Origin of the sequence: Paenibacillus sp. M-152, assembly GCF_003856555.1 — a bacterium.
Lineage (GTDB): Bacteria > Bacillota > Bacilli > Paenibacillales > Paenibacillaceae > Paenibacillus > Paenibacillus polymyxa_C.
Map to the genome: position 1 here is coordinate 3,677,914 of NZ_CP034141.1, position 115,343 is coordinate 3,793,256.

The window sequence follows — 115,343 nt, forward strand, 5'->3', positions numbered from 1 at the left end:
AGCACTATACCAAATAGTCACTTCGTGACGTTCAATCGTACGGTACCAGTCCTCTGGGCTGAAACGGCCTCCACGGATGACATTTGTTGCTCCATTTAGCCAAGGAGCAAAAATGCCATATGACGTTCCCGTAACCCAGCCAGGGTCCGCAGTACACCAATATACATCATCTTCCCGCAGATCCAGCACCATTTTACCCGTATAGTAATGCTGAATCATTGCATTTTGTACATGATACACGCCTTTGGGCTTGCCCGTTGAGCCTGATGTATAGTGAATAATTAATCCATCTTCACGACTCAGCCATTCGGGCTCAAGCTCTTCTGAGGATGTGAGCATTTCCGTTTCGAAATCAATAATTCCCTGCTCCCGTTCGTCCATATCACCGACCACAAAAATATGACGCAACTCAGGAAGCTCCTCACGTTTTACCCGTGAAAGAAGCGCAGGTGTGGTTACTAATGCCACCGCCCCGCTATCCTCCAAGCGATCTTTAACCGCCGTTTCCATAAACGCCTCAAACAGTGGACCGACAACAGCGCCTACCTTTAAAACCCCAAGCATACTAATGACCAGTTCAGGTGAACGCGGCATGAATATAAACACCCGTTCCCCTTTACCAATACCGTATTTGCGCAGCACATTTCCGAACCTGTTCGAGCTGGCACGAAGCTGAGAAAAAGTGTAGGTTTCATGACGGTTTGCATCACAATACAAAAGTGCTGCTTTCTCACCCCGACCTTCCTCTACATGTCGATCAATCGCTTCATGTGCCATATTCACTTTGCCTGTTTCATACCACGTAAAATGACGTTCTACATCTTCCCACTGAAAGTTGTTGTAAGCTTGTTCATAAGAGCCCATGTTGGATGTGGGAACTACAGCCTGGAGTTCTTCAATCTTCATGCGTTCAGCCTCCTCACAATGGAATAATGAGAATTACACAGAACAAAATAGCGCTTACAAAATTAATGGTGCAAATGATTTCTTTTGATTTGTGGTTTGATTTAAAGCACTTAATTGTGAACAATTCGTGTCTAAATCAGTATATCATAGGTAAGGATGTGACGACCATCCTTTTCATTTATTTGTTTTTTTGTTATAAGTAGGGGATATGAAGAGCTACTGATGGCAAACAAGGAGGTCGCACCCATGCAGCATTTAAAATTGTACCACTTGGACACGCTGGATCACAACGGACAAACCATCCATGTAGAAGGACCGGTATCCGCTGATCGATTGCGTTCATTTCAAATGCATACGCAATTGGATGCCTTTCGTAAACCAAAGGAGCAATTCGAGGCGCTGGTGGAAATTTCAGAACTGCCAGAAGGCAGAATTATCATTGCCCATGACGGAGAAACCCTTCTGGGATACGTTACTTTTCACTATCCTGATGAGATGGAACGCTGGTCGGAAGCTGGCATGAAGGATTTACTGGAACTCGGAGCTGTCGAGGTAGCCGATGACTATCGCGGACTGGGCCTAGGTAGCCGAATGATTCGGATTGCCTTTGAAGACGGACAGCTCGAATCCTATATTATTTTTACAACCGAATATTACTGGCACTGGGATTTAAAAGGCAGCGGTCTTTCCGTATGGGAATACCGCCGCATGATGGAACGCCTAATGAAAACCGTAAATATGATATGGTACGCCACGGATGATCCTGAAATATGCTCACATCCTGCGAACTGTCTGATGGTACGAATGGGAGATGATGTGCCCCTCGAATCACGAGAACAGTTTGACCGCATCCGGTTTGTCCGAAGATTCATGTATTGAAAAAATTACACCCTTAATCCAAATGCTTGAGCATGAACTCCACAATACGGTGTGAACGATGTGAAGCTTCAACCGTAAACTCAGCATAATTCACGTGAGCCGATCCATCAGCCTTATCTGACATAGATCGTAGGACAACATAAGGCACAGCATTCATATGAGCTGTCTGAGCCACTGCGGCGCCTTCCATCTCGGTACAAGCACCGTCCATTTCTTGATGCAATGCTGTTACTATCTCACGGCTTGCGACAAATTGATCGCCGGAAAGTACTTTTCCGACAATATATCGATCTCCAAACGATTCGCAGGCTTGTTCAGCCAGGCGGACAAGTTCGGGATCGGCCGCGAACTCTGAGGTGTCCTGATAAGGAATGACCCCTCTGGCATAACCCAAAGGCGTTACATCCATGTCATGCTGCATACATGTTGATGAAATGACAATATCCCCAATGTTTAAATCCGGGTGTACCGCCCCTGCCACTCCCGTGAATATAATTTGTTCTACGCCAAAATGATCAATCAGGATTTGTGTTGTTACCGCAGCATTGACTTTGCCCACACCGGACTTACAGACAACCACACTTTGCCCGTGAATCATTCCTGTAGTGTATGTGATTCCCGCCTTGGTCGTCTTACTTGCTTCCGTCATTGCCGAGAGCAGCAATTCAATTTCTTCATCCATAGCACCCATTAATCCATAAAGTCGGCTCATTACGCATCCCTCGTTTCTTAGTTTGATGATGATTTCACAAGAGAATATGTATCTACGAAAAAAGCTCCGTCAAAGGAGCTTTCATCGAAGGTATATCCTATTCAGCACTGCCGCTAGTCTAAATAATTAACTGATAACCGTAAAATAGTTTCGTGCGGCAAAATAACGCGAGAGTTCTCCACGTTTTCCTTCTTCATCAGCTTGGTTAGCAAACGCATTGCCACCGCACCCAAATCGTACATCGGTTGTGCGACGGTTGTCAGCTGAGGACGAACCATGGAGGCCATGCGAATATTGTCAACACTGATGACCGAAAAATCATCAGGTACTTTCAATCCCTCATCCTGAATGCTATGAATCGCACCAATTGCCATTTCATCTGTAGCGGCAAAAATAGCACTTGGTTTCTTCTTCAGACCGAGGAAGTATTTCATGGCTTCAACACCGGATTCATAGCGGTAATTCCCGATTCGCACGAGATCTTCCTGATAATCAATTCCGGCTGTTTCCAATGCTCTCTTGTAACCTTGGAAACGTGCATAACCATTTGCAGGGTCTTGAAGCGTACCACTGATCATTGCGATTTGACGGTGTCCATGGCGGATCAATGTGTTAACCGCATCGAAAGCAGCGGCTTCATGGTCAATATCGACCGAAGGATAGCTACCTTTTTCATCACTCGTTGCACATAGAACAATAGGGACAGCAGCTGTGTGGAACGCTTGAATATGCTCGTCCGTTACTGTGCCGCCCATGAACAGAAGCCCGTCGACTTGCTTTTCAAGTAACGTATTGATAACACGGATCTCTTTTTCTTTCCGTTTGTCGGCATTACATAAAATGATGTTATAGTGATACATATTTGCAATATCCTCAATACCGCGCGCAATTTCTGCAAAAATTGAGTTCGATATATCCGGAATAACAACGCCAACAGTCGTTGTCTTCTTGCTGGCCAGACCTCTAGCTACCGCATTTGGGCGATATCCCAATTGTTCAATCGCTTCGTACACCTTCTTGCGAGTTTGAGGTTTTACATTAGGATTATTGTTAACTACGCGGGACACTGTCGCCATTGAGACCCCAGCTTCGCGAGCTACATCATAGATCGTTACCGTCACATTCCTTCTCTCCATTGCCAATAAATTTTCAACCGAATCCTAGATCAACTAATTAGAACCATGATACGACAAAATACTACTTTATGCAACGACAGCACTCATTCTATCTATGTGAGATGATCGTGGAGCGCACGGGCTGTAATATTCGAATGGGATGTATGCCAGACAGCCTCCCCGTCCTTGACTAAAATGGCTTGCGGCGATTCATGTTTCACCTGAAGCTTGTCCGAAGCCGCATTGGACACCGGCCGATCTTCTACTACATAAATGATACCGTATTCAATATTTTCGTCGGGAGCACCTTCCAAATAAGACTCCACTTCCTGGTATGCGCCTGCACTTATCGGACAACGTGTGCTGTGCTTAAAGAGGAGTAACGGTTTGTCTGATGACGCTTCCAGAGCCGTATTTAATTGTTGAATAGTAGTCATTTTCGTCATCGTCGCCATTGGATATACATTCCTTTCTGTGTCTTGTCGTATGGCCTATTCTCATCGTAACAAAAAGAACATGTAAAATCCAATGGTGACCATGAAAATTTTCATATTTTTTAGTTTTTCGTATTCGTGAACACCGATTTACTGGTAAAACCGGATAATTGAACCAATCTTTTCTCTACATCATTCATCCAGTCTTCATCTCCTAGGCTTCTCGCATAGCGATAAAGATCCAGCAAGAGATTAATTCGAAGCTCCATTCGCTCCTCCAAAGCAGATTGCCAATCGACATTGGGATTGTCCGCTTCCTCCAGTACAAGCTTGCGAATAATTTCTGCCAGTTCATTATTGCGAGCAAAAGATATTCGCCGGGGCGCAGGTTTGCTCCCTAGACTTTGTAAAAGTTCCTTAATGTCCTTCGTCACATGTTGCAGAACCTCACTGGAAAAGCATGACGGGCATGAAAATACAGGAACATGCAAAATTTCAACCTTACTCGCATATATTACCTTTCGCAATTCCAGTCCCATCGGTTCACCGCATTGGCATTGCTTTTGCACTTTTACCACCTCATTACATAGGATCAAACTATATAAGGATCTCTTCAGCATCCAGATATATCTATCTACTAGTCTATAAAATATTTGTTAACTCTATAAAATCTATCATACCTTTTTTTATTTCGACTTTGGGGTCTCAAATCCTTCCCCAGATTGCAGCAATGAACAAATTACCAAGGCATTAGAGGGTCAAAAAATGACGGCGATTGTTGTAAAAGAACGACTCCTAACCTGAGAATCTGCGAAGGAATGGACTTCGGGCTTACTTTTTCTTAAGATGTAAAAGTACAGATTACAAAACAAAGGTGTCATATGTGACCCAGGAAAGGATGGTTAGATGTCAAGACTTACCGGAAAAAAGGTCATTGCCCTCGTAGATGAGGAATTCGAGGATCTGGAATTATGGTACCCGGTGTATCGTGTTCGTGAAGAAGGCGCAGAGGTACATTTAGCCGGTGCTGAAAAGGGAAAAAAATATATTGGAAAATACGGCGTACCTGCTGAAGCAGAATATGCCTTTGAAGAACTCAATAGTAGCGATTATGACGGTATTCTTGTCCCTGGTGGTTGGGCGCCCGATAAACTGCGCCGCTACCCCAAGGTTATTCAACTTGTACAGGAGTTTCATGCCGCACATAAACCCATCGGACAAATCTGTCATGCAGGCTGGGTACTGATTTCTGCTAAAATATTGGATGGTGTCACAGTTACCTCCACGCCAGGTATCCGTGATGATATGGAAAATGCAGGAGCAATCTGGAAGGATGAAGCTGTTGTGACAGACGGACACATTGTATCCGCTCGTCGACCGCCCGATCTTCCACCTTACGGAAAAGCGTTCTGCGATGTATTAGCTAATAGCGCTCGGAAATAAGATATGTAGTCCGCACATTTAGGACTTGAGTAACCTTATCTATGGCTATATCGAAAAAGCACCTTCAAAACCACTTTATTCATGGTTTTGAAGGTGCTTTTTCGTCCGAGCTATCTAAGCATTGCGGATATTAAAATATTACGGCCGCCCGGGTCCGGCCGGGGTACAGCTGATATTAGCTGCAGTCAGCTTGTCTTCGATCGCTGCACCAGTGGACATGCCAAAGCAAGCACGAGCGATTGCCATTGCTTCAGATGCAGTCGTATTCAGCACACGATGCTTGACCCGCAATAAAGATTGGGGGGACATACTGAGCTGATGTATTCCCAGTTCCAGCCAAAGTGGAACGGATCGTTCATCTCCAGCCATCTCACCGCAGACACTCACATCAATTCCGGCATGATGTGCCGCTTGTGCAGTCATGCGCAGCATTCGAAGTACAGCCGGGTGGTATGGATGGTACATATGCGCAATCTGCTCATTCATACGGTCTACAGCCAGCACATACTGAACTAGATCATTCGTTCCGATACTAAAAAAGTCGGTTTCAGCTGCTAATAGATCCGCGATCATCGCTGCAGCCGGAACCTCAATCATAATCCCTCGCTGAATTTTAGGATTATAGGCAAGCCCTCTTGCATCCAAATCCGCCATAGCTTCTTTCAAAAGAGCATCTGCCTGACGGACTTCCTCCACGGATGAGATCATCGGATACATGACCTTGATATTCCCCGTTGCACTGGCTCGCAAAATTGCAGTCAACTGAGTTTTAAACATTTCCTTCCAATCCAGACTAATCCGTATAGCACGATAACCTAGAAAAGGATTTTCTTCCTCTGGGAGCTCAAGATAATCCAACGGCTTATCGCCGCCGATATCCAATGTACGGATGACTACGGAGTGATTGCCTGCCTTTTCCGCTATTAGTCGATATACTTGATACTGCTCCTCTTCATTAGGAGCAGATTTACGATCCATATATAAAAATTCCGTGCGGAACAGCCCCACACCTTGAGCTCCATGCTTCAAAGCAGCCTCCAGTTCTTTAACGGAGCTAATATTGGCCGCCAGTCTCAGCGTGGTTCCATCCTTGGTCACAGCTTCTACCGAAGCGAGTACCTGAAGCTGCTCTTTTCTACGTCGCTGCTCGTCACGTAAAATGATATAGTGGTCTATTACAGATTTTTCTGGATTCACATACACTCTACCCAGGTCTCCATCCACAACCATCATATCTCCGGTTTGAACAGGCAAATTCATATTGCTCTCCAATCCAGAAACGAGTGGAATACCAAGCGCACGGGCCATAATCGCGGAATGCGATGTTTTACCACCATTCATAGTCACAATCCCTAACACATAGCTGGGATTCAAGTGTGCCGATTGGGATGGTGAGAGCTCTTTGGCTACCAGGATATAGGGCTGAGTGTCCTTGGGAAGAGTCACTTCCGGTGCGCCCAGCAAATGCTTGAGCAGTCGGTTCCCCACATCCTTGATGTCGATTGCCCGCTCCTTCATATATTCATCATCCAGCAAATCAAACATTGTCACAAAATGATCAATAGCTTCCTTCACAGCCACCTCGGCCGCCTTATACTGACGCTGAATAATGCCGCTAATTTCATTCATGAACTCCGGATCTTCCAATATCGCTAGATGAGCATCAAAAATGCTGGATTCCTCCGCTCCCACCATCTCTCGGAACTCATCCTTAATAAACTGGATTTCACTTTTGGATGTACGTATCCCTTCATACAAACGTTCAAATTCCTTCGCTAGATCTACCGTATCCATTTTTTGATCAGGTAAATCCCATTCCCAGCTCGGCAGGACAAATGCCTTCCCGATGGCCACACCTGCTGCGGCGCCGATGCCTTCTATCATGTTTCTACCCCTCCAACATTCCTGTCATGCAGCACAACGGACATTACCGAGGCCTGACCTTTTTTCACTGTTTTAAACGGAGCAAAGCTCCACGACTTGACGCGATCCGGATTCGTGATGACCATAGGAGTCACCAGCGATGGAGCTTGCTCTCGTAGCGCCTGCAAATCAAATTTGATCAGCAATTGCCCCGGTTCCACCGTATCGCCTGCTTCTACCATAGCAGTAAAATTCCCTTTTAGCTGTGAAGTATCAATCCCGATGTGAAGCAGAACCTCAAGTCCTTCTCGTGTGGAGATGCCTAAAGCGTGCATGGTCGGATACAAGTGCATCACAGTCCCATACACCGGAGACACAAGTTCACCGCGTTCAGGAACAAAAGCAACACCGTCCCCAACCAGCTTCGTTGCAAAAATTTTGTCAGGCACTTCATGAATCGGTAGCATTTTTCCATGTACAGGAGCATTGAACAAAATTTGAGGGAGATCACGCTCCATCAGCTTTGCAATTTCCTCACGAATCAGTTCTGAATAGGTTCCAAATACGACTTGTAAATTACCTCCGCCCAGATTAATAAGCCCGGCCGATCCCAATGCCTTCATCGCTCCGGTATCAATCAGCCTGTCATTATGGACAGTCAGCCGTAAACGGGTGATGCAGGCTTCTACCTGCACAATATTCTCCTTCCCACCGAGTGCTTCCAAAATAAGTGGAGCACTGTAAGGAATATTACCGGCCCAATCCTCCAGAACCGAGCCTTCCTCACGTCCAGGAGTTGGAATCCGGAAGCGACGGATTGCCCATCGAAACAGTACATAATACACAAGCCCATATGCCACTCCGACTGGAATTAACAACCAGGCGTTATGTGATAGATGGAAATTAAGGACATAATCTATAAAACCCGCCGAATATGAAAAGCCATGATGAATGTCCAGTTCAAAGGTAAGCCACATGGCCAGACCGGACATAACCGCATGAACGAGGAACAAATAAGGAGCAGCAAACAAAAAGGCAAACTCAATCTGTTCCGACACTCCGGTAAAAAAACAGACCAATGCGGCCGTCAGAAACGTTTTTTGCACCTTTGGCTTCAAATCTTCACGAGCTTCCTGAATGATCGCTAAAGCAATCGCAGGGATCGCAAACATCATAATGGGAAACAACCCAGACATGAAATAGCCCGCTGTCGGATCGCCAGCAAAAAACCGGGGTAGATCCCCCTGCACAACGTTGCCAGACGGAGTTTTGTATGTACCCAGTTGAAACCAAAATATATTGTTAAGCAGATGGTGAAGACCAAAAGCTGCCAACAGCCGGTATAGAATGCCGTAAATAAGCAGTCCAAAACCGCCCAAGCTCGATTCCAGGCCTACAATAAATTCCAGTCCTCGTTGAATCAGCGGAGCAATAATCAACATGAGCCCTGCAAATACAGCAGAGAACAGACCAATAAGCAGCAGAACAAATCGGGTTCCCCCAAAAAACTGAAGCACTTCAGGCAACTTAATGCTTTTAAAGCGATTATAGGCCAACCCTGAAATGATCCCCAAAATGATACCAATGAGCGTCGCTGGCTGAATGAGTCCGTTTCCAAATCTCAATGTGACCTGATCATATATAGCCATACCAGCCAATGCAGCCAGTCCCGCCTGACCTGCTTGATTCGACATACCCAGTGCAACACCAACCGCAAACAAATACGGCAAAAAATAAAAAATCCCGTGTCCCGCCGCATTTGCCATATCGGACACCATAGGAAATCCCCACGTGGCCCAAGGAAGGCTGCCGAGACTTAGCAATATTGCAGCTGCCGGTAGCACCATCGTCGGGAGCATGACAGCACGACCAAGCTGTTGTAAGGATCCGAGCCAATTCATGGCATTCCTCTCCCTTCTATCCCTGATGGTAAGCCGAATAAATACTTTTGTCAAAGCCATGGTTCCGTCAGCCAAAAATATTTATTTACGCTTTTACAGGTCATATAACTTATTACTCAACGATAACCCTATGAATTTAACTAGACCACATCACATTCCAAGCATATATACATTATATGGATTCCTGAAAGTATAATATACTGTATCATGATTCTGATTTCACACCAAAAACCTTCAACCCTATGAAACAAGGGAAGAAGGTTTTCTTCATGTGCATATAGCATGGGTCAGAGGTGTGATTATCCTTTACGAACAGCTTGGGTCACTGAATCCTCCACCTTAATGCAACGATCCATAATAACCGTCATTCCATGCTCCTGCGCAATGTCAGCGGCTTCCTGGCTTATAATTCCCTGTTGTAGCCACAATATCTTAGCTCCAATAGCAGCGGCTTCACGCGCAACCTCTGCGCAGTATTCGCTACGACGGAATACATTAACCAATTCAACGGGCTCTGGTACTTCAGCAAGACTGGCATAGCAAGTCTCTCCAAGAATTGTTTGCCCTGCGGCCGCAGGATTAACCGGAATAATCCGGTATCCCCGCTTTTGCATAGCATAAGAAACCATGTATGAGGTGCGGTCTGATTTATCAGACAAACCTACAACCGCAATATTGCCTACTTGTTCCAAAATATTCTTAATCTCTTCTCTGGACGGATTTTCAAAAGCCATTCTATCTCCTCCTGTCTGTATCTTAACTTACCTTTATTTTACCCATTCTACGGAAGCACCAAGCGTCGTCAGATGGTCGAAATACTGTGGATACGATTTGGCGACATGATGCGCATCCTTGATCACTAGCGGCTTCTGCGCGCGCAAACCTACAACCGTCAATGCCATAATGACACGGTGATCATAATGCGCGTTGATTTCCACTCCACCTTCGACACCCTCCGGTCTACCATGCACAATGATTTCCGCTTGACGTTCTTCTACCCGAGCCCCAGCCTTGCTCAACTCATTCAAATAATCCGTAATTCGGTCACATTCCTTATACCGTAAATTTTCCACGTTATAAAAACGAGATGTACCTTCGGCAAATACAGCCGCAGCTACCATGGCAAGTACAGCATCTGTCGCGGCATCACCATCAAACTCGATGGCCTTCAATCGGCCGTTCCCCTTTACAACAACGGTATCGTTCTCATGTGTCAGTGGTACTTCCATCATACGCAGTACATCTACAATAGCGCGTTCTCCCTGTTTGCTCTGCTCTTTAAGACGATGGATGGTAACATCGGAATTCGTTACTGCAGCCGCCGCCAGCACCGCAGCACTCCCTGGATAATCCCCCTGTACAGTATACGTACGTGGCTGATAGGATTGCCGCCCCGGGACGCGGAAAGACATGTAGTCATCACTTGCATGAATGGTAATACCAGCCTCTTGCAATACCTCTAGAGTCTGCCCAATGACCACTTTGGATTTCAAATCATGCAGCACTTCAATTTCACTATCTTCCTCCAGTAAAGGTGTAAGGAACAACAGAGCGCTTAAATACTGTGAGCTAACCGAGCCGGACACCTGAATTTTACCGCCCTTCGCCTGACCACCCTGAATACGTATTGGCAACTTGCCTTCACGATGATCTACTTTAACACCTAGTTGGCCCAATGCATCAATTAGATCGTCATGGGGCCTTTTCCCCAATGAGTCGGGATATGTATTCACAAATGTAACATCCGGACATAGGGACGCAATTCCCATCAAAAAACGGAGCACCGCTCCTGCATTGCCTACGTTCAGTTCCTTCACAGCTTGAGGATGGCTACCAAAACCTGTAATCACTATTTTTTCATCATCCTCTTCCAGCACTGCTCCCAGATCGGTGATACAACGACGCATAGCGTCACTGTCCTCACTATGAGCTGGATAATAAATAGTACTTTGTCCATCGGCTAGTGCAGCCGTAAGCAGATAACGAGTCGTGTAGTTTTTGGAGGACAAAGCCCCAATCTCTCCTTGCAAGGAAGGGGTAGGTCTAACGATAACATCCATATTATACATGCTCCTTTTCGATTCAAACCATCCTAGTTTACGTTAATTATACAAGTTGTAACGTTCATTTCTCCACCTAAAAAATAAGGAATATTCATCTAGGTCTATCGAGGTTTAGCAACCTGGTTGACTAATCTTTATTTGATTTTTAGATTTAGGCTAATTGACAGCTTAGAGATCGCTTCGCTATCATACATAGAGAGTGTGATGTTTCTCACACGCCAACAATACAAGTAATACCCATTTACATTAGAAAAGAGGTCCAGCCATGACGCAAATCGCTCTGATTGAACCTTCTGAGCTTCGCGCACGCCTGCAAGCAGGAGAACAATTGCAATTGATTGACGTCCGTGAGGCAGAAGAAGTAGCGGAAGGTATGATTGAAGGTGCCAAGCACATTCCGCTCGGACAGATTCCGGGCCGCCTTGAGGAAATTGAACGCACCGGTGAAATTATCTTTATTTGCCGGAGCGGTTATCGCAGTGAACGTGCCTGCGAATATTTGCAGCAGCTAGGTTACGAGGGATGCACCAACATGACTGGTGGCATGCTGCAATGGTCACAGGAGCAGTAAAACAGCTAGTCTATAAAAGAGACGGAAACTTTCCGTCTCTTTTATTTAGGCTCAGGCTTAGACGCGGTAAAGCATTAAACTATTATGTTTCTATCATACCATAGCGTCAAAAGATTACACAATCCTTTAGCACATCCAAATTCGTATCTAAAATACCAATTAAAAAAACGGAAGCTTCTTCTACCCCAAGGGCAAAAAAGCTTCCGTTGTGTTACATACTACATCCTTACATATTCGTCAGTTCATTAGAACCATTGATGATGGAATACGCCTTCTTTGTCCACACGCTTGAACGTATGTGCACCAAAGTAGTCACGTTGCGCTTGCAACAGATTTGCTGGCAAACGCTCAGTGCGATAGCTGTCATAGTAAGCAAGCGCGCTGGAGAAGCCAGGCACTGGAATACCTTGAGATACAGCCACTGAAATCACTTGACGCCATGCATCTTGATACGATTCTACTACATTTTTGAAATAAGAGTCCAGCAACAGGTTTTTCAGAGCAGGATCACGGTCATACGCATCCTTGATGTTTTGCAGGAATTGCGAACGGATAATGCAACCACCGCGGAAGATCATTGCAATTTTTCCGTATTTCAAATCCCAATCATATTCATCGGAAGCTGCACGCATTTGAGCGAAACCTTGAGCATAAGACACAATTTTACTTGCGAACAGTGCTTTACGTACGCTTTCGATAAATTCTTTTTTGTCGCCGCTGAAGGATTCAGCTTTAGGACCGCTCAGCACTTTGCTTGCCGCAATACGCTCGTCTTTCATAGCAGACAAGAAACGGGAAAATACGGACTCAGTAATCATGGACAATGGCACACCCAGATCCAGCGCGCTTTGGCTTGTCCATTTACCAGTCCCTTTTTGACCTGCAGCGTCCAAGATCACATCTACCATAGGCTTGCCTGTTTCAGCATCATACTGGGAGAAGATGTCAGCTGTAATTTCAATCAGGTAGCTGTCCAATTCGCCTTTATTCCATTCTGTAAAGATTTCATGAAGCTCTTCAGCACTCACATTCAGAACAGATTTCAGCAAGTGATATGCTTCACCAATCAATTGCATGTCGCCGTACTCGATACCGTTATGCACCATTTTTACATAGTGACCAGCACCGTCGGGACCGATATATGTACAGCATGGGTCGCCGTCCACTTTAGCAGAGATTGCAGTCAGAATCGGCTCTACCAGTTTGTAGGCACTTTCTTGTCCACCTGGCATAATGGCAGGACCATTCAAGGCACCTTCTTCACCACCGGATACGCCTGTACCAATAAAGCGAAGTCCTTTTTCCTCCAGCTCCTTGCTGCGGCGCTGTGTATCAGGGAAGTAGGCATTGCCTCCGTCTATAATAATGTCGCCCTTGTCCAGATGAGGCACAAGCTGTTCAATCGTGGCATCTGTAGCTTTACCAGCTTGAACCATGATCAGGATTTTACGGGGTGATTCCAGTGAGTTCACAAATTCTTCAATAGAGAAAGTACCCGTCAGTTTTTTACCTTCTGCTTCTTTGATAAGATCGTGCGTTTTTTCTGGAGAGCGGTTAAAAACCGAAACGGTGAAGCCTCTGCTCTCAATATTAAGGGCCAAGTTTTTACCCATTACCGCCAGGCCGATCACACCAATTTGCTGTTTTGCCATCTGGTTCCTCATCCTTTGCAACATATTTTGTATTCTATATCGCCGCTTTACCGCATTACACTTTATGTGAATCGGAACACGTGCACTTCTATTTTAACGTTTTTAGTGTCAGAAGTGAACCCCTGTCTGATCGCAGATCAAAACACCTCATTTTGCATGAGGTGTTCCGATGTACTACGCTTCCATCATCAGCAGTTGGTGAGATAGCGTTTGCAGGCGTTTATGGCTATTCTCGATTTTAATCTTATCTTTCTCCGTCATCGCCTTGAACAGCTTCTCCAATTCATCGTCTACTTCCATCTTAAGCAGCAGCAGCCGGGTTTCCCCTTCATTGGAAGCGTACATATCCTCCATTTCCTGAGCGGACAGCACCGGTCCCTTCTGATAAATAACACGCTGCTTAAAGCCAGTAACCTCGACCAGACGAATGACCTCGCCGAACAAAATATTTTCCACCAAAATATGATGATCCTTGACTCTTTTGACAATGGCATGACCTCGGGTGCTTCCAATCAGCTTCTCCAACCACTCAGCCAGCTTGGCATCGCGGATTACATAATCTCCAGCCAGCTTGTAGTGTCCAGTGCGCAATTGTTGAAAACGGAGCTTCACCAGCTTGCGCCCGGTTCTCACCGACAAAACCAGATACGACTCATCCTCGCTCCAGTACAGCGAATACCCTTCCGATATCAAATCCTTGATCAGATTATGGATATGCCGACGGCTAAACCGGAGCTCTAGATTGCAATATTCTACCTCACAGCCCTTGTTCACGGCATTCCCTCCTTTTTCAAGTCCGATTCAAGAAGTCCGGCTACAGCAAGCCTGCGGCTTTCCCGCTTGATCTTCCCTTGCTCTATTTTATACTTCATTTTATGTAAGGGTACTTGGTTATTTGACCTATTTTTATGAGTAACAACGCACAATCCTACTTTTGCCTTATATGCTTGTACCGAGCCCGGCCTAAAGTCGGCCAAGCCCGCTGACATTATGCTATAATCGGACATATTATGCCACACGATATGATACAACCCAGTTACAGGAGGAATAGGAATGACATTTAGTGGATTTACTGCAAAGGACTTTGATGTTTTTGAGATACCAGGCTTGGAACCTCGCATGGAGGTGCTGATTCAGCAGGTTCGGCCCAAGTTGGAGGCGATTGGCGAGGAGTTAGCCCCCTTCCTGACGGACTTATGCGGGGAACCCATGCACGTTCACGTGGCCAAGCATGCACGACGCAAGGTCAATCCCCCGATCGATACATGGGTAGCCTGGGCGGCAAATAAACGCGGGTATAAGGCGTTGCCGCATTTTGAGGTAGGTATGTTCGCTTCCCATATATTCGTCATATTCGCAGTCATTTATGAAAGTCCGAATAAAATCACGTTTGCCCAGGCGCTTGAAGCCAACCTGAGCGATGTGCGCTCTAACATACCAGGTCATTTCTACTGGTCCATGGATCATATGGATCCAAAAGGTACAGAACAGCAGCAAATGGACATGGAAGAGTTTCAAACCATCATTAACAAGCTGCAGCAGGTGAAAAAAGCCGAGGTCATGTGTGGGCTCCGTATTGATCGTAATGACCCTCTTGCCAGTGACGGAGCTGCGTTACTGCAGACGGTGCGTTCCACCTTTGAGCATTTACTGCCACTGTACCGGATGTCTTTTCCAAAGGAATAGCTTTAGAATAAATGCGGCCCTGATCCGCTACTAAGAGCACCGTTCAAGCCTTAACAACGGTTTTTCTCCGTGGATTGCGCGCCAAAGCCAGATGGCAGCCAAACATGAGCAGCATCACGATCCCACTGATGATAAATGGAGCTGTGTGTCCAGCACGGTCCCATAGCACTCCTGAAACGAGCGGACCAATAACCATACCAGAGCCTTGGAGTGTTAAAAAAAAGCCCCATACTGTTGCACGCTCGCTTTCCGGAATCAGTTGGGCAAGAAACGTGTTCCATGCAGGCAAAATGAGCGCATACCCCAAGCCAATAATGGCTACGGATACGAACACAAGTGGAATGGTCTGTACTGTTGAAAAGAAAAATAGCGTGATCCCGGCAAGCAAAAAACCGATGTGCAAAAAGTACTTGGTTCCAAGGCGATCTACCAGCTTGCCACAAGGGATCAATGCCAGCACAGTCACCCCACCACCGGCAATCAGAAGCACGCTATACAGGTTCGGTGAAATTCCGAGATCCGTGCGCGCGTACAGCGTTAGCACAGGGCTGATCAAGCCGATGACAAAGGACTGCAAAAACAGCGCAGGATAAATTAACGGATTCACATTAAGCTTTGTTTTGAGCGTGTTGATCGTCTCCTGGATACCTCTCAACACTTGCCGCTTCTGCTTGGAGTTCCCACCAGAAGATATGAGAGCGCTCTGTTCGAGGTCGTCTTTGCCAGCAGACCTGTTCGTTCCAGGCAGCATAAGAGCAACCAGCAGCAATACAATACTGCATCCTATTAAAATCATGAACACCATACCGTAAGAGTGTCCGTAATGGGATATGGCGAAATTCATAATGAGTGGACCGAAGCCCGTTCCGCCCATGGACGCAATTTCCAGTGTCCCCATCGCTGCACCGTTATTGTTATTAGGACCAGACATTTCGGTCGTTCCAGTCATCACACAAGGCCAGAGCGGAGATGTCCCCAGTCCTAGCAGCAGACACGCGATGACGAGCCACACAGGTTCTGTCAGTGCGCTTAGCATAATGACCGCTACAAGTGTAAACAACAACGCGGTTGACATCGTTCCACGATAACCGAGCCGTTCAGCCATCCAGCCCGCCGGTGCCCGGAATGCATTGTCTCCAAAATACTGAAGCGAAAAGGCTAAACCGATAATTCCGGCCGACAGCCCTAACGTTTCTCCCATATATACCGGCAGGATGGATACCAGAAGAGATCCCTTCATGAATTCGACCAGAAACACCAGTATCCATAATTTGGCGAAAAAAGGAGTCCACAGCCGCTGTGAAGCTTTTTTTCGTCTTATTTGCTTCATTTATCCCACATCCTCCGCCTTCGTTTATTGTCTATACATTCGGGGTTCTCCGCCTACTCCGCTCTTTCGCAAATAAATGCGCCCTCAATCGCTTGCATTCCTACTTCAAACTGCTATACTCAATTTTGTTCTATTATCAATTGCACAGGATTGTCGAAATCCTGCATGAAAGGTTGTGACAACACTAATGAATCAAAGCAACACCCCGCTTTTTACTGCTTTGAAAAAGCATGCTCAGAGCAACCCGGTTCAATTTCACATCCCAGGTCATAAAAAGGGAGTGGGCGCAGATCGGGAATTTCGCGAATTTATGGGGGATAATGCTTTTTCCATAGATATGATTAACATCGCTCCATTGGACGATCTGCATCAGCCATCAGGCGTCATTGAAGAAGCTCAAAAGCTTGCAGCAGAAGCCTTCGGAGCTGATTATACTTATTACAGTGTACAGGGGACAAGCGGAGCCATTATCACCATGATTATGTCCATTTGCATGCCAGGTGATAAAATTATTGTACCCCGAAATATACACAAATCCATAATGTCTGCCATTATCTTCGCTGGTGCGAAGCCGGTATTCATTTCTCCGGTCAGTGATGAGAATCTCGGTATTCACCACGGGGTTACAACCAAGTCCGTACGCCGGGCATTGGAACGTCACCCTGACGCCAAGGGCGTCCTTGTCATCAACCCGACATATTACGGTGTGTGCGCCGATTTGAAGGAAATTGTAGATCTCGCTCACAGCTATAATGTGCCGGTCCTGGTCGATGAGGCTCACGGAGTACTGATTCATTTTCACGCTGATTTGCCGATGTCCGCTATGGAGGCGGGGGCAGACATGTCAGCTACAAGCGTCCACAAACTGGGTGGTTCCTTGACTCAAAGCTCGATACTGAATGTCAATACAAAAAACGGATTCGTTAATCCGCAACGTGTACAAACTATTTTCAGCATGCTGACAACGACGTCCACTTCGTATATCCTGCTGGCTTCGTTGGACACATCCCGACGCAACCTGGCCCTTAACGGCCATGAAATAGCACAACGTGCTCTGGAATTAGCTGAATATTGCCGCGCAGAGGTCAACAAAATCGAAGGGCTATATTGCTTTGGCAGCGAAATTCTTGGCACAGAAGCTACCTATGATTATGATCCGACCAAAGTTACAGTTCATATTCGCCATTTAGGCCTTACCGGATATGATGTGGAAAATTGGCTGAGAGATCACTACAATATCGAGGTTGAGCTTAGCGATATGTATAATATTCTCTGTTTGGTGACCCCTGGTGATACCAAAGAGGAAATTGACATTTTATTAAAAGCTTTGCGAGAGCTGGCTGCACTGCACTATTCCACAGGTCAGCAGCATGAGCTGGTTGTAAAGATACCGGATATACCGCAGCTCTCCCTCATTCCGAGAGACGCTTTTTACGGAGATACAGAAATCGTGCCCTTCAAGGAATCTGCTGGCCGTATCATTGCAGAATTCATTTATGTATACCCACCGGGCATCCCGATCCTATTGCCGGGAGAAGTTATTTCGCAGGACAATATTGATTATATTGTAGATCATGTGGAAGTAGGCCTGCCTGTTAAAGGACCTGAGGATCGAACGGTACATCAGGTGAAGGTTATCGTTGAAACTGACGCTATTTCTTAAACATGATCTGTTAACACCTGCTTGCAAAAAATGTTGATAGTCAACAAAAAAAGCCCCCATTTGGGGGCTTTTCTATTGTGTGATGAGCAAGAACAGCTACTGTATCCAATCCTATTCGTATTGGGCAACAAGCTCGCTATATGCAGCTTCTACACGCTTCCACTCATCTTCGTCCTCAATATTGTAAAGCACCATTTCTTCGTTTTCTTCTTCCATACGAAGAATGATACCATCCGCTTCGGGATTGCCTCGCTCAAGCAAAAGAGCATACACGTGATCTTCTACGTCAAAGGTCTCTACCAGCACCATTTCTACATCTTTGCCATTTTCATCAGTTAGCGTAAGAACCATTTCTTCATGTTCGTGGTCATGATCGTGGTTGCAGGCTTCACCGTGTTCATGTTTGTGATCACTCATGGAAATACCTACCTTCAAATTGTTTTATTTTCCCTCGTATCGTAACATGATCAAGAGTGCAGGTCAATTTGTGGTATGCCTAATTTATCGCTGTAATGACTTTTTCGGACACGAGGGTATAACTGCCATCTTTACTTTCTTTAATGTAGAAACCGACCCGATAGTTTCCTGCTGTTTTGAAATCATACGTAAAGTCGTTTGTACGGAACCAGAAGTTATCCTTTTGCGCTCCTTTGATATCTTGGGACTGAATATCCTTTACATTGCCCGAAGGGTCGGTAATTGCTACTTTCACTCCGGAAATATCTGTTTTCAGGGTATCAATTTGACTGAAAACATTAAACTTCACTTTGTTGCCTTTATTCACGTTACCAAACACAGTATCCCCCTTGAACAGGAACATATGCACGTTTGGCTGGTCGAAAACAACTTTTCCACCAGAGGGATCAAAATTTACAAGCCCATTAAAATCACGGATAGGCACATAAGTTTTCCCATCAATGACAACTGCGCCATCTTTTGACACTTCTCCGTTAATAATCAACTGCACTTGGTCCTTGGCGGACTCCGCCGAAATGACGGTCCCTCCCATTATTGAAAAGGCCATCACTAGGGCCATCACTTTTCTCCATTTCATACTACATATCCCTCCATCGTTATCTGTTAAAAACCATCTGTCGTACATTTATACCTAGCTCAGCCGCACAAGTTGCGCTGTGTTTCACAAATTGTCCAAAGTTTTTACATAAGGAGCCAAATCTTTAGTTCTCGCAGCCTAGATGTTAAAATACGATTGTAGAATGTCTTATAACACATCGTCTGGAGGGAGAATCCATAATGGGCCTAACGATACAGATGCTTGGTACAGGCAGCGCCTTTGCCAAGCATTATTACAACAACAACGCGCTGCTGGATAGCGGGGAAGGCAAGCTGCTGATCGATTGCGGTACAACCGCATCGCTGGCATTACACCAGATGGGTGTCCCTTTGCCTGATATTGACGCTATTTTAATCACACATATTCACGCAGATCATGTCGGAGGCTTAGAGGAATTTGGTTTTCAAATGAATATCCTCCATCGTCGCAAACCTCTACTTTATATCGCCGAACCATTAATCCACCCTTTATGGGAGCATACGCTCAAGGGCGGCATGTCCCAGCAAGGTATGATTGACAAGCTTGAGGATGTATTTGAGGTAAATGTCATAACGCCTGGCGTATCCACCACATTAGTACCTGGTATCCAGATAGAGCTGATCCCTACACAGCATATTCCTGGTAAACACAGTTACTCTTTGTTCATAAATGATCGTCTTTTTTATAGTGCGGACATGGTTTTTGATCCTGATTTACTTCATCATCTGGTGCATGAACGGGGATGCCGGAGCATTTTACATGAGGTTCAGTTACAAGGCGCTGGAGAAGTACATACAACGTTAGATGAGCTGCTAAGCTTGCCAACACCTCTGCAAGAGCAAATTCATCTGATGCACTATAGTGATGATATGGAACAATTTAGAGATAAGGCAGGGATTATGTCCTTTCTGGAGCAGCAGCGAGTTTATCCGCTAGCAGATTTGGAACGTGCAGAGTAGCCGAGCTAATGAGAGCTTAAACAATTAACAAAAAGCCGCCCGGCTTTCCTACAAAGGATAGCCGGGCGGCTTGCTGCATATTTTTTGTATACAATGATAAGCTTGGACGTTAATGTTGCGAGTCAAGGTCAGAACAACGGCAGTTGATCCAGGTTATTAGAAGGATCTCCATCGGCATCCCCTCGAATTCGTTTGCTTCCATCCTTGGCCTTGAACACGTTGACGCCTGCAATTGAGCCTGCTTCAATCTCGTTCAACGCTTGGCTATAATCCAAAATCCGTCCAGTAGATGTCTGAAATGACGTAAGATCGCCATCCCCGTTTTTACGTACTGCCGTAATTTGTTCTCGTTCTGTATTCGCCATGCTGCATCGCTCCTTATCCATAGTATAGTGGAGGAACTTTTACTAGCATGCGCATTGTACAGCTTTGTATACACCCCGTGCCTCAATTACAACTTTTTGCGCATACGTACGTGCGGTATTCCCGCATCGTCAAAAGGTTCATCAGAGATCGTTTCATAGCCAAGTTTTTCGTAAAACTTCTCAGCTTGACATTGAGCATCTAACAACGAGTATCTCAGCCCCAGTTCACGTGCACGTTCCTCCAGTGCTAGCAGTAATACACGTCCATAACCTGCTGCACGATGCTCCTTGAGAACGGCAATACGTTGCATTTTAGCTGTATCCTCATCATAATATGTCAACCGACCAGTAGCCACCATTTCCCCATGTTCACAAATTAGCAAATGATGGGCGGTATCTCCCAGCTTGTCATAATGATCAATTTCAAGATCTAGAGGAACCTTTTGCTCTTCGACAAACACTTTGGTACGGATTAATATTGCCTTCTGCAGTTGCTCTTCTGTTGTTACAGTTATAATTTCTGCGGCCATCATCTGTTCCTCCTATCCTTAATTCCAAATGTAAACTCGCTAAATTTGAATTATATATATAAATGGTTATGAAGTACAGGCTGATTTGTATTTTTTCACTTTACATATATGGTTAATACATGATATTATCTAGTAACTACAGGACGGTAGCTCAGCGGGAGAGCATTATCTTGACAGGGTAAGGGTCATGGGTTCGATCCCCATCCGTCCTATACGTCTAAAGCCTTGATATTCAAGGTTTTTTTGTTTATTTGGAGATACAGCGAATTTTGCTAAAAAGAGAAACTGGTCATTGTTTAAGATTTGAGCGACAAAAAAGCCAACCAGAAATAAGGTTGACTTTTTTATATACTCTACCACTACACTTAAGCAGCAATATCTCTTTTTTCAGTAAGACTGAATTCTAGAGAATCGTTAGGCAATACATATCTCTTCTATTATATGGAAGAACAACTAAGCCCAGCACCCCAAGCACAATAAACTCAAAGCCTCTAGATTATAATAAAAACAGCTCCACTCTCACTGTCAATCTCTGTGGGATAAGTGGTCACACAACCAGTATCCGGATCTCGCACCTGGCCGGTGGACAGGTCGACTTTCCAGTCATGGAGCGGACAATGGACTACCGATCCACAGATCATTCCTTCAGATAACCGTCCCCCTTTATGCGGACAACGGTTCTCAAGCGCACGCACACTGCCGTCACTAAGGCGGAATACGGCTATCTCTGTATTACGAATGCGAACTGTTCTTGCTCCACGTTGGTCAATTTCGTTCAGATCTGCAATCCTGATTCTGCTGGTTATCGTATTGCTCTCCATTTGGTCAGCCCCCTATTCCATTACTGCCTTAAGCTCTGGCAGCTGCACAAAATTTTTGCGCAGCTCTTCGTTATGAATGATTTCGTGCCACGGATCCGTCGTTGTACTTAACGTCTCCTCAATTCTGCTTACCAGTTGCTGCCTCATCTCCGCATTTGCTAGTACCTGTTTGATCGAGTCTACGCCTACCCGCTCTACCCAATGAGCTGTTCGCTCGTTCCAATTCGCCTGCTCACGGTAATACTGTAAATAGGCACCAGTCCATTCCATCACTTCATCCTCGGTTTTTACAGTACACAGCAGTTCTGCTGCCCGCACCTTAATACCGCCGTTACCTCCAATGTAGATCCCCCAGCCACCGTCAATAGCGACAACGCCCAAATCCTTAATCGTCGCTTCTGCGCAGTTACGCGGACAGCCCGACACAGCCAGTTTGACTTTGGATGGCGCGTTCAGACGCTCAAATGCCTTTTCCAACCGGATACCCATACCCATGGCATCCTGTGTGCCGAAGCGACAAAAGGTGTTACCGACGCACGTCTTGACCGTTCGTAATGTCTTTCCATATGCATACCCTGACGGCATATCCAATTCAGACCAGATTCCCGGTAGATCTTCCTTTTTCACACCAAGCAAGTCAAGACGTTGACCACCCGTAAATTTAACCAAAGGCACGTTGTATTTCTCCGCGACAGCGGCAATCTTCTTCAGGTCGGCAGGTGAAGTAACTCCTCCATAAATGCGGGGCACCACAGAGTAGGTACCATCCTTCTGGATATTGGCATGGTACCTTTCATTCGTGAATCTGGATTCCTTCTCATCCTCATAATCCAGTGGCCACAGCATACCTAGATAATAGTTGAGGGCTGGTCGGCATTTGGTACATCCTTCAGGTTCGTTCCAGCCCAGCACGTTCATCACTTCTTTGACGCTCTTCAGCCCCATTCCCCGGATACCATCAATAATCGCTTCCCGATCAAGCGTTGTACAACCACATATCCCTTCTTTAATCGGTTCTCCGGTTTCTGCACCTGCGTACAGCTGTAAGAGCCCCTCCACTACTGGCTTGCAGCCGCCGCATGATGCCGATGCCTTCGTGCAGGCCTTAATCTCCCCAAGACTCCTGCAGCCCGCCGCAACCGCCTCTCTAATGTCACCCTTGGATACACCATTACATCCGCATACAATTTCATGTTCAGGCATCTGCTCCAGCATCATGGTGCCACTACCTTCTGGTTGGCCAGGGTTAAAACCAAGTAACAACTCTTTCTCTCGACCAACCACCGAATCACCACTTTTGATCAAAGAAAACAACATAGCTCCATCAGATGTATCCCCAAACAGGACGGCTCCGGTCAGTTTTTCTTCCTTGATGACGATTTTTTTGTAGACGCCACCAATATCATCCTGATACCGCAGAGATCGCGTTTCTGGCTCATCCTTGTAATTGCCTGCTGAAAACACATCGACGCCCGATACCTTCAACCTTGTCGAAGTAACGGAACCACTGTAGCCGGGAGTCTCCATTCCCGCGAGTCGCTGAGCAAGGACACCCCCCTGCTCATATAATGGGGCAACCAGACCGTAAGTGATTCCCCGGTGTTCTGCACATTCTCCAACGGCGTATATGCCAGGAATGTTCGTTTCCATGTTATCATTTACGATGATGCCACGGTTTACGAGAATTCCCGCCGAAACCGCCAGTTCAATATCTGGTTTGATACCTACCGCCATAACGATCAAATCCGCTTCCAGTTCGCTTCCATCAGCAAACTTCAGCCCTTCCACGCGACGACGCCCGGTGATAGCCGCCGTCCGCTTATTGACCAGAAAAGTCATTCCCTGTTCCTCCAGCTCGCGCCGTAACATAAGGGAAGCTGCCTCATCCAGCTGTCGGTCCATAATATATCCATTGAGATGAATAACTGTAACGTCCATCCCCAAATTAAGCAGCCCCCTGGCTGCCTCTAGCCCAAGCAATCCGCCGCCGATAACGGCTGCTTTTTTGTGCGTCTTCGCAGTCTCTATCATCGTCTCGCAGTCACGGATATCCCGGAAACCAATCACACCATCCTTGTCGGCTCCTGGAAGCGGCAGGATGAAGGCTTTAGAGCCTGTTGCCAACAACAGTAAATCATAAGAGACGCATACACCGGATCGTGAAGTCACCTGCCGATTTTCCGTATCGATAGCTGTGACAGGATCATCGGTATACAATCGGATATTATTCTCTTCATACCAACTCCAATCGTTGATGATAATATCCTGCAAACCTGCTCCTCCAGCCAGAACAGAGGACAGCATGATCCGATTATAGTTGGGATGGGGCTCGGCCCCAAATACCGTAATCTCATAAGCACCTGGTGCGATCTTCAGCAAATGTTCGAGAGTGCGTATCCCCGCCATTCCGTTGCCGACCAGCACTAATTTTTGGATGTAGTTCATTAGGTCACTCCCTCTCCATTTCTATCCTTAAAACATAAAAAGCCTGCTTCACATACGGGGATGAAAAATATCCCTCCACATGTAAAAACAGGCTCCATTGCCGTTTCATCGAATACGCCGTTGTATCCATCAGAGTATGAATTTAAAGTACTGTAGCCAATATATAACGATTCAAATCACATGTCAATATTCCTTACGCATTATCTTATAAAAAATTATATTTTATCACTAAGTAACATATCCATGACGTATAAAATATCACTCTTCTGCAAAATTAGGATTGATTTTCAGTCCAAAACACGCCAAAATGGTTTAAAAGTCTGTTTCCACTTCATTATGATGGAAAAGTAAAACCATCTCGCAAAGTTATATGTCACATTTCTTATCAAGACATACAATCCTCATGCTTATTTACCCTTGAGTTAAAGAGAGGAGGAGCCCGCTTGCGTTCCTTGTTGGTAATCCACTTACACGCTGACCCTGCATCCGAGCAGGCAAACGCCATTCCCTCATGGCAGGCAGGACCTGAGCACCTTTTAGAATCCAACGGATACCTACCTTTGCCCTGCCGCAATGAATCTGAAATCAAACAGCTCATCCATAATGCAGATGCGGCAGTACTTAACATACCTGTCGGCACAATCAGCATGTGGAGCAGCAGGTTAGAGCAAACCAAAGCAATTCCGTTGCTCTGGTGGTGCAGCCCGATATCAGCGCTGTCATCGACGGAGGCTTGCGAAGCAGATGTGATTGTCGACGGTATTCTAACCCCTTCCATGGCAGCTCATGAGCTGAATTGGGCTCTTCATTTTAGCGCCAAACACTTTTTTGAACGCCAGCATTGGCAAAGTGAACGCAAACAACTGACTGCTCGGCTGGAAGAACGCAAATGGATTGATATGGCGAAGGGGATACTTGGCGAAGTAAACGGCATCCCGGAAGCGGAGGCATATGATCTGCTGCGTAAAAAAGCGATGAATGAACGCAAACGAATCGTTGATGTGGCCATCTCCATTGTGAAAGCACAGCAAATGCTAAAAGCATAAATCTGAAAGGGGCCTGAACATGAATATCATTGAAATATTAAAAGAAGTTGGGCGCGGCAAAAGAGGCGCCCGTGATCTGAACTACGCCGAAGCCGAAGCTGCCGCCGAACTGATTATGACCCGGTCGGCAACCCCTGCTCAAATCGGAGCCTTCTTTGCCGCGGAACGCATCAAAATGGAGAGTGTTGCCGAGCTGGAAGCATTCGTTAATGTCTGTCGTAAATATTCCCACCGCTTTCCCATGAAGGAAGGCATTGATTTCGCTGGTCCGTACGACGGTAGAAAGTCATCATTTATTGCCACCTTCGCAACTGCCTTTCTGCTTTCCTCCTACGGAATACCTGTAACGATGCATGGCAGTGCACCTCTCCCTCCCAAATGGGGGGTTACACTCCCACTTTTGTTGCAGGAGATGGGGGTAGCAACTGCGGACATAACACACGAAACCGCCATTCATGCTGCAAAGCAGACAGGCGTGCTTTTCGTCGTTTCCGAACAATGGTGCACGCCCCTGCGAGATCTGCGGTCTATTCGCGAAGAGTTGGGGCTTCGCACAGTACTGAACACAGCCGAGAAACTAGTTGATTACGGTTCTTCCCCGTACATTGTATTCGGCGTTTTCCACAACACCGTATTCGACAAGACGGCGAAAGTTATGCAGAATCTGAATTATCGCAGGGCTTTGATCATTCAGGGGAGCGAAGGATCGGAGGACCTGTTCATCGATCGACCGACCCGGACTTACCTGTTTGCTAACGGTGAAGTGTCACTCCAGGTTATAGATCCCGAAATGTACGGGCTGGATTCGGTAGTACCAGAACACAACTGGACCCCCGCTGAACAACTGCGCATATCAGAGGAAGTGCTGCAAGGTACAGCTCATACTGCCTTCTCGAACCAAGTGTTGCTCAACGGCGCGGTCCGACTGTTCGTCGCAGGGCGAGTAGACTCCATTGAGGAAGGCTTATATACCTGCAAACCACTGCTTGAAAACGGGGAAGCCTGGGATTTGTACTGCCGTTGGCGTGAAGCTATGTTGAGAAAAGAAATAAAAACAGGAGTCGGCACATCCGAAACCCGTTCGTATTTATAATATCGGTCTCATACAGTCGTGCTCTAGAATTGAGACCACTCCCCATTATGTCCACTGGTCGCAGATACAGCTAGACGAAGGGGACGGATGCGTACAGCAGCCGTTTTAAAGCCAGGCATCCGGCAGAACGGATCAAGGTCGGGGCGGGTCGCCCGATTTACATTTTGCGCCCCGCCCCAATGCATAGGTACGAAAAGCGTATCTTCGCGAATATGTGGCCTGATCCGGCTGCGGACAGTAAAGCTACCGCGCTGGGATACTATTTCTACCCACTCCCCGTCCTTGATATACCAGCGCTGTGCTGTACGCGGATGAATTTCTACATAATTCTCAATCTCACGCGCGGCCAGCGAAGGACTTCTGCGTGTTTGTGCGCCGGTCAAATAGTGAGCCAGCACGCGGCCATTCGTCAAAGTAAGCGGGTATTCCTCGGATATTTCCTCTCCTGCTCCACAGCTTTCAACCACTGTAAAAACAGCCCTTCGGTCGGAAAGAGCAAAGCTTTCCCGAAACATCGTATCCATACCAGCTTCATCCGTAGATGGGCATGGCCAATATACTCCTTCCTCGCGACGCAGCCTGTCATAAGTGATCCCGTAATAATCAGCAACCCCTCCCCGGCTAGCGAGGCGCAGTTCTTCAAAGATATCCTCTGTATCCTTGTACGCGAAATATCCACCCTTGTTCAATCTTGAAGCTATCTGGCATAAAATGCTCCAGTCATCTCTAGCTTCGCCCGGTGCAATCCGCACCGCTTCCCGCAGCAAAACGCGGCCTTCTAGATTAGTCATCGTCCCCGTATTCTCCAAATAAGACGTCACAGGCAAAACAACGTCGGCCATTCGCGCCGTTTCAGTGAGAAACATATCCGCCACAATCAACAAATCCAGCTTTTTCAGCGCCTCCTCGACAAATCGGGCATTCGGGTTAGATACAACAGGATTAGAGCCCATCACGAACAGAGCTTGGATTTTTCTCTGATGAACCAGTTCCATCATTTCATAGGCCGACACTCCTTTTCCCGGCAAACTGCTTGGTTCAACTCCCCACACGGACGCAACATAGGCTCGATCTTCTTCATTCTCAATCGATCTGTAGCCAGGAAGCTGGTCAGCCTTTTGACCGTGTTCTCGTCCCCCTTGCCCGTTTCCCTGACCTGTGATGGCCCCATACCCACACCCTTCTCTTCCAATCTTTCCGGTGGCCAGCACAAGATTAAGAAATGCACGCACTGCCATGTGCCCATCCGTCTGCTGTTCGACACCCCTGGCGGTAAAAACGATACCCGTTTCCACACTGCCAAAGGCACGCGCTGCCTGCCGGATCATCTCTGCCTCGACTCCGCACAGCGCAGCTGATTCGTTCAGATCCACCCCATCCAAATGAGTCAACAACTGTTCATACCCGTTGGTCCGCTGGCGGATAAATTCTTCATTTACCAATCCCTCATCCACGATGACCTTTAGCATGGCATTGGCCAGCACAGCATCCGTACCCGGTCTGATTTGCAGGTGCAGATCGGCTATTGCCGCTGTGGGTGTCGCGCGCGGGTCAATTACGATGACAAACGCACCATTTTCCTTCGCTTGGTGAAAATAAGGCATTAACGTCGGCTGACATTCAGCGATATTCGTACCTGCAAGCACAATACAACGAGCTAACGGAATATCAGCCAGCCTGCAGGTCAGTCCGCGGTCAATACCAAACACTTTGCTGCCAGCAGATGCTGCTGCCGACATGCAAAAGCGCCCGTTATAATCGATATAGCGCGTGCCAATAGCCACCCGCGCAAATTTCCCGAGCAAATAAGCCGTTTCATTCGATAGCGAGCCTCCGCCGTAAATGCCGATTCCGTCAGGGCCCTGCGTGGACAGCAGCGAAGAGAAACTGCTACCTACAGCATCCATCGCTTCCCCCCATTGAACGGGAACAAGCTTGCCCTCTTTGCGCAGTAGGGGCTGTGTCAGCCTTTCTGTATGAGTTGCATGCTGATGCGCATTCATACCCTTGATGCATAATCTGCCTTGTGAGGCTGCGTTAGGTTTGCCTTCCGCTTTATACACCGTTCGAATGATACCCGCGAGTGTCTCCGTTTCCGTACTAACGGTCATCTTACATTGCACGCTGCAAAATGGGCATTGTGTCTCCACCACAGGGAGGATGAATTGACCGGCTTCCAGTTTGTTTTCTCCTGACTGACACATAAAAGTCACCTTCTCTCTCCATTCGCTGCAATGTTACTGTCCTCGCACACGAATCTATCACTACAACTCCCACAATCCGTTAACCTGTCAGCATGGTGGACCGCAGACTACCGGTCAGTTCACTTCGCAGAGTAGCGTCGAGCACACTTTCCCGCAGCGCCAGAACGCCAGTCCGTTCAATCCATTCCCACATTTTCTCCCCATACCTAGCACTATGCCTGTATATTTGCAAGCAGGTTACAGCCATCAGCACTACTTCTTCTGGATTCTCCTCCAATCCAAGCAGCAACCCCTGACGAACCGGGTGCCCTGCATGCCCACCGGCATAAACCTCCCAACCTGCTGGTGATCGGGATATTCCAATGTCATGGACAAGCACGCCACCGGGATACTCTGAACCCGGACTGACAGCAACCGCAACTGGTGACGGTAATGAAAGACTGCCCCATACTGCCGCCAGCCGCTCTCTTAGCCAGATCACTCCACCACAAGCCTGATCGATCGGGACAGGATCAACACAATCCCGACGTTCAGCATTCAAATTTGTAAAACTCAGGCCCACAGAACCCACTTCCCCTTCGTACGGTACGGTGGACTGAACCGCAACGTCTATTCCCAGTTGGTTTGTTGCAGATCCGTTCCGCAAACCTAGAGATTCCAGATAATAAAGTACAGCTGGACGACATAATTCACACCCCTGCTGTCTGGTCCAACCAAGACGGGATACTACTTCCTCTGGAGTTCGACAAACTGCGTCCACCATCGCTGTCTTAAGCGAATCATGATCATAATGCGTACAACCACACACAGAAACAACTTCTTGAGCAGTCGGAGTTACCACAGGTCCAGAAGCTGCCGCTCGGGACAAACCATTTTTGACCAGTGCAGCCACTAGCGGCCGGCAGCCTCCGCAGGAACCGGACGCTTTGGTACGGCTCTTCACCTCTTCAACTGTTTTCAACTTATCCGTGGCAATCGCTCGCAAAATATCCCCCTTGCTCACACCATTGCATGCGCATACCGTCTCTCCTTCGGGCAATGCTTCCGCAGCATCCTCTGCTTTGCTTTTGCTATTTTTCTGGGATGTAAGCTCTGTAATTGGCGCGCCGCGCCGTACCATTCCAAGCAGCGAGGTGCTTTCCGCCGTATCCCCAAACAAAATTGCTCCAGTGATATTGCCGGCGCGCATCATCACTTTTTTGTAAATCTCCTGCATACCGTTATATTCCATGATCGCGATCTCGCTGCCCTCTTCACGAATGTCTCCTGCCGAAAACACATGAATTCCCGCCACCTTGAGCTGCGCATACGGGACCGTCCCTTCATAGGGAGCCGTTTCACGACCACAAATCACCTTTGCCAGCACTTTGGCCTGCTCATATAGCGGCGCCACCAGCCCATATGAAATCCCGCGGTGCTCAGCACATTCGCCAACTGCGTAAATACCAGGAATACTCGTGCGCATATAATCGTCCACGACAATAGCACGGTTTACTGTCAGACCACTATCCTGAGCCAAAGCGATATTCGGCCGGATACCAACCGCCAGCACAACCAAGTCCGTTTCCAATCTGTTTCCGTCTGCAAACACCAATCCTTGTGCCCGGTTGCGACCTATAATGTTGACTGTATCCTTCGCCAAATGAAACCGCATGCCCTGTTGCTCCAACCGTCGTTGTAAAAGTACAGCCGCAGTACGGTCAAGCTGACGATTCATCAGATACTGCGCATTATGAACAACGTCAGTTTCCATCCCCAGATTCAGCAAGCCTTGAGCAGCCTCAAGCCCCAATAACCCTCCTCCGATGACAGTGGCCTTGCGGTACGTCTTAGCATATCTCGCCATGGTTTCACAGTCATTTACATCACGAAAAGCAATTACTCCCTCTTTTCGAACTCCGGGAATGGGTGGCATGAAAGGCAATGAGCCAGTTGCCAGTACGAGAATGTCATAGGGCTCTTGAATACCGGATTCCGTTTCCACCATACCAGTTGCCACATCAATACGACACACACGTTCACCAGCTTGCAACTTTACCCCATTTTCTTCGTACCAGTCCCAGCTATGGGTAACGATATGTTGGAACGTACTCTCCTCCTGAAGCATTTTGGACAGGAGCACACGGTTGTATCCGGGCCGCGGTTCAGCACCAAATATTGTGATTTGGAACCGTTCCGGCTCCAGACTGAGAATTTCCTCCACACATTTGATGCCTGCCATACCATTACCGATGACGACCAGTCTTTTTATCATAATGAATCCAGCCCCATTCTCCGTACTAAAATAAGACAGAAAAAGCCCTTCTCCATTCGATGGAAAAGGGCACCGTTGCCGTAAATGTCGGCACATCGTTGTACCGATATGTACTTAAGATTACTGAATTGTGAGCGTCATGTCAATATTCAATACATGAAACCTGTATTTAAACCTTATTTTAAATTTATTATAATTTTAATGTTATGTATATTGACATATATAGAATGTCTTTTTATAATTTGAATTAAAATCACTACGATGTGATCATATCAAAGCGATGCACAATGAGGTGTGTCAAACACGGCAATGAAGCCGCAAAGCGTTTCCCAGATACGATGTCGGGACGATTTGCGGTTTTTTTATGTTCAACAGAAAATTGAGGACTGAGCTCTACAAACCACAATAAGAAGAGGAGAGATCGAGAATGAAGAAAAAAAGTTTCTGGCAAAGCGGACACAAGCCCACCCTATTGGGCTCCTTTCTGTATTTTGATATTAGCTTTATGATATGGGGAATGATCGGACCGTTGGTCGTTGTCATTGCTAATGACTATCCAATGGACCCTGTACAAAAAGCCAACCTTGTCGCTCTCCCAATACTTAGTGGTTCCCTGCTGCGACTCGTGCTTGGATTCATGTCAGATTATATCGGTCCGAAGCTCACGGGACAGATCGGTATGCTTGTCACAATTATCCCTCTCCTGCTTGGCTGGCTGTGGGTTGATTCGCTGGAGCAGTTGTACGCTGTAGCCCTGCTTCTGGGTGTGGCCGGAGCCTCATTTGCAGCTGCACTGCCGTTGGCTGGCCAATGGTACCCCAAAGAGCATCAAGGGCTGGCCATGGGAATTGCCGGTGCCGGTAACAGTGGGACCGTCCTCGCAACTTTGTTTGCCAACCGCATTGCCCAACATTTTGGCAGTTGGGAGGTCGTTTTTGGCTTAGCCATCATCCCGATTTTCATCGTCTTTGTTCTGTTTAGTATTTTTGCCCGCAACAGCCCTCATCGCCCAGCACCAAAAAGTCTGTCACAATATGCTTCGGTGCTCAAACAGAGGGATGCCTGGGTGTTCTGTGCCTTTTATTGCGTGACGTTCGGCGGGTTCGTTGGCCTTTCTAATTATTTGACCATTTTCTTCAATACCCAATACGGTCTCTCCGCGGTACATGCTGCTGATTTTGCGACCGTTTGTGTCATTGCCGGAAGCTTCTTTCGTCCTGTAGGCGGCTTTTTGTCCGACCGAATTGGTGGTTCACGCATGTTAATGTACTTGTATGCCGGGGCCGGGATTATGCTCGCCAGTATTGCATTTTTACCCCCCCTTGCCGTGGTCGTAGTCCTGCTGTTCGTAGGTATGATGTGCCTTGGTGCTGGCAACGGCTCCGTATTCCAGCTCGTGCCGCAGCGATTCGGCAACGAAATCGGGCTCATGACCGGCATTGTCGGTGCTGCTGGCGGCATAGGCGGGTACTTTCTTCCCCTGATTCTGGGACATCTGTACAAATTAACGGGTTCTTACATGCCAGGCTTCATCTGCCTAAGCCTGATCACATTCTGTGCTCTTGTCCTCGTGATCATCATGCAATTGAAATGGCGCAACAGCTGGATGCGACGTTCTGCTCCAGTTGCTAATGAAGCCGTTAGATTTTAAGCCTCAATTATCCCTTATAATCAAAAATAGCTTAACTTCGTTTATAGAAAAATGAAGTTAAGCTATTTCCTCATACATATTTAATTGAATTATAAATACTATGAAAAAAGTCACATTTAATGAATATTTACCGAAAACATTATGAAAATTCAATGAATTTTTCAGTTGAAAATCATTGAAAATCGCTTTCATTTTCATATTTTTTCTTATGTAAACACTTATATAACCATTTTTCACACAACATACTTGTTCACTTGGTTTAAAATAAGGCGTATACTTGTTCACGAATTGTTCAAGGGTTAACCAAATGTATTTTTTTAGGAAAGAAGGAATTGGAAATGCGTGCTTTTCATGTTACGGAAGATGGAACTATCGAAACCAAATTAACCGGAAAGGATCTTCTTGCCAACCCACTGCTGAACAAAGGAGTGGCTTTTACACTGGAAGAGCGTCAGCAGCTTGGACTTGACGGCCTCCTTCCTCCTACCATATTAACTATTGAGGAACAGGTTCAACGGGTATACGAGCAATTTCAAAGCCAACCAGATAATTTGCGTAAAAACGTTGCATTAAATGATCTTTTTAATCGGAATACCGTCCTCTATTATCGTTTGCTTTCCGAGCACCTGAGCGAGATGCTTCCGATTGTTTATACACCAACAGTCGGTCAGGCTATTCAGGAATACAGTCATGAATATCATAAACCAGGTGGTATGTATTTATCTATTGATAACCTTGCTGGCATCAAAGAAGCTTTTAAGAATTTGAACTTGGGCCCTGATGATATCGACCTGATTGTAGCCACAGATTCCGAAAGTATTTTGGGAATCGGGGACTGGGGAGTTGGCGGTATTAACATCTCTATCGGTAAGCTTGCTGTATATACAGCTGCTGCTGGAATTGATCCTAGCCGGGTGCTGGCCGTTGTGCTTGATGCAGGTACAAACAACGAAAAGCTGTTAGAAGATCCTTTATACATGGGGAATCGTCATAAGCGTATACGTGGAGAACAATATGATCAATTTATTGATACTTATGTTCAAGCTGCACTTTCTTCTTTCCCGAACGCACTGCTGCACTGGGAAGATCTAGGTAACGTCAATGCTCGGAATATTATCAACAAGTACGGAAATCATATTTTAACGTTTAATGATGACATTCAAGGTACTGGCGCGGTTACGCTCGCAGGTGTGATGTCTGGTGTCCAATTGTCCGGAATCCCACTGAGCAAGCATCGGGTTCTAGTGTTTGGTCCAGGAGCTGCCGGAATCGGCAATGCTGACCAAATTAGTGCGGCTATGATGCTCGAAGGATTGTCAGAAACTGAAGCAAGACGTAACTTCTGGGCATATGATTACCGTGGTCTGCTTACCAATGAAACGGAAGGACTTTTCCCATTCCAGGTCCCTTATGTGCGTGATGCTGCCGAATGCCGTGACTGGGAGCATGCTGAAGATGGCAAAATCCCTCTGCTTGAAGTCATTCGCCGTGTGAAACCGACGATTATGATCGGAACTTCCGGTGTTGCTGGAGCATTTAGTGAGGAAATCGTGAAAGAGATGGCCAAGCATACAGAACGCCCTATTATTATGCCAATGTCCAATCCGACTCCTCTGGCAGAGGCAACTCCTGAAGACCTGATCCACTGGACGGAAGGAAAAGCCCTTATTGCAACAGGAAGTCCTTTTGAGCCAGTAATCTACAACAATATTAAGTTTGAAATTGGACAATCCAATAATGCTTTCGTATTCCCAGGTCTTGGTCTTGGAGCAATCGTAGTAAAATCCAAAATTATAACAGATAGCATGTTTGCAGCAGCTGCCCATGCAGTAGCTCAAATGGTTGATTTGTCACAGCCTGGTGCTTCCCTGCTGCCAAAAATCAACGAACTGCGAGAAGTATCTGAAGCTGTAGCAGTAGCAGTTGCTAAGGCGGCAGTTCAAGATGGAGTTGCGCGTCATCAGCCGGATGATATCGTACAAGCGGTTCGGGATTCAATGTGGGAATGCAAATATAAACCCATCAAACAGTATGGACAGGAAGCCGTTCTGGTTTAAAAATAGCGAACAACATCAAAATTTATACTTGCTGTAAGCAAAGTGATTATTTAACTGATGTCCGCCATTTTTGGCGGACATCTTTATTGGAGGCGACATCATGGCTACAGGTCATATCTTTATTATCTTAATTCCTATTTTCTTTGTCATTTTAATTGGTTATTTTGCAGGTTTTTTTAAGACTTTTAACCCAGCTTCATCTAAGGGATTAAATACACTGGTAACCAAATTCGCTTTACCTGCACACTTGTTTATTGGTATTACGACGACACCAAGAGAGACGTTAATCCAAAAGTGGCCCTTTCTTGTTGCATTGCTGCTTGGAGTGATCGGCTTTTACATTGTATTGCTCATCTTATATCGCTTAATTGCAAAAAAAGGTCTGACAGAATCCTCCATGTTCGCATTGAATTCAACACAGCCCTCTTTCGCATTCATGGGGATTCCGGTTTTGGGAAGCTTGTTCGGAAGTGCGGCGGTCGCCATTCCTATTGCGATTACCGGCATCGTCGTTAATGCGATTCTTGATCCGCTTGCAAGTATTTTGGGAACGGTCGGCCAGCGTAAATCAACAGAATCTGATGACACTAAAGGTAATTTATTTACAGTCACTATAAAATCTGTCCTTCATGGACTCAGCGAGCCGCTGGCTTGCGTACCCTTGATTGGTGTTGTATTGACTTTATGCGGATTCCAAGCTCCGAAGCTTTTGCAATCTATGTTTGATCAAATCGGCAATATTACTGCGGGTACGGCTCTATTTGCCATCGGGGTAACTATTGGCATTAAAAAGATTACGTTCAGTCCAAAAGCGCTTAGTATCGCTGTACTGAAAGCGATCGTGATGCCTATGGTTATGCTCGGTATTGCTGTTCTGATCGGACTGTCCCCTGAGGATGTAACTAAAGCCGTACTGCTTGTCGCATTTCCCGGATCTGCTGTAGCCGCTATGATCGCGACCCGCTATGAATCACTGGAAACAGAAGCGGCATCTGCATTTGTTATAAGCTCAGTATTATCGCTCATTTCGCTCCCTCTGCTCATTTCACTACTTATATAATGACAGAAAGCTTTCAACCTTCAGCGAAAGACTGTTATATATAATAGTTAAGGGCATTCGTTCGCCCTCATTTATCTTATTTTTTAAATATTGTCCAAACAATAAAGTGATTTAGTCATATTTGAGCTGAAAACCAGTATGATATTCCGTTTTGCTAGCAAGCGGCAACCTACATTTATTCCATGTGGGTTGCCGCTTTTTATTTTTGGTAAGCTTCCATACCTTTTGTTGGTTCTTATCATTATTTTCACTATCCATCAGTAAGTATATCCCAATTGTAATAATTCGCTAACATTTATAAAGGAAATTGACGAAATATATAAGGGATAGCTGTACTGTAGCATTAAATTAAAATTTAAAGGAGAAGAAACTTGTGAAAAACTTGAAGTGGAGCACTATGTCCTTTTTTGGTAAAAATCTATTAATATCTTTTCTTAACATCGTATTAATAGGTGCTATTCTTATCACATCTAGCTATATACTTCAAAAGAACATTCTCACCACGCAGCTGCAAGATCAGGTAAAAGTGCTGACCAAAAAATGGGCAGAAGATGTTGACAAAACAAAAGTACAACAAGCATTAAGCGAAAAAGATTATAACGGTTCTGCTCAACAAGAAATACGCAAATTTCTAGATTCCATTCACACATTTTATCCTAATGTCGCCCAAGCTTACATATTTGGGACAGAACTAAAAGAAGGAAATCAAACCTCCATTATTGGCGTTCCCACTAATTTGGTTCAAGCTTTCCAAAACTCGAAGATGAATATTGGGGATATGTACACGTTGCCTGACGAAAATGCAGACGCCGTAAATAAAATGCTTCAATCCAATGAATCAGCATTGAGCAGCTTTTATACGGACGAATATGGCACATGGACTACTATTGTTTATCCGATTACAGATGCAAGCGGTAAAGTCACAAGTGCAATTTACTTTGACGTAGATGCGAGCTCTGTACCTACGGGTCTTCATAAGTTGCTTGTATATGGTGTTTCACTGCTCATTCTGTTTCTTGCTATCTTCTTGACAATTCAATACTTACTGGTAAAACGCACGCTCTCCCCGATTCGTTCCTTGATGAAGGGGATTGAAGAAGTCAGCGAGGGTAATCTGAATGTAAAAATCAAGACAGGCCTAGACGATCTTGGTATTATCAATCAAAAATTTAATTCAATGATCAAGCGCCTTAACGATACGATGGTGAAAGTACAGGATACGACGCAAGAAGTAACAGGATCAGCTCAGGAATTGTTAAGCATTAGCGAGAAAAATAGTACGAATACAAACATCATTAACAGCAATATTCGGGAAATAACTCAGGGACTTGAAGCTCAGGATCACGCAGCACTTGAAAGCTCCAGGGCTATGAATGAAATGTCTACAGTGATCCAAACCATTGCTGAAAGCTCCTCTTCTGTAGCGGATCAAGCTTATTCCATGGAAAAACGCTCCGTTGAAGGCAATCAGGTAGCCCAAAAGCTATCCACTCAAATGGACTCTATCTCCACTACAATGGGCAGTACAGTTGATTCGGTTAATGCACTGCAGAACCGTTCTAACGAAATCAGTAATATTGTAAGCATCATTACCGGCATTGCCAGCCAAACGAATCTGCTTGCTCTCAACGCTTCGATCGAAGCTGCCAGAGTGGGTGAAGAAGGCAAGGGTTTTGCAGTCGTAGCGGGAGAAGTGCGTAATTTGGCTGAGCAATCTCAAGAGTCCGCCAAACAAATTGCAGAGCTTATTGAAGAAATTCAAAAAGAGATTGAACAAACTGTAAAAGGCATTAGCCTGGGTACACAAGAAGTTCAGGTCGGACTGGAAGTTACGAAGCAGACAGGCGAAATGTTCTCTGAAATTTTAGAAGCGTCCAATAAAGTGTCATCACAAATCCAGGAGGTATCCAGTGCAACTGAGCAAATCTCGGCCAGCACGCAGGAAATGTCAGCTACCTCGGACGAGTTGTCTTCCACAGTTAGCAAAACAGTCAACAGCAGCAAACAAATTGAACAAACCATTGGGGAACAAACCGAGTCTATGGCTTCAATTGTCCAAGCTTCGGACAAGCTTACATCAATGTCCGGGGAGCTGGAAGAGCTTATTTCATTCTTCAAAGTAAACCGTGAAGTCTAAAACTATAACTATCCAATCCTCATAACAATAAAGAACCTCTAGTCTGCATAGAATGCACATTAGAGGTTCTTTGATATTTTACACACTTCTTTAGTTTAAAAAGCCTTCCAACGCTGAGGTCGGCTTGCCGTCAGCCTGCCAAGCACCTTTGTTATAACCTTGATTATAACCTGGGGTTGCAGCCGGCTCCCAATAAAATACGCCGACGCCTTTGCCCCCTCCGATACTCCGAACCTTCGTTTTGATTGCAGAAATAAATGCCTTGGATGCAGCAGGTTCATTATATTCCATTCCGATTTCACTGATGACAATGCCTTTACCATATTTTGCAATGAGGCTATTGGCATTGGTAATCGTCTGATCCACCTTACCCTGCCAGTCAGAGGAAGACGGATATAAAGACAGGCCAATAAGGTCGAACTGAGCTCCGTTTTCAATCAGTCCACCAATGTTCCAGTTTAAAACGGAACTGTTATCCCCATTAGCTAAATGCACGATTGTCTTGGTACTGCTGCTTACGGATTTAACAGCGTTATTCCCTGTATTGACGAGCCACGCATAGTTTTTCATATTCACCGAGGCTTTGCCATCATCCCAGAGCATGCCATTGTTCGTCTCATTGCCGATTTGCACCCAATCCGGTGTCACACCCTTGCTCTTCATCGTGTTCATTACATAGACAGTATGGGACCAGACCGCATCCATAAGTTGTGTAAATGTAAAATTGCGCCATGCGTAAGGCTTATTCTGCTGGCCTGGATCAGCCCAGGAATCGCTATAATGCAGGGTCAGCATAACGCTCATGCCTAACTTTTGGGCTCGCTGCGCAAGTTCTGCCGCCTTTTCAGCATTCATGTATCCGCTTGCATAATCCTTCATGTCAGGATTTACCCATACGCGAATACGAACCGAATTGATCTGATAATCGTCCCGTAAAATTTGCAGCACGTCCCGGCGAACCCCTTTTTTATCCTTCCAGGTCATACCTTGGGCTTCCATCCCTGCAACCCAGCTTATATCTGCTCCTTTGGCGAAAGCAGGGGCGGCCGAAGCCGCACTCACTCCCACAGAGCCCAATGGGTACAAAAAGCTGGATAACAAGATCAACATCGCAAATACCATAGTACGTTTACCTGTTTTCATAAGTCATCCCCTATCTAAATTATATACTCACATTGCCTCTGGCCAATCCACTTGCTCCCTCACTCGGGAAACGGCGGCGATCACATGTATAACGTGTTCTAATTATTGCGCTCTGTCTTTAAAACCTTAACAGCATAGGCACCCAGTTGAACGCTGCTATCTGCTATCACATGATTTTCAAGCAGATCCGAATAAGTTCGTCCATCCAGTGTAAGCTTTTGCGGCTCATGCGTAAAATTCATTACAAAAATATAGTCATGAACTCCATCAGTACGAATCGCTGTATTCACCCCATGTGGCAACTGCACATCGAGTGCTTTACTGAGACCTGCATCGTCAATTAAACTTTTGTAAAAATGACTATGGAATAGTCCAGTGTTGCGTGAAGCGATGTAATAAGCTTTTCCCTGTCCCAAACGGTTCACCGTCAAAGCCGGACGGCCTGCATAAAAGTCTGCTCCGTACTCAGCCAGTACCTCTGCACCCTCCGTATGAATGAGATCACACAATTCTACAGCTTCATATTCCCCTTGCAGATCCAGCTCATTGCCTTCAACCGGTATAATGTAATTACGATCATGATCATGCAATCCATCAATCTCTTCCGCCCAAATCCCCAGCGTCTTACGAAGCGGTCCTGGAAAGCCTCCAAGAAAGCATAAATCATGTTCATCCACGATGCCGGACCAATAGGTTGCTACGAAAATGCCCCCGTTTTCAACAAACTTCTGTATGCGCTCTCCTACACCGCTGCGAACCATATACAACATCGGAGCTACCAAAAGCTTATATTTGGAGAAATCTGCATCCATATGAATGACATCTACTGGCACTCCCCGCTCCCACAATGCCAAATAATGTGCTTCAGCTGTCTCCTCATATTTCACGCCTTTGTTCCGCGGTCCCTGTGAATCGTTGATTCCCCAACGGTTCTCCCAGTCAAAAATGACTGCGGCCTCAGCCGGTACGGATGTACCGATAACCTCTTCCAGTTTTTCCAGTGCATGACCGACATCTGTCACATCCCCGAATACCCGAGTATGCTCGTGTCCGACATGATCGACGACTGCACCATGCAGCTTTTCACTTGAACCGCGGCTTTTCCGCCACTGAAAATATTGAACGGTGTCTGAACCGTGCGCCACAGCCTGTAAAGACGATAGCAAATGCATACCTGGTCGCTTCAGCTTACTAACGTCTTGCCAGTTCGTTAAGCTTGGCGTACTTTCCATGAGCATCCAGGGTTTCCCACCTTTAATGGAGCGAATAATATCGTGCATCATAGCCACTCTTGCAGCCTGACGGCTGTCATCCCCTTCACGGTCATGCCACGTCGGATAACTGTCCCAGGATATAACATCGAGCAGATCAGCAAACTTCCAGTAATTCAATCCTTCAAAAAACTCCATTAAATTGGTTGTGACTGGAATGTCCGGATTCGCAGCCTTGAGCGGCACAATCTCATGTTTGATAAAATCTGCGGTCTGTTCGGTTACAAATCGTCTCCAGTCCAAATTCATGGCATGAACCTGCGTTTCACCATGAGGTGCCGGAGATTCAACTTGGCTCCAGTCCGTAACTGTATGACTCCAAAATGTCGTCCACCATGCATGATTAAGTTTATCTAACGTACCATATTTATCCTGCACCCAAGCGCGAAATGCCTCCTGACAATGATCACAGTGGCAGTCTCCACCAAATTCATTGGAAATGTGCCAGCCAATAACAGCAGGATGATTAGCATAACGCTCAGCCAGCTTCGTATTCATGATACGTACTTTTTCCCGGTAAACAGGCGACGTATAACAGTGGTTGTGTCTAAACCCATGTAAATTACGGACACGGTTAGCCCCCACTCGCAGCACCTCGGGATATTTTTGAGACATCCAGGCTGGTCTTGCTCCGCTAGGAGTAGCCAAAAACGCATAAATTCCGTTTTCAGCAAACGAATCCAGAATACGATCCAGCCATTCAAACGTAAATACGCCCTCCTCAGGCTCTAATGAAACCCATGAGAAAATGCCGACAGACATCACGTTACATTTGGCTAGTTTCATCAAGCGGATATCCTCCGCTAATACCTCGGGATATTGCTGCCATTGCTCTGGGTTATAGTCCGCTCCATGCAGCATACGCGGAACTCGCTCACTAATGGGAGGGTACTTGGTTATGTTTGAATAGGTCATTACAAATCATCTCCTTGTATTAGTTCTATTACTCTTTGACGGAACCTAGTGTCATACCTTTAACAAAATACTTTTGTAAAAATGGATATACAATAAGAATAGGCGCTGCACCAATGAAAATTTGTGCTGCATTAACCGTCGTTTGAGATAGTAATTCCATCTCTTTGGGACTCATGCTCATGGAACTCATGTCCTTCTGTATAATTACAGTTTGCAGGAACGTCGCCAGCGGATAATCCTTTGCATTGCTCAAATAGAGCAGACCGTCAAACCATGAGTTCCAATGAAATACCATACTGAACAGCGCAATCGTCGCAATCGAAGGCATGGATATCGGTAAGAAAATACTAAACAATGTCCGAAAATGCCCTGCTCCGTCGATCAATGCGGCCTCTTCCATCTCTTTGGGAATTCCTCTAAAAAAGTTCAGCATAAGAATGACCAGAAATGTATTGACCGCTCCTGGCAAAACAAGTACCCAGAAGCTGTCCATAAGATGGATCTTTTGAATAACCATATAGAATGGAACCAGACCACCGTTAAAAATCATACTAAATACAAACAGCCATGAATAAATGTTGCGACTGCGGAACACCGTTGTTTCCTTCGAAAGCGGATAAGCAGCTAAAAAGGTAATAAGTAGCGTCAAGCCGGTTCCCAATACAGTCCGACAGACAGAAATCCAGATGGAGTGGAGAAAAATCGGGTTATTCATCGTCTTCTTATAGGCTTCTAATGAAAACTGCACTGGCCACAGTCCAACCAGATTGGCATCTGCTGCTGATTTAGCACTAAATGATACTGCCAACACATGAATCAATGGAACGATACACATGATAGACAAAATCACTAGTAAGCAAATATTGAACACATTGAAAATGCGGTATGGCGTTGTTTTATGATACATGACTCTCCCTCTTTCAGCCTCGTGGAATCAGAATATGCGGTAACCTGCCCATTTGTAAGCAAGCCGATAAGATATCAGAATAAGAATCATACTGATAACGGATTTGAACAACCCAATGGCGGTAGCAAAGCCCATCTCCCCATTGATCAATGCTGTCCGATAGACGAATGTGTCAATAATATCGCCTTTTTGGTATACCAACGGATTATAAAGGTTGAAAATCTGGTCAAAACCGGCATTCAGAACATTACCAAGGGCGAGCGTCCCAACAACGACCACCATCGGAATCAATGAAGGTACAGTAATGTGCAGTGTCTGTCTCCATCGGCTCGCTCCATCCATTTCAGAAGCCTCATACAACGAAGGATTGATACCCGCCAGTGCAGCGAGGAATACGATGGTATTGTAGCCAAACTCTTTCCATATGTCAGATACAATGACGGTAAAACGAAACCAGTTGTTATCTCCCAGAAAGAAGATAGGCTGGATTCCTATACTTCCAAGAATCCGGTTCATAAATCCATCAGTAGCCAACAGATCAATCAGAATTCCGCCCAAGATAACCCATGACAGAAAATGTGGCAGATACACCAATGTCTGAATGGAGCGCTGAAGTCCGACCTTGCGAATTTCATTCAGCAGTATAGCAAAAACAAACGGAACCAACAGATTGAAAAACATCTTTAACACAGCAATAATCAGCGTGTTCCATACGACCTGAAGACTGTCCTCCCGTTGAAACAAAAAGCGGAAATTATCCAGTCCAACCCATTCGGAACCAGTTATGCCTAGCCAAGGCTTGTAATTTTGAAAGGCCATCACGATGCCGCCCATCGGAATGTAGCTGAATACAATCAAGAAAATGATGGCTGGCAGCAGCATGATATGAAATGGCCACGTACGTTGCAGACTTCTCATTGCAGTTCCTCCTGTAACTCTCATGGTATACCTCAATTATAAAAGCGTTTTCGCAGTCTCAACAGTTCAAAAAACCAACATACATGGCACAAAAGCAATCATTTTAATTAATCCGTGTGAAGCTTAAGTAAAAAGGCTGTCCACCTTGGGACAGCCCTCCTAATTTGTTTTACAACATCGACAACTTTTACTTTTCTACGCTCTTATACCATTCGTTTACTTCATTTGTAATTTGTTCGCCACCAGCGGCTTTCCACGTCTGTACAAAGGTATCAAAAGCAGAAATCGGCTGTTTGCCATAAATAATTTCATTGAAGGTCTGGCTTTCAATCTTATCCAGGTAATCCTTTTTAGCCTTCATGGTTGGTGTTGTTGGTCCTGTGAACTGATCTTTCATAGAGATATCCTTTTGTTCCATAAGCACTTTGGCCGCTGCGGGAGTGTCTTTCCCGTAATTCACCATTACATCTTTCTCCAGTCTGGTTTTCGGTTCTGCACCGTCAGCCAAGCTTAACAAAGCCTTCATTTGGGCATCAGGGATACGTGCACCATCACGAACCAGCAAATAACGAATAGAGTTTACATAACCGCCTGGTATTTTATCAATAGACATCAGCTTTCCATTGGCATCTAAATCATAATCGTAGCCCTTAAACAGCCCATTCGACAAGTCACCGTCCGGTTTGGCATTTGCATAATGGTCAAACAAGTAATTTTGATACGTGAAGAAAGCTTCAGGATGCTGCATTTGTTTGTTGATGAGTACGACACCATTGGTGTACTGCGTTCCATGGCGCATAGCTTTGTTGTCAGGTCCCGCTGGAATCTTGATCGGCTTCCATACAGCACTCGGCGCATTTTTAACCGTATCCTGGAGCGGCCAACCGCTCATCCAATATGGTCCTGGAATCATCCCGGCTGTCCCTGCAACTGTAGGTTCTGCCGTTTTATTTTCATCCCACAATGCTGCTTCCTGAGGAATATATCCTTTTTTGAGCCACTCGCTCAGCTTTTGCAGACCCGGTTTCATGCCAGGCTGAACAGAGCCATATTCCAAGCTACCGTTTGCACCTTTGTTCCACTGTTGGGGTAGTGTGCCATAAGCTCCGAAAATCCAGGATGGGTCACCCATCCATGTGTTCATGGATGTTTTGAAACCGATGCTGAGCGGGGTCACTTTGTCCGGAGCCAGTCCGTCTGGATTTTTGTTTTTAAAGGCATCCATCACTTTTTCCAGATCATCCATCGTCTCCGGAGCCTTCATCCCCAGCTTATCCAACCAATCTTGTCGTACCCACAATACATAATCATGGTTATAAGCGAAATCAAGCACAGGGATACCCATTTTTTTACCATCTCGGCTATACTGATTCCATACGTTCGTATCCTGACTCATGGCCTGCTTCCAAGAGTCCGAAGCATATTTATCAAATAATGGGCCAACTTCAGCGAACATACCGGAATCGATCATATCCTGGGCCAGCTGCTCATTCTCCGTCCCCAGTACAACGACATCAGGCATCTCCTGACCGGAGGACATCGCCAACCGCAGCTTGGTAGCAAACGCACCATTTGTATCCGTGACAGACCAGAGTGATTTTACATTAATACCAAATTTCTCTTTGGCCCATTTTGTCGCAACGTTATTTTCGATAGATTCGCCATTTTTAAATTTTAAGGCGGGATCTACACCCCATACCGTGGATATTGTAACTTCTGGGTTGTATTTTTCTTTGTATACGTTTTCAGTTTTAGCTGTGCTGTCCGCATTCCCATCATTTCCTGCACCTGAGCAGCCCACAAGGCCAACCCCTAATACCATAGTTGCGGCGAGCAACGACAATAGTTTTTTTTTCGAATGAACTCGCATCTTGTTCCCCCTCTAAAAATCATTTTCTACTCTTTTATTATAAGAGGGCTTTTCTTAGCAGCCTATGTCACAAAATAAATATTTCTGCACCTTTCTCAACTGATCTTTACTCATTTGTCTTTACTGGTCCCGAAATTCATGCGGAGTCATTCCATAATGCTTTTTGAACATCTTGCTGAAATATTGGGGATTCTGATAGCCGAGTTCAGTGGTTATTTCATATATTTTTTTGTTGGAATATTTGAGCAAATAAAGAGCTCGTTCCATTCTCATTCGGATAATATAATCTCCCAGACCTTCTCCGGTTTCAGCTTTATAGATTTTAGACAAATAGACGGGATGAAGATAAACTTGGTCGGCAATCGTCTTAACAGACAGCTCCTGTCCTTTATCCTGGGCGATCAGCTCCTGGACCTGCTTGACCACATAGCTTTTGGCGCTTTGCTCGCTTGCAGACCACTCGGCTTTAAGCTTGTTCATCATGGAAAATATCCACTCTTTGAGGTGTGGGAACGAATGAACCAATTTCTGCGCATGTAACGGATCAAAGCCTACTTGGTCCATCTGTGTAATGAAACGTCCTTGTTTGTGAGCTGTATACATAAAGGCGCTCGTTACCGAAATAAACAGTTCATATAAATGCTCGCGTGTATACCCCGCCTCTTCCATTTTGCCAAATACACGGCTTACTTTTGCTTCTGCCTCTTCCCATTGCCTGGACTCTAGCAGATGAGTAAGCGTAGGGTGCGTATAAAGCCCCTCCAGCGACTTCACTGAGTTGTGTGACTGTTCTGTCTGCTCTTCTATGAATAGGAGTGGATTCGTCTCCTCCTGTTGCTTCCAATATATGGATCTAATCGCTGTCTGATATAGCTTAGGCAGCTCATCCGGGAAATGAAACCAATTCGTTAATGTGACGTAAATTTCCCCTTTCAAGTAATTGCTCACATTTTTTCGAAAGGTTTCAATCGCTGCACGCAAAAAATGATTCTGCTCATCCAGAGTCCGTTTAGGAAACAAATCCCAATTCCCTTCTATTAATACGATTAGGCAATCATGTGGCGCTTTGCAATGCCAAACATGAAAATCAGGAGCGAACACTTCTTCTGCAATATTCCCAATCGCATACTCAATTAAGGACACTGAGTGATAATCCATGTCAGAAAATTGCTTGCCCAGCTGAATAAGCAGCATACTGGCAGGATGTTCTGTGCGTAGCTTGATTTCGTACTCGGACATTTTGTCCTTTATTTTTTGTACAGTCAAATCACGCCCGAGTAACAAATCGTGCATCAAATGAGTGCGCAGCACACCGTAATCGTTCCTGCGACTGTATTGTAATTGATGAACCTTGTCGAATGCTTCCCATTCTTCCTTTAGCGAATCCATGGCAGCTGACACACATTTGATAAACTCTTCATCATCCACCGGCTTTAAAATGTAATCAAAAGCCTTAAGCTGGAGCGCTTTTTTAGCGTATTCAAAATCAGCATAGCCTGTCAGTAATAAACTACGGATATGCGGCCAACGCTCGTTTACTTCAACAATCAACTCCAATCCCGTCATGCCGGGCATACGAATATCCGTAACCAGAATATCAATATCGTATGCTTCCAGCACATCTATTGCTGCCAAGGCAGAAGCTGCTTGATAAACCTTTTCGATTCCCAACGTCTCCCACGGTATAGTAGCCGCCAGGCTTTCAGTAACATAGCTTTCATCATCCACTAGTAATATCTGAACCATCAGTATCCTCCAATTTACTATTTCTTGAATTTGACGAAGAATGGATCAAACCGTCTTCCTGCCCTTCTTCAATTGACAGTGTCCATTTTAAAATCACTCTCAATCCTCCCAACGGAGACAACGAGAATTCCAAGCCCGCGTTTTCACCAAAATGTAACCGCATTCGTTGGTGCACATTCCATAAACCATAACCACTTTTTTCTTCTACAGGTTTCTCTAGTGCTAATGTAAGGGACGTTATACCTTCATCACTCAAACCGAGCCCGTTATCATCTACAATCAAGTACATGGATGAGCCGACACACTCAGTCATAATACGGATGATCCCCTCCTCCGCCTGAGGTTCTATTCCGTGCAACACCGCATTTTCCACCAGGGGTTGCAACACAAGCGGTGGAACCAGCAGAGGATTGGCCTGTGAAGAAATATCAATAGTGAACGTTAACCGTGGCATACGCATCTGCTGAATTTTCAAATAATATTGCACAAACTCGACTTCATCTGATAAAGGAACCAAATCTCTTTCCTGTCTTGTCGTATAGCGATAATATTTGGATAAATTATGAGCCATGGCCACGACTGCCTCATGATTGCGCAACTTTGCCATACTCGTAATAAAGGAAAAACAATTATAGAAAAAATGGGGATTGATTTGAGACTGGAGCTGCTTTAGACGTGCTTCCTTCACATGCAGCTTCTCAACGTAAACTTTCTCAAACAGCTCCTGAATCTGTTCGACCATCAGGTTGAATTGACGTGACAGAAATGCAAACTCGTGACTGCCCTTAGGACTCAAACGAACAGCGTAGTCTCCATCCTTTAATCGCCGAAATGCCCGCACAAGCTGAAGAATCGGGACTTGTACCTGTGAGTGAAGGAGATAAGCACCAATGATGCCTACCAGTAGTGAGCCAACAACGGTTATATAAAATAGTCGGTTAGATGAGTAAATCGGAGACATCATATCGGACAAAGGCATGTAGTCAATCAAATACCAGCCTGTCGTTTGCGAAAGAACGGCGTGAACAAGGTAACTCTCTTCTCCAATTTTCACGGTCAAATTATCAACTTCATGTAATCCCAATTTCTCCAGTTTCGCAATCAGCTGGCTTGACAATTCTGCATTTGCAGAGCGATTATAAATCACTCCTACGCCTTTTTTATAATAAAAAGGCTCCTTTCGTCCATCGCCTTTAAAGCGGTCAAGCATGTCCTGAATATTGCTGCTATCGAATTCCACTTTAATAATCGTGTTAGCGGTTTCCGGATTAGCTAGAGAGGAAAACGGGGATAAGGTATACAATGAAAATATAAATTGATCCTTACCGTACACTCTTTTCTTAGATACCTGCCAGCCGTTTGTAATCGATTGATTTAATACCTTCTGATCATAATAACTGGCTCCATTTTCCGATACAACTCGTCCAAGTGAAGGGGAATATATACTCAGCCCTGTTCTCCAGTTAGAAGAGCTTTCCTGAAGCCCAAGCTTGGTTTGAATCCGCTTGACCAGGTTAATTCCATCCAGATTGAGAGTCTTGTCCTTTAAAAAAATCGCTTGGAAACTGGCAACATCAGGATCATGAATCAGCAGGTGCGGCCAGGAAGAAATCATTTCAATATTCGTATTCACCTGGTTTTGAAAAAAAGTTAGCTGATTATAATTGGATTGATTCAGTTCCTCACGTAATACACCTGTCGTTGTCTGATTAGAGTAGACATACAGAAGCAGCACAGGTATCAGCAATACGATAACGATGGACACGATTTTAGTATAAAAATTAAATTTAAACATGAGTTTCACACATCCTCTGCACAAAAAACAGGCATACTTAAAAGGTATGCCAGAGCCCTGACCTTCGTTGCCGCCACTACATACTATACATTATTAAGGGTTGGCGGTGATAATATGTTTGACGCTAAGCAAATGGAATGGTTAGACCAACTATCTGCTGAAGACCTGGCCATTTTAGCTGCCGGCTTCAATACACTAGGTGATTTTTTTGATTTTCTGGCGCTGATTAAAGCCAAACAGGAAACATCTAAGGAGCTAAAAGGTAAAAACACGAAATCAAAAACTATTTAATAACGAATTTTACACGAGTTCCATCCTCATACTGATCTAACTGGTGACTGACCCATGATCCTGCCCCACGGTTATCCTTAGGAGCTATGTATTTGACATTTGCACCCTTGCCCCCTTCTGAGCACATAGCCATCGGCCATTCATCACGATCAAACCCTTTACGAGTAGGAACACCCGCAAGCGAATGCTTACGATTTTGCTCGGCTCCTTCCCGGTCAATTGTGCATACTGGTGATTTTCCCGCTTGAATGGCTTCCTTAATATGCTGCGCCGTTTCAGGATAACGACCTGACGGAAATTGCAGCGTTACCTGAGCTGATGAAGGCGGGTTTTCTCCTGTTATTTTTGTAAAAAGATTGTCTCCTTCAACCCAGTACGCGCCCACAGCTAGCAGCACTAAGGCTATAAAACTTAGTAACTTTTTCTTCAATTTCCCTCTTCCTTTCAAGCTATTCCAGTAAATGACCTTCAGCTAAGGCAATCCCCAGATTTTATTTTTTGTAACCCCTTACCGACTATAAAAAAAGATTAAATATCCGACGACAAATAGTATAGAGAGGAGGTTGTACGAATGAACGATGAGATCCAACTGGCCGTGAGCCAAATGCAAGCTGTTGTAATCCGGTTACTGAATGGAAATACCGTAATTGGCTGGCCTAAGCTCCTATCTGACCAAGAAACTCAGCAATTCAAGCTCTACGATGACGAACACGTATATACGATTTCCGTTAATGACGTGGATACAGTCGCAAGAGTTATTGTATAAGATACAGGAAGCACTTAATGAGTCATCCAGCGGACAAGCCCAAACAAGGCGCACCACAGGAGAAGACTGATCAGAATTCCCCAAAATAAACCTTTAAAAAGCTTCATACCATACTGACAACCTTTCCGACTGGGCTTTTTCCCCATTATAACATGTCAGAAAGACAGCTGTCGCAGCACGCTCTTACATTGTCTTTGTATCATATATTTCAAATTTTGAAATCACGATACCAAGGGAAAAGCGCAAAATTCCGAAATTATGCCTGATCACCAATGAAAATGCAATCATGACATAATAAAAGTCACAATTTAATCGAAATTTAATGAAACTTTTCCGAAAATGATGTATAATTATTGACATAACAAAACGCACGAGGTGATCATCATGGCATTATTAAACAGAGTTAAAGAATTAAAATTACAACTGCCTAACGAGCATCATAGCATTTCACAATACGTGGAGCATGCACTGCATTCGATTGACAGTTTTGTAGAACAACATCGTCAATTTGTAGCCGCTCAAGCTTTATATGGTGAAAAAATCAATGGTACGGAAGAAAGATTATTTCGCGACACAATTGCTGAGATTAAAGCCCAACTGGTAGCTACGCTGGAGAAAACAGTTGAAGATTTCGCACATAAAGGCGATAAGCACTGGAAAAATCATTATCAGGACGGCGTAGAATAAGCTAAAAATAAACCCCCGGTCTTTGGACCGGGGGTTTATTTGACATACGCCAGGTGTGGTAATGTGCGTTGACTATTTTAAAACTTTGGCAGATGTCGTTACCTTCTTACCACCATAGACTACTTTAATACTGGAGCTTCCGCTATCCAATGCCTTCACCTGACCAGCTGTAACCTGTACGATCGACGGTTTGGAGGATGTCCATACCGCTGAATTGGTCACATTTGCAGTCGCGCCTGAATCATAAACGGCACTCACGCTAAGCACTTGAGACGAGCCTTTAGGCAGCTTCAGGTTTTTATTGCTCAATACCAGCTTAAGCAATTTAGGTGTAACCTTAATCTCCACGTTAAACGACTTATCCTGGTACGTACCCGTAATGGTTGCTGTTCCAATTCCAACAGCTTTAATGGAAGACCCTTTTACGACCACTACAGAAGCATTTGATGTTGTCCATTTCACTTTACTGCTCAGGGTAACTTTTTTACCATCTGTATAATTGCCGACGACTTTGATGGACTTACTTCCCTTCAAATTCATCTCAGCATTCGAAAAGCTTGGTGTCAATGTAGAAATGGCTCCCTCTACAATGACAGGCACTTTCACGTATTTATTCATATACATTGCCTTGATTCCCGAGTTGCCACCACTCACCGCTTTTACTTTTCCATTTCCTACTGTAACTGCGGCTGTTGTAGCTACCCAGCTTACCTGGTTGGTAACATCCAGTACTCCACCACCAGCCATGTGTGCTTTTACGGTCGGAATACTTGTTTCTTGGCCTGCAACCAATACATACTTTTTCTCAGAAGCCGTCAGCTTGAGAACTTTATATTGTACGGTCACTGGAATATCCAGCTTGAGCGCACCTACTGTCGCTGTCAATGTTGCACTACCTGGGTTTACTGCAACCAGCTTACCATTTGCAATCTTGACTGCACTCTCACTGCTTAAGCTCCATTTTACATCGGATTGAACTGCTTTTTTGGCTCCATTGACCAAATAAGCAGATATACTCGGAAGAGAAGTTTTGCTTCCAGTTTCGAGAGTCAGACTGGCTTTGCTTGAGACCAGTTTTTCAACAGTTGGAAGTACATTAATCTTCAGAGTCTTACTCAAACCATGATAGGAGGCTGTAATCGTCGAATTCCCTACATCCATCGGTGTGATTTTACCTTGCTCCACCGTAGCAACCAATGAATTAGAGGAAGTCCATTCTGCCGTGTTGGTCACATCTGTTTTTCCGCCAGTCAGGTTCACATCGGTTGCAGTAACCTGAAACGGGGAGCTACCCAGATAGACCGATTTGGAGCCAGATGCACTCAGTACCAATGCCTGGGATGAAGAACGCACATACACGATCAATTGTGCATTAAGTCCATCTTTGGTGGCTTTAATGTAAGTCACGCCTTTGGCAAGAGGACGTACAAGTCCATTTTCTACGGTAGCAACAGCTTCATTCGTAGATGTCCATTCCACGCCAGACACATTTTCCGTGCCGCCTCCGCTAAGCACACCTTGAGCAGTCAGTTGCTTCGATTCTCCGCCAATGGTCAGATTGAGAGGACCCGTCGGATTGAATTGCAGCTTGCTGTAAGGCGATTTTACCGTAATCGTCGTACTTACTGTTTTCTGATCATATGTGGCAACAATCTTAATCTGCCCTTTGGACACTGGAGTAATGAGTCCCTTTTCTACCTTTAAAATACTTGAATCTCCGGAGATCCATTCAGCTCTTTCGGTTACATCCGTTTTACCAGTCTGCGTCACAGACCACACTTTTAATTGAGCGGGGCTTCCACCCAGATTAACTGTGGTCGGATTTTGACTGTCCCACTGTACTGTGGAGGTCGTTTTCTCCTCAGCCCGGATCAAACCTGCTGGCCATGCTGCGAATACAAACATCAGCAAAGCAAGTAAGAAGGTACTCCGTTTGCTCATACGTTTCATACGCTCCATTCGTTTCTCTCCCTTGGTTTCATTCTATAAAACAGGATATTATTAACAATCCCAATATCTTTTATCGGTAAGCAGCTAACTAAATTGAACCCTTCATCAAAAAAAGGTGAATTATTACAGTTAAAGTTCTCCACGCAGTGACCTCACTACAAATAAATGCTCTTCCTTGGATAAGGTTTGTCCATCCTCAAGAGTCACATGGTCTGCCGAGTGACTAACCAGCTTTACATTGTAAGCAATCAGTTGATCATCTCTCCAAATCGTCACCGCTGACTGAAAATGAATGGCATTATCAAACTGTAACGGAACGTTCATTACATAACCGAAAGTGTTCAGCCTAGCTGGATGGCGGCTTTTACGCTCACGTCCCGGAGGAAGCATGGTAATATGCGTAATATTTTCAAAAGGAATAGCCAGCATTTTCGGGCCCAAAATAACGCATTTTCGTATATCATCCCATTTTTCAAGTGTGCCGCGCACCTTCTGGGTATGACCGTTGTTGCCGTGATATAAAATGACCTGACGTCCCTTCCATTGACGCATGTCCTCACCTCCCGTGCTAGCGGTTAGGAATCTCCCACTGAATCGGTTCCATTCCATGCTCCTGCAAAAATGCATTGGTACGTGAAAAAGGCTTGCTGCCAAAAAAACCTCTGTGAGCCGCCAATGGACTCGGATGGACAGATTTCAGCACCAAATGCTTGCTGGTATTCACAAAACTGGCCTTTTTCTGAGCATGACTCCCCCACAAAATGAACACTACCGGCTGTTCACGTTCATTAATCGCTTCAATGACAGCATCCGTGAAACGTTCCCAACCTATTCCCTGATGAGATTGCGGTTGTCCTTCACGCACAGTCAACACGTTGTTCAGCAGCAGCACACCTTGCTCAGCCCAAGGAACGAGGTATCCCTGATTCGGAATGGGAGTGCCGACATCATCGCGTAACTCCTTATATATATTTTGTAGAGACGGCGGTGTACGCACACCAGGTCTAACAGAAAAGCTCAAGCCGTGAGCTTGTCCCTCTCCATGATATGGGTCCTGTCCCAATATAACCGCTTTGGTCAGATGATATGGCGTTAATTTGAGTGCTGAAAACAAGTCTTCTTTTGGAGGATATACCTTATGTAACTTGTACTCTCGAGCTAACGTATACCTTAATTCATTAAAGTAATGCTTTTCGACCTCTTCTCGTAGTACATCATCCCAGTCATTCCCAAACATACCGCTGTCTCCTCTCAATATGTAAATCTGTGAAAGCTGTAAACTTTTGCCTAAACAAATAAAGCTGACCCCTCATCCGGAGCCAGCTTATTTATTCGTTACTTGTGTTCTATGCCGAAGGACCAGAAAAGTATTCTTACGATAGTCAACTACCGCGGGGTCTAAATTCGATTTCCTTATTATAGCATTCACGGTATTGATGTCAAGTAACTGAAAGCTTAAATTCCTCAGAAGAAAAGCGCTTTGTTGCTGTATTGGTTACGACTTTGGATGAGCATTCAGGTATTCCAATGCATTGTATAACATAACAGCAGCCTCGGCACGTGTAATCGCACTTTTGGGATGAAAATTTCCCTTCCCATCCAGGACATTGACCTTGTACACTAGCGAGCGTTGAATGCTACCTTGGTAAGAAGGCTCCAGTTCGCTGTCATCCGTAATATTTGCAGGTGCGATTTTAATCATGGGAAGAGCACCTGCTTTTTCCATGCCCTGAATCAACATGTGGGTGAACTCTTCCTTGGTCAGAGCTTTGGCAGGATTGATATCTTTTGGAATGTCTACGCCATTATAATACGCGTTAATAAAAGCTTCAGCGTACCATGCGGTATCTTTAACCTGGGTAAACAATCCACTCGCCTGTGGCGCCTGGTTCAAATCAATGGCAGCCAAACTGAGCTGAAGTCCACCCGAGATCAACTGAATGCCTTGGGCAGCGGTCACTTTAGATGAGGGGAGAAACTGCATGTCTGAGGCACCTTTAAGCAATCCCCGCTCTTTAAGGGAGAGGATTTTTTCTTTGCCGTTTACATGGTCCAAATCCCTGAATTGACTATCTGCCGCAGACAAATGACCTCCTATCGAGAAGGACAGCAGAGCTACAGTCGCAAGGGCTGCGATTGCATTTTTTCTCATGCGCATGTTAAGTTCCACCTTGTAGTTGAATTAGGCCGCTTGGCCATTAACAACTTCTTGACGTGGTTCAAGCTAGAAAGGTTGCAGCAGACGCTACTAACCTAAAGTGAACGATCTAAGCTAAATAAAAAAACTCTCCTCTGCTTCTAGCAGGGAGAGTTTATAGCTCACTCCATCGGATTTAATTGCGTGCTGGATTCAGCTTTGCTTGCAGTATCTTGTTAAATCCGTTTATTCTGTTTGTGGCTGAGCATTTGCCAATTTGATATGAACATCTCTCAATTGTTTGTCAGTAACCTCCGAAGGAGCTCCCATTAATACGTCCTGTGCTTTGCTATTCATCGGAAAAGCAATAACCTCTCGAATATTCGATTCATTTGCAAGGATCATCACAATCCTATCAATTCCAGGTGCTATACCGGCGTGAGGGGGTGGCCCAAATTGAAAAGCATTAAAGAGTGCAGGAAATCTACTCTTGATCTCTTCATATGTATAACCCGCGATCTCAAAGGCTTTTACCATAATCTCTGTATCGTGGTTACGGACAGCACCCGAGGACAGCTCAATCCCATTACATACAATATCATATTGGTACGCCAGGATATCCAGAGGATTCATATTCAGCAGCGCATCCATACCACCTTGCGGCATCGAAAACGGGTTATGACTGAACTCTATTTTATGGGTATCAGGATCCAATTCAAACATGGGGAAATCAACAATCCAGCAAAACTTAAACGTATCCTTTTCTAATAAATCCAGCCTTTTGCCTAATTGACTTCGGACAGCACCAGCTATTTTTTCGACATTTTTAAGCTCATCGGCAGCAAAAAACAGTGCATATCCCGGACCAGCTTGCGTTACATTCATTAATTCGTTTTTTACCTTCTCCGGAATAAATTTTGCAATTGAGCCGCTGAGAGACATATCATCATTGAACTTAATCCATGAAAGGCCCTTCGCTCCAGCCTCCATAGCAAAGTTCACTATATCATCGTAAAAGCTTCTTGGCTGCCCTCCACAACCAGGAGTTGCAATAACTCTTATCGTTTTATTTTTAAACACTTTAAAATCAGTCTCTGTAAAAAGCTCTGTAACATCATGGATAATTAATGGATTTCTTAAGTCAGGTTTATCGCTCCCGTATTTGAGCATGGCTTCTTGATAGGGAATTCTACTAAAAGGCTTTGAAATTTTATAATTTGTAAATTCGGAAAAAACTTCATACAGCATATTTTCAACTACATTAAAAACATCTTCCTGTGTAGCAAATGCCATTTCCAAATCCAGCTGATAAAACTCGCCAGGCGATCTGTCTGCCCTTGCATCTTCATCTCTAAAGCACGGTGCAATTTGAAAATATTTATCAAAGCCGGAGACCATTAATAGTTGTTTAAATTGCTGAGGTGCCTGAGGCAAGGCATAAAATTGACCTGGATGCACTCTACTAGGAACTAAATAGTCTCTGGCGCCCTCTGGAGATGAACTTGTCAGAATCGGTGTCTGAATCTCTAAAAAATCCAAATCAATCATCTTTTTTCGGATACTTTGAATTACTCTAGAACGAAGTACAATATTATCATGCAGTTTTTCATTGCGCAGATCCAGAAAACGATACTTTAATCTTAAATCTTCCCGAGCTTCATGTGCTGAAGATACTTCAAAAGGCAATGGATTCATGACCTTTCCTAACACTTCTATCTCCTTGGCAACGACCTCAATATATCCGGTTTTCATATGGGGACTGATCGTACTTTCGGATCTGTGACATACAGCTCCTATGACAGAGATGGTTGATTCCCTGCTGATCTTGGATACAAAATCCTTTAATTCATTAGAATCACAGACAACGATTTGCGTAACCCCATAATGGTCCCTAAGGTCAATAAAAACAATCCCGCCAAGGTTACGAATATTTTTAATCCAACCTGCAATTCTCACGATTTCCCCGACATGCGTTTGATCCAGTTCTCCACAGTTATGAGTTCTATACCTATGCACGAAAACACCCTCTTTCTTTCACCCTAGTGGATCTAAATGGTTTTAATGATGTAACCCATGGTCTGATTACAGAGATTGTCACTCTATCCTGCATGTATCCGGCCATGGGCTTATTCAGCTAGAACGTACTGTACTGCACTTCACTATTAGCTTCTCGTAGCTTCTCGCCATTGCTTGAATCCAACTAGATTGTAAGTAGACTAGCAGCTAAAGCTTTAAATCTTTCATTCAGGTGTTCTGCAGTCTCAACCATTATTTTTTGTCCTATATCTTCAACATGTCTATTCTTCCAATCCTCAAGGACTGTCCCCTTAACCCATTGATTAAAAGCACCAAGGGCTGGTCCGCAGTGTACTTGATAATCGACCCTGTTGTTTTTGTCCCCATTAATGGCAAGTCGGGTAGAATAAGTAAAGTACCATCTAAATATCAAGGCCATCTTACGTTTTGGGATTCTTTCAGCTTTTTCAATGATTTCAGCCGGGTAATAAGCTTTAATATCTTCATAGACTTGTTCGATACTCTTCTTAAAATATTTTTCTTCAATATAATGTTTGGTTTCTCTATCAATTTCATCTATGGAATTATAATTCCGGTAAAGATCATATAATTTATTCGCCCTGGCCGGGAAAAACACTCCTTTTTTCATAACCTGAACTTTTGCCCCCATTTCAAACATATCCCCTGCTGGAGCGTAGTCCGTATCCTGAATGTTTAATTGCTGGAGCAAATCTTTTACTTCATCACTCGTCCCTGCTTCAACCGTACACTGATTGATAGAACCCGTCATGATAAAATCAGCACCTAATATAAACGCCGCCGCTGCAGCTTGTGGAGTCCCTATTCCCCCCGCTGCCCCTACCCTTATGCTTTTATTGTATTTATACTTTCGAATCGCTTCATCCCTCATCTGAAGCATTAGCGGAACCAATACATATGCAACTGCATGGTCGGTATGCCCGCCTGAGTCAGCCTCGACGCATAAATCATCGACCATGGGAATTTCCATTCCCATCATCGCCTCTTCCCGGCTGATCCTATTTTCCGCCAGCAGCTTATTTATAATATTCTGAGGCGCAGGACTCAGGAAGGCTTCAACAACCTCGGGTCTGGATACTTTCGCTATAATTCTGTTCTGTGGCGTTACGTTTCCCTTTGCATTCCGTCTCAGTCCCTTTAGCCTGTACCTAACCAAAGAAGGCGTGATACTCATAAACGCAGAGGCTTCAATATTTCTAACACCGTATTTTATGTACAAATCAACGATGTTATTTTCTATGTCCGGGTGGTCTGGCACATGAATAAGATTCATTCCATAGGCTTCGCCATGGTTCAATTCCTTTTGAATATACTTTATGGTTTCCTCCAGAGCATCAATCTCCACTCCCCCAGCTCCAAAAAATCCCATCATTCCTGCCTTTCCTGCTCTTACGACCATCTCTTTTGAAGAGATGCCCTTGTACATAGAGCCTATAAGATACGCATACTTAATTCCGTAATCTTGTTTGAATTCGCTATGACCAAGAGACTCTGCCGTAAATCGTTTGCTGGATTCCAGTACGTCATGACCGGATTTTGTTCTGGGAGCCTGTCGCTTTTCGGATATCGCTTCATCATTTCTCAACGTATCCTTCGACATCCCCTCCTGTACCTGCTCGCTCCGGTCTTCAACCTCCGTCAGGATCAATGGCTCTGCTTCTCGTTGTATGGCATTAACCAATCCTGCCACAACATTTCCAGGCCCGATCTGAATAAACTGGGTTACACTTTTACCCATCAGATAGCGTATACTTTCCGACCATTTGACCGGGCTCACAATCTGGTTGATTAGCGTGCTTCTTAAATCCAGCTGCTTGTAGGGTCTAGCATGGACATTTGAAATAACGGGTATTTTGATTTTTGAGAATTCGAATGACGCCGCATAAGCCTCAAATTTCTGTCTCGCATTTTCCATATATCTGGAGTGAAATGCTCCACTTACATTCAAAACCACATAATTTCTGGCTCCAGCATCCTCAAAAATCGGTTTCGCCTGCTCAATCAGTTCCTTTGGCCCTGAAATGACAATCTGGCTGGGCGAATTATAGTTGGCAACATCGAGCTCTACTAATTTATTTTTTTCCATTACTTCCCAAAACATTTCTTCTTTCAAGCCTAAAACTGCCGCCATTCCGCCACCAGTAGCCCGAGCCATCAGCTCTCCTCTTTTTTGGACCAGCTTCAAACCGGTTTCAAAGTCAAACGCTTCCGCGGCAAATAAAGCATTATATTCACCCAAGCTATGTCCTGCAACATAGTCGGGTTTTCTTCCGGTTTCTCTTATTTTTTTCAGGTAACTTAAGGCATTTACGACAAATAGCGCCGGCTGGGTAAAATCCGTTTGTCCGAGTTGCTTGGCAGGGTCCTCAAGGCACAGCTTCTGAATAGAATAACCAAGAACTGCATCCGCTTGGGCAACCCATTCTGGAAATTCATCAAACAGTCCTTCGCCCATGCCTTTCACTTGAGCTCCTTGTCCAGGGAACAGATATGCGATCATTGATTTCCTCCTTGTTAGTAATGGATGCATATTAGTCAAATATTTCGAACAGACGATCCAAATTTTTTATATCCTGTTGAAAAGGAGAGAGCATGGAATAAACGCTTGCCTTTTTCTTGGGACCAAAATTATACTTTACAAAATTAGCAAGCGTGCCCGAGGGACCGAGATCAATATAAACAACCCCGTCACTATCTCCCAGACACTTTAGAGCACTCTGAAATTGGATAGGCTTTCTAGTGACGTCCCAAAGAAAACGGTTGTCAAGCCATGTCGTCTTCCCGCCGTACATAGATGAAACCATATTTATTTTAGGGCTTCTTAGGGTCTTGAGCTTTAAGAACGCCGTATATTCCAATGCAATAGGGTCCATTAAGGAAGCATGAAAAGCATAATGTACTGGCAACCTTTGATAGATCATTTCATTTGCTTTCAAATAATGTTCAATCTCTGTCAGACCCTCGCAGCTGCCTGAAATGACAAAATGTGAGTCAAAGTTGATGGATGCCAGTTCTGAGTTAGTATTCAATATGGGTGCTTCGTCGTACAGACTGGGATTGCCAATGACGGCCAGCATGCCCCCTTTCGGACAATAGGCCTCCACCAACTGTGCTTGCTTGATAATACATTGAAGCGTGTCCTCATAGCTCATGCAGTCAGCCACAGCAACAGATACAGACTCACCCAGACTAGAGCCTAAAACATAATCAGGATAAATTCCCTTTTCCAATAACACCTGTGTGAGCGCATATTCAACCATGAAAATTGCAGGGTGAGTATATAGCAGGGTATCAAATTCTTCTCCCCTGCGACGCGTATCATCGTACAGCGTTTTTAATACAGAGCTGCCTGTAATATCCGTATGAATCTCATCCAACCTGGTCATCCATGTTCGGAAAACCGGGTTGGACATATATAATTCCTTTCCCATGCCGTAGTATTGCGAACCCTGGCCTGAAAACATAAAAACCACTGATCTGTCCATCCGAGTAACCCCCACAACGTATTGATCAGACTCTCCTAAGCAGTTCTCTATCATTCAAAGTTCACAACAAATTGCGCACTAATTGCATTTGGGATGCCGTAGGATTGCTTTCGTTAAGAACATTCTCCATATGCTGCCGGATTGCAGGTTTGAATTTCGGTTCTGTGATGATATATAGCTGCCCTTTTCGGATGCCCTCAAAAATCTGATTGGCCACATCCTCCGGAAGTATTCCATTTTGGACAGCCTTGCGAGCCAATTCGGTAATAACTTGTCTTTCAGGTGGAAGATTGCCGCTCCCATCTGGCTTACGCAGCTCTGTCGGGCGGTTCCGCTCTGCATCCATGATTTGAGTACGAACGAATCCCGGACATACAACCGACACTCCCACATTAGAACCGATCAATCTGAGCTCCTGATATAACGTTTCAGACAGGCTTAAAACGGCATGCTTTGACGCGCTGTATATTCCATTTCCAGGACCGGACAGCAGACCGGCAATAGATGCTGTATTTACAATATGGCATGGAGTTTTTTGTTTCACCATAATAGGAACAAAAATTTCGGTGGCAAACAGAATTCCCCAAATGTTTACGTTGATTACCCACTGCCAATCTGCCACAGTATTCTCCCATAATAAGCGGCCTGTGCCAGCATCCACGCCTGCATTATTGAACAAAAGATGCACAGCGCCAAAGGTCTGAACTGTTTTTTGTGCTAATAAACGAATATCAGCTTCTTTGGAAATATCGGTCACAACGGAGAGGGTAGCTGCACCCATTGCTTTCAATTCTCGTTCAGTCCTTAGAAGAGCCCCCTCTTCAATATCCGCCAAAACGACCTTCATTCCTTCTTTGACACATCGGTCTGCAATAGCTCGGCCAATTCCGCTGGCAGCTCCCGTAATCACAGCTACCTTATCTTTGAACTCCCTCATTTGTACCTCCGGATTATTCGTATTTTTCGTCAGACAGTGTTCAGTTCCCCAATTTGTGCTCAGAACGGAGAGGTCGGTAAGGGAATTCTGCGAACAGCTTGCCCCTCATGGAGCGCCTCCCACGTAATTCTGCCTCCCTGGGTCCAATACATAGCGATATTTTCCAGATTCCTCTCCTCTAGAAGAATTTGAGAAACTTTCTCGCCTACTTTTCCTAAAAGGAGTGCACTTGTATTTGAATCCTCTCCGCCTTCCCCAATAAATATCGGAATAGACGCTCCCTCTGGCTCGTTACCCTTGCCGACAGATTCGATAAGCTCTCTCAGACCAGTGAGCAGTTCCTCTCGCGAGCTCGCTACGATTGCCGTCCGGCACTTCATCGCTTCGCGGCCTGTCTGAAGTGTGAAAGCCACATCATGTAAGGAAAGCTCGTTCTGCTGCTCCACATATTCAAGCAATTGACTCGCAAGAGCCTTCAATCGCTCCCAGTTTACGTCCGAGAGAACCACTACTTCTGTCTGATCTGCCCCTTTCAACTGAACAGCTTCTTTTGGCGAAGGAATGTATTCTTCCAGAATAAAATGGACGTTAGATCCCCCAGCACCGAAGGAGCTTACTGTTGCCCGCAACGGAAATTCCCGCGCTTCTCCTTCCAGCTCTATTACAGGCCGCTTCCATTCCTGAAGCTCCCGTTGCAGATAAAATGGAGTATTGCTGAAAGTAAGATTGGGATTCAGCTTCTCCGCTTTAATGGTGGGAACCAGTTTTCGATGCCACAATTGCAATATGGTCTTGGTTAGCTGCGATATCCCCGAGGCTGCTTCTGCGTGGCCTATATTGGATTTAACCGATCCCATGGCACAAAAGTGCTGCTCGTCCGTAAATTTCTGGAATGATTTTTTCAAGGCGACTAGCTCAATTGGGTCTCCCAATGTAGATCCATTGGCTGCTGCCTCTACATAGCTGACTGTCCGGGGGTGAATGCCGGCTTTCAAAAAGTTCTCTTCAACAAGTTGTGCCTGTGCATTGGGATTAGGGACCGTATACCCATTGCTGTGTCCTCCATGATTAGTTGCCGTAGATTTGATGACTGCTAAAATACAGTCTCCATCCTGTTCTGCCTTATGAAGCGGCTTTAAGAGAACTGCCCCAACTCCTTCAGCGGGAAGATATCCGTCTCCATCTGCAAAGCTTCGACTATCTTCATGGCTTCCGATCAAATTGTTCTGGCTGGATTCGATATATTTTTTGGGGCTTGTCAACAGATTCCCCCCGCCAGCTACTGCGATTTGGCACTCTCCTCTGATCAGGCTTTCACATGCCATATGGACAGCCACTGCAGAGGAAGAACTCATCGTATCAATGGATATGCTCGGACCCTGGAAATTGAAATAATGCGACATGGGGTTGGCGACAGCAACAGAACCAAAGGATGTGACCCGAGGGGCATCCGTATTTGTATCACAGTCGCAGTATTTATGATACGTAGCACCAACGTAGACCCCCACCTTGGACTGGTGTTTTTTCTGTAGCACCTCTCGCGTATATCCCGCACTTTCCAGCAGGCTCCATATCATTTCCAGGAAAAGCTGTTCCATAGGGTCCATCAAACTCACCTCATGAGGGGTCAGGTGAAAGAAAGAAGAATCCAACGGATTTATTCGGTTTAGGAAGCCCCCCCATTTGCAGTAGGTTTTTCCCGGTTTATTTCTTTCTTTATCAAAGTAAAGATCGTGATCCCAGCGATCTTCGGGAACTTCGGTAATGCAGTCCTTGCCCTCTTGGAGATTTCTCCAGAATTCTTGAATATTTTCCGCTCCAGGATATTTTCCGGACACCCCGATGACAGCAATGTCCATCGCTCCTGTTCCTGTGACCGCCTCCTTAGGCTCTACTCGCACTGACGAAATGGGTGAGTGCCGAAATATTGGAGAGGGAGCTTTTGCATGTTCTACGATGCCAATGGATTTCGTGCTGGCTCCCGCAACTAGCTCTTGTTCAGCACCAAACAAAGCGTTCAATTCATCCCAGTGTGATTCCAGGAAGTAATCCGTTAAACTCTGGATATTTGGATATTCAAACAGTAAGGTTCTGGACAGTGATCCAAACGTTTCTTCCAGTTGATCGGTTATTTCCATAGACTTTATGGAGTCAACTCCATAGTTCTCTAGGTTTTTATCCTCTTCAATGCGTTGTTCCGGCAGTCCGGTGGACGAGGAAAGTAAGCCCTTTAGATACCCTGTCGTCTGATCACGCAGCCGCCCTTCTCTAGGCAGGGATTTTGTCTCATTGGCTACAGAAACCGTGTCAGCTATTGCACTTACAGTCGCTACCTGATCCAGACCAAACAAAGTGCTTAATTCGTCTCGGTGAGATTCCAGAAAATATTCGGTTAAGCTTCGGATATTCGGATATTCAAACAATAGCGTTCTGGACAGTGATCCAAACGTTTCTTCCAGCTGATCGGTTATTTCCATAGACTTTATGGAGTCAACTCCATAGTTTTCCAGGTTTTTATCCTCTTCAATGCGTTGTTCCGGCAGTCCGGTAGATGAAGATAGCAAGCCTTTTAGATAACTTGTCACCTGATCACGCAACTGTTCTTCTCCTGGTCGAAGTTCTGTACCCATTGCTGCCGTGGCGGTGGCGGCTTTTACACCTACAGTTACTGCCTGCTCCAGACCAAACAGAGCGATTAATTCGTCTCGATGAGATTCCAAAAAATACTCGGTTAAGCTTCGAATATTCGGATATTCAAAAAATATCGTCTTCGACACCTGATCGAACGTCTTCTCCAACTGGTCAGTCAGTTCCATGGACTTGATAGAATCCACCCCGTAATTTTCCAACGGCGTATCCTCTTCAATTCGATATGCAGGCAGTTCGATTGACGAAGACAGCAAAGTCTTCAAGTAATGGGCCGTCTTTTCACGCAGCAGATGTTCATCTTGGACGGACACTACCTTATTTGCTGAGAAGAGAACCATGTTGTCTTCTGATCCGAGTCTCTGATCTCGGGCTGCTTCTCCGCTTTCTTCAAGCTGTCCTTCCATAATCATCATTCTGCTGATCAGCTCAATGTCTCCTTCTACCACCATCGCTTGATTCGATATGCAGGCTATACTTTGATACAACGCACTAATACCAGTCTCTGTCCTCATCGCAAACATACCTACATTCTGCAAGGCCTTCTCCGTCTCCTGGTCAGGCCGCATTCCGCCTTCTTTCCATAGCGGCCAATTGATCGACAGCGTTTTGCCCATACGCTCCCAGGAGGATACCAAGGTATTACGATACCAAGCATATGCATCCATGAACGCATTCGCGGTAGCATAGTCAGACTGACCCGCATTTCCGCCCACTCCCGCAGCTGATGAAAAAAGGATAAAGAAATCTAGGGGCATGTCCTTACTGGCCTGATCCAAATGGGCTAGGCCGGCCACCTTTGGCGCCAGTACTTCCCTAAATTCTGCGCTCGTCTTTTTGATGATATAGTTATCTTTGATAATTCCAGCACTGTGCAGAATGCCATTAATTCCGCCGTATGCCGTTTGGATGTCCTCAATCAGGCCAACCACCGCTTCCTTCTGCGTAACATCCACCTGTCTATATTCCACCTTGGCGCCCAAAGCCTTCAATTCTTCCAATGGGGCCAGCTTGTCCTCGTCCAGCATGGAACGCCCCGTCAGAATCAGAGTTGCATCCTTGGTCTGACGCGCAATTTCTTTGGCAAAAATAAGACCCAGGCCTTTGGCACCTCCAGTAACCAGATAAACTCCATGATCTTTCCATGGAATTTGTGGCATCGACGGCATTTCGACCTTGTTCCAGGCAGGAATCCAACGTTTGCCTTCTACAAACCGGATGCGGCTGTCCTCTGGACGCCGACTGCTCGATCTTAATATTTCAATGAGTCTTTCATTTTTCTCCATTTCCCCTACTTCAATCAGTTGCCCATAGAACTTTGGATTCTCCTTATGAGCTGTTTTGAGTAAGCCGCACAGCCCGGAGAAAAGTAGCTTTTCATTTCCAGACATCATTACAATTTGTACCAACACTTTGCCTTTAGGCTTGTTAATCAGGATACCTTGTATTTTCTCAAAGACCTGAACAGCATATGTTTCAAAGCGTCGGTCGACCTCCTCCATGCGGGCTTGTAGGGTGATACATTCCGCGCCTGTCAAGGAAGCCTCGACATGTAACGCAGCTATGGCATCTGTCTCACAAAGTATGACCACATGCCGTTCGTAGTCGGTTGTTATGGTTTCCTCCCCAACCGCCTGTTCTTTCCAGAATGGCTGCAGCATCATTGCACCGAGCGGTTGCTCACAAGTCTCCGCTTCCTTGTAGGAGACCCCTTTTATGCGCACACAGATTCTGCCTGCCTCGTCGCACAAATCAATGTCAAACTTGTGCGCCCTATGATCAATCTGGTTTCCTCTTCCATGCCGTACCAACGCCCACATGTCGCTCGGACACTCCCGAAATATTTGAAGCCTGTCTATCGCAGTCGGCAGTATTTTTTTCCGAGAGTCAATGCCGGTGAACCGCATAATATTTTCATTATTCGAAAGCAGGTATAACGGCATTTGCAGGGCAGCACTTGTTATGAAGGGATGCACAACAAATAGGCCTTCAGTATTTGCCATACCGGAAGGCAGTGATAGCTTGGCCAGTACCAAGTCCTGACCTATATAAACTTGCTCAGCGGACTGGAATTCCGAACCGTAGTTAACTTCAATCGTCCGCAGTGCTTCATCGTCTCCCCCATGTGAAATATGATCAATGCACTCCATCTGCAAAGCCTGAATATCTAATGTTTCCGTTCTACTTAAAGCCTCCAGCTCGGCACTTCCCTCGCTGTATATGACAGGATCGCCTGCTTCGGTTCGTGTGCTGTAAATCTTGAAATCAATTCCCCCTTGATCTCCCGGAAAGAGTCCTATATGTATTTCCGGCCGATCTCCTATGACAGGAGCATGTGTCCATACCATGTCTGTGAGTGTGATGCCTGCCTGACCCTTCTCCTGTACTGTTAACGAATGTTCAACCGCTGCCCGTGCCATTTCAAGACATGCTCCATCTGACAGGACAAGTCTTCCGTCAACGACGGAACTATTCAGATAAAACTCCTGACCGTTAAAGGTTGAGCTAAATCTTTGCTCAGAAAGAACGGAGGTGTTGTGATGCAGCAAGGGGTACAGATATGCTGGAGCGACACCAGCGGGCTTTTCTTCATCTACTGATATCCAGTAGCGTTCCCTAGCAAAGGGATATGTGGGCAAACTGATGCGGAAAGGCTGGATATCACTGTAGAGTCTGTTCCAGTCAACGTGCACACCCTTGACCCACAATTCCGAAAGTCTGCCGTATTTCTCTGCTAGATTCCAGACATCAAAGGATTCATCCAGCGCTTCTTCCAGCTGAGCTACATCCAAGCTCTCCTTGTCCCGCTTGGCCTGTCCCCGATAAAGCTGTGCAATATCCGGTCTTCCCCCATTGAATTCCCGCAGTTTGTTCCTAAGTTCCTCCACTGACTGAACGACCACGGCAAGGCGCTCATCCATCGCCTCACGCCCCATTTGCAAGGTGTAAGCCGCATTCACCAGGTCGTTATCTGAGAAGACATTTTTATCAATTGCAGCAGTCAACTGAACAGCCTGCTCTTTCAATGCTTCATCACTTTTGGCCGACAATATAATGACAACCGGCTTTTGCGGAGTAGAGACAGCCTGTTCTGCCGGAATGTATTCTTCTAGAACGATATGGGCATTAGACCCTCCGGCTCCGAAGGAAGATATGCCTGCAATTCTAGGGTATTCCCGTTGCTCGCCGTTTTTCTCCAAAATCGGACGTTTCCATTCAGCAAGTCCCTGCTGAACTGTAAATGGCGTTTTGGCAAAGTTTATATTGGGGTTCAATTCTTTGGCATGCAGGCTTGGGACAATTTTTCGGTTTTTCATTTGCAGAATAATTTTAGCGATTCCTGCAATCCCTGCGGCCGCCTCTAAATGGCCTATGTTTGATTTTACCGAGCCAATCGCACAGAACCCTGTATCTTGTGTATCCTTCTTGAAAGCCTGGGTAAGTCCGGTAATTTCAATAGGATCACCGAGTTCTGTCCCTGTACCGTGAGCTTCAATATAACTGACTGTTCGAGCATTGACGCCTGCTTTATCCAAGGTTTCTCGGATCAATTCTGCCTGTGCTACCGGATTAGGCACGGTATACCCGTTTGTTTTTCCGCCATGATTGATACTAGTTGCCCGAATAACCGCATAAATATGGTCCTTATCGGCAATGGCTCGAGATAAAGGTTTGAGCAACACAACACCCGCACCTTCACCAGGGACAAATCCATTTCCTCCTTCACCAAAGCTCTTGCACCGTCCCTCTGGCGATAGCATTCGCATTGTGCCTAGAAAAACATAGTTGGAAGGATGAAGATATAAGTTAACTCCCCCTGCTATAGCAATCTCGCATTCTCCGTTATGGATATGCTCACAGGCCTCATGGATTGCAGTTAATGACGATGAGCACATGGTATCCACCGAAAAGCTAGGTCCCTTCAGATTCAAGAGATACGATATTCGATTTGCTACCGAACTGAAGGATGTGCGAGGAAAGATTGGTTTGCCTTGCTCCCACAGCTTGGGTCCGTATAAATTGAAGCCTGTTGCGGTAATGCCTGCAAAGACGCCAATTCGCCCATTATATTGCGCTGCAAGCTGATCTCTGCTGTATCCAGCATCCTCGAAGGTTTTCCAGCATTCTTCCAGGAATATCCGCTCCTGAGGGTCCATACTCATAGCTTCCCGAGGAGATATATTGAAGAAAAGAGGATCAAAATCTGCAAAATCCTCCACAAATCCCCCAGATTTGCTATAGCTTTTGCCCTTCTCCACAGCTTCCTTTATATCAGGAAAGTAAAATCCTTCCCTATTCCAGCGATCTGCGGGGATTTCTGTAATACAATCTTTGCCCTGTTGTAAATTGCTCCAGTATTCCTCCATATTTTTTGCTTGTGGAAATCGTCCGCTCATGCCAATAATGGCTATTTGTTCGTGTTTTACACTGCCTGTGTCTATAACTGTCCTACTGGCATGATGGTTTTCTTCCTTTGGTAGAGTCGGCAATGATAATTCGCTATCAGTATGCAAAGATACGGGGATGAAGTTTTCTTCCGGCTCCAGCCGTCTTCCAAGTCCTGTCCACCGTACGCATTCCTCATAATAGTCAGCAATAAAATATTCCGCTACCGCTTCCAACGTCTGATATTCAAAAAACAGGGTCATCGAGATTTCACCAAAAACTCCTTGAAGCTTTTGGTTGAGCCTTGTAATCATGATGGAGTCTATGCCGTAGCTCTCCAAAGGCTCACTGACATCAATCTTTTCAATGCTCAGCTTAGTCACTTCTCCAAACAATACTTTAAGCTGGTGCAAGATTTTTTCCAGAAGCAGCTCAGGATTTATCGGTGAAGAAGCTGTCTCTTCAATATATAATTTTTCCTGTGGCTGAGGCTCCAATAGATGCTTCCGCAATCTAGGCAAATCCCCTTCTATCACCAGTACCTGCTTCTGGCCAGAGGCTAGGCTATCATATAATGCCTTGACGCCGTTTGCAGTTTGCATGGCCACCATGCCAATACTTTGCCAAGCCATCTCCGTTTCGGCATCCGCATGCATTCCTCCATCCTTCCAGAGCGGCCAATTGACAGACAGCGTCTGCCCTTTGCGCTCCTTGGAAGAGACGAGGCTGTTTCGATATAAGGCATAGGCATCCATAAACGCATTTGCTGCGGAATAATCGGCCTGACCAGGATTGCCCATAATCCCTGCGATGGAAGAGAAGAAAATGAAGAAATCAAGGTCTAGCTCCTTCGTCGCCTGATCCAGGTTGACCAATCCGGCTACTTTGGGAGCCATTACTTCCTTGAACTCTTCCTGCGTCTTATGAATAATAAAACGATCCTGTATCACCCCTGCACTATGGAGGATGCCATCAATCCCCCCATGCTCCTCTTGGATCTTTAGGATCAGTTGCGAGACCTCTTCCTTTCGGGATACGTCCGCTCGTCTGTACTCTACGCGGGCTCCCAGTGCTTTCAATCCCTCCAATATGGCCTGCTTGCCTTCGTCAAATATTGAACGCCCTACCAGGACTAGCGTAGCTTCTCTGACTCGCCGGGCGATATCTCTCGCAAAAACAAGCCCTAAACCTCCTACACCGCCCGTAATCAAATAAATCCCCCGATCCTTCCAGGGCACTCTTCCCGGAGTTTCAGGGGCTTTCATTTCGCTCCAGCTGAGAGTCAGACGTTTACTGTTCTCATACCGTATCCTTTTGTCTTTGGGGTATTGGCTGTTCTCTTTTAATTTCTCAACGATCTCTTCCAAACCTGTAGCTTCCAATTCAACGAATTGCCCTGCGATTTTTGGGTTTTCCTTTTCGGCTGTTTGCAGCAATCCCAAAAGCCCAGCAAAGAGCTGCTGTCCGCTTTGGGAGGAAGCAACAATCTGTACCAGCACGTTGCCCCTCAGATTCTCTTTGAGAATCATTTGCACTTCCGCAAGCAGTTGAAGAGCATAGCCCTGAAACCGTTCATCCATGCCGGTTTGACCGGCATGGAGCTTGATGCATCGGGTTCCTTTTAAGAGCGCTTCAATGCTTCGCTCCGAGATATGATCGAGTTCGCAAAGCACCACCAGATGTTGGCTAAATTCAGGGAGAGTCGCTTTTTGGAGTGCAGCTTGCTCTTTCCATGAAGGCTCAAGCATAAGAATTCCTGTATTCGCCAGGGCCCCCGCCTCGGCCCCTGCTGTGCTTTGCAGGGTACCGTGTGAAGCCATTTGAGCTTGAACTTGGCGTATTCTGAAAATAGCCTCCTCTTTCTGCATCCGTCCGCTTTTTACCTCGCCCAGAATATTTTGAAAAAAGTCCTTCATCTTCGATTGCCTCCCAGCATGTAGAAACTTCTCATTTACGTATGAATATATTGAAGATTTCGTTGGCAGCCTCATCAACAGACATGGCATCGTTCATCATTTCATCCAAGAGTCTGCCACACAATTGATCATCAAAATCTACATTGCTTTCATTTTGCGGCAGTAATGCATGGGCTTTTAATTGATCCTTGCTTTCAGAAGTCCAGTAATGCTCTTTTGCAAATGGATAGGTTGGCAAGCTGATACGGCGAGGTACCTTGCCAGTATAAAGTTTGTTCCAATCCAAATTTAGCCCCTTGGCCCACAGCTCCAGAAGCTTTGTATATTTCCTTTTGGAAATCCAATGTTCAATCAGTTGCTGCAGGTCTTCGTCCCCCGTAAAAATGGACAACGCTTCTTTGTTGCGCTTCACCTGCCCTCTATACAGGTTGAGCATGTGGTGGCGTCCGGCCACAAATTCCTTTAATTTCTCCTCAAGATCTGTGATCGAATCCACAAGCATGGCTAGACGCTCCTCCATCGGTTCGCGTCCCACCTGGAGCGTATAGGCAATATCCAATATGCTAGCAGAGGATAACTGACCTTGAAGAGCCTCAAGCAGCTGTCGTCCTTTTTCCTTAAGCTGCTCCTCACTCTTGGCTGATAGCACGATCATGGCAGGTCCCTGAGAAGCAGATTCTATTCCTGATGGCTCCTGGACCTCGGGAATATACTCTTCAATCACGATATGAGCGTTGGCCCCTCCTGCACCGAAAGACGATATTCCAGCCCGTCTCGGATACTCTTTAGTGATTCCATCCGTTGTAATTACCGGTCTCTTCCATTCTTCTAGGCTCTGCTGAACGACAAAAGGAGTATTGATGAAATGAATTTCAGGATTCAACTTCCTAGAATGTAAAGATGGTACTAACTGGCGATGCTTAAGCTGCAACAATATTTTAGTTACTCCTGCAATGCCTGCTGCGCTCTCAGTGTGACCAATATTGGATTTGACCGACCCTATGGCGCAGAACTGCTTGTCTTGTGTGAATTTCTCAAAAGCCCTGGTCAATCCTGCAATTTCAATAGGATCTCCCAAAGCCGTGCCGGTTCCATGGGCTTCAATATAACTGATGGTTCTTGCATCAACATTCGAACGCTGGAGCGCCGCCTCGATCAGCTGAGATTGAGCTTGAGGGCTAGGTACTGTATAACCACTGGTTTTACCTGAAGCATTGAGCATGCTCCCTTTGATGACACCATAAATATGGTCACCGTCTGCAATAGCTTTCTCCAGCGGCTTTAACACGATAGCGCCGACGCCCTCCCCATCAACGAATCCATCCGCTTGGTCTCCAAACGACTTACATTCGCCACTTTTGGAAAGCATCGTCATTGCTGACAGCTTAATATAGTGGATTGGGTCTACGATCAAATTGACCCCCCCGACAATAGCGCACTCGCTGATACCGCTATACAGACTTTCCAAAGCTAGATGGATCGCCGTCAATGAGGAAGAACAAGCGGTATCGATGGTCATACTTGGACCTTGGAAATCCAAATGATAGGATATCCGATTGGAAATGGAATTGTATTGAGGTCCCAAACCGTAATTCCCATTCATTACGCCCGCAAATACGCCCACTTTTCGACTCTCACAAAGATTGGCAGGGGTATATCCGGCATCCTCAATACTTGCGTATGCGGCTTCCAGAAAGAGCCGTTCTTGCGGATCCATAGTTTCAGCTTCTGCAGGAGAAATCTTGAAAAATAGCGGATCAAATAAATCAATTCCATCGATAAAGCCGCCTGATTTCGTATAGATGGTGCCTCGTTTTCCTTTTTCTTCGTCAAAGTAGGTCTTCCAATCCCAACGGTCTTTCGGAATTTCAGTGATGCAGTTTTTACCCTCTTTTAGGTTGTTCCAATATTCCTCTACATTACGAGCTCCTGGATAGCGCCCTGACAAGCCCACAATCGCAACATCTCTGATATTAGAGGAGTGCTCCTTCGGCTTCTCACCTTTGCTGACAGACGGCTTAAGGAAGCGTCCTTCCCGTACAAAGCTCATTGGGGCCATATCGATTACCTGTGGAGCAGGTACCTCTTCCACTCTGGAAGTTTCTTCGCTCATCTCTGTCTCCTTCATACCTACCAGCTTCTTCAACGAATCCCTTTGCGTTTGAAGCAGGTACGCTACCAGATCATCTATGGTGTTGTACTCAAAAAACAGGGTGCTGGCAAAATCCTCGATGACCTCACGCAAAACATTGGTGATTTGCACAACCAATATCGAGTCGATCCCGTACTCTTCCAGGGCAACCGTAGAGTCGATGCTTCCCGGTTCCATTTTTAGTGTTTCGCCAAGTAAATTTTTAAAGTAGGCCGTACTTTTGCTGCGCAGCACATTTTCAGATTCTGCCTGTACTGCCTCTCTTTTGGGCTGAGCTGATTGTTTCATTGATCCTGCTTCAACAGTCCTATCCTCTATCAATATGGTTTTCTGCTTTGGCTGTCGCTTTTGCCGAACCAAGCCATCGCTTTGGGCTGCAACGATCTGCTGGCCCCAATCATGCGCCTCCTGCGCTGGGAAGAACGCTGTGTGAAAGCCTTCTTTGGCCAATACGCTTTTCCATACGTGAGGATACAGCCCAGGGCAGCCGGGAATACGCAATTCCGAATCCTCATAAGCCCACCAGCCATCCAGCAATCCGAAGGTAAGATGGGTAAACACACTGCTGCCCATGAGTTCATTTAACAGAAGCAGGCCGTTGCTTTTCAAAACCGCTTTCGCATTGCGCAATGCCTGGCGAATATCTTTTGCCGTATGAAGTACATTGGCAGCAATGACAATATCATATTTACCCGCATCAATACCTTGTCCAGCAATAGGTTCTTCCACATTAAATATTCGATAGCTGAGGTACGAATTGTCTGGCCCATACTCTTTTTCTGCGTGCATCAAAAAGGCCTTCGAAATATCGGTATAACAATATTCCTGAATGTGTTTGCGATATGGCCGTAATTTGAGAAATACGGCGCTGCTGGTTCCTCCGGTGCCTGCTCCGATTTCGACAATTCTGATTTCTGCAGCGGAGTTGTTCATAATTCTCTGCTGAACATAGGCGGCAATCGTATCGGAAAGAACTTCATTAAAATAGTCGGCGACCAGACTGTTCTTATAAATCCCTTCCACCAGCTCCATAGAGGAATTGGGGAACATGATTTCCGTGGCAGGACATTTGCCGGTAATAATTTCAGGCAAAGCCCGCAGCGTTGTCTCAACCAAATGTACCCTTGCTCGCATCTGCGGATATTTCAGCCATGTGTGCTTGTGCTCTTCCCATTCCTGCCAGACATCCTCTCTATAAGTCGAGCTGGAATCATTTCCACCTGTAAGGGCATCATTCATCCGTGCCAAAATCTTTACGCTCTCTCCTAGCCATTTGCCGTATAACTCAGGCAGCCCATGCTTATGTTTAAACTCGTCGATAGACTGACGATCTGTCCCTGACAGCCCCATGGACAAAAGTTGCTCCTGCAGTAGCTTGCCCAATAGATGTTCCAATTCCCTTTCCTGCAGGCTGCCAGCATCCTCTGCCGCATAGTCCTCGGCAAACTGGACTTTTGATTTGATCACTGCAGCAATACTTTCTTGTATATCCCGAAGATTGGGATCCGTGTTGTGCGGGTACAGGTCAATGGCTTCCGCCGGATTAGTCCCTTCCAAATCTAGATGTTTTGTTGTTTTCATCAGCCCTACTTGATTCAGCGGGGAAGCAAGCAACGTCTCAAGTGCCTCCATCCCCTCTTGAGGCCCAATAAGTCCAACACCGATCTGCGCTAGTCTTGAGTAATTTTCCACCTCTTGCTGCCTGTCTTGGGAAGCATTGTTCTCGTCGTTCCCCCAGTATCCCCAGTTCATGACTTTCACCGGACAACGCCATTCCTGTGAGAGCCGCTGCGCAAACGAATCCTTAAAGGTACATCCAGCAGCATAGCTGCTTTGTCCCGGGTTTTTTACATAGGCAATAATGGAAGAGAAAAACAACACGAAATCCAGCGGTTCATTTTGGAAGACCTGAGCCATGCGTACACTGACATCGACCTTTGCTGAAAGCCCAGACCGGAGCCCTTCCTCCGTCAAGTCTTCCAATCCCTTCTCCAAAAAGGCAATGGCAGAGTGGACTACGCCGTTGATCTTGGAGTAACGCTGCTTTATCTCCTCATATGCTCCCTGCAGCGACCTTTCATCTGCTGCATCTGCCGTAATATAGCATGGAACAGGTCCGATGCCTTTAAATTCGTCTAATTTAGCCTGGATGGATGCATCCTTTGCCCTTCTGCCTATCCATACCATCTGGGCCTGATAAGTCGAGGCCATATACTTGCTCCAGGCTACTCCGATGTTGCCTGCACCACCGATAACCACATAGACGCCTCCGGTTTTGTACAGTGTCTGTCCTTCTGCGCCTGGAGTCTGCTTGAACGGAATCAGCTGCTGTCGGTACCACTGTCCGCCTCTGAAAACCCACATCCGTCCCTGACGGTCTGAAGGAAGCGTAAATAGTTCGGATAACGGCCAGTCATAGTCGGATTGCAGGTCTATAATACGAACCTTCCAGTTCGGATATTCTTTGGCCATCGTGCCTACCAACCCATGGAAACTTGCGTGGGCCGGGTGGACTGTATCGTCCTGATCGATCGACTGAGCCTGGGTGGTTATAGTTGTCCAGCCTAGTTTTTTCGTTCCATACCCCAGCAGGAGCAGCGCCTTGACCATTCTAAAGAAGAGCAAGACTCCTGGCTCCTGTTCCTCAATTAAGGATTCAGCAGTGACAGATTCGACAGAAATAGTAGGTGCAATCCACAAAATATGGTCAACTGCTCCATATTCTTCGACCTTTGAGGCAACCGTTTCTATGGAATCCTGCGCCTGTAGCTCCAAAAAATGCGCCTTCGGATAGTATTCCCGGATAGCCTGTCTATCTTTGTCTGTACCACCTGCAATGACCATTCGGTCTATCGACGATGGGAAAGCTGTATCTTTTTTAAGCGCAACCGGGTCCCATTTGGGGATGAGCATAACGGCTCCTACAAGCGGATCGGCGGCATGATCTCCTGCGACTACACCTTGTGCATGCTCAGTGCGGATATCTCCGTCCAGCGCCCGGGTGGATAGTCCCGTTATTCTGACACAAACGTTCCCTTCCTCATCACATAAGTCGATATTGAGCTTCTGTACCTTGTCCTCTTTCTTACTGCCCTCGCTGTATTGAATCAACGACCACATATTCTGGGTGCATCCCCCATGGATTTCGACCTCTTGAAGAGCGAATGGCATAGAAGGGGTATTTGGTACCTTGCTGTCCGGCAGCCCTCCATCCTGCCCCATGATTAATCCGATCGATGCATGCAAGGCCGCATCCATTAAGCTAGGGTGAAGAACAAAGCTGTCAGCCGAATCAGAGAGCATGGAGGGCAGTGCCAGCTTGACCAGTACCTTGCCCGGACGTGAGTACACTTTCTCCACACATTTGAAGGCTGGGCCGTAATCCATCCCGATTTTTTGGAAGATATTGTAGCAGCGCGCCCCCTCAAATCCGTGTGGATCAAATTCTGCCTGTAATGCCTCAAGGTTAAGCACTAGCTTTTGTTCCACGTTAAACTGCACCGCATTGCCCTGGCTGTGCACGGTATGTCCGATATTGCTTCCTTCTTGCTCACTATACACTTCAAAGCTGATTTTTCCGGCGTCTTCCAAGAATAGTCCGGTGTGTACTGAGAATGGCCGATCTTCCACCACAATTGGCCGAATCCAGTTTACATTTTTCAACCGGATTCCTGTTGCGCAGTTGTCCTCATCTCCTATAGAGCGTTCCACAGCCGCCCGCACTATCTCAAGATAAGCGACACCTGGTAGAACCCGTTGGCCTTTTACCGTATGATCCCTGAGGAAAAACTCCTCGCCTGTAAACGTTGAGCTGAACCGCTGCTTCAAGAAGTTTGAAGTGTTGTGATGCAGTAAAGGTGACAAAAATGTAGACTGACCGAGAGCGGCTGTCATGCCATCGATCTTTACCTGGTTTACGGGCACCCAATAGCTTTCCCTGGCAAAAGGATAGGTTGGCAAACTAATCCTGCGAGGCTTCACTTCCCCATAAAGCCTGTTCCAGTCCAACAGCAATCCCGTCGCCCAAAGCTCGGCGAGTTTTCCATATTTACCTTTGCTCACCCATGCACCCACCATTTTAGCCATATCCTCATCGATTTCCTGAGTGACCAATACTCCTTTGTTGCGCTTTACCTGTCCTCTATACAGCTCTTCTATACCTTCCTTTTCCAGCAGGAAGCTTTCCAATTTCCAATCCAGCTCTTGGATGGAGGTGGCAATGATCGCAAGCCGTTCTTCCATCGCTTCTCGTCCGATCTGCAACGTGTAGGCGATATCTGCGAGACCTATACGCGGGTCATTCAGCTCTCTGATGGCAGATAGCAATCTTTGGGCCTGCTCGTTCAGTCTTTCCTTGTTCTTGGCCGATAGCACAATCATGGCAGGATTAAGCGACGCAGGAGCAGCTTGCAGCTGAGCAGTCTCTGCTGGAATGTATTCTTCGATTACCACATGAGCGTTAGATCCGCCTGCCCCGAAGGCCGAGACTCCTGCCAACCTTGGGTATTCCCTGATTTCGCCATCGATGGATACGACAGGTCTTTTCCATTCCTCTAATTCCTGCTGAACTTTAAAAGGGCTATCACTAAAATCGATATTGGGATTTAACTTGCTTGAATGCAGCGAAGGTACCAATTGTTTATTTTTCAACTGCAACAGCACCTTTGTCACCGCGGCAATACCAGCTGCGCTCTCACAATGTCCGATATTAGACTTGGCAGACCCGATTGAACAGAACTGCTTGTCTCTGGTATATTCCCGGAACACCTTTTGTAAGCCCGCAATTTCAATCGGATCACCCAGAGGAGTTCCTGTCCCATGCGCCTCTATATAGCTAATGGTTCTAGGGTTGATTCCCGCCTCCTGAATGGCCTGCCCAATCACGCTAGCCTGTGCGTTGGGGTTGGGTACGGTATATCCATTGGTCTTACCTCCGTGATTCACTGCAGTACCTTTTATGATGCCATATACCCGGTCTCCATCTGCTATAGCTTTGGCCAACGGCTTGAGCAGCAAAGCCCCGACTCCTTCTCCTGGCACATATCCGTCACCCTGTCCGAAGCTTTCACACCGCCCATTGCTTGATGCAAAGCTTCCCTGTCCGAGTAGTAGATATTTGTTGGGATGGACAGAAACGTTAACTCCCCCTGCAACCGCCAGTTCACATTCTCCATGCTGCAACCCGTGACAAGCCATATGGATTGCTGTCAGTGACGAAGAGCACATGGTATCCACAGCGATACTTGGTCCATGAAAATTACAAAAATACGATACACGGTTGGCAACCGCCGAAGCATTCCCGAGAAGCCCGAGCATATTCCCTTTGGCTTGTTCCTGGGCTCCATAAAGCTGATATTCGTGATACATCACTCCGACATAAACGCCAACATTGCCTTCCATGCCGCCAAGTCCCCGGTCTGCACAAAGAGTTTCACGCGTATAGCCCGCATCCTCTATGGTTTCATACACGCATTCTAGGAATAGGCGCTCCTGAGGGTCCATCGTTTCCGCTTCTCTTGGCGAAATGTTGAAAAACAACGGGTCAAACCAGTCCACTCCGTCGATAAACCCTCCCCACTTGCTGTAGGTTTTCCCGGGCTTACCTTTAGTTTCATTAAAGTACAGGCTGTGGTCCCAACGCTCCTTGGGAATTTCAGTGATGGAATCCTTCCCATCCTTTAGGTTTTTCCAGAACTCGTCGATACCTGCTGCCCCCGGATATCTTCCCGATACCCCGATAATGGCAATGTCCAAGCCCTTCTTTTCCTGACGGGGCTGCGTACCTGTCGGGAGAGGCCATGTACGTTTGCGACCCGCAGCTAACGAAGCCAAAGGCTCTATTGCTGCTTTTGCAGGTTCGTTCGCTACTTTGTGAAGAGCCATATTCTTCTCCTGCGCTTTTAAAACGTCTACCAGCCGGCCGCGATGCGATTCCAAGAAATAGCCAGTTAATGAGCGGAGATTATGGTATTCAAAAAATAATGTCTTCGGCAGTGAGCCAAACGTTTTTTCCAATTCATTCGTGAGCTGCATGACCAATATGGAATCAATCCCATACCTGTCCATAGGCGCGTTTACATTTATACTTTCAGCTGGCAGCTTGATTACAGCCGAAAGCAATGTTTTCAAATAGTCTTCAGCTTTTTCTTTTAGCCATTCTTCGCCGATAACAGCGACTTCCCCGTCTTTCAATCCGGAACGGTCTGAAATTTCTGTTCCTGAAGGCTGTCCCAGCAGGGCCGCCTTAATCGTTTGAGGATACCCTTCGATAACCATGACCTGGCTTTTACCGGAAGATAAGCCTTGATACAAAGCCTTTATTCCATTCTCTGTTTCCATGGCAATCATGCCCAGACCTTGCATCGTCTTTTCCGTTTCCCCATCGACATGCATGCCCCCGTCTTTCCACAACGGCCAGTTGATCGACAGCGTGTGCCCATGGCGCTGCTTGCCTGCCACCAAGGCATTTCGATAAGAAGCATAAGCATCCATAAAACCATTGGCAGCAGAGTAATCAATCTGTCCTACATTACCAAGACTTCCGGCGCCGGAAGAAAACAGGATAAAGAAATCGAGAGGCAGGGCTCTGCTGGCCTGATCCAGATGGATCAACCCTGAGACTTTGGGAGTCAGCACTTCTCTAACTTCTTCTATCGTCTTTTTGATGATGAAGTTGTCCCGTATAACTCCTGCTGTGTGTAAAATACCGTTAAGACCGCCAAATTGCTCGACGATGCCATTAATTAACTCGGTGACCGCTTCCTTTTGACCCACATCCACCTGTCTGTACTCTATATGACCTTCCCGCGCTTCCAATTCACTTAACAAGGACTGTTTATCCGCTGACAGAGGTGATCGTCCTGCCAGTACGACGGTGGAGTTTTTCACATTGCACACGATGTCTCTGGCAAAAATCAGTCCCAGACCGCCTAGACCGCCAGTGATGAGATAGGTCCCTCCATCTTTCCATGGCCGGACTGGATCTTCACACAAGGTTTCAATTTCTTGCCACTTTAAAGCCTGTCGCTTGTCGCCATGATATCGTATCCGTTCGCTGTACTGGCTGTATCGGTTCTCTTGTAATTTTGCAATAATCCCCTCAGGGCCATCTTTGGCATCAAGCTCTAGCAGTTGACCCATGATACTCGGGTTTTCTTTTTGGGCGGTTTGCAGCATGGCAAAGAACCCGGAATAGACCTGTTGATCATTTCGGGCAGGGACTGCAATTTGCAGCAAAGTTTTTGGTTTGTGTATGTCCAGCATCATAGTTTGCAATTCTTCAAATATCTGAATAGTGTAGTCTTCAAACCGCGCATCCAAGTCAGTACTTGAGGACTGTAAAACAATGCAGCGAGTACCGTCCATGCGAGCTGCAATATCCTCCCCGGCGATACCTTCAAATTCGCACAGGATCACAATGTGCCGTATATCGTCGAACGCGTTCTCTCCTGCGGGGACTGCCTTCTCCTCCCAGACCGGCTCCAGCATGAGTGTGCCCACATGCTCAACGAAGTCTGCTTGCCCTACTCCTTCTTCCAGCTCTCTGGATGAGAGCCCTTTGAGCTGCACACAAATCTTTCCGGTCTCGTCACAGAGATCGATATGTACCATGCTCAATCCATTTAGTGTCTCCTCATTCGCTTGTCTGGAAATCCGGGCCCACATCACAGAAGTGCATTTTTCGAATATTTTCAGTTCGTGCAAGGCAAAGGGTACTGAGAGCTTGCCCTCAGGCACATGTTCTTCCCGATCCATCACCAAGCCGATTGTGGCCTGCAAGGCTGAATCCATCAAAGCCGGATGCAATACAAATTCACTTTGGGTATGAGATACATTGGATGGAAGGGACAGCTTTGCCAGCACGTAATCCTTTCCCTGAAAGATGGTCTCTATTCCCCGATGTCCCGGGCCATAGTCTATTCCCATGGTTCTGAAAGCTTCATAGCATTGGCTTGAAGATAGTGAACTGCGAATACATTCTGCCTGTAAGACATTCAGGTCCAGATACTGCGACTCACCACTTCTCTCCAACACAGCTATCCCCTGGCTGTGTATAATACCTTCGGCGTCTTCTTCCACTCTGCTATATATTTCAAACGCAATCGCTCCATCTTCCTGAGGATATAGGCTGGTGTGCACCCTGACTGGTTTGTTAGCTACAACGATGGGCTGAGCCCATACTACATTTTTCAGCTGTATATGAGTCTCACCCTCCATAACATCCCCCGCTGCTTCTTCTACGGCCGCTCGCACCATTTCAAGGTAAGCCACCCCGGGTAATGTCGGTTGGCCTAGGATTCGGTGATCCGCTAGGAAAAATTCCCGGCCTGTAAAGGTGGAGTCGTAGCGCTGCCCAGAGAGATCGGAAGTATTTTGATGCAGCAAAGGGTGGATTTGGGCGGCCATAGCCGGGTTTATATTCTCCTGCCCCATGTCTGTCTCAGACAACCAATAGCGTTCCCTCTCGAAAGGATAGGTCGGTAGACTGATTCGCTGAGGCTTAATTTCTCCATAAAGTGCATCCCATTCAATACTTGCGCCATTGGCCCATAATTTGGCCACCTTATCAAGTCTTCTATTCTGAAGCCAGGTCCGAACGAGGGTCCCGGTGTCTTCGTCAGAATCAAAAAGTTCAATTCCGTCTCTAGCATCGTCTACCTGTCCGGTTAACACCTTATCCGATGAGTTTCCATTCACAAAATGCTCCAGCTCATCGATCAGATTTCCTCTTGAATCTGTCAAAAACGCGAGGCGCCAGTTCATGGCATCTCTGCCCACTTGAAGGGTATAAGTCAGGTCCGACAAATTAGCATTTTCGTGCAATTTAACAAAGTCCATCATGTCAGCTGCATAGGCTTTCAAGGCTTGTTCGCTTTTGGCAGACAGTACAAATAGCACTGGGTTGTCTTGATCGACTGGGTCCAGCTTCATCTCAGAGGCTACAGGCACATATTCTTCAATAACCATATGTGCGTTAGTGCCGCTAAACCCAAAAGCACTTACGCTTGCACACCGGGGTGTCCCCGGTTTGGACTCCCACTTTTGTAGCCCGGTGTTAATGTAAAACGGGCTTTCCTCCAAAGAAATATGTTCATTTAAGGTTTCAAAATTGATCGTTGGCGGCAATTGCTGGTGTTTCATAGCCAGGAGTACTTTCATTACCCCGGCCACTCCGGCCGCAGTCAGCATATGTCCCATATTGCTTTTCAGCGATCCCAGCGCGCAATAGCCCTTTTTGCTCGTATAGGATCGGAAAGATTCGGTAAGTCCTTCCACTTCGATAGGATCGCCCAGCTTGGTGCCTGTCCCATGGGCCTCTACCAGAGAGATGGTTTCAGGATTAATATTAAACCGTTGGTAAACCTCTCTTTCGAGCGAAATCTGTGAATTTACACTTGGAGCGGTGATGCCGTTGGTTTTCCCATCCTGATTCATTCCCCAGCCTCGGATAACCCCATGGATGGAGTCCTTGTCCCTGATTGCATCAGAGAGCCGTTTTAATAAAACAACGCCAACCCCTTCTCCGGGGACAAAACCGTTTGCACGGGCATCAAAAGTAAAGCATCGTCCATCCTTGGACAACATTCCTGCTTTGCTGGTCATAACATGCATCCCCGGTCCTGCCATAATCATTACTCCGCCCGCCAAAGCAAGATCGCTTGTTTCTAAAACAAGGCTGTTGCAAGCTTCAGCAATAGCTACCAGAGAGGAAGAGCATGCGGTATCAATCGCCAGAGAAGGGCCCTTCAAATTCAGTAAATACGAAATCCGGGCCGATAAAATGGAAGGCGCTCCTCCCATAAGAACCTGCGCGTTCAACCCCTGTCCGCTCATGGACCTTCCATAATCACTAGCTGCACAACCTACAAAAACACCGCAACGGCTCCCCGACAGTGAGGCAGGATTTAAACCTGCATCTTCAATGCATTTCCAGCTACTTTCCAGAAATAGACGCTGTTGAGGGTCCATCATCTCTGCTTCCGCAGGAGATATATTAAAGAACAACGGGTCAAATCGATCTATATCCTCTAGCACACCCATCCACTTGCTATAGGTTTTCCCCTCAACCTTGGGATCAGTATCATAATAATCATCAATGGACCAGCGTGTTGAAGGAATTTCCGATATACAATCCCTGCCTTGAGCCAGGTTATCCCAGAATTCAGTCAATGTTTTGGATTTGGGGAACTGCCCCGCCATGCCAATAATTGCGATCGAATCCTTCTCCTGACCATGCGGTATACGGGACACGTTTTTTTTCAGATCAGCCTGCTTGAGCGGTTTGTGCGTATCATCGCTATTCGACTGCTGTCCGTAGGCCGTTTGAATCCGTTCCTTGACCTCTTGCTGATTCACAAACGTTTTGTCCTGCATTTTTATTTCTTTTTCAATCGTCGCCGCCAGCTTTTCTCTTATCGGCTGAGCCATATGGTTTTTCAGCTCAATCAATGATTCTCTTGGCGATTCGGACAATTTTCTTGCCAGCTGCATAGCGTACGGTACCACTTCGTTTCTCGGCAGAACAGGAAAAGGAGTCCCTTTGGACTCCAGTTCTGAACCGCTATATCTAGTACCTGTGAATAAAATTTCCTGCGCCATGCTAACTCCGAATTTTTCAGGAAAAATGAGAGTTGAGCCCGCACCAGGAGTGAAGCCGTATTTCATAAAATTAGTGGTGTAGATGCTTTCTCTACTCATCACGATAAAATCGCAAAACATCCCCATGCACCAGCCTGCGCCAATCCCATGTCCCTGCATAGCGGCAATGACCGGTAGCTTGCAATCCAGTGCAATCTTGTAAACATTGGTATCGCTATATTTCGCCTTTCCCTCATGAATTGCCAGCAGTCCCTCCTGTGTACCTCCTGTGGCAAAGTAGGTGTCGTACCCCGTCAGAATCACAACTTTATAATTTTCGTTAGCCTGCACCGTTTCGAACGCCTGATTCAGGCCTATAATCAGTTCATTGGAAAATGTATTTTTGTGCACTGTATCCTTCATTGTTAACAGGACAATGCCATGCTCAAATTCCTGCAGTTGAACCACAGGCGGCACTTCCGTTTCGCCATTGCTCTCCTTTTCCGGTCCGTGAAAACTGTCCAATGGCTGTAGCGAAAGAGACAATTCCTCTAATGATGATTCCTCTGATCGAGCTGCCAATGATTCTTCCAAAGATTCATCCGAGAGCCCGCCCATAAATTGGAGCAATTGTTTTTCGGCATCTTCAGAATTTATTTCCCCTGTTTGTACCGCACGAAAAATATCTTTTGGATCCATAAAAATGCCCTCCTAGCTGTATGAAATAGGACGAATATCGTGTCGGCAATTTACGAGTGTAATTGCTTGAACAACTGATCGGCCTGCTCAACATTTAATTCACCTTGCAGCACCTTCTGGATCAACGCTTGCATGGGCTGCGTAGAAGTTGACTCTACAGGCACTTGATTTGAGGCTTCCGCCGATTTGCTTAATTCCTTTGCTAAATATCTGGAAAATTCTTTAATGTTAGGATAGTCATACACTCTGGTTGCTGAAATAGAAGTTCCAAACCGTTTGTTCACGTCCTGTACCCACTCTACGCCTATAATAGAATCCAGTCCCATGTCGATAAATTTATCGTCCCGGCCGATGTCCTTTTCGTCCATACTCAAGGATTTCGCAAGACTTTCAATTAGTTCCTTCTCCAAGGCATCAACCCGTATAGCCGCAGGCCCATTAGCAGATCGCTTGACCTCATCCTTGACAGCCAGTTGCGGTGAGGAAATGATAGGTTTAGGTTGCGGCGGAGCCGGCTTCACTTCTGCGGGCTTGGCTGCCTTTTTCGGTGTATCGGCTACCTTCTCGATGTCAGAAACTGAGCGCAGCAAAATACCCTGCGGTTTTTCAGGTACTTTCGCCAATGTCTGTACCTGCACATTATCATCGACAGCAGGAGGACTGAAAACAGGCTTTTGTGCCGGGATATCAACTTCAAGAGGTTCCATCTTGGTCTCCTTGGACTGGCTTCCGAACGTAGAGATCCAATAGCTCTCCTGAGCAAATGGATAGGTTGGCAGACTCATCCGACGAGGTCTGGCCTTTCCATAAAGCCTGTTCCAATCGAATAACAAGCCCTGAACCCAAAGCTCTGCCAGCTTTGTATACTTGCCCTTGCTTATCCAGACATCCACCAACTGTTCCATGTCCTCGTCTGCTTCAAGAACAGTCAGAATATCTTTATTTTTCTTTACCTGACCCGAATAGAGTCCGTCGATATCCTCATTCCCCGCCAGGAAGCTCTCCAGCTTTCCTTCAAGCTCCCTCGTAGACTTAGCTAAGACTGCTAACCGTTCTTCCATAGCTTCCCGTCCTACCTGAAGGGTAAATGCTATATCCTCCAAACTGGCTTCTGCGTATTCCGGTGCTCTGAGTGCAGAAAGCAATCTTTGTACCTGCTCGTACAAACGCTCTTGATTTTTGGCCGACAGCACGACCATGGCCGGGTTTTGCAATATCACGGCAGCTTGTCTAGTCTCCTGCACCTTAGGGATGTATTCCTCAATAAGCACATGTGCGTTGGAGCCTCCGGCGCCGAAAGAAGAAATACCTGCAATTCTCGGGTATTCAACGGTCTTTCCATTTATAGTGACGATCGGTCTTTTCCACTCTTCAAGCTCCTGCTGAACTATAAAAGGGCTATTGCGAAAGTCGATGTTCGGGTTGAGTATGTTTGAATGCAGCGAAGGTGCGATTTGTCCGTATTTGAGCTGAAGGAGCACCTTAGTCACTCCAGCAATCCCTGCCGCACTCTCACAATGCCCTATATTAGATTTTGCCGATCCAATGGCGCAGAACTGCGTGTCTTCCGTATATTCCCGGAAAACCTTTTGCAATCCAGCGATTTCAATAGGATCACCTAAAGATGTCCCCGTGCCGTGTGCTTCAATGTAACTGATTGTTCTGGGGTTTATTCCGGCTTTCTTAAATACCCTCCCAATCACACTGGCCTGCGCCTTGGGGTTCGGAACTGAAAAGCCATTGGTCTTCCCGCCGTGATTCACAGCGGTTCCCTTGATGACCCCGTATATGTGATCGCCGTCTGCAATTGCTTTGGTCAGCGGTTTGAGCAATACGGCCCCTACGCCTTCACCCGGCACATACCCATCTCCGCCTTCTCCGAAGCTTTCGCACCGACCCTTGCTTGATACGAATCTTCCCTGCCCAAGCATCAGGTATTTGTTCGGATGAATGGAGACATTGACACCGCCAGCAATGGCAAGCTCACACTCATCTTGCTGTAAGCTCTGGCAGGCTAGATGAATGGTCGTCAATGAGGATGAGCACATCGTATCCACGGCCATGCTTGGCCCGTGGAAATTACAGAAATAAGAAACTCGGTTTGCAATGGAGGCCGGATTCCCTGGTACGGCAATCATTTTGCCTCTAGCCTGCTCCTGCGCCCCATAAAGCTGGTATTCTTCATACATAACTCCGACAAAAACGCCTACATTCCTTTCCAAACCAAGCCCTTCTCGTGTATAGCCTGCATCCTCGATCGTTTCATAGACGCATTTTAGGAACAAGCGCTCCTGTGGATCGATGATTTGTGCTTCTCTAGGAGAGATGTTGAAAAACTTCGGATCAAATTGATCCACCCCTTTGATAAAGCCACCCCACTTGCTGTAAGCTTTTCCGGATTTGTCCGCTTCCTCGTCAAAGTGTATGCTGTGATCCCAACGCTCTTTAGGAATTTCCGTAATGCAGTCCTTTCCATTGCGCAGATTGTTCCAGAATTCCCCAACATTCTCCGCCTCAGGATACATGCCCGACAAGCCGATAATGGCAATATCCCCCGTACCGCCTACTGTTTCCGGCTGCGTTTGGAATTTTTTCTGATCCAGTAATTGTGTCTGAGTCGGCATTTCACAAGCTTCTCTTCGGCTACTGGAAAATGGCCTTCCTGGGCTATCCTTCACAGTAGAAGACGTAAAGGCTTGGACGGCGTCAACCTCTTCCTCCATTCCAAGCAGTTGAATCAGCTGCTTCTGGTGAACTTCAAGAAAATATTGGGTCAGCTCCCGGATACTTTGGTATTCAAAAAACAACGTTTTGGGTAGTGTTCCGAATGTTTTCTCCAGTTCACGTGTCAGCTGTCTGATCATAATAGAGTCAATTCCATACTTCTCCATAGGGGCATCGACTTCAATTTGCCTTGCCGGCAGTCTGATCGATGCAGCAAGCAGTTGCTTTAAATAATTTGCCGCTTTTTCGGCAAGAAAATCTTGTCCGATTCCTGACTCCTTTCTGCTCTCCATAATCATAGAGGAGGCATCTACAGCCTGATTCAGGGATGGCTGCTGCAAGAGCGTTTCTCTGAGCTGATTGGCACGTCCTTCCAATACCATGACTTGATCTTTTCCGGAAGCCAGACTTTGGTACAAAGCCCTCATTCCTGTATCGGTCTCCATAGCAAACATCCCCATTTCCTCCATGATTTGTTCCGTTTCTCTATCAATACGCATTCCGCCTTCTTTCCACAGCGGCCAGTTGATAGAAAGCGTCTGCCCCTGACGTTGCTTCTGTTCTACAAGCGTATTGCGATATCTGGCATAGGCATCCATAAAGGCATTGGCAGCAGCATAGTCAGCCTGTCCTATATTCCCAAGGCTGCCGGCAACAGATGAATACAGGACAAAAAAGTCCAGCGGAAGATCCTTGCAGGCCTGATCCAAATTCATCAATCCTGTAACTTTTGGCGCCAATACTTTCTGCAATTCCTCCCCTGTTTTTTTTATAATGAAATTATCGCTGGTCACCCCAGCGCCGTGAACAATTCCGTCCAGCTTCCCAAACTCTTCCTGAATATCCCGGATCAAATCCTCAACCGCTCTTTTATCGGCGACATCGGCCTGTCGAAATACGACTCTTGCTCCTAGAGCCTCTATTTCCTCAATCCTTGCTTTGGTGTGACCGCGAAGCACAGATCGTCCAACGAGAATTAAAAGGGCATCTTTGGTCTGTCGTGCCATTTCTTCAGCCAGAATCAAACCAAGACTACCTGTTCCTCCGGTAATCAAATATACCCCTGAGTCCTTCCACGGAATACGGCCCGCTTCCCACGAGGATTGGATTTCCGTCCATGCGGCTGCATATCGTCTGCCCCACTGATAGCGGATATGTATATCCATGGAGTTGCGGCTATTTTCTTGCAGGATATTTATAAGACCTGCTGCAGCTTCCTCCACATCCACTTCGATCAGTTGGCCCACCAGTCCGGGATTCTCAAGCCGCGCTGTTTGTAAGAGTCCGTAAAGTCCCGAGTATACCTGCCTGTGATCCTGTACCGGAATGACAAGCTGAATCAATGTTTTGTGTTTGGATTGGGTTTTAAGCACATGTTGAATTTGCTCAAATACCTGAGCTGCATAAGTTCTAAACCGTGCATCCATGCTTTCCTCTTCGGATTGCAGGATGAGACAATGCACCCCGTTCATTTGTGATTCAATCATTTCCCCGGAAATAGGTGCTGGTTCACATAGAATTACCAGATGCTGCTGATAATTAGGTGCTGTTCCTCTCGGGGCAGGCGCTTGCTCTTCCCATACAGGCTCAAGCATCAAAGTCTCAGGTATCGTCAATTCATCTGATTCCCCTGATCCCCTAGTTCCTCCTTCTACAATTCGTGATGAGAAGCCCTTCATGCTTACACAAACATTCCCCTGCACATCGCACAAATCAATATCCAGCTTTTGCACTGGACCATCCTGTCTGCTGCCTTCACGATAACGGACCCAAGCCCACATCTCTGATTTGGAACCGCTAAACACCCCAAGCTCTTCCAATGCAAATGGTAAAGCTGGCTTTATAGAAGCTTTACCATCATCTCCGCCTGTGCCCATAATCAGGCCTATGGACGCCTGCAAAGCGGAATCCATCAAGCTAGGGTGCATCACAAACTGTCCCATGGTCTGGTAAACAGAAGAAGGCAAGGACAACTTGGCAAGTGCCTGACCCACGCCGGTATATATCTTTTCAATTCCTTGATGTCCCGGCCCATAGGAAACCTGCATCGCTGCAAACGCCTCATAACACTGCTGGGATGAATAGGTACCTAGATTGCACTGCTCCAGCAAGGCTTCAATATCTATGACAGGAATCTCGGCCAACGGAACAATCGCTGCGCTGCCTTCGCTATGCACAACTAGCTCCGTGTCCACTGATTCAGACTTGCTGTAGATTTCATAGGCAATTTCTCCGCCATCTTGCGGATAAAGCCCGATATTTATAGCAATCGGCCGCTCCTCAGCTATCACAGGCCGGAGCCATAATACATCTTTTAGACGAACACAAATCCGACTTTCTTCCAGAGATGTAGCGACTTCCTCTACAGCCGCTCGCGCCATTTCAAGGTAGGCCACTCCAGGCAAAAGCTTCTGTCCCTTGATCACATGATCAGTGAGGAAAAATTCTCTTCCCGTAAATGTGGAGCTGAACTGAAGTCCATAAATATCGGACGTATTTCGCTGAAGCAAAGGATGAATGATGGCTGACGTCTCCTGCTTCGGCCCAACATTGTTTGCTCCGCTCAGCTTATTGGTATCGATTATGCAATAACGTTCCCTGGCAAAAGGATAGGTAGGCAGGCTAATACGGTTCGGCTTATTCTTTCCGTACAGCACGTCCCAGTCAAAAACCGCGCCTTTTACCCAAAGGCGTGCGATTTGGGCATAGTCGCTTTCACTAACCAACGACTCCATCGTTATGGCTGCTTCCTCTCGTGTTCCCCGGTCTCTATTCTCTTCTCTATAGCGTTTTGCCTGCCCCACATATAAGCTATGGATACCTTCCCGGCCTTCCACAAATCCCTTTAGCTTCTCCTCAAGCTCGGAGAGAGAAACTGCAGTGAAGGCCAAACGTTCTTCCATCGCTTCGCGTCCCGCCTGCAGGGTATACGCTATATCTCCCAGACTGCTGTCTGTGAACTGGCGCACCCGGATTGCAGCCCGCAATTGCCGTGCCTGATCTTGCAGCTGTGCTTCAGTCTTGGCTGACAGCACAACAATAGCTGGCTTTTGGGTAGCGAAGGTAACCGGCTCTTTCTCCTGATTTTCCGGAACATATTCCTCGATGATCAAATGGGCATTGACACCGCCGAATCCAAAAGAGCTGACCCCCGCTCTCCGAGGAATATTTTCCCCAGAAGCATCTTGCTGCTGCTTCCATTCCCTCGTCTCCTGAACGATATAGAATGGACTGTCTTCAAGTTTGATATAGGGATTCATTGCATCGCAATGAAGGCTTTTAACAAGTTTTTTATGCTTCAACTGAAGCAGCACTTTGATGACACCGGCGATCCCAGCAGCCAATTCCAGATGTCCGATATTGGTCTTCACCGAACCTAGGCCACAATGAGGCTCTTTGATCCCAGGTCCCTTTATAGTCTCATAAAGCTCTTTAAAGGCTGCTTTCAGTCCGTTAATTTCAATTGGATCGCCCAATTCGGTGCCTGTCCCATGGGCCTCAATGTAAGAGACTGTTCTTGGGTCGATACCAGCTTTTGTATATGCATTTACCAGCAAATCCGCCTGTGCCCTCGGATTGGGGGCTGTCAGAGAATTGGCCCGGCCTCCGTGATTAACGGCTGTACCCCGAATTATGCCGTAAATATGGTCTCCAGCCTTTTCTGCATCCTTCAGCTTTTTCAGGAAAAGCATGCCTGCCCCTTCACCGCGCACGTAACCGTTGGCTTGATCAGAGAAGGTTTTGCATCGGCCATCCTCACACAGCATCCCTGCTTTATTGAAGCTGATATGAAGCTCAGGTGTGATAATTACATTGACACCACCTGCAATTGCCATTTCGCAGCTTCCATCTTCTATAGCCTTTACTGCCCGGTGAATGGCCACCAGTGAACTGGAGCAAGCTGTTTCGACAGGCTCGCTCGGACCATGAATATTAAGGAAATAGCTCATACGATTGGGTCCCACCGACGGCGCCATTCCACTGGAGGAGTATGCCTCGACATCCACATTTCCCTGATAGATCATTCCGCTATAGCCGCTATTTGCGGTTCCTGCAAAGATGCCTGTACGGCTCCCAGATAGACCTGCTGCTTGAATCCCAGCATCTTCAATCGCCTTCCAAATATAAGTCATCAACAGGCGCTGCTGCGGGTCCATGAGTGCGGCTTCCCTCGGTGAAATTCCAAAAAATAAAGGGTCAAACTCATATATCCCGTCAATAAACCCGCCCCACCTGATGTTTGTTTTATTGCTCTCATCCGCAGGGTCACCGTAATATGCCTTCCAATCCCAGCGATCCTCAGGTATTTCAGTGATACAATCCCTGCCTTCCTCAAGATTTTTCCAAAACTCATCTACATCCCGGGCCATGGGAAAGACACCGCTTATGCCTACAATTGCAATAGGTTCAGAACCCGCCTGGGTCTGTTGCGGCATAGCTAGCACATTCTTGTTTGCAAATCGAAAACGCTGGCGTCTACTGCGGATGCAGTCTTCCCTATCCTCCTCTTCATTCTGCACAGAAGGCTCAGTCCGGGTCTGGACGAAAAACTGCTCACCAAGCAAGGTGGCATATTCGTCCACTAAATACCTGCAGAAGTCATGAAGTGTAGTGTATTCAAAGAATACGGCAGGTGTCAGCTCAAATCGGTACAAGTGATTGATGTTGTTGGCAAATTGCGTGAGCAAGATGGAATCAAAGCCATACTCACTCAGTTCGACATAGGCATCAATATCTTCAAGTTTGACTTTCAGCAATTTCGATACCGCCTGCATCATGGCGGTCTGCACCTTGTCCAGCAGGTCCGGTGCGGCATTACTTTCAGTAGAAATTGCTGAAATAGTTGCTGAAGCACCCGCCACCTTTTCAAGCTGTCTGGTTTCCGGAATTGCTATTAAACCTACTGTTCTTTTCATTTTTTCGAGATTGCCTTCCATCACCATAACCTGATCAGCACCCGTAAGCATGGCACGGTACAAGGCCTGAATGCCGGAAGAAGTTGAAATACTGCCCATGCCTGTGTGCTGTTTTACCAGCTTCTCCGTCTCCTCATCAATATGCATCCCTCCTTCTTTCCATAGTGGCCAATTGATAGATATCGTTTGGCCCTGGCGCTGCTGCGATCCTGTCAAAGCGTTCCGGTATCTGGCGTAAACATCCATAAAGGCATTAGCGGTAGAATAGTCCGCCTGTCCCTGATTGCCCAGTCCTCCGGCTACCGACGAAAACAGAATGAAGAAGTCAAGAGGCAGGTTCTTGCTCGCCTGATCCAAGTTCACTACCCCTAATACTTTGGGAGCGAGAACCTCCAGCATTTCCCTGCTATTTTTTTTGAGTATACGGTTGTCACGAATTACTCCTGCACTGTGAATGATGCCATTCAAGCTTCCGAATTCTGCCTCAATTTCCCGAATTAAATCAGCCACCGCCTGCTCCCGGGACACATCGGCCTGCTTATATGCTATTCGTGCTCCTAATGACTCCAATTTCTTTATCTTTGCCCGCTTGCCCTCATCCAGCGCGGAACGTCCCGTTAAAATCAACGCAACATTATGAACTTTATTTACAATCTCTTTGGCAAAAATAAGTCCCAAGCCACCAGCACCACCGGTAATGAGGTATACCCCGTTTTCCTTCCACGGGATATCCGTCATTTCCGGAGAAAACGGAACCTCGTTCCAACTGGAAATCCACCGTTTGCCTTTCCCATACCGGATCTGGATGTCTTCAGGACACCAGCTGTTTTCTTTTAAAATATTTATGATTGCACTCGGGGCCTCATCCTGTTCAAGCTCTATCAACTGTCCCACCAGTTTTGGATGTTCTATTCTGGAGGTTTTTAAAAGACCCGAGAGCCCTGATACAAGCTGCTGCTCCTCCTGGTCGTTAGTGACAATCTGGATTAACACCTTGCCATGGTTTTTTTCGCTAAAAATTCTTTGCATCAGCTCAAGTACCTGAACGGCGTAACGCTGGAACTGTTCCCCGATTCTGTTTTGATCAGGTTGCAATAATATACATTGTGCGCCGCTTATTTGAGCTTCTACTTGTTCACAGGAAATCCCGGACGGCTGGCAAAGGATCACGACATGGCGATCATACACAGGTAAATCACCCTCTATGGTAACTCCCTGCTCTTTCCACACGGGTTCAAGCATCAAGGTACCGGAATTGGACTGCGCGTCTATGGAAGTAGACTCTATATCCAAAATTCTTGATGAATAACCCTTTATTCTCACGCAGATCTCTCCGGTTTCATCGCTCAGGTCAATATCTAGTTTCTGTGCCTTATCTCCTGCTTTACCGTCTGCACTGTATCGAATCAGCGCCCACATGGTGGAGCTGCAATTTTTTATAATTTCAACTTCCTGAATGGCATACGGCAGAGCGGGCTTAGTCTCGCCAGAGCCCAGCGTCAAGCCTATGGATGCCTGCAAAGCGGAATCGATCATGCTTGGATGCAAGACAAATTGGCTTTGAGTGTCAGAGACTGAGGAGGGCAATGATAGCTTCGCCAGCACCTGACCTTCTCCCGCATATACCATCTCAATCCCCTGATGCCCGGGACCGTAATCAATCCCCAAATCTCTGAAAACGCCATACAATGCTGTCGGATAAAAGCTTCTACTGCATGTATCCTGCAAATCTTTTATATTCAATGCAGGAACCTCCACTGCCGATCTCCGTACTGCACTGCCGTAGCTATATATCATAAGCTCTGTATCATCAGCTCCGTTATTTCCATAAATCTCATATGAAATCTCTTGATCTTCATTCTGGAAAAGCCCGATATGCAACTGTATTGGGCCATCCCCTAGGGTAATAGGCCGTGCCCAAACCACGTTTTTAAGGCACATTCCGACCAGGTCGCCCTCATCTGTCCCTAGTGACTGCTCCACTGCCGCCCGCGCCATTTCAAGGGATGCGGCCCCAGATAGCACCTTGCGACCATTTACCACATGATCCTTCAGGAAAAACTCCTGACCTGTAAAAGTCGAGCTGAACCGCTGTTCCGAAAAATCGGAAGTGTTTTGGTGCAGCAAAGGATGAAGTGCAGCCGCAATGACAGAAGTCGTGCCTTTGCCTGCCTTATTGTCTAGCTCGGGCGCCCAGCACCGTTCTTTTGCAAAAGGATAGGTGGGTAGACTAATCCGGCGAGGCTTGATGTCCCCATACAGCTTGTTCCAATCCATCGTTAGACCCTGTACCCACAGCTCCGCAATTTTTTCTAATTTTCTCTTCTTGATCCAGGTTTCAAGCAAGGATTTGGCATCTTCATCTGCCTCAAAGAGCCCGATCCCGTCTTTGCCCTTTTTCACCTGAGCCGTCAGGACTCCAGCTGGCAGATGATGATGAATCAATCCATCCAGCGCTTTTAGCAGATTCTCTTTTGAATCTGCCACAAAAGCCAGACGATAGTTCAGCGGCTCACGGCTTACCTGCAGCGTATACCCCATATCTGTCAAGTTAAGATTTGGCTGAGATGCAATAAAGCTTCTCATGTTTTCGGCATAGGTTACTAATTGCTTCTCATTTTTGGCAGACAATACGAAAAGAACGGGACTATGCGGTTCGTCGTCTACTGGTAATTTTCCAACCTCAGGACGATATTCTTCAATAATAAGATGGGCATTGGTACCGCTAAAACCAAAAGAGCTCACAGCGGCACGTCTTTTGTTCCCGCGAGAAGGTTCCCAGTCCTTTAATTGTGTATTTACATAAAATGGAGAATCATCAAAATCAAAATGCTCATTCGGGTTCTTGAAATTCAGTGTCGGTACCAGTTTTTTATGCTTCATGCATAATAGCACTTTTTGTATGCTTGCTACGCCTGCTGCTGCCGAAGTATGCCCGATATTACTCTTTACCGAGCCTATGGCACAGAACTTCTTCTGATCTGTTTTTTCTTTGAAAGCTTCTGATAAAGCCTCCAATTCAATAGGATCGCCCAGCTTGGTGCCTGTCCCATGCATTTCAACATAGCTAATACTTTCGGGTTCAATCTGATACTTATTGTATATCTCCTGCTCAAGCTCTATTTGGCTGTTTGCGCTTGGCGCGGTAATTCCGTTGGTTTTTCCATCCTGATTGATCCCAGTTCCGATAATAACCCCATAGATGTGATCCCGGTCAGCTTCCGCATCCTTTAGCCGCTTCAAAACCAGCACCCCTGCTCCTTCGCCTGGAACAAAGCCGTTGGCACTGTTGTCAAATGTCTTACACTGACCATCTGGTGATAACATTCCCGATGCAGACATACCTATATAGGATTCCGGGGTCAGGTATAAGGACACACCGCCGACCAGCGCCATTTCAATCTCTTTATTTGATAAAGCCTGGCAAGCAAGGTGAGTAGCCACCAGCGATGAGGAGCATGCCGTATCCACAGATATGGCAGGTCCTTTCAGATTAAGAAAATAGGAAATACGAGCCGCTGCAATAGCGTTGCTATTCCCGGTAGTATTGCTGAACTGTGCTTCATTCTTGTAGCGCATCATACTATACTCATTATTTAAAATGCCAAGATAAACGCCGCATTTTTTATTTCCCAACTGCGAGCCGCTATAACCTGCATCCTCAAAGGCTTTATAGGCTTCTTGCAAAAAGATGCGCTGCTGCGGGTCCATCCCTTCCGCCTCGGTAGGAGATATATTAAAAAATAACGGGTCAAAATATTCTATATCCTCCAGGGCACCCAGCCACTTGCAATTTACTTTCCCCTCTTGTGCCGGACGCGGATCATACAACGGGTCTACGTCCCAGCGGTTCTTCGGGATTTCAACAATGGAGTTTTGGCCTTGAGCGAGATTTTTCCAATATTGCTGTACATCTTCGGCACCAGGATATCTTCCCGAAATCCCGACAATTGCAATTGCATCTTGATTTTCCGAAGTTGCTGACACTGATTCCTCTTCTGCTTTTATCCGACGCAATGGCACCGTTTCCGCTTTAGGCAACTGCGCTGGAGAGCATTGGATCGTGTCTGTTCGCGGCAAATGGACTTCTGCTATAGGTTTGTCCGTGCCTGTGACTGTGTCCAAGGGCTGCTGAACGAAGCTTTTCTTACCCCCATGCTTATTGATTTCTTGTGCCAAAAACTCGGTAAATTTCAGAATAGTCGGATAGTCGTAGACCTTGGTAGCTGCAATGGATGTGCCGTAGCGCTTATTCATATTTCGAATCCATTCTACGCCTATAATGGAATCCAATCCGATGTCTATAAAGTTTCTATCTGCCTCAATCTCGCTCTGTTCCATGTATAAGGCTTCAGCTAGGCTTGCCGTCAGTTCTTCCTGTAATTGCTCTGTAGAGACACCAGACGGAGTTGTGCCGAATTGCGGCTGCTTTTCAGGCGATATCGGCATCAAATGGACTTGAAGTGAACTCTCTGCCTGCTTATTCATTTCCAATGATACGAGCGGCGGTAAATGCTTCGCAGGTGCCTGATCTGGGATAGACGCAGCAGAAGACGGCATGATTAATTCGGCCTCACGATCGCCCAATTCCTTTTCTAAAAATTTGCTAAACTCCCGTATGGTCGGATAATCGTAGACTTTTGTCGCTGTTATGGATGTGTGGTAGTGTTTATTAATGTTTCGAATCCACTCTACGCCTATAATGGAATCCAATCCAAGATCAACAAAGTTTTTATCCTCATCGATCTCGTCCCGATCTATATATAAAGCTTGCGCCAGACTTGTTGTCAGCTCCTCCTGCAATATTTCTGACGATATGGATAGGGCAGGAGCCACAGGCGTCTGTTCTTCCGCCTTTTTGTCCTTCTCTGATGTAGGCATTACCCCTTCTGGAGAAGTTAAAATAATCGGAGACCCCTGCTGGTTGGCAGACTTACTAAGCCGCGGCTGACTGTCCGACAAATTCCGTAAGGAAATCCCGCTTGGTTTTTCAGAACTACTGGAAAAACCGGATAGCATTAAAGCTTCAGGAGGTGCAGGCTCCATCACTTGAGATTGAACATGAACTGCTTTTTCTTGAGATTCACTAGGGATTCTTTCTACAGATGGGATCGTAATATCCGTGATCCAATACCGCTCCTTTGCAAAAGGATAGGCTGGCAAGCTTATTCTCTGCGGCTTGGCATCTCCATAAAGCATGCTCCAGTCCATCGCCAGTCCCTTCACCCAAAGATCTACAATCTTCGCATATTTCCGTTTCCCGATCCAGGCAGTGATCGTTTTTTCCATATCTTCATCTTCTATCAGTGCGGACAGTGCCTCTTTATTTCGCTTGACCTGTCCTCGGTACAGTTCGGATATCCCATCGTGGCCTTCTAGAAATCCTTCCAGCTTTTCCACCAGTGCTGGCATCGATTCGGCAATGACCGCCAGGCGTTCTTCCATCGCTTCACGTCCTACCTGGAGCGTGTAGGCTGCATCAGCCAGATTGCTTTCTGTGACCTCTCCTTTCCCGATCACGGACAGTAATCTCTCGACCTGCTGTTTCAGTCGTTCCTCATTTTTGGCCGACAACACAATAATAACGGGGTTGTGAGCTGTCACACGGATGGGCGCCTTCTCTTCCGGAACGTACTCTTCAATGATGACGTGAGCATTGGCGCCTCCTGCTCCAAACGACGAAATCCCAGCCATTCTTGGGTATTCCTGGGTCTCTCCATCGAGTTCAACCACAGGCCGCTTCCATTCCTCTAGCTCCTGCTGTACGACAAACGGCGTCTGCTCAAAAGGAATGTTCGGATTCAATTCCTGGGCGTGCAGGCTGGGAACCAGCGTCCGGTTTTTCATCTGCAAGACAATTTTCCCAATCCCTGCGATGCCCGCTGCCGCCTCCAAATGTCCGATGTTGGACTTCACAGAGCCCACGGCGCAAAATCCCTTGTCTGCCGTATCCTTCCTGAAGGCCTGGGTCAGACCGGTTACTTCAATAGGATCTCCCAGTTCTGTACCGGTTCCGTGAGCTTCAATATAGCTGATGGTCCGGGCATGTACCCCGGCTCGCTCTAGTGCTGACCGGATCAGCTCCCCTTGAGCAGTCGGGTTAGGCACTGTATACCCGTTAGTCTTGCCTCCATGGTTGATACTCGTTCCCCGGATGAGCGCATGGATCGGGTCTCCATCTGCTATCGCCTTGGACAGCGGCTTCAATAAGACGACCCCCACGCCTTCTCCTGGGACAAAGCCGTTGCCTCCCTTTCCGAAGCTCTTGCACTGTCCGTCTATGGACAGCATCTGGTTGGCGCAAAGTCCGACATAGCTCAGCGGATGCAGATACAGGTTCACTCCTCCTGCCATGGCCAGCTCGCATTCTCCGCGGTATAGATGCTCACACGCTTCATGAATCGCGGTCAACGAGGACGAGCACATCGTATCCACTGGCATGCTCGGTCCCTGCAAATTGAACAGGTACGAAATTCGGTTGGCTACCGAGCTAAAGGAAGTGTGAGGGAATATTTGCGCTCCCTTTCTCCATAGATCAAGACCGTACAGATCAAATCCTGTTTTGGTAATTCCCGCAAATACACCTACCCGGCTGTTATGTCTTACTGCAAGCTGTTCTCTGGTGTAGCCTGCATCCTCCATCGCTTCCCAGCAGGCTTCAATGAACAGCCTTTCCTGAGGGTCCATACTGAGTACTTCCCGCGGTGCAATATTAAAAAACAGTGGATCGAATTCCGCAAAGCCTTCGATAAAACCGCCCCACTTGCTGTAACTTTTGCCATGCGCAGCCGCTTCTTCTTTGTCAGGCTGGAAGAATCCTTCCAGCGACCAGCGTTCCTGCGGGATTTCGCCGATACAATCCTTCCCTGCTTTGAGATTTTCCCAATATTCGTTCATGTCCTTCGAACCTGGATACTTGCCTGCCATACCAATGATGGCGATCGGTTCTCGTGTTTCCTCTGCGCCAGACTGCACATAGCTTCGAATCGGCTTCACGTAGCTTCGGGTAAGCTTCGCTGTCGCCTCTTCCGCAATCGTTTGTTCCGCAACTGACGCGCTTTCTTCTTCGGCACACCGGGTTGCCGCAGTCGTTTCCTCCACCAGCTGCATGTCTGGACTCATTCCGACCCACTGCATGCACTCCGGTGCGTATTCCGCCACTAAATGTTCTGCCAGGGCACGCAAGGTCTGGTATTCATAAAACAGCGTCTTGGACAGCTCGCCAAAAGATCCTGCCAGCTTGGCATTCAGTTGGGTAATCATAATGGAATCGATGCCATAGCGCTCTAGCGGTTCATGAGCTTCAATGCTACCAACGCTCAGCCGGGTCACCTCTCCCAACAGCGCCTTGAGATGATACAAAGTTTTATCGTAAAGTGAGGTCGTAGCCAGCTTCGATACAGATGTCTGTATCGCACGGATACTGGTCTGCGAGACGGACTTCGCCAGATAGGCCTCGATTTTCTCGGGTTCTCCTTCCATGACCATCACCTGCTCCTTGCCTGAAGACAGACATTGGTATAACGCCTGAATGCCCGACTTGGTCTGTAGAGGTGTAGTGCCCATATTTTGTCTCATAAGCTTTTCCGTGTCCGCATCGATCCGCATCCCGCCCTCTTTCCACAGCGGCCAGCGGATGGATAGCGTCCGTCCCTGCCTTTGCTTGGCTTCCACCAAGGTATTGCGGTATGCTGCGTATGCATCCATAAAAGCGTTGGCGGTGGCATAATCGGCCTGTCCCGGATTGCCCAGACTGCCCGATATGGAGGAAAAGAGCACGAAGAAGTCCAGATCCTGACCGCTGCTTGCCTCATCCAGATGGGCCAGCCCTTGGACCTTCGGTCCCAGCACCTCGATAAATTCTTCCCTGCTTTTCTTGAGAATGAAGTTATCGTGAATGACCCCTGCACAGTGGATAATCCCGTGAACACACCCAAATTCCTCTTGGATGCTTTTCAGCAAGCTGATCACCGTATTCCTGTCGGTGATATCCCCCTGCTTATACACCACTCTGGCCCCTAAGGACTCCAGCTCCTTCAGCCGGATTTGCCTGTTTTCGTCCAGTGGCGACCGGCCTGTCAGAATCAAGGTCGCTGCTCGGGTATGCCGAACCAGTTCTTCTGCAACAAGCAGTCCCAGACCGCCAGAGCCGCCGGTGATAAGATACACGCCACCGTCTTTCCATGGCAACTTCTCATCCGGCCGAGATGGCTCGAACCTGCTCCAGCAAGCGGTTTTCCGTTGACCGCCTTCATAGCGAATCCATCCATCCACCGGACTGCGGCTGTTTTCCTCCAGCTTCGCCCCCAGGCTTTCCTCAGATTCTCCCTGTTCCACTTCGATCAATTGGCCGATGAGTTTCGGATTTTCCAGCCGGGCGGTCTTCAGCAGACCCGAAAGTCCCGAAAAGAGCTGCCCTTCTCCAGCCGCTGCCACGACAAGCTGAACCAGCACCCTTCCCGAAGGCTTGTCTTTAAGAATGCTTTGGATGCTCTCAAAGGTCTGAACTGCATAGGCCTGAAACCGCTCATCCACCCGGCTTTTCCCGGATGAGAAGGCCAAGACCTGCGCCGCTCCGTTCACTCGCGCTTCAAGCCGTTCAGGCAAAGCCTCGTCCGGCTCGCACAGCAAGATGATACGGCGGTCATAAGCAGGGGCTTCGACCTCCGGCGGTACGTTCTGCTCCTTCCAGGCTGGCTCAAACATCAGGGTATGGCTAGCTGTAGCCACTGGCTTTTCCTCTGCTCTAGAAATCGTTAATTCGATTTCACTTTCTATACCTATTCTCTTAGCCATTTGAGCTTCATTCCCAGGCGCCCAATACCGCTCTTTTGCAAAAGGATAAGTTGGTAGCGGAATTCTGGAGTACTGTTCATTTGAAAACAAACGCTCAAAGTCTAACGGATATCCCTGAACATATAAATCCGCAATCGTAGTTAAAAACTCCAAATACTCGCGGGCATCACCTGCATTTTGACAGTTTTGGATACATTCATTTCCATATCTTTTCAAGGACGATTGAATGCGTTGGTCTTTTTCGTGTAGTTCAGAATAATAAACTTGAGAAGAACTGCCTTTTTCCAGCCACCTTTTAAGGGACATGACAAGCTCACCTTGATTGCGGGCAACACATGCAAGCCGATGATTGCAGTGCTTTCTCCCAAGCAATAATGTATAGCTCATGTTACCGCAGTCTGCCTCAGGCACCTGTTCGCAATATGCAATCAGTTGCTCCACCTGGCGGCGTAATTGTTGTGAAGTCCGGGCGGACAGCGGAATGAAATAAGCCGGCTTTTCGGAATGTCTTCGTTTTGTATGTGGAGCCTCTTCGATGACCATGTGGGCATTAGTTCCACTGGCACCAAAGGAGCTAACCGCAGCACAACGTCTGGCTTCAGGCTCAATCAACCAATTCTGCAGTTGCGTATTGACATAAAAAGGGCTATCCGCAAACTGAATATTGGAATTGCCTGATTGGAAATGAAGTGAAGGCGGAATCTGCTCATGTTTTAATGACAATAACAGCTTAATTACTCCTGTAATTCCTGCCGCAATTTGCGTATGGCCGATATTCGTTTTAATGGACCCGATCGCGCAATATTCCTTCTTGTCCGTATACTTTCTAAATGTTCGCGTCAATGCCTGATATTCAATTGGGTCTCCCAATTTGGTACCTGTCCCATGTGCTTCCACCAATTGGATTTGCTCTGGATGAATATGAAAAGTATCGTACACATATTGCTCCAGTCGCTCCTGAGACTTCTGGCTTGGTGCAGTAAGTCCATTCGTGGTGCCGTCCTGATTAATCGCTGAACCTAAAATCACCCCATAGATGTGGTCACCATCGGTAACTGCTTCGTCAAGCCGTTTGAGCACAACCGCGCCAACAGCTTCTCCCGGAACCATACCGTCTGCCCTATCATCAAAGGTATAACAGTGCCCTGTGTGAGACAGCATTCCTGCCCTATCACCATATAAATAGCAGCGAGGGGTAGTATGAATATACACCCCACCAGCTAAAGCCATATCCGTTTCCCCGGACCATAAGCTTTGGCAAGCAAGATGGGCAGCAACTAACGAACTGGAACAAGCTGTATCTACAGCTATCGCCGGTCCATGAAGATTCAAGTAGTAGGAAATTCTGGCGGGAATCACGGAGCCCATATGACCCCACAGTGCTTGCGGAGGCAGGTCTTCACCCAGCAGTCGCTGGTAATCGCCTTCGGCACAGCCTACATAAACTCCGCACCGACGCCCATCCATCCCTGTACCCGCATAGCCCGCATCCTCTAGAGCATGCCATGCTTCCTCGAGAAACAACCGCTGCTGCGGATCCATGTAAGTCGCTTCCAGCCCCGAAATATTGAAAAAAAGCGGATCGAACTTATCAATATCCTCCAAAAAGCTTCCATAATTGCAGTAGCTCGCATTTTTTTCCTGATATTTTGAAAGGTCCCACCGAGTCACCTCTTTTACTAAATCGTCGCCATTCTTAAGGTGATTCCAAAGCTCATCTACATTGTCAGACCCGGCAAATCGCCCGCTCATTCCAATAATCGCAATCGGCTCTCTTTGCGCTAAATCCTTCCCTTTATTCTCCTGTTTAGGTCTCTCTGGCTCAATGGATGCACGTGCCGTTTGAACCGGATTAAACGTATAATCCTTATCCTTATCCTCAATCGCTTGGATTTCACGGCTTGCATCTTTTCTATCCTCTATTGAATCAGCATTGTGTCCCAAGGCCTGTAAAACGGTATCGCCAAATTGGCTTAAAATGTATACCGTCAGTTGTTTTACCGAACTGTAATCAAAGATGTCTGTAGTCTGCAAATGAATGCCCATCCCCTGATTGACATCCTGTACAAAGTTGACGCCAAGAATAGAGTCCAAGCCATAATCTGCGAATGACTCATGGACATCAATCATTGAAAAGTCCACATTCAAGGCCTCTGCCAACTTCTCTACAATAAGCTCCCTGACATGCTCTTCAGCCATTTCATCGGTTACATCAGTAGCTGGTTGAATCCCTGTGTCACGCTGTTTCAATGGAAGCTTGTCATGTTCAAGCTCCTGTTGATGCCGAAGCATACCATCACTTTCAGCCACAATAATTTGTTGGCCTACTTCATGCGCTTCCTGAGCAGGGAAAAAGACGGACCGGAATCCCTCGTTTTCCAATACCTCCTGCCAACTTTCAGGGTATAAACCGGGGGAGCCCGGAATACGCAGTTCAGGGTCATTATAAAGCCACCATCCCTCCAACAAGCCAAAGGTTAAGTGGTTTAACAGCGAGTTTCCACTGATTTCATTGATAAGAATCAGGCCGTTTTTTCGCAGCGCTGCTTTGACATTGCCTAACGTATGCCGAATGTTCCTCGTGGCGTGCAGGACATTGGTGGCAATCGCAATATCATATCCGCCCGTGTCGATATCTTGTCCCACAGCCGACTCTTCCACATTAAAAATTTTATAAGTCAGGTAAGGATTTCGCGGGCCATACTCTTTTTGTGCATGCAATAAAAATGCTCTGGATTTATCGGTATAGCAGTATTCATGAATATGTTCCTGATAAGGTCGAAGCTTATGGAAGAGCATAGCACTGGTTCCTCCGGTGCCTGCACCAATTTCAATGATTCGAATCGACCCTGTCGGGTCATGCTTAAGCCGTTCATTCAAGTAGGAAACCACAATATCCCCCAGCACTTCATTAAAGTAATCTGCTGCAGGACTATTTTTATATATGCCTTCCACCAGCTTCATGGAGGACTGAGGAAAAACAATGTCGGTGGCAGGTATGTTTCCGGTCAAAATTTCCGGCAACTTACGCAATGTTGATTCTACGAGTACAACCCAGGCCGAGAGATCCGGATTTTTCAGCCATTCACTTTTCTTCAATTCCCATTCCTTCCACACAGCCTGCACATCAACCGAAGCGGTATCCGTTACGCTATAAGAGTCTCCTTTACGATAAAAATAATGATTCCGTGCCAATACCTCTATGCTTTCTTCAAGCCAGCGATCGTATAAACTCAGCAATGCTGTTTTAGTTTTAAAATCATCAATCATAGCTTTCTTGTTCATATGTGCATAAGGGCATAATCCCATCAACTGCAAATACCCCCATAGCAATTTGCATAAGACATCATTCATTTCCTTCATCTGTAAGCCTCCTCATCCGATTAGTCCCTCGCGTCGCCCCATCCTGTTCCGAGTAAGCTTGGTTGTCGACCATAGTCGAAGGAATTCTTTCGTATTCAGCCGCTAGATAAGAAATATCTGGCATCTTCTTCATTTTGACACTGGTGGAAATGTGGCTCTGAATATTCTGGATATACGAAGGAATAGCTTCGGAATTTGGATCGTCGCTTTCTTTTCCATTCATTTGCGAAATATTTGCCGCTACCGTAGATGCTTTTTGATCGATAAATATATTCGTTGGCTGTACAGATTTGGTAGATTCAAAGGAAGCCTGCTTGGTTTTAATATCCGTGATCCAATACCGCTCCTTTGCAAAAGGATAGGCTGGCAGACTCATTCTCTGCGGCTTGACATCTCCATAAAGCATGCTCCAATCCATCGCCAGTCCCTTTACCCAAAGATCTACTATCTTCGCGTATTTCCGTTTTCCGATCCAAGCAGCGATCATTTTTTCCATATCTTCATCTTCTAGCAGTGCGGACAGTGCCTCTTTGTTTCGCTTGACCTGTCCTCGGTACAGCTCGGATATCCCGTCGTGACCTTCCAGGAATCCTTCCAGCTTTTCCACCAGTGCTGGCATCGACTCGGCAATTACCGCCAGGCGTTCTTCCATCGCTTCACGTCCTACCTGGAGCGTGTAGGCTGCATCAGCCAGATTGCTTTCTGTGACCTCTCCTTTCCCGATCACGGACAGCAATCTCTCGACCTGCTGTTTCAGCCGATCCTCATTTTTGGCCGACAATACGATGATCACGGGATGGTGAGCTGTCACACGGATTGGCGCCTTCTCTTCTGAAACGTACTCTTCAATGATGACATGGGCATTGGCGCCTCCTGCTCCAAACGATGAAATCCCAGCCATCCTCGGGTATTCCCGTGTCTCTCCATTGAGCTCAACCACCGGCCGCTTCCATTCCTCCAGCTCCTGCTGGACGACAAACGGCGTCTGCTCAAAAGGAATGTTCGGATTCAATTCCTGGGCGTGCAGGCTGGGAACCAGCGTCCGGTTTTTCATCTGCAGGACAATTTTCCCAATCCCTGCGATGCCCGCTGCTGCCTCCAAATGTCCGATGTTGGACTTCACAGAGCCTACGGCGCAAAATCCTTTGTCTGCCGTATCCTTCCTGAAGGCCTGGGTCAGACCAGTCACTTCAATGGGGTCTCCCAGTTCTGTGCCTGTTCCGTGCGCTTCAATATAGCTGATGGTCCGGGCATGTACCCCGGCTCGTTCCAGTGCCGACCGGATCAGCTCCCCTTGAGCAGTCGGGTTAGGCACTGTATACCCGTTGGTCTTGCCTCCATGGTTGATGCTCGTTCCCCGGATGAGCGCATGGATCGGGTCTCCATCTGCTATCGCCTTGGACAGCGGCTTCAATAGCACGACCCCCACGCCTTCTCCTGGGACAAAGCCGTTGCCTCCCTTTCCGAAGCTCTTGCACTGTCCGTCTATGGACAGCATCTGGTTGGCGCAAAGTCCGACATAGCTCAGCGGATGCAGATACAGGTTCACTCCTCCTGCCATGGCCAGCTCGCATTCTCCGCGGTATAGATGCTCACACGCTTCATGAATCGCGGTCAACGAGGACGAACACATCGTATCCACCGGCATGCTCGGTCCCTGCAAATTGAACAGGTACGAAATCCGGTTGGCTACCGAACTAAAGGATATTTGGGGAAATATTTTGGCCCCCATCTTCCATAATTCCGGCCCATAAAGCTCATAGCCCGTTTTGGTAATTCCCGCAAACACACCTACCCGGCTATTATGCTGTACCGCAAGCTGTTCTCTGGTGTAGCCCGCGTCCTCCATCGCTTCCCAGCAGGCTTCAATGAACAGCCTTTCCTGAGGGTCCATACTGAGTGCTTCCCGCGGTGCAATATTAAAAAACAGTGGATCGAATTCCGCAAAGCCTTCGATAAAACCGCCCCACTTGCTGTAGCTTTTGCCATCAGCCACCGCTTCCTGTTTGTTAGACTGGAAGAATCCTTCCAGGGTCCAGCGTTCCTGCGGGATTTCGCTGACACAATCCTTCCCTGCCTTGAGATTTTCCCAATATTCGTTCATGTCCTTCGAACCTGGATACTTTCCCGCCATACCAATGATGGCGATCGGTTCTCGTGTTTCCTCTGCGCCAGACTGCACATAGCTTCGAACCGGCTTCACGTAGCTTCGGGTAAGCTTCGCTGTCACCTCTTCCGCAATCGTTTGTTCCGCAACTGGCGCGCTTTCTTCTTCGGCACACTGGGTTGCCGCAGTCGTTTCCTCCACCAGCTGCATGTCTGGACTCATTCCGACCCACTGCATGCATTCCAGTGCGTATTCCGCCACTAAATGTTCTGCCAGGGCACGCAAGGTCTGGTACTCATAAAACAGCGTCTTGGACAGCTCGCCAAAAGACTCTCCCAGCATGGCGTTGAGCTGGGTAATCATAATGGAATCAATCCCATAGCGCTCTAACGGCTCATGAGCTTCAATGCTGCTAACGCTCAGCCGGGTCACCTCTCCCAACAGCGCCTTGAGATGAAACAAAGTTTTATCGTAAAGTGAGGCCGTATCCAGCTTCGGCACTGATGCCTCGATCGTACGGACATCTACCTGCGACGCTGCTTTCGCCAGATAGGCCTCAATTTTTTCAGGCTCCCCTTCCATAACCATTACCTGCTCCTTGCCTGAGGACAGGCATTGGTACAACGCCTGAATGCCCGACTCGGTCTGTAGAGCCGTAATGCCCATGTTCTGTCTCATGAGCTTTTCCGTGTCCGCATCGATCCGCATCCCACCCTCTTTCCACAGCGGCCAGCGGATGGATAGCGTCCGGCCCCGCCGTTGCTGGGTCTCCACTAGGGTATTCCGGTATGCTGCGTACGCATCCATAAAAGCGTTGGCGGTGGCATAATCGGCCTGCCCCGGATTGCCCAGGCTACCCGAGATGGAGGAAAAGAGCACGAAGAAGTCCAGATCCTGACCGCTACTTGCCTCATCCAGATGGACCAGCCCTTGGACCTTCGGTCCCAGCACCTCGATAAATTCTTCCCTGCTTTTCTTGAGAATGAAGTTATCGTGAATGACCCCTGCACAGTGGATAATCCCGTGAACACACCCAAATTCCTCCTGAATGCTTTCCAGCAAGCTGATCACCGTATTCCTGTCGGTGATATCCCCCTGCTTATACACCACTCTGGCCCCTAAGGACTCCAGCTCCTTCAGCCGGATTTGCCTGTTTTCGTCCAGTGGCGACCGGCCTGTCAGAATCAAGGTCGCTGCTCGGGTGTGCCGAACTAGTTCTTCTGCAACAAGCAGTCCCAGACCGCCAGAGCCGCCGGTGATAAGATACACGCCACCGTCTTTCCATGGCAGCTTCTCTTCTTCCCGGGACGGTTCGAACTTGTTCCAGCAAGCGGTTTTCCGTTGACCGCCCTCATAGCGAATCCATCCATCTACTGGACTACAGCTATTTTCCTCCAGCTTCGCCAGCAGGCTTTCTGCAGATTCGCCCTGTTCCACTTCGATCAATTGTCCGATGAGTTTCGGATTTTCCAGTCGGGCGGTCTTCAGCAGACCCGAAAGTCCCGAAAAGAGCTGCCCTTCTCCAGCCGCCGTCACGACAAGCTGAACCAGCACCCTTCCCGAAGGCTTGTCTTTGAGAATGCTTTGGATGCTCTCAAAGGCCTGAACTGCATAGGCCTGAAACCGCTCATCCATCCGGCTTTTCCCGGATGAGAAAGCCAAGACCTGCGCCGCTCCGTTCACTCTCGCTTCAAGCCGTTCAGGCAAAGCCTCGTCCGGCTCGCACAGCAAGATAATACGACGGTCATAGGCAGAAGCTTCGACCTCCGGCGGTACGTCCTGCTCCTTCCAGGCTGGCTCAAACATCAGGGTATGGCTGGCTGCAGTCACAGGTGCTTCCACCGCTGCTCTGACCCTTGCTGCCCCAGCCTCAACCTCAGGAGCCCAGCAGCGTTGCTGAGCAAAAGGATACGTAGGCAGACTGATTCTTTTCGGCCGGAGATCGTAATACAACAATTTCCAATCGATATAGAAGCCTTTGGCCCATAGCTCTGCCAGCTTGTTCATTTCACGATTTGAGATCCATTGGCTCACTAATTCCTTGAACACTTCTTCCTGTTCAAACCATTGAACTGAATCTTGCTGATTATGTTCTCCCCTCCAGCAATTCTCGATATGTTCTTGTCCATTCGCGAACGATTCCAGTTTTTGCACCAGCTCGCTCGTATTCTTGACAATAAACGCTACCCGACTTTTCATTGCCGTTCGTCCTGTTTGAAGCGTAAAAGATACATTCGACAAATTGATTTCTTGAGAAGCTGTCAAGAAAGCCGAGAGATCCCCAGCATATGCCTTGAGGCGCTGATGATTTTTGGCAGACAAAGGAATAAGATAGTCAGCAGCATCGTTCATCAAACTGGATTTAGAGCGTTCGGGTTCATCATTGGCTATAAATTGTTCGAAAATGGCATGAGCATTCGTTCCCCCTATGCCAAAGGAGCTTAGTGCCGCCCGATGGGGAACTGACGCATGTTCCCATTTCCGCAGTTTATCAACAACATAAAAAGGCGAATCAGACAAATGGATATCGGTATTGGGTGTATCGTAATTAAGCGTTGGAGGAATCTCATTATGATATAAGCTTAAAGCGACTTTAATACACCCCGCCAAACCTGCTGCAGTATCCAGATGTCCGATATTGGTTTTGACCGATCCAATACCACAAAATTGTTTCTTGGCTGTATACTGCCTGAATGTATCATTTAGGGCAGCAAATTCAACCGGATCGCCCAATTTGGTTCCGGTTCCATGTGTCTCAATATAACTGATCGTTTCGGGATGAATTCCGGTTGATTCGATCGTCTTCTGAATAACTTCAGACTGACCCTTAACACTTGGGGCATAAAACCCTAGTTTGTCAGTCCCATCGTTGTTCACGCTGACCCCTCGTAAAATCGTATAAATATGGTCACCGTCTCTAACGGCATCCAGCGTTTTTTTCAGTAGAACAACTCCAACCCCTTCTCCGCCAATCATTCCGTCTGCAGAATCATCAAAAGCTCTAATATGACCATCACTAGAAAAGTTCAAGCCAGGCTGATATACGTAGCCTAAACTGTTGAAAGGAAAGATTGTTGACGCACCAACCAACGCGTATTTTGCTTCACCGGACAACAGGCTTTGCGAAGCTAAACGCAGTCCGACTAACGAGGAAGAACAGTTGGAATGCACAAATAGGCTGGGACCTTTAAATCCCAATTTATGAGATATCATAGTAGGAATGGTCCCGCCCTGTGCCAAAATCCAGGTTACATATTCATCCGCATTCCTCAGGACATTAGGCGACTGCGATGCCAAATTAGGAATAAATGATTGATAAAAACTGCTGCTCGCCGACATATACACACTGGTTTCAGGAATTTCTTTAGAAACATAACCAGCATCTTCAACAGCCTTCCATGCATGCTGTAACAGCAATTTCATCTGGGGGTCCATAAATTCAGCATTTTTCTGGGACAAATTAAAAAACTCAGGGTCAAAATACTCTTTCCCCTCAATTGTGCATTGTCCGGGCACATAGTTTGGATGCTCGACAATCTCTCTCTCCAGCCCTAATTGAGCTAGTTCATCTTCGGAAAAGTACCGGACACTCTCTACCCCTGCCCTCAAATTACTCCAAAACTCAACGTGGTTTTTCGCACCCGGAAAAAGGGACGAGATTCCTATGATTGCGATGCTATCCTCATAATAATCAGGGTAGGATGGTTTATGTTTATCTTCCTTCGAGTCTATTCCCTGTGAAATGGTATTTTCAGTGGTATCTGTTTGTTCTGTTGCAGAAGCTGGGGCCTCGCCTTTTACTTTCATAATATAAGCACTAAGTTCCCTAATCGTTGGATACTTGAACAGTGCTGTCACCGAAATATCGCATTCCAGCTTGTCCTTGATCTTTCTAACCATCTCTGCGGCTGTAAAAGAATTTCCACCCACGTCGAAAAAGGCATCATCCGTACTTAGATGATCGACATCCAGAAGCTTTTTCCATATTGTTAAAACTTGATGTTCAACATCTGATTGTGGCAAATGGATTTTTCTTGTTGCTGTCGCCAGCTCGACCTTGCGACTCATTAATTCCTTCCGGTCTATTTTTCCATTCGGGGTCAATGGCAGCTTGTCTAGTTCGATAAAGAATGCTGGAATCATATAATAAGGCAAGAATGCTTTTAAATAATTTCGCACTTCTTTCGGGTCAAGTGAGGACTTCCCGAACTCGGAGTCGTTCCGCAAATAGTAGGCAACAAGTTGCTTATCCTCTCCTTGTTCCTTGGCAACCACGACGCATTCATCAATTCCTGGATATGTTCTGACCTGACCTTCAACTTCACTAAGCTCAATCCGAAAACCGCGAATTTTCACTTGATAATCCATCCGACCCAAATACTCAATAGAGCCGTCAGAAAGCCACTTGCATAAATCTCCAGTTCTATAGAGCTTAGTTCCGGGCTTGAATGGGTTGTCAATAAACTTTTCATCCGTAAGCACCGGCTGATTCAAATAACCTCTGGCCAAGCCACTGCCCGAAATGAAAAGCTCACCCGGAAGTCCAATAGGCACAGGTCTAAAGTGCTGATCCAAAATATAAATCTGAGTGTTGGCAATAGGCTTACCGATCGAAAGCGGCTTGTCGGCGGTAATCGTTTGAATTGTAGACCAAATTGTCGTCTCAGTCGGACCAAACATATTCCATGCGTCACCGTTGTTATGAACAAAATAAGATTTCAATGTTTCTGAAAGTGCTTCTCCGCCACAGAGCATTTTCATGTTCTCTTCGTTCTTCCAGCCAGCTTGAAAGAGCATGGTCCAAGTCACAGGGGTAGCCTGCATTATTGTCGGTTTTATTTTTTGTATCTCCTGCTTGAGTCTTTCGGCATCCTTGGCTTTTTCAGAACTGCAAACATAGCATTGAGCGCCTTTAATCAAAGGCAGGTATAATTCCAGTCCTGCGATGTCAAAGCAATACGTTGTCACTGCGAGCAGTTTGTCCTGCTCTGTTATGCCTGGCTTTTCTGCCATGGAAAGAAGAAAGTTGGTCAACGCTTTGTGCGGGATCATGACCCCTTTGGGTTTCCCTGTACTTCCAGAGGTATATATAACATATGCCAAATGGCTAGACTGCACTTCCCGTTTGAGTGTCTTTCTCCCCTTTACACTACTTGTCAGAAGATCCCAATCGTTATCAAGAACAATGCAGTTCACATTGCTCCCTGCCAGCCGAGACACTTTTTCCAACAATCCCGATTGCGTAATGACAAGGGCTACATTGGAATCCTGAAGCATATACTCCAATCGATCCTCTGGATAGTCCGGATCAAGTGGTACATAGGCTCCTCCTGCCAGAAGGATTCCCAACAGCCCAATGACCATTTCTAAAGACCGTTCCATGCAAATTCCTACCAGCGTATCAGGAGTCACGCCCTGATTTTGCAAATATATGGCGAGCAAAGTGCTCTTTTCTTTTAATTCCCGATAGGTAAGCGATTGTTCTTCATACACGACTGCAATAGCCTCAGGCCTTTTTCTTGCCTGTTTTATGAATAATTCGGGAAAGCATTTATCCGGATAACTCACTTCGGTTGCATTCCAGTCATAAAGGATGCTGTTCTTTTCCTCTTGCAATAGTACTGAATAGTCCTGCAGGGCCCCTGCAGGATTGCTCATTAGTGCTTCCGCTAATCCGATATAACGCTCAGCCATCTGTACAATAGTTGATTCATCGAACAAACCGGAACGGTATTTGATATTTAATGTCATCTCTTGTTCCTGCTCCAGCAGCTCCAATACCAGCTCATATTCACCTTCCTGGTGAATTTCTTCTACCAACTCAACGGTAAAGCTATCGCTATACGGCGCACAAAGCTGCTGCAAGCTTGAAGTTTGTAGATAATTTTGGTAAGAAAAAACGGTTTGAAACACAGGCGAGCTCGCCAGCAGACGCGGCACATTTAATGCTCGAACCAGAGCCGGAAAAGGATAAGGAGCATGATCCATCCCATTGACTACGGTCATTTGCAATTTTTTCATGAAATCCAAGAATGTCTCTGTCTCCAACACTTGGCTGCGTATGGGAAGCATATTAACAAAATATCCAATTAGTTGGTCAAAACGCTCCTCTGGTCGTACCATAACTGGCATACCAACGATGATATCTTCCTGTCTCGAATACTGGTTAAGCAATATCACATACATACCTAGCAAGACGGTAGACAAGCTCATATATTGCGTACGAGCAAAAGATTTTACCCGATTGACCCAATCAACTGGAAGCCGCTTGGTGTATGTTTGTCCTTCCATGCTCGGAGTCAGAAAACCTGAGCGGTTATATGGAAGCTCTAGAGTCGGTAAAGCACCCGACAACTGTTGCTTCCAATAGGAAAAATGCTTCTCCCCTTCTGCACTAGCCAGCATCGTTTGTTCCCATTCCACAAAATCGTTATAGCTCGCGGCAGGTGGTAAAACGATCGGTCTATGTCCTCGTACCAAGTCTTTATATGCATCTAAAAAACTTTGAATAAAAAGGACGAAAGAACTACCATCAAAAATAATATGATGGATGACCACTAGTATGAAATGTTCTTGTTCGGACCTGGACATCAGATACACACGCATCATAGAGTTCTGTTCCAGCGCGAATGGCTGCTTTGCTTTGCTCCGAATAAAGGGCATGATTTCATCCGCTTTCAAGCTTGAAATATCCTCTACCTGCATATTGAACGGCTGAGCAGGATTCAGCATTTGATAAGGTGTCCCGTTTTCTTCTTCAATCACACTATTTAAAATAGGATATTGTTCTAAAACGGTGTGGAAAGCCTGTTTAACGTTCTCTATCTCCACTTTCGTATTAAATCGGAGACATATCGGTACATTGTAAGCATTGATTTCAGGAGACATTTTATGTAATAACCACAGTCCTTTTTGAACTTCAGAAAGTGGATTCCTTTGCAAACCGTGCAGGATTGTCTCGGTCTTGGCCTCTACAACCGGTTTATCTTTTTTAATCTTTTTGGCTAAATAAGCCGATAGCAGTTGAATCGTCGGGTATTCTAGAATTTCTCTTGCATTAACCTTGATCGGATAAGATTTTTCGATACCGCGTATGAGCTTCATGACAAGAATGGAATCGATGCCGTAGCCGTGAATATTTTTATTCAAATCCATTGCCTCGGACTCCAGATTCAGTTCCCCATGCAAAAATTGCACCATATATTCCTGAATCTTCAGCTGTATCAACGAAACAGCGTTTATAGTAACATCCGTTTCTCCTATCTCTGAATGCGCTGTTGAGAGGGTACTCCGATATTGATAAAGCGCCCTAAGCTCTTGTTTGATATAGGCATTACGGCAGACCTTTCTTTGAATTTTCCCGCTCCCCGTTTTGGGAATACTACCCTTTGGCAGCAAATATATATCATATATCTCAAGTTGATGTGTCCCAGATACAGCGTTCAGCATGTTTTCAACCAGTCGTTTATATTCCTGCTGATGAAGAGGTGCTTCAATCTCCTGTACGACGATTACCTTTTCCTGACCATTGATTTCGGCGGAAAATACAGCGATAGGCAAGGTCAACTCCGGCATATTCTTTTGGATGGTCCATTCAATATCGACAGCATGATGATTTTTACCATGAATGATAATGACTTCTTTCTCTCTGCCGATGACATAGATATGATTGTCTGCAATAAAACCAAGGTCTCCTGTACGGAAAAAACCGTCTTCTTGTGTATTGGAAAGTACCGCCTCAAAAGTGCTGTCCGTTTCTTCCTTCCTGTTTAGATAGCCCTCTGCCGTCCGATCGGATTTAATCCAAATCTCGCCGATTTCCCCTGGTAGGCATTGCATATGACTTTCAGGATGAACAATCCGTATTTCTGTTGGAGCTTCGATTTCTCCGCAGCTGACAACGGTCTTTGATGGATTCTTCTCATCTGTGTATTGGACTCTTCTTTGCTCCAAGCTAGGAATATCCAAATTAAGGAATCTCATCGACTGGCCCGGTTTTACACTGGTAACAGGACACAACTCAGATAAGCCGAGAAGAGGACAAAATATATCTTCTTTAAGCCCTAATGCCCGGAAATTATGAATGAAATTTTCGTAACTCTCCTTTCGAATGGGCTCACCTGCACATATAATAGCTTGGAGATGGTGTAGAGAATATTCCTGTAGTGAAGCTATGTCCAAGGTGGAGCAGCAGTAATCGAATGCAAAGTTTGGCGCAGCCGTATGGGTAGCCTGATACTTGTCAATCATCTGAATCCAGTGCTCCGGATTTTTAGCAAAGCTTTCTGGTGGGAGAAGAATGCTTGTGGCACCATTGAATAGCGGTACCAAAATATTGTTTTGCAGTCCAAAAGCATGGAATTGCGGCATCCATGACACGATACGGCTATTTTGGTCAATTCTCCATTGCTTAGCCTTAACCTGATTCATCAAACATCTATGGCTGAGAATTACGCCTTTAGGCAGGGATGTAGAGCCTGATGTGTACAGCAAAAGGGCCATATCTTCAGGTGCTGGCATTCTCATCTTCATATCTACGTGGGCGGCGCTCTTCTGAAGAATCTCATCAATATTTAGGATACGAAACGTTCTATACTCTGGTTGTGTTTGGAGAAAGGCTTTGAATGCAGTATTTGTTATGATACATACAGCCTCGGAATCTGTTTGAATAGGCTTTATTTTCTCAAGCATTTTTTCATCTGGCTCTGCTGCTGTAATGGGTGTAGGGATGGCTACGATGTTTGCATAAAAACATGCCAGCATGCTGCTGATATATCCCAGACCCTGTGGAAATACAAGAAGCACTCTTTCCTGCGCGGCCAGTTCTTTCATTAGAATGTTGCCCAAAGTTTGCACTTGCAGCAAAAGCGTGGTTCCCGTAAGAACTTGAGGATGCTCTCCTTCATTTTCAAAAGTAAACAACTCTGTTTCAGGAAATTGCTGGCAAGTTTCCATAAAAGAAACGATCGGGATATTAAGGTCTGATCTTTGATCATGTTTACGTGTCATTCATCCACCAACTCCTCAAAACACAAAATTTAAATACAACATGAGCTAAATGTTTATCACGATGTCTATTTTGAGCTACTGTTTCACGTTTGAAGCATTGCCTAATCGAAAGTAGCAAAGAAAAAACGAGTGATGAGAAAGGCTATGTGCCCCTTTCACACTCGTTTCCAGATTCCCATGAACAACCGTAAAAGGCGTTCAACAAATCTCGATAAATTAATCTATAAAAAATTGTTATTTTCCAAACAGGTTGATAATTCGTTCTTTAACCTCGGCTTGATGAAAGGTCTTCTCATGCATAATCAGCTCTTGTTCTACGATTTTAGGAAGCTGAGCTCGGAGTGGAGCAACCAGATGATCCTTTAACGTGATTAATGAAAATCTGGGTTTTTCGGCAAGCTGTCTAGCAAGGTCCAACCCATAGCTCATCACTTCTTTGCGAGGCAGAACTGGAAACGGCACTCCCCGCTTCTCCAGTTCTGCACCTCGGTAATTCCCCCCATTTAACAGTAATTCTTCTCCCAGGCTGAACCCCAGTTTTTGGGGAATAATGAACGTCGCACCCATTCCCGGTGTGAATCCATATCTCATAAAATTAGTCGTGTACATACTTTCTTTGCTCAGGATTACGAAATCAGAAAATAGCCCCATGACAAAGCCCCCACCAACCGCATGGCCCTGCATGGCAGCTATCACTGGAACTCTGCAGTTCAATGCCAGAGAGTAAATATTTTCATCAGTAAACTTCGATGTTCCTTCATGTATAGCCAATAGTCCTTCTTGCGTCCCACCAGTGGCAAAGTAGTTGTCATACCCTGTTAGAATTACGACTTTGCAGGTCGAGTCATCCTGGATCGTATGGAACGCTTCTCTAAGTCCATGAGTCATTTCAAGTGTAAATGTATTTTTATGAACTCTATCTTGCATTGTTACTTGAATAATCCCTCGCTCGAGTTCAAGTAACTCAACCACAGATTGTGACATGATGATCTACTTCCCCCTAAGCATCCCGTCTTGTGGCAAACGCCCATCAGTCCATCCACGGAAATTGACCTGTTTCGACATAGCGGAAAATGCCCTTAAGATTTTGAGCGTCTGAAAACACCTCTTGATTGGAAGCCAGCGCCAGTGGTTTGCACTGACGCAAATCGCTGAGTTCGTCCATAAAGCGCTTGTAGCGTAAAATACCCGTTTTGGACAATCGTCTAAGACGTAATAAATGCTTGCGCAGCACCGTATCGCTCTGTGCGTCATACACATCAACCAATCCCCATGAAAGGGCCT

Annotated in this window: 57 protein-coding genes and 1 tRNA gene (2 of these 58 only partly in view); 16 read left to right on the plus strand and 42 right to left on the minus strand. The window is 46.4% G+C overall.

Features of this window, described 5'->3' with window-relative positions; all coding sequences use genetic code 11:
- Window positions 1-906: the 5' portion of an acetate--CoA ligase gene (acsA, locus tag EGM68_RS16135; protein ID WP_025675459.1), read on the minus strand. The gene continues 810 nt to the left of window position 1, outside the view; only the first 906 of its 1,716 coding nucleotides appear in the window; its start codon is at window positions 904-906; the stop codon falls past the left edge of the window.
- A 246-nt stretch (window positions 907-1,152) separates the two neighbouring features.
- On the opposite strand from acsA, the gene EGM68_RS16140 reads away from it, so the two are divergent.
- Window positions 1,153-1,785, plus strand: coding sequence for a GNAT family N-acetyltransferase (locus tag EGM68_RS16140; RefSeq protein ID WP_058829830.1), 633 nt, complete (start codon window positions 1,153-1,155; stop codon window positions 1,783-1,785).
- A gap of 13 nt (window positions 1,786-1,798) precedes the next feature.
- Here the strand turns inward: EGM68_RS16140 and EGM68_RS16145 are convergent, their stop codons facing one another.
- The 4 genes from EGM68_RS16145 to EGM68_RS16160 all read right to left on the minus strand — a co-directional run bounded on the left by EGM68_RS16145 (window position 1,799) and on the right by EGM68_RS16160 (window position 4,615).
- Entirely contained in the window at window positions 1,799-2,497 is a 699-nt protein-coding gene (locus EGM68_RS16145) for a 5'-methylthioadenosine/adenosylhomocysteine nucleosidase (protein WP_129549573.1), read from the minus strand.
- Window positions 2,498-2,610: 113 nt separating this feature from the next.
- A complete protein-coding gene (gene ccpA, locus EGM68_RS16150; protein WP_013371881.1) occupies window positions 2,611-3,618 on the minus strand; it encodes a catabolite control protein A in 1,008 nt (335 codons plus the stop codon).
- A 107-nt stretch (window positions 3,619-3,725) separates the two neighbouring features.
- Window positions 3,726-4,067 (minus strand): bacillithiol system redox-active protein YtxJ, encoded by a 342-nt coding sequence (gene ytxJ / locus EGM68_RS16155; protein ID WP_014600036.1) that lies wholly within the window; start codon window positions 4,065-4,067, stop codon window positions 3,726-3,728.
- A 101-nt stretch (window positions 4,068-4,168) separates the two neighbouring features.
- On the minus strand, window positions 4,169-4,615 hold the full coding sequence (locus tag EGM68_RS16160) for a hypothetical protein (protein WP_013371883.1): 447 nt from the start codon (window positions 4,613-4,615) through the stop codon (window positions 4,169-4,171).
- Window positions 4,616-4,952: 337 nt separating this feature from the next.
- On the opposite strand from EGM68_RS16160, the gene EGM68_RS16165 reads away from it, so the two are divergent.
- Complete coding sequence (locus EGM68_RS16165; protein WP_013371884.1) at window positions 4,953-5,489, plus strand: type 1 glutamine amidotransferase domain-containing protein; 537 nt, start codon at window positions 4,953-4,955, stop codon at window positions 5,487-5,489.
- 138 nt (window positions 5,490-5,627) lie between these two features.
- Here the strand turns inward: EGM68_RS16165 and ptsP are convergent, their stop codons facing one another.
- From ptsP to aroA, 4 genes are all read right to left on the minus strand, one after another.
- Window positions 5,628-7,373, minus strand: coding sequence for a phosphoenolpyruvate--protein phosphotransferase (gene ptsP / locus EGM68_RS16170; protein WP_129549574.1), 1,746 nt, complete (start codon window positions 7,371-7,373; stop codon window positions 5,628-5,630).
- Complete coding sequence (locus EGM68_RS16175) at window positions 7,370-9,253, minus strand: glucose PTS transporter subunit IIA (protein ID WP_013371886.1); 1,884 nt, start codon at window positions 9,251-9,253, stop codon at window positions 7,370-7,372. Before EGM68_RS16175 ends, ptsP begins: the two co-directional genes overlap by 4 nt.
- A 299-nt stretch (window positions 9,254-9,552) precedes the next feature.
- Window positions 9,553-9,987 (minus strand): CoA-binding protein, encoded by a 435-nt coding sequence (locus tag EGM68_RS16180; RefSeq protein WP_017427811.1) that lies wholly within the window; start codon window positions 9,985-9,987, stop codon window positions 9,553-9,555.
- Window positions 9,988-10,020: 33 nt separating this feature from the next.
- Window positions 10,021-11,313, minus strand: coding sequence for a 3-phosphoshikimate 1-carboxyvinyltransferase (gene aroA / locus EGM68_RS16185; RefSeq protein ID WP_040103395.1), 1,293 nt, complete (start codon window positions 11,311-11,313; stop codon window positions 10,021-10,023).
- A 268-nt stretch (window positions 11,314-11,581) separates the two neighbouring features.
- Here aroA and EGM68_RS16190 point away from each other — a divergent pair, with 268 nt between their 5' ends.
- Window positions 11,582-11,887, plus strand: a complete 306-nt coding sequence (locus EGM68_RS16190) for a rhodanese-like domain-containing protein (RefSeq protein WP_013371889.1) — start codon at window positions 11,582-11,584, stop codon at window positions 11,885-11,887.
- Window positions 11,888-12,132: 245 nt separating this feature from the next.
- On the opposite strand, the gene gndA is transcribed toward EGM68_RS16190, so the two are convergent.
- Together gndA and EGM68_RS16200 are read right to left on the minus strand one after the other, a co-directional pair.
- Window positions 12,133-13,539, minus strand: a complete 1,407-nt coding sequence (gene gndA, locus EGM68_RS16195; protein ID WP_025675816.1) for an NADP-dependent phosphogluconate dehydrogenase — start codon at window positions 13,537-13,539, stop codon at window positions 12,133-12,135.
- Between the two features lie 174 nt (window positions 13,540-13,713).
- Entirely contained in the window at window positions 13,714-14,313 is a 600-nt protein-coding gene (locus tag EGM68_RS16200; protein WP_040103394.1) for a hypothetical protein, read from the minus strand.
- A gap of 279 nt (window positions 14,314-14,592) precedes the next feature.
- Between EGM68_RS16200 and EGM68_RS16210 the strand changes: the two genes are divergently transcribed.
- Window positions 14,593-15,225: a DUF1054 domain-containing protein gene (locus tag EGM68_RS16210; RefSeq protein ID WP_025675815.1), complete on the plus strand. Its 633-nt coding sequence runs from the start codon at window positions 14,593-14,595 to the stop codon at window positions 15,223-15,225.
- Window positions 15,226-15,268: 43 nt separating this feature from the next.
- On the opposite strand, the gene EGM68_RS16215 is transcribed toward EGM68_RS16210, so the two are convergent.
- Window positions 15,269-16,555, minus strand: coding sequence for an MFS transporter (locus EGM68_RS16215; protein ID WP_025675814.1), 1,287 nt, complete (start codon window positions 16,553-16,555; stop codon window positions 15,269-15,271).
- Between the two features lie 187 nt (window positions 16,556-16,742).
- On the opposite strand from EGM68_RS16215, the gene EGM68_RS16220 reads away from it, so the two are divergent.
- Window positions 16,743-18,218, plus strand: a complete 1,476-nt coding sequence (locus tag EGM68_RS16220; protein WP_013371896.1) for an aminotransferase class I/II-fold pyridoxal phosphate-dependent enzyme — start codon at window positions 16,743-16,745, stop codon at window positions 18,216-18,218.
- Between the two features lie 111 nt (window positions 18,219-18,329).
- Here the strand turns inward: EGM68_RS16220 and EGM68_RS16225 are convergent, their stop codons facing one another.
- Together EGM68_RS16225 and EGM68_RS16230 are read right to left on the minus strand one after the other, a co-directional pair.
- Entirely contained in the window at window positions 18,330-18,635 is a 306-nt protein-coding gene (locus tag EGM68_RS16225; protein ID WP_007431055.1) for a DUF1292 domain-containing protein, read from the minus strand.
- A gap of 79 nt (window positions 18,636-18,714) precedes the next feature.
- Window positions 18,715-19,272: a hypothetical protein gene (locus tag EGM68_RS16230; protein WP_013371897.1), complete on the minus strand. Its 558-nt coding sequence runs from the start codon at window positions 19,270-19,272 to the stop codon at window positions 18,715-18,717.
- A gap of 200 nt (window positions 19,273-19,472) precedes the next feature.
- On the opposite strand from EGM68_RS16230, the gene EGM68_RS16235 reads away from it, so the two are divergent.
- Window positions 19,473-20,231 carry an MBL fold metallo-hydrolase gene (locus tag EGM68_RS16235; RefSeq protein WP_058710395.1) on the plus strand — a complete coding sequence of 253 codons (759 nt, stop codon included), beginning with the start codon at window positions 19,473-19,475 and terminating at the stop codon, window positions 20,229-20,231.
- A gap of 128 nt (window positions 20,232-20,359) precedes the next feature.
- On the opposite strand, the gene EGM68_RS16240 is transcribed toward EGM68_RS16235, so the two are convergent.
- Window positions 20,360-20,596, minus strand: a complete 237-nt coding sequence (locus tag EGM68_RS16240) for a DUF3892 domain-containing protein (protein WP_013371899.1) — start codon at window positions 20,594-20,596, stop codon at window positions 20,360-20,362.
- Between the two features lie 86 nt (window positions 20,597-20,682).
- Complete coding sequence (locus tag EGM68_RS16245; RefSeq protein ID WP_025675812.1) at window positions 20,683-21,126, minus strand: GNAT family N-acetyltransferase; 444 nt, start codon at window positions 21,124-21,126, stop codon at window positions 20,683-20,685.
- A gap of 140 nt (window positions 21,127-21,266) precedes the next feature.
- Here EGM68_RS16245 and EGM68_RS16250 point away from each other — a divergent pair.
- Window positions 21,267-21,338 (plus strand) — tRNA-Val (locus EGM68_RS16250).
- A gap of 279 nt (window positions 21,339-21,617) precedes the next feature.
- Here the strand turns inward: EGM68_RS16250 and nirD are convergent.
- Window positions 21,618-21,947: a nitrite reductase small subunit NirD gene (gene nirD, locus EGM68_RS16255; protein WP_129549575.1), complete on the minus strand. Its 330-nt coding sequence runs from the start codon at window positions 21,945-21,947 to the stop codon at window positions 21,618-21,620.
- A gap of 12 nt (window positions 21,948-21,959) precedes the next feature.
- On the minus strand, window positions 21,960-24,392 hold the full coding sequence (gene nirB, locus EGM68_RS16260) for a nitrite reductase large subunit NirB (RefSeq protein WP_129549576.1): 2,433 nt from the start codon (window positions 24,390-24,392) through the stop codon (window positions 21,960-21,962).
- A 443-nt stretch (window positions 24,393-24,835) separates the two neighbouring features.
- Here nirB (EGM68_RS16260) and EGM68_RS16265 point away from each other — a divergent pair, with 443 nt between their 5' ends.
- Both EGM68_RS16265 and EGM68_RS16270 read left to right on the plus strand, forming a co-directional pair.
- A complete protein-coding gene (locus tag EGM68_RS16265; protein WP_013371903.1) occupies window positions 24,836-25,438 on the plus strand; it encodes an ANTAR domain-containing response regulator in 603 nt (200 codons plus the stop codon).
- 19 nt (window positions 25,439-25,457) lie between these two features.
- Window positions 25,458-26,531 (plus strand): anthranilate phosphoribosyltransferase, encoded by a 1,074-nt coding sequence (locus EGM68_RS16270; RefSeq protein ID WP_129549577.1) that lies wholly within the window; start codon window positions 25,458-25,460, stop codon window positions 26,529-26,531.
- Window positions 26,532-26,554: 23 nt separating this feature from the next.
- On the opposite strand, the gene nasC is transcribed toward EGM68_RS16270, so the two are convergent.
- Both nasC and nirB (EGM68_RS16280) read right to left on the minus strand, forming a co-directional pair.
- Window positions 26,555-28,735 (minus strand): assimilatory nitrate reductase catalytic subunit NasC, encoded by a 2,181-nt coding sequence (nasC, locus tag EGM68_RS16275; protein ID WP_129549578.1) that lies wholly within the window; start codon window positions 28,733-28,735, stop codon window positions 26,555-26,557.
- A 79-nt stretch (window positions 28,736-28,814) separates the two neighbouring features.
- On the minus strand, window positions 28,815-30,989 hold the full coding sequence (nirB, locus tag EGM68_RS16280) for a nitrite reductase large subunit NirB (RefSeq protein ID WP_129549579.1): 2,175 nt from the start codon (window positions 30,987-30,989) through the stop codon (window positions 28,815-28,817).
- Window positions 30,990-31,416: 427 nt separating this feature from the next.
- Between nirB (EGM68_RS16280) and EGM68_RS16285 the strand changes: the two genes are divergently transcribed.
- The 4 genes from EGM68_RS16285 (at window position 31,417) to EGM68_RS16300 (ending at window position 37,894) form a co-directional block, all read left to right on the plus strand.
- On the plus strand, window positions 31,417-32,640 hold the full coding sequence (locus tag EGM68_RS16285; RefSeq protein WP_129549580.1) for a nitrate/nitrite transporter: 1,224 nt from the start codon (window positions 31,417-31,419) through the stop codon (window positions 32,638-32,640).
- 338 nt (window positions 32,641-32,978) lie between these two features.
- Window positions 32,979-34,697, plus strand: coding sequence for an NAD-dependent malic enzyme (locus EGM68_RS16290; protein ID WP_129549581.1), 1,719 nt, complete (start codon window positions 32,979-32,981; stop codon window positions 34,695-34,697).
- A gap of 100 nt (window positions 34,698-34,797) precedes the next feature.
- Window positions 34,798-35,757 (plus strand): AEC family transporter, encoded by a 960-nt coding sequence (locus EGM68_RS16295; protein ID WP_129549582.1) that lies wholly within the window; start codon window positions 34,798-34,800, stop codon window positions 35,755-35,757.
- 373 nt (window positions 35,758-36,130) lie between these two features.
- Entirely contained in the window at window positions 36,131-37,894 is a 1,764-nt protein-coding gene (locus EGM68_RS16300) for a methyl-accepting chemotaxis protein (RefSeq protein ID WP_013371911.1), read from the plus strand.
- 90 nt (window positions 37,895-37,984) lie between these two features.
- Here the strand turns inward: EGM68_RS16300 and EGM68_RS16305 are convergent, their stop codons facing one another.
- From EGM68_RS16305 to EGM68_RS16335, 7 genes are all read right to left on the minus strand, one after another.
- Window positions 37,985-39,037: a glycoside hydrolase family 53 protein gene (locus EGM68_RS16305; protein ID WP_129549583.1), complete on the minus strand. Its 1,053-nt coding sequence runs from the start codon at window positions 39,035-39,037 to the stop codon at window positions 37,985-37,987.
- A 98-nt stretch (window positions 39,038-39,135) separates the two neighbouring features.
- A complete protein-coding gene (locus EGM68_RS16310) occupies window positions 39,136-41,223 on the minus strand; it encodes a beta-galactosidase (protein ID WP_129549584.1) in 2,088 nt (695 codons plus the stop codon).
- A 28-nt stretch (window positions 41,224-41,251) separates the two neighbouring features.
- Window positions 41,252-42,130, minus strand: coding sequence for a carbohydrate ABC transporter permease (locus tag EGM68_RS16315; RefSeq protein ID WP_016822415.1), 879 nt, complete (start codon window positions 42,128-42,130; stop codon window positions 41,252-41,254).
- A gap of 27 nt (window positions 42,131-42,157) precedes the next feature.
- On the minus strand, window positions 42,158-43,048 hold the full coding sequence (locus tag EGM68_RS16320; RefSeq protein WP_016822416.1) for an ABC transporter permease: 891 nt from the start codon (window positions 43,046-43,048) through the stop codon (window positions 42,158-42,160).
- 187 nt (window positions 43,049-43,235) lie between these two features.
- Complete coding sequence (locus EGM68_RS16325) at window positions 43,236-44,918, minus strand: type 2 periplasmic-binding domain-containing protein (protein ID WP_040103379.1); 1,683 nt, start codon at window positions 44,916-44,918, stop codon at window positions 43,236-43,238.
- 120 nt (window positions 44,919-45,038) lie between these two features.
- Window positions 45,039-46,664, minus strand: coding sequence for a response regulator transcription factor (locus EGM68_RS16330; protein WP_129549585.1), 1,626 nt, complete (start codon window positions 46,662-46,664; stop codon window positions 45,039-45,041).
- Window positions 46,639-48,459, minus strand: coding sequence for a sensor histidine kinase (locus tag EGM68_RS16335; protein WP_013371918.1), 1,821 nt, complete (start codon window positions 48,457-48,459; stop codon window positions 46,639-46,641). Before EGM68_RS16335 ends, EGM68_RS16330 begins: the two co-directional genes overlap by 26 nt.
- Window positions 48,460-48,573: 114 nt before the next feature.
- Between EGM68_RS16335 and EGM68_RS25755 the strand changes: the two genes are divergently transcribed.
- On the plus strand, window positions 48,574-48,750 hold the full coding sequence (locus tag EGM68_RS25755) for a hypothetical protein (RefSeq protein WP_013371919.1): 177 nt from the start codon (window positions 48,574-48,576) through the stop codon (window positions 48,748-48,750).
- Here EGM68_RS25755 and EGM68_RS16340 read toward each other — a convergent pair.
- The gene (locus EGM68_RS16340) at window positions 48,743-49,180 is read right to left on the minus strand and encodes a NucA/NucB deoxyribonuclease domain-containing protein (protein ID WP_013371920.1); all 438 of its coding nucleotides are present in this window, start codon (window positions 49,178-49,180) and stop codon (window positions 48,743-48,745) included. The genes EGM68_RS25755 and EGM68_RS16340 overlap by 8 nt on opposite strands.
- Window positions 49,181-49,321: 141 nt before the next feature.
- On the opposite strand from EGM68_RS16340, the gene EGM68_RS16345 reads away from it, so the two are divergent.
- Complete coding sequence (locus EGM68_RS16345; RefSeq protein ID WP_013371921.1) at window positions 49,322-49,516, plus strand: hypothetical protein; 195 nt, start codon at window positions 49,322-49,324, stop codon at window positions 49,514-49,516.
- A gap of 384 nt (window positions 49,517-49,900) precedes the next feature.
- Entirely contained in the window at window positions 49,901-50,203 is a 303-nt protein-coding gene (locus EGM68_RS16350) for a hypothetical protein (RefSeq protein WP_013371923.1), read from the plus strand.
- A gap of 72 nt (window positions 50,204-50,275) precedes the next feature.
- Here EGM68_RS16350 and EGM68_RS16355 read toward each other — a convergent pair whose 3' ends face one another.
- The 14 genes from EGM68_RS16355 to EGM68_RS16420 form a co-directional block, all read right to left on the minus strand.
- On the minus strand, window positions 50,276-52,162 hold the full coding sequence (locus EGM68_RS16355) for an Ig-like domain-containing protein (protein WP_129549586.1): 1,887 nt from the start codon (window positions 52,160-52,162) through the stop codon (window positions 50,276-50,278).
- 120 nt (window positions 52,163-52,282) lie between these two features.
- The gene (locus tag EGM68_RS16360; protein ID WP_013371925.1) at window positions 52,283-52,705 is read right to left on the minus strand and encodes a YolD-like family protein; all 423 of its coding nucleotides are present in this window, start codon (window positions 52,703-52,705) and stop codon (window positions 52,283-52,285) included.
- A gap of 16 nt (window positions 52,706-52,721) precedes the next feature.
- Window positions 52,722-53,390, minus strand: coding sequence for a uracil-DNA glycosylase (locus tag EGM68_RS16365; RefSeq protein ID WP_129549587.1), 669 nt, complete (start codon window positions 53,388-53,390; stop codon window positions 52,722-52,724).
- Between the two features lie 258 nt (window positions 53,391-53,648).
- Window positions 53,649-54,311, minus strand: a complete 663-nt coding sequence (locus tag EGM68_RS16370; RefSeq protein ID WP_014600044.1) for an S-layer homology domain-containing protein — start codon at window positions 54,309-54,311, stop codon at window positions 53,649-53,651.
- 225 nt (window positions 54,312-54,536) lie between these two features.
- Window positions 54,537-56,306 (minus strand): aspartate--tRNA ligase, encoded by a 1,770-nt coding sequence (gene aspS / locus EGM68_RS16375; RefSeq protein ID WP_129549588.1) that lies wholly within the window; start codon window positions 56,304-56,306, stop codon window positions 54,537-54,539.
- Between the two features lie 184 nt (window positions 56,307-56,490).
- Entirely contained in the window at window positions 56,491-58,845 is a 2,355-nt protein-coding gene (gene fabD / locus EGM68_RS16380) for an ACP S-malonyltransferase (RefSeq protein WP_129549589.1), read from the minus strand.
- Between the two features lie 31 nt (window positions 58,846-58,876).
- Window positions 58,877-59,830 (minus strand): acyltransferase domain-containing protein, encoded by a 954-nt coding sequence (locus EGM68_RS16385; protein WP_129549590.1) that lies wholly within the window; start codon window positions 59,828-59,830, stop codon window positions 58,877-58,879.
- Window positions 59,831-59,891: 61 nt separating this feature from the next.
- On the minus strand, window positions 59,892-60,767 hold the full coding sequence (locus tag EGM68_RS16390) for an SDR family NAD(P)-dependent oxidoreductase (protein WP_013371931.1): 876 nt from the start codon (window positions 60,765-60,767) through the stop codon (window positions 59,892-59,894).
- A 59-nt stretch (window positions 60,768-60,826) separates the two neighbouring features.
- A complete protein-coding gene (locus EGM68_RS16395; protein ID WP_129549591.1) occupies window positions 60,827-69,715 on the minus strand; it encodes a hybrid non-ribosomal peptide synthetase/type I polyketide synthase in 8,889 nt (2,962 codons plus the stop codon).
- Between the two features lie 31 nt (window positions 69,716-69,746).
- Window positions 69,747-83,144 (minus strand): SDR family NAD(P)-dependent oxidoreductase, encoded by a 13,398-nt coding sequence (locus tag EGM68_RS16400; RefSeq protein ID WP_129549592.1) that lies wholly within the window; start codon window positions 83,142-83,144, stop codon window positions 69,747-69,749.
- A gap of 50 nt (window positions 83,145-83,194) precedes the next feature.
- Window positions 83,195-102,943: an SDR family NAD(P)-dependent oxidoreductase gene (locus tag EGM68_RS16405; protein ID WP_129549593.1), complete on the minus strand. Its 19,749-nt coding sequence runs from the start codon at window positions 102,941-102,943 to the stop codon at window positions 83,195-83,197.
- Window positions 102,927-114,059 (minus strand): non-ribosomal peptide synthetase, encoded by an 11,133-nt coding sequence (locus tag EGM68_RS16410; RefSeq protein ID WP_129549594.1) that lies wholly within the window; start codon window positions 114,057-114,059, stop codon window positions 102,927-102,929. The genes EGM68_RS16405 and EGM68_RS16410 overlap by 17 nt, the downstream gene beginning before the upstream one ends.
- Before the next feature lie 234 nt (window positions 114,060-114,293).
- Window positions 114,294-115,043 (minus strand): polyketide synthase, encoded by a 750-nt coding sequence (locus EGM68_RS16415; RefSeq protein WP_025676547.1) that lies wholly within the window; start codon window positions 115,041-115,043, stop codon window positions 114,294-114,296.
- A 46-nt stretch (window positions 115,044-115,089) separates the two neighbouring features.
- Window positions 115,090-115,343, minus strand: partial view of an enoyl-CoA hydratase/isomerase gene (locus EGM68_RS16420; protein WP_129549595.1) — the 3' end only. Its footprint extends 508 nt past the window's final position; the window shows 254 of its 762 coding nt (coding positions 509-762); the start codon falls outside the window, past its right edge; its stop codon occupies window positions 115,090-115,092.

What these genes read in the sequence shown, in the direction of transcription:
- EGM68_RS16350 (WP_013371923.1), top strand. Translation starts at nt 49,901, where the DNA reads ATGGCATTATTAAACAGAGTTAAAGAATTAAAATTACAACTGCCTAAC.
- EGM68_RS16145 (WP_129549573.1), bottom strand. Translation starts at nt 2,497, where the DNA reads ATGAGCCGACTTTATGGATTAATGGGTGCTATGGATGAAGAAATTGAA.
- nirD (WP_129549575.1), bottom strand. Translation starts at nt 21,947, where the DNA reads ATGGAGAGCAATACGATAACCAGCAGAATCAGGATTGCAGATCTGAAC.
- EGM68_RS16285 (WP_129549580.1), top strand. Translation starts at nt 31,417, where the DNA reads ATGAAGAAAAAAAGTTTCTGGCAAAGCGGACACAAGCCCACCCTATTG.
- EGM68_RS16295 (WP_129549582.1), top strand. Translation starts at nt 34,798, where the DNA reads ATGGCTACAGGTCATATCTTTATTATCTTAATTCCTATTTTCTTTGTC.
- EGM68_RS16385 (WP_129549590.1), bottom strand. Translation starts at nt 59,830, where the DNA reads ATGGACAGATCAGTGGTTTTTATGTTTTCAGGCCAGGGTTCGCAATAC.
- EGM68_RS16370 (WP_014600044.1), bottom strand. Translation starts at nt 54,311, where the DNA reads ATGCGCATGAGAAAAAATGCAATCGCAGCCCTTGCGACTGTAGCTCTG.
- EGM68_RS16290 (WP_129549581.1), top strand. Translation starts at nt 32,979, where the DNA reads ATGCGTGCTTTTCATGTTACGGAAGATGGAACTATCGAAACCAAATTA.
- EGM68_RS16230 (WP_013371897.1), bottom strand. Translation starts at nt 19,272, where the DNA reads ATGAAATGGAGAAAAGTGATGGCCCTAGTGATGGCCTTTTCAATAATG.
- EGM68_RS16395 (WP_129549591.1), bottom strand. Translation starts at nt 69,715, where the DNA reads ATGAAGGACTTTTTTCAAAATATTCTGGGCGAGGTAAAAAGCGGACGG.
- nasC (WP_129549578.1), bottom strand. Translation starts at nt 28,735, where the DNA reads ATGTGTCAGTCAGGAGAAAACAAACTGGAAGCCGGTCAATTCATCCTC.
- EGM68_RS16360 (WP_013371925.1), bottom strand. Translation starts at nt 52,705, where the DNA reads ATGCGTCAATGGAAGGGACGTCAGGTCATTTTATATCACGGCAACAAC.
- EGM68_RS16210 (WP_025675815.1), top strand. Translation starts at nt 14,593, where the DNA reads ATGACATTTAGTGGATTTACTGCAAAGGACTTTGATGTTTTTGAGATA.
- EGM68_RS16335 (WP_013371918.1), bottom strand. Translation starts at nt 48,459, where the DNA reads ATGTTTAAATTTAATTTTTATACTAAAATCGTGTCCATCGTTATCGTA.
- EGM68_RS16220 (WP_013371896.1), top strand. Translation starts at nt 16,743, where the DNA reads ATGAATCAAAGCAACACCCCGCTTTTTACTGCTTTGAAAAAGCATGCT.
- EGM68_RS16245 (WP_025675812.1), bottom strand. Translation starts at nt 21,126, where the DNA reads ATGGCCGCAGAAATTATAACTGTAACAACAGAAGAGCAACTGCAGAAG.
- EGM68_RS16240 (WP_013371899.1), bottom strand. Translation starts at nt 20,596, where the DNA reads ATGGCGAATACAGAACGAGAACAAATTACGGCAGTACGTAAAAACGGG.
- EGM68_RS16315 (WP_016822415.1), bottom strand. Translation starts at nt 42,130, where the DNA reads ATGTATCATAAAACAACGCCATACCGCATTTTCAATGTGTTCAATATT.
- EGM68_RS16215 (WP_025675814.1), bottom strand. Translation starts at nt 16,555, where the DNA reads ATGAAGCAAATAAGACGAAAAAAAGCTTCACAGCGGCTGTGGACTCCT.
- EGM68_RS16310 (WP_129549584.1), bottom strand. Translation starts at nt 41,223, where the DNA reads ATGACCTATTCAAACATAACCAAGTACCCTCCCATTAGTGAGCGAGTT.
- fabD (WP_129549589.1), bottom strand. Translation starts at nt 58,845, where the DNA reads ATGATCGCATATCTGTTCCCTGGACAAGGAGCTCAAGTGAAAGGCATG.
- aroA (WP_040103395.1), bottom strand. Translation starts at nt 11,313, where the DNA reads ATGGATGTTATCGTTAGACCTACCCCTTCCTTGCAAGGAGAGATTGGG.
- EGM68_RS16390 (WP_013371931.1), bottom strand. Translation starts at nt 60,767, where the DNA reads ATGAGGGAGTTCAAAGATAAGGTAGCTGTGATTACGGGAGCTGCCAGC.
- EGM68_RS16415 (WP_025676547.1), bottom strand. Translation starts at nt 115,043, where the DNA reads ATGTCACAATCTGTGGTTGAGTTACTTGAACTCGAGCGAGGGATTATT.
- ytxJ (WP_014600036.1), bottom strand. Translation starts at nt 4,067, where the DNA reads ATGGCGACGATGACGAAAATGACTACTATTCAACAATTAAATACGGCT.
- EGM68_RS16235 (WP_058710395.1), top strand. Translation starts at nt 19,473, where the DNA reads ATGGGCCTAACGATACAGATGCTTGGTACAGGCAGCGCCTTTGCCAAG.
- EGM68_RS16225 (WP_007431055.1), bottom strand. Translation starts at nt 18,635, where the DNA reads ATGAGTGATCACAAACATGAACACGGTGAAGCCTGCAACCACGATCAT.
- EGM68_RS25755 (WP_013371919.1), top strand. Translation starts at nt 48,574, where the DNA reads ATGTTTGACGCTAAGCAAATGGAATGGTTAGACCAACTATCTGCTGAA.
- nirB (WP_129549576.1), bottom strand. Translation starts at nt 24,392, where the DNA reads ATGAACTACATCCAAAAATTAGTGCTGGTCGGCAACGGAATGGCGGGG.
- EGM68_RS16355 (WP_129549586.1), bottom strand. Translation starts at nt 52,162, where the DNA reads ATGGAGCGTATGAAACGTATGAGCAAACGGAGTACCTTCTTACTTGCT.
- EGM68_RS16270 (WP_129549577.1), top strand. Translation starts at nt 25,458, where the DNA reads ATGAATATCATTGAAATATTAAAAGAAGTTGGGCGCGGCAAAAGAGGC.
- EGM68_RS16400 (WP_129549592.1), bottom strand. Translation starts at nt 83,144, where the DNA reads ATGGATCCAAAAGATATTTTTCGTGCGGTACAAACAGGGGAAATAAAT.
- EGM68_RS16410 (WP_129549594.1), bottom strand. Translation starts at nt 114,059, where the DNA reads ATGACACGTAAACATGATCAAAGATCAGACCTTAATATCCCGATCGTT.
- EGM68_RS16330 (WP_129549585.1), bottom strand. Translation starts at nt 46,664, where the DNA reads ATGGTTCAGATATTACTAGTGGATGATGAAAGCTATGTTACTGAAAGC.
- gndA (WP_025675816.1), bottom strand. Translation starts at nt 13,539, where the DNA reads ATGGCAAAACAGCAAATTGGTGTGATCGGCCTGGCGGTAATGGGTAAA.
- EGM68_RS16165 (WP_013371884.1), top strand. Translation starts at nt 4,953, where the DNA reads ATGTCAAGACTTACCGGAAAAAAGGTCATTGCCCTCGTAGATGAGGAA.
- nirB (WP_129549579.1), bottom strand. Translation starts at nt 30,989, where the DNA reads ATGATAAAAAGACTGGTCGTCATCGGTAATGGTATGGCAGGCATCAAA.
- EGM68_RS16190 (WP_013371889.1), top strand. Translation starts at nt 11,582, where the DNA reads ATGACGCAAATCGCTCTGATTGAACCTTCTGAGCTTCGCGCACGCCTG.
- EGM68_RS16325 (WP_040103379.1), bottom strand. Translation starts at nt 44,918, where the DNA reads ATGCGAGTTCATTCGAAAAAAAAACTATTGTCGTTGCTCGCCGCAACT.
- EGM68_RS16320 (WP_016822416.1), bottom strand. Translation starts at nt 43,048, where the DNA reads ATGAGAAGTCTGCAACGTACGTGGCCATTTCATATCATGCTGCTGCCA.
- EGM68_RS16140 (WP_058829830.1), top strand. Translation starts at nt 1,153, where the DNA reads ATGCAGCATTTAAAATTGTACCACTTGGACACGCTGGATCACAACGGA.
- EGM68_RS16175 (WP_013371886.1), bottom strand. Translation starts at nt 9,253, where the DNA reads ATGAATTGGCTCGGATCCTTACAACAGCTTGGTCGTGCTGTCATGCTC.
- EGM68_RS16180 (WP_017427811.1), bottom strand. Translation starts at nt 9,987, where the DNA reads ATGGCTTTTGAAAATCCGTCCAGAGAAGAGATTAAGAATATTTTGGAA.
- ptsP (WP_129549574.1), bottom strand. Translation starts at nt 7,373, where the DNA reads ATGATAGAAGGCATCGGCGCCGCAGCAGGTGTGGCCATCGGGAAGGCA.
- EGM68_RS16365 (WP_129549587.1), bottom strand. Translation starts at nt 53,390, where the DNA reads ATGTTTGGGAATGACTGGGATGATGTACTACGAGAAGAGGTCGAAAAG.
- EGM68_RS16305 (WP_129549583.1), bottom strand. Translation starts at nt 39,037, where the DNA reads ATGAAAACAGGTAAACGTACTATGGTATTTGCGATGTTGATCTTGTTA.
- EGM68_RS16405 (WP_129549593.1), bottom strand. Translation starts at nt 102,943, where the DNA reads ATGAAGGAAATGAATGATGTCTTATGCAAATTGCTATGGGGGTATTTG.
- EGM68_RS16345 (WP_013371921.1), top strand. Translation starts at nt 49,322, where the DNA reads ATGAACGATGAGATCCAACTGGCCGTGAGCCAAATGCAAGCTGTTGTA.